Below are 115,343 nucleotides of genomic sequence, written 5' to 3'. Positions count from 1 at the left end.
GAGCGGCTCACCCACTCCGTCGCCGTCGTGCGGTTCGAGCAGGAGGTGCTCGCCCTGTCGGCGATGGACCACCCGAACGTGGTCAAGGTGTACGACGCGGAGGAGGTCGACGGGTACCACTTCTACGTCATGGAGCTGATCGACGGCACCGACCTCACGAAGATCGTCCGCGAGGCCGGCCCGCTGCCGATCGCTCGGGCGTGCGACGTGATCCGGCAGGCGGCGCTGGGGCTTCAGCACGCGCACGAGCGCGGGCTGGTCCACCGCGACATCAAGCCGTCCAACATCATCGCCCCGCGGCACGGCGGGGCCGTGAAGCTCGTGGACCTGGGGCTCGCCCGGCTGATGGAGCCGCCCGGCGGCCCGGACGCGCACCGGATCACGCAGGAGGGGTTCGTGATCGGGACGCCCGACTTCGTGGCCCCGGAGCAGGCGCGGAACCCGACGGCCGTGGACATCCGGGCCGACATCTACGCGCTCGGCGGCACGCTCTATTTCGCCCTCACGGGGCTGGTCCCGTACGACGGCGCGACCCCGACCGAGAAGCTCCTCAAGCACTGCATCGACCCGCCGCCGGACCTCCTGTCGCGGCGGGCGGACGCCCCCGCGGCGCTCGAACAGATCATCCACTGGTGCATGGCGAAGGAGCCGGACCACCGCCCCCAGACGCCGCTCCAACTGGCGGCGGCGCTTCAGCCGTTCTGCCCGGCCCTCGCACCCGGCATCGAGGCGCTGATGGCGCCCGCGTTCGGTCACCAGGACCCGGCCGCGCGGCCCGGGGGCCACCCGGCTACGACCGCGGGGCCGGACCCGGCGCCGGACCCGTTCTCGACTGCAGATCCGGGGCCGGACGGTCAGGCGTTCACGCTCTCCGCGCACGAGGACGGCCCCGCGCTGCGGCGGCGCCCCCGGGCCACGTTTCCCGTCGGCGCCGTGCTCGTGGTGCTCGGCGGGCTGTTCGTACTCGCGGCACTCGGGGCGGCGGCGCTTCTGGCTTTCATGAACGCCGGCCCGGCGGTGCCGGAGCCGTTCACTAACACCGCCGGCATGAAGATGGTCCGGCTGGACGGCGGGGCATTCAAGATGGGCTCGTCGGAGGAGGAGCCGGGGCGCGCCGACGACGGGCGCGAGGGGCCGGTGCGCGAGGTGACGGTCCGCGGGCCGTTCTTCATGAGTGCCACCGAGGTGACGCACGGCCAGTACGTCCGAATGATGGGCGGGGCGCCGTCGCGGGGGGCGTCGCTCGCGGCCCGGGGCACGTCGCTGCCGGTGGACTCCGTCACCTGGGACGAGGCCAACGAGTTCTGCCGCAAGCTGCTGGAGAAGGATCGCGGGCAGCCGTGGGCGCGCAACGGGTGGGCCTACCGACTGCCGACGGAGGCCGAGTGGGAGTACGCGTGCCGCGCCAACACGACCACACCGTTCTCGTGCGGCGACACGGTCGCGTTCCCGAAGCAAGCGGTGTTCCTCGCCACCGGCGAAGACGCTCTTGAGGGCGTGGGCGAGGTGCCCGGCAAGCCGCTGCGATTCGGAACGGAGGTCGGTAAGACCAAGCCGAACGACTTCGGGCTGTACGACATGCACGGGAACGTTGCGGAGTGGTGCGGCGACTGGTTCCGCATCGACGCCTACAAGGACGGCGCCAGGGCCGACCCGACCGGACCGGCCGACGGCGACATGCGCGTGATCCGCGGCGGCTCGTTCCGCGACCGCGCGTCCGGCGTCCGCTCCGCGGCGCGCGACGGCAAGCGCCCCACCGACCGGTTCGATTACGTCGGCTTCCGGGTCGTGTACGCGCCCCTGCAAAAATGAAGGCGGGCGGCCTTCCGGGGTGCGACGCGCAACCCCCGGCTGTCCCGTTCTTCGTCTGTCCGTTCCGCTCCTTCCCTGTCTGCGAGGCCCGCGATGAAAGTGAACTGGCAAGGCGTTTTCCCGGCCCTGTGTACGCAGTTCCATTCCGATCAATCGCTGAACGTCCCCGGCACGCTCAAGCACCTCGACGCGATGCTGGACGCGGGCGTTCACGGCGTCGTGATGATGGGCAGCGTGGGCGAGAACACCACGCTCGACCTGGCCGAGAAAAAGGAGCTGCTGAAAGCGGCCGTCGAGCACGTCGGCAAGCGGGTGCCGGTGCTGACGGGCGTCGCGGAGTACACCACCGCGGGCGCGTGCCGGTGGGCGAGCGAGGCGGCCAAGCTCGGCGCCGACGGGCTGATGGTGCTGCCGCCGATGGTGTACAAGAGCGACGACCGCGAGACGATCGCGCACTTCCGGACGGTCGCGGGCGCCAGCGACCTGCCGATCATGGTTTACAACAACCCGCCGGCCTACAAGGTGGACATCACGCCCGCGATGTTCGTCGAGCTGGCCGACGAGCCGAAGTTCGCGTGCATCAAGGAGTCGAGCGACAACCCGCGGCGCATCACCGACATTATCAACCTCACCGAGGACCGCTACGTGATCTTCGCCGGGGTCGACGACCTCGTGGTGGAGTGCATGATCCTCGGGGCGGTCGGGTGGGTGAGCGGGCTGGTGAACGCGTTCCCCGCCGAGAACCGGCTGCTGTGGGACTTGGCCCAGGCCGGCAAGTGGAAGGAGGCCCTGGACGTGTACCGCTGGTACACGCCGCTCTTGCACCTCGACACGCACGTGAAGCTGGTGCAGTACATCAAGCTCGCGGCGGCCGAGTGCGGGTACGGTACGGAACTGTGCCGCTCCCCGCGGCTGCCGCTGGTCGGCGCGGAGCGCGAGCACGTGCTGAAACTGATCCGCACCGCGATCGCCACTCGCCCAACACGGTGAAGCTAATGCCGCCAGTGCCCCCGGGTGGTCTGTTCGCCCAGCGTGAACTCGCGTTCATGACGGAGTGCCTCAATCGGGCGGTAGCACTGTGCCGCCCGACTCTTACTGAGGCGGCCGCGTCGTGTTTTGATCGAGTTCTTCTAATGGCTTGGGACTGGATTGAAGGGGCGCCCGTTGATGGGGACGCACGCACCGCGTTGCACAGAAAATGCGAGCGGTTGGGAAAAAGAAATGCTCCCAACCGCGGCGGGCGATTGGAACTTTACGAGACGGCGAATGCGGCAACGTTTATTCTCGGCGTGGTAATCAACCCCATAAATGTTCGATACGCTGGGGTGCTTCGGCACACAGTACCGAATGTCTTGAAAGCCCTCTTCCCTCACGACTATCAGAGCCGGTGTGAGGTTGAACAGGCGTGGCAAGCCGCCGCCACCGCGCATCTCGCGGCGATCGACGCGCCGTCGCGCAATTGTTTCGCTGACTTGTAGTACGTTGGTTTCAGACGAGAATCTCATGCACCGCATTCAGGTCGTTGAGTCGCACACCGGCGGGGAGCCGACGCGGGTCGTGGTCGCGGGCGGTCCCGACCTCGGCGGCGGGACGCTGGCGGACCGCGCGGCGGTGTTCCGCGACCGGTTCGACACGTTCCGCTCGTGCGTCGTTAATGAGCCCCGCGGGTCGGACGTGCTCGTCGGCGCGCTGCTGTGCGAGCCCCACGACCCGGCGAACGCTTGCGGGGTGATCTTCTTCAACAACGTCGGTGTGCTCGGGATGTGCGGGCACGGCACCATCGGGCTCGCCGTCACGCTGGCTCACCTCGGGCGGTTGAAGCCCGGCGCGCACCGCGTCGAGACCCCGGTGGGCGTCGTGACCGCGACGCTTCACGACCGCAGCCGCGCGACCGTGCGGAACGTGGAGAGCTTCCGCAAACGCAAAGACGTGTCCGTGGACGTGGACGGCCTGGGGTGCGTGACGGGCGACATCGCGTGGGGCGGGAACTGGTTCTTCCTCGTCAAGAACTCGCTCGAAGAGTTGCGAGTCGGAAACGTGGACCGACTTACGGATGTCGCCTGGCGCATTCGCCGGGCGGTGAACCGTGCGTTTCCGGAACCGGTGGACCACGTCGAACTGCTCGGGCCGCCGGCCGATCCCGCGAACCACGCGCGGAACTTCGTGCTGTGCCCCGGAAAGGCCTACGACCGCTCGCCGTGCGGCACCGGGACCAGCGCGAAGCTCGCGTGCCTTTACGCCGACGGGGCGCTCCAGCCGGGCGAGGTGTGGCGCCAGGAGAGCATCACCGGGAGCGTGTTCGAGGGTACGGTCGAGCCGGGGCGCGAGCCGGGCGCCGTGGTGCCCAGCATCACCGGCTCCGCGTACGTCACCGCCGAAGCGGCGCTGGTCGTCGATGAATCGGACCCGCTCAAGTACGGTATTAAAGGATAAGGAAGTCCGAAATTCCCGAATCGCGTTTCGGAACGCGCCTATCAAATGTGTGCCTGGAGAGCGCTTGCTCTCGGGTGTTCACAATTGGAGCCGCCCGATGATTCGCGAAGTGTCCGGTGACATCACGCTCACAAAAGCTCAGGCGATCGCGCACGGGGTTGCTCCCGACGATCACTTCGACCACGACCTCGCGCTGGCCCTGCGGGAAAAATGGCCGGTGATGGTGAAGGACTTCCGGCACTACTGTCGGCAGTGTCACCCGCAGCCCGGCGAGCTGTGGGAGTGGGGCGGCGTGGGCGGCGTGCGTGTGTTCAACCTGCTCACCCAGACCGAGCACGGGCACGGCGGGCACCCGGGGCCGGCGACCGAGGCGACCGTGAACCACTGCCTGCGCCGGTTACGCCACGAGCTGGAGAAGCACGCGGTCAAGAGCCTCGCCATTCCGAAGATCGGAACCGGCGTGGGCGGGCTCACGTGGGAGCACGTAAAGCCCCTCGTGGAGCAACACCTCGGGGATCTGAAGATCCCGATTTTCGTCTACACGACCTACCACAAGGGGCAGCAGGCAGAAGAAACCGGCGCGTGACGCACGCGAGACGACCGGCGACGGATGTGCCACTCAGCCCGAGTGCGAGGCGCTTCCCGTTGGCAAGGCGTCTCGCTGCCTTGTCACGCGGGGGCGAATAGTTTGCACCGCACCACGTTGATGTGAGCCATCAGCTTTCGCTCCTCAAGGGCGTCGCAGATGGCGTGAACGACGCCGCGGGTCAGAACCGACCGGGGGCCGGCGCGGTCCAGGCAATGGCCGCGTCCGAGCATCTTCGTGTGTTGCTCGCCCTGATTCGCGATCCGGCTGATCGTTTCTGTTTTGGTTTGTCTTCGTGGCACAGACATTCCTGTATGTGCAGAGTGGTAAGGGCGAATAGACTGAAATTTCTGTGACACAAGAAACAGACACAACTGACCGAACCATGAATGAGGCTGGCGTGCAACCGGATTCGGGAACCTGACATCAAAGCGTTGGCCGCATCACCACTCGGCCAACGCCTCTCCGTGTTAAAACTGGACAGTCCGGCGGCGGACGAAGGGCCGCCGATCCCGTTCTGCCCGGTCGTCCCGGCTCACCGAGCCTCTGCACCCTGCTCGCGTCTTCGGCGGGTGTCCATCTCTCAACGTGACACACGGCCGCTGCCATCTGCCGAGGGTCGGTGCGACTTTACGCACGGCGGCTCGTGGCCGCGGAACGTGAAGTTGCGGTATCGTACCGGACGCCATCTGACCCGGTATCGACGGGGCATTCGCTGGTGCCCGGACTGGACACGGACTGGCGATTCGCTGGGTAGTTGCTACCCACGAATCCCGCCCCCACCACCCGATGAAACGTGATCCGGGTGCACGGGAATCGGCCTCAGTCGCTCCGGATTCTGTGCTGTAATGCGTTGGAGATTAGTTGTTTGTAGCGAAGTTGACTTGCGGGTGGCACGGACGAAGGTTGGGAGCCGCGAGTCCGAATCGCGTGCGGACACAGGGAAGAAGGACTTCCGGAACGATCGTGCTGGAAGAAAGGGGAATACCTGCCCTCAAACTTCGCCAGCGAGCACCTCGAGCGGGTGCCGCGCGATCCGCCCGGTCAGGTCGCGGATCTGGTGGCGGCACGATGTGCCCGTCGCAACGACGACCGCATCGGGGTTGGTGTCGAGCGCGGGCACCAGTTCGAGGTTCGCGATTTTGACGCTGATGTCGTAGTGCTGTTTCTCGTACCCGAACGCGCCGGCCATTCCGCAGCACCCCGCGTCGAGAGTGGTGAGGTTAAGCCCGTGAATCAAACGCAGCGCGTCCTGAGTGCCCTTGGAACCGGCGAGCGCCTTTTGGTGGCAGTGCGGGTGCAGCAGCGCCTCGCCCGCGAACGCCGGGGCGGCGAGTTCGAGCCCGTTGTCGCGGGCCTGTCGGGCGAGCCATGCGTCGGCCATCTCGGCGGCTCCCGCGACACGTTTGGCCGCGGCGCCGGGCACCAGCTCCGGCCACTCGTCGGCGAGCGACAGAACGCAACTCGGTTCCAGTCCGAGAATCGGCACCCCCTCGGCCGCGAACTGGTCGAGTCTGGCGATGCCGTCGCGAGCGAGGGCGCGGGCCTCGGTGAGGAACCCCTTCGAGATCATCGCCCGGCCGCAGCAGACGCCCGCCAGTTCGACCGCGTACCCGGCGCGCTCCAGAACCGTGACCGCGGCGCGCCCGATGTGGGGCTCCTGGTACGTGGTGAAGCAGTCGTCGAGCAGGACCACCCGGCGATCGGGGCGAGTAACGCTGCCGCGTTTGCCGTGTTCCGTCCGCCGGGCGAACCACTTCCGGAAGTGGTCGCGGTGCCACTCGGGAAGGCTGCGCCGGCGGTCGATGCCGGCAAGATCTTCGACCGCACGCCGAACGAGCGGGCGGCGCGCGAGCCAGTTGTTCAGCTCCGCGAAGCGGGCCGCGAGCGGGCTCAGCCGGTGAACGTGCTTCACCAGCAGGTGCCCCAGCGGGCGCGGCCGGCGCGCGTAATACGCCTGAAGGAATTCGGCTTTCAGCTTCGCCAAGTCCACGTTGCTCGGGCACTCGGACTTACAGGCCTTGCACGAGAGGCACAAGTCCATCACGTCCAGCACCCACCGCTGCCCGATGGGGGCGTGTCGGCTGCGTGGCGGGTCGCTGGTGAGGGCCAGGCGCAGGGCGTTGGCGCGGGCGCGGGTGGTGTCCTGTTCGTCCTTAGTGGCGCGGTAGCTCGGGCACATCGCGCCGCCCTGCGTCTTGCGACACACGCCGGCCCCGTTGCACAACTCCACACTGCGAAAGAACCCGCCCTGGGCGGAGAAGTCGAGGACCGTGGGCGGGTCGGCCGCGGGCACCTTTCCGGGCGGAACGCGCATGCTCTCTTCCATCGCCGCCGCGTCCACGATCTTGCCGGGGTTGAGCACGTTGCCGGGGTCGAACCCGCGCTTGATCTGCCGGAACGCATCATACACCACCGTGCCGAACATCTTGCGGTTCCACTCGCTCCGCACCAGCCCGTCGCCGTGCTCGCCGCTCAGGCTGCCGCCGAACTCGAGCACGAGGTCGGTCACGTCCTCCATGATCTTCCGCATGGCGGCGAGCCCGCTCGCCTCGTGGATGTTGAGCACCGGGCGGATGTGCAGGCACCCGACGCTCGCGTGCCCGTAGAACGCGCCGTCGGTGCCGTGCCGGTGGAAGATCTCGCGGAACCGCGCCGCGAACTCCGGGAGGCGCTCCGGGCGCACCGCCGTGTCCTCGCAGAACGTGACCGGTTTGGCGTCGCCCGGCATCCCGTAGAGCAGGGGGACGGCCGAACTCCGGAGCGCCCACAGGGGATCGCGGACCCCCGGGTCCAGTGCCGGCACGACCGCGGTGAGGCCGGCGCAGCCGCTCAGCCGGCGCTGGAGTTCGTGGACGCGGTACGACACGTCGGAGGCGTCGTCGCCGCTGAACTCGACCATCAGCAGCGCTTCCGGGCGGCCCCGGACCGCGGCCATCGTGTCCTTGAGGGAACGCTGTTCGCGGGCGAGGTCGATCAGCATCCGGTCCATCAGTTCGACTGCGGACGGGCCGAGTTCCAGGCACGCCTGGAGCGCGTCGAGGGCCGCGCCAAGCGACGCGAACTGCGGCACCAGCAGCCCGCGGTGCTTGGGGCGCGGGACCAGCGCGAGTTCAGCCTCCGCGGTGACCGCGAGCGTGCCCTCGCTGCCCACCAACAGCGGGACCATCGAGCGCGGCTCTTCAACAAGGGCCGCGAGGTTGTACCCGGACACCTTTCGCACGATGTCCGGCGTGCGGGCGCGGATCTCGTTCGCGCACCCGCGGACGACACGGTCCGCAGTGCGGTACGCCTCGCCCTCGAGCGTGCGCAGCTCCATCTTGCGCTCGTGCTCGAGTTCAGACAGCGGGCCGAACTCGGTCCGGGTGCCGTCGGCGAGCACCGCCGTGAGCGACCGCACGTGATCGACGGTCTGGCGGTACACCACCGACCGGGCGCCGGCAGAGTTGTTCCCGATCATCCCGCCGAGGGTGGCGCGGCTGGCGGTCGCGACGTCGGGGCCGAACATCAGCCCGTGCGGCGCCAGCGCCCGGTTCAGGTGGTCCAGCACCACTCCCGGCTGAACGCGGACGCGGCGGCCGGAAACGTCGAGCTCGCCGATCGCGTTGAGGTGCTTCGAGCAGTCGATGACGATGCCCGGGCCGATGCTCTGGCCTGACAGGCTGGTGCCGCCGCCGCGGGCAGTGATCGGGACGTCCAGCTCCGCGGCGATCTGTACCGTGACCGTCAGGTCGTCGATGGTCCGGGGCAGCACAACGCCGAGCGGGCGCACCTGATAGTGGCTGGCGTCGGTGGAGTAGAGGTGGCGGGAGGTGTCGTCGAACCGCACCTCGCCGCTGACGTGGCGGCGGAGGTAGCGGACCAGCGAGTCCCGGCGTGCGGTCGCGAAGTCCATACGCTCAGGGTATGCGCCCGGGGGAGGGGAGGGCAGGAACCGCCGAGCGCGAAAATCAGATCGGGTTCAGGAGGCCGATCAGCCGCAGCGCGATCACAACAACGATGCCGGCGAACAGCGGCCCGGCGACCCGCTTCACGAGCGTGAACGGGTTCGTGTTGGTCAGCGTGCCGCACATCAGCACCACCGCCGCCACGGGCGACATGGTCCGTCCCGCGGCGCTGCCCAGCGAGACGAGGGCGCCGATGGCCACGGGGTCGAGCCCGAGGTGCTCCGCCGGCCCGTGAAAGAACTCGTAGAGGCTCTGCGTACTCGCCATCCCGGACCCGCAGATGGCGGCGAACGCGAGCGGCACGAGCGCGGCCAGCGGGAGCATCAGGTGGGGGGCGTCCGCGATGAGGGCGCCGAGCGTGTCCGCCAGTCCCGCGGCCTTGATCGCCTTGCCGAAGCAGTTGGCGGTGACGATGAGGCTGATGATGTTCGTGAACCCGTACCCGGCCCCCGCGAAGAACTCCTTCACGCAGTCGCGGGACCGGTCCGGCGCGGCCGCCGCGGCGCACAGGACCCCGACCAGCATCGCGAGCCCGATGAGCCGGCTGCCATAGGCCGGGTTGCGGGCGCCGCCGGGCGCGTCGCCCACCACCCACACCGCGGGGACCTCGACCGCGCTGAACGGCGGCGCCGCGGCGAACAGCAGCACCAGCGGGACCAGTGGTACGGACGCCTTCAACAGGCTGATGCGCTCGGGGGAGGGAGACGGGGTGCCTGCCGGTTCGATGGCGGCCGGCCCGTCACTCCGGCGTTCCCACCACACGCTCATGGCCCACAGCACGCCGGCCGACACCGCCAACTGCGTGAACACCAGGGGCGGGAGGTAGCGTCCGGCCTGAACGGTGGTGCGGACCTTGGTCACGGACTCAACGGTGAGTAGCTCCGGGGCTCCGGGGTTTAACAACTCCCCGCCGACGGATGCGCCGAGCAGCAGGCACGCGCCGACGGTGGCCATCGAGTACCCGGCGGCCCGCATCAGCGGCACGACCACCGCGCCCAGGCACACCGCGGTGCTGGTCTGGCTCACGAGCGGGATGTTGACGACGAAGCCGACGGCGATCACGCCGGGGACGAGGAGCCCGCGCACATATCGGAGCGGGTTGACGAGCAGCAGGATGAGGTGCCGCTCGCACCCGGTGTGCTTGAGGACGTAAGCGAACCCCATTGCGGTGCAGATCGGGACGACGAACTTCTCATTGGAGAACGTCGCCAGGAACTCACTGACCACCACCCACGGGGCGCCCGCGGCGCTTGCGATTATCAGAGCGGCAGCGAGCAGCACCAGCCGCACGTCCCAGCCCCGAACGACCAGCGTCACGGCCGCAACGACCACAATCAGCGCGAGGAGGCCGGCGAAGGTCATTGGGCCGTCCGTTTCCGTCGGTCGAAGGAAGTCAAGTTGTGCCGCCGGTGCGGGCGGTGCCCGATCTGCAGCGCGGGCCGGTGGTGCGAACAGCGTTTCGCACGAATTACTTCAAGTCAACCGACCGGTCGCAAAATCGTCGCGGATAGTTCAGCGTACCCAACTCACGCCGCAGGGCGGACGAATGACGAACGATGCGAAGCTCGGGATGCTCGTTGGCGTGGTCGGCGTTGTCCTCGCGGCCGTGTTCCTCGTGAAGCCGCCCGCGCAACCGGTATCGGCCGAACCGCAGGCGCAAGTGCAGCCCGCGGCCATGCCGTCGGTGCCGGTGAGCGCGCACGTCGCGGCACAACCGGACACGTCGTCGAATGAGTTCCCCTTCACACCCGTCGCGCGGAACCGGAAGGACACCCCCGCGCGGCCGGTTTCGCGGCAACCACTGGCGGACGAGGAGCCGTGAGCCTATTTCGCCCACATGCCCTTCGGGATGCGGAACCGGAAGTCTTCTTCTGAGGTTGTGTCCGCCCAGGTGCCGTCGGGCTTTCGCTCTTTCCACTTCGGCCATATCGTCAGAATCAGTTCGTCCGCCTCTGCGGCCTTCGCCTCGAACGTGATCAGGTCGGTCACCTCGGGTTGCTGGGCCGACAACTCGGCGTCGTGGCTCTGGCGCCCGAGCACCTCGCCGAATCCGAACGAGGTGAGCGCCTTGTAGGGCTCGCCGCCTCGCGCCGGGCGTAGTGCCAGCGCGGGGCTGGCGAACGGCGCTCCGATGCTGCTCGGCACGAACGGCGGCTTCTTCACCCGCGCGGCCGGGTCCGCGAGCTTCACACGTACCGCGACGCACAGGAGGTCTTCCGACGAGTCCCCGGTGCCGTGTAACGTGCGCACCTTGACCTTACCGAGCCGGACGGCCTCGACGCTCACGCTCACGGGACCGACCGTCGCCCACCGCCCCGGGCCGGCATCGACCGTGGGCGGCTGGGCGTCCCACACGTCCTTCAGGATCCGAATTTTGAACGTTCCGGGGCTCTTTTGGATCGCATAGTTCCCGTTCGGTTGCATGGGCTGGTAGCTGGCCGGCACCTCCAGGGTGAGGTCCCCGGTTGCGCCGGGGATCGACTCGAACGTGAGCAGGTCCGTCGCTTCGCTGTTCTCGGCGTTGAGAACGGTTGTGCCTGTGCGGCGCGCGCTGACCGCGTCGAGCCCCCCGGCGGCCACTGGTTTGGCCTCGCGCCCCTGGCCGTCCACCAGGCGCAGCTTGTTCTCGCCGAAGGAGAACTGGATGCCGCCGTCCTGTTGGATCGCGGGCTGCTTGACGGGCATGCTCGTGTCGAGCAGTTTGAACCGCGTTTTGATGACGAACACGTCGTCCTTCGATTCGCCCTCTTGCCCCATCATTCCCCGGACCCGCACCTTGCCGTGCCGGACGGATTCAACCGCCAGTCCGAGGGGGCCAACGCGGGCGTAGCTCCCGGCGTCGGCGGTGTCGGGCCGGTCGATCAGACCGCGCTTACAGCCGATCGGACCGACCAGAACCAGCAGGAGTAACGAAGCGGAGAGCGCACGCATGAGGTCACCTGTGTTTGAAGCGGCGGTGTGTTTTTACCCCGGCGGCTGCCGCTCTCATAGCCCAGCGTGGCCCGGACTTCGAACCGGGGCTGCAGAGCTTCTGCGCGGGGCGCTTCCCTTTGACGGACCAAACGCCGCCGACGCGCCTACAACGATCGCACCCGCTCGTTTTGTTCCCGGAGCCGCCATGTCGCGCGTCGCGTTCTTGCTACTGGTTCCCCTGGGTGCCGTGCTCATGATGACACCCGCCGACGTACCCGCCGCCCAACCGGCTGCGGAAGACGTGCGGTTCAAGAACCTCTTTCAAACCTACCTGGACGACGAGTTTCGGCGGCACCCGGCGTTCGCCACGCAACAGGGTAGCCACGAGTTCGACGACCAACTCGACGACCTCTCGCCCGAGGCCCGCGCGAAGGACATCGCTCGCATCAAGGTGCTGCTCGAATCGCTCGCCACGGACATCGACTTCAAGAAGCTGTCCCGCGGCGCGCAGATCGATTACGAGATCTGGACCCACAGCCTCCGCTACGCGCTGTGGTCGAGCGAGAACGACAACCGCTTCGAGTACGACCCGCGGACGTATGGCGAGTTCATTTCGGACAGCGTGTTCATTCTCCTGACCCAATCGACACTACCGCGCGAGCGGAAGGTCGAAAACGCGGCGAAGCGCATCGCGCACATTCCGAAGGTGGTCGCGGCTGCGAAGGCGAGCCTGAAGAACCCGCCGAAGATCCTCACCGAGGTGACGATCAAGCGCAACCTGGGGGCGATCAGCTTCTACGAGAAGGACATTTACGAGTTCGCCAAGGAGACGCCGGGGACCGAACCTCTCGCCACGCCCTGCAAGGCGGCGGTCAAGGCGCTCAAGGGCTACCAGGAGTGGCTCGAGAAGGAGCTGCTGCCGAAATCGACGGGCGAGTGGCGGCTCGGGAAGGAGAAGTTCGCGAAGAAGCTCGAACTGGAACTCGACGCCGGACTGACCGCCGACGAGGTGGTCAAGATCGCCGAAGCCGAGGCCGACCGCGTCGAGCAGGAGATGTACTACGTCGCCAAGCAGTTGTGGAGCAAGTTGTTCGCAGGCAAGCCGCTCCCGCCCGACGATAAGGCCGGGCGCCGCGCCACGATCAAAGCCGCCCTCGACGAACTCGGGAAGGACCACGGCAAACCGGACACGTTGGTGGAGGACGCGAAGAAGACCGTCGCAGCGATCAAGGACTTCATCCGCGCGAAGAAGATCCTGACGCTCCCCGAGCCGGACAACTGCCAGATCATCGCGATGCCCGAGTTCCAGCGCGGGTTCTCGGCCGCCTACCTGAACCCGGCGCCGCCGCTGGACCCGAAGGCGAACAGCCTTTACGCCGTGGCCCCGCCGCCGAAGGACTGGCCGCCGGCGCGTCAGGAGACGTTCTTCCGCGAGTACAACTCCGCGATGCTCCAGATCCTGACGGTCCACGAGGCGTACCCGGGGCACTACGTGCAGCTCGCGTACTCGAACCGGCACCCGTCCCTGGTGCGCAAGGTGCTGTGGTCCGGGTCGTTCGCGGAGGGCTGGGCGGTCTACACCGAACAGATGATGCTCGACCAGGGCTACGGGGACGGTGACCTGTCGCTCCGCCTGCACCAACTCAAGTTCTACATCCGCGCCGTGCTGAACGCGATCCTCGACCACAAGATGCACTGCGCGAACCTGACCGACGAGGAGGCGCTGGAGTTGCTAGTGGGGCGCGGGTTCCAGACGGAAGCGGAGGCGGTGGGTAAGATCGCCCGCGCGAAGCAGAGCAGCACGCAGCTTTCGACCTACTTCGTGGGCCGGACCGCCTTCTACCGCCTGCGCCAGAACGTGCAGCGGAAGCGGGGCGACACGTTCGATCTGGGCAAGTTCCACGAGGACGTGCTGAGCCACGGCACGCTTCCGGTGAAGTACCTTCCCGAGCTGGTGAAATAGGCCGGGCGGCACGCTTCCGGCTAAGTACCTCCTTGAACTGGGGAAGTAGCGGCGGGCGGTCTACGCCCGCCGCCGCGCCTGCCCGCAAAACACCTCAGGTTGGCGCAACTACCGCCCGTCAATGACGTTAAATTGTCGGCGGTGTGACGGTTGGGTGCATGTCAGCAAATTCCGGAGAACGGGATTATGGATGCAGACCGAAATCGGGTAGAATCGGAGTAAATACAGCCGTGCGGGGTACGAACAATCTGGTATGAACGGCAGGAGCCCGGCGTTCGGGACGGCCGGCTGGAACTTCCAACGTGAGGGTCTGCAATGCTCAAGAAGATGGTGATCCTGGGGGTCATCGGCACGGTGGCCGTCGTAGCGTTCGGCGGCACCAAGGCGGTCTCGTACCTCAAGTCCGAGTTCCGCTCGTTCAGCAAGACCGTCGAGGAGAGCATTCCTCCGGAGAAGGAGATCGAGCGCCTCAAGAGCGAGGTGTCGCACCTCGACGCGGACTACCGGAAGCTGATCAACCACCTCGCCAAGGAGCGGGTGGAGGTGGTCAACTTGACTGCCAAGATCGACGAGATGACGGCCAAGCAGAACAAGGATCTGGCGGCTTACGACGCCCGGTACGCGGCGCTGGAGAAGGCGGAGAAGGGGAACACCCAGCAGGTTTCCTACGGTGACCGCACGGTTCCGCTCAACGACGCCCGCCGCGATCTCGACGGCCTGCTGGTCCGCTTGGAGAACAACAAGAAGTCGATCAGCGCGCACGAGTCGTTGCTGAGCAACCGGATCAAAGTTCGGGACACCCTCGAGAAGCAACTCGAGGCGCTGAAGAACCAGAAGTCGGAACTGGTGAACAGCATCGACGCGATGGAAGCCGAACTGGCGGCCCTGAAGCTGCAACAGATGGAGAGCAAGTACCAGACCGACGACACCCGGCTGGCCCGGATCAAAGAGGACATGCAGAAGCTGAAGACCAAGGTGGCGGTGGAGCGTGAGAAGCTCAACCTCATGCCGGCCGCTTACGAAGACAATGCCTCGGCCACCAAGACCAGCGAGAGCCTGAAGAGCCGCCGCGAAGCCCTCAGCGGTGGTAAGAAGTCCGACTGACCGACCTCGGGCTTGCATCACAAACGGAATCGACCAGCGTCCCGGTCTTCGGACCGGGACGTTTTTTTGCTTCAGAGGGATGACCGTACTCGTCCGAACGGCCCCCTTCGGCACTTCTTGCTTGGGGCAGTTGTATCGTCAAGCGCGCCGTAACGCCGAGGATCGCCCTAAGACGATCCTCGGCGTTACGGCGCGCTTGACGATACAACCACTTTATTTCAGTTCGACGTTCCAGTAGGCGTTGTCGATGAACGACTGCCACGACTGGTACTTCTTCTGCGTCAGCTTCAGGTTCAACAGCGGGCTGCGCTTCGGCTTCTCCGGCTTGCGGATCAGGGTCATGTTGGCCTGGCGCGGGGTCCGGCCGCCCTTCCGGACGTTACAGTCCACGCACGCACAGACGATGTTGTCCCAGGTGGTCCCGCCGCCCTGCGAGCGCGGCGTCACGTGGTCCAGCGACAGCTCCGTCGTCGGGAACTTCTTGCCGCAGTACTGGCACTGGTTGTGGTCGCGGGCGAAGATGTTCCGCCGGTTGAACTTCACCGTCTGCTTCGGCATCTTGTCGTAGCCGAGCAACCGGACGACCCGCGGCGACAGCAGTTCCGAGTTCGCGGTGCGGACCCAGTCGTCGTCGTCCTGGCGAAAGTTGGCGGCCCGGAACGCGCTCAGCTCCGACCACGACTCGAAACTGTAGGTCGCGAACTGCCCCTCCTCCATGCTGACCACTTCGGCCAAGTTCTTGCACAACAGGCAGAACGCTCGACGGACGGAGATGACGTGTACGGCCATGAACGTCTTGTTCAGCACCAACACGCTCGCGTCGAGGGCCGAGTACGAGCCGACATTCATAGCGGTCCGGCCTTTCTCAGTTAGGTGTGGCCCGGCGTCGGCGAAGGGCGACGACCGCAGGGGCCACTCGTCAAGAGGAGAGGCGCGAGTGGGCGAATAGGTTCGTCCCCACGGACATCATAACCGCCCGTTTTCACGCCGTGCAAGTGCCGACAAGCCCGGTTCGGCGCCGGTTTCACACGGACTTCACGGGGCGACGGACCATCCGGTACGAGCGCAAAAATTGGACGATCTTTAGGCCCGACATATGTGCCGGGCCAGCCGAGCGGCTGATTCGGTGAGTTCTCGGTCGGTGCCGACAACCCGGAGCCGGTAGCGCGTCACCCGGACGAGCCCGTTCGGCGTGGCGAACGTCGCGCGGCCGTCGGTGCGGCCTGGGTACACCAGACCCACCCGCGGCGCACCGGTCAGCCCGGCGTAAGCGAGCACTTGGTGAAGGTCGGCCGGGTCGAGAGCCGTTGTCTTCCATTTGGCGTCGAGTACGCCGCGCGCGACGGCACGCTTACGGACTAGCACGTCGGGGCGCAGGGTTACCGGTCCGAGTGCGAACCCGGGGTGTGCGTCAACAGACCACCCAAGGCGATCCGCCAGCTCGCGCCGCAGCGAGCGAAAGAGGTACCGCTCGAACGCTTGGCCAAGATCGATCAGGAACGCGCCCGAACCGGTTCGGAGCGGGTCGGCAACTGAGAAGCCCTGTTGAATGATAGCGCAGAGGTCAAGCAGCGCGTGGTAGCCGATCGCGCGCGGCTCTGCCCGGGCTGCGCTGAAGTCGGCGTCGGTGCCGTGGACGTTCGGCACCTCGGCGAGCGGGCGGGCTGCTGTTTCGATGCGTTCGCGCGTCGCACGGGGCACATCGGGATGTGTGCCGAGGGCCGTTGCCGCAGACCGGGCGATGCGGTTCCACGGGGTGTTCAGGTCGAACGTCGGCTCGTCGATGTGGAAGTGCCCGGGAAACGCCCGGCTCGCGGCGTCGCGCATTTGCGCGGCCGTCCGAAGCTTGCCGCGCAGGAACGGCGATACCGACTCCAACTCACCGTACCCGGCGACCAACCCGGCGCGCGCGACCGCTTCGAGTTGATCCGCAAAGGCCATAGCCAGTGTGCCCAGCAGCCCACCTTCGGGGGGGCGTGTGGTGCCTCCGATCGGATGAACGCCGGAACCGAGAAGGAGCTGGAGGTTCGGCCACGGGATCTTCGGCCCGATGACGTAGCGCGCGGCCGGACCGGTGAAGAACCCGACGTAGCCTCGGGGGGTGAGCGTGTACGTGCCGCGCTCGAAGGTGGGTGTGACGTCGATCAAGTGCCGCGCGGGGCCGAGCAGGAAATCGACCTCGGCGCGCGGGAGCTTGACCGCGCGTGGCCGCCGTTCGGTCAGGGCGATCGTGCGCGTCACGGGTCGTTCATCTCCTCGGCAGGTGCGCGTCGCTGGTCCGGGTTCCAAAGCTGATAGCCGGCGCGGTGCCCCGTCCCGCTCTCGTCAAGTTCTTTGGAGGGCGAACTGGGCGGCGAATTCGGCCAGAAGTACGTCACGGCAACGCGATCCGGGTACACGCGGTACACCGGCGGCTGGCAATCGAACGGTCCGACGGGCACGGCGGGTAAGAACGCCGGCACCAATTCGGCAAGCTCGCGCGGGAAGCGGCCGGTCTTGATCCGGTGCCGTTCGCACGCGAGGCATACCGACGCCGCAAGCAGATCGGCACGCGTCTGAAGTGCCCTCTCGGCGATGCGCTCGAACGCAGGGATCATCCGACGCATCACGGTGTACCGAATGTCGATTGGTGGGCCGCTCGGAATTTGTATCTTTTTGAGCGCGGATAACTGTTCGTGTGGAGGTAAATTCGACACCGCAACGCACTGAGAGCAAATCTCCAGGCACTTCGCCCGGTCTCCAGGAAGTAGCGCCTTGTATGCCCGAAACGCCGCATAGTGAGCCGGCTTTGGCGCCCCAAACCCCGCGTAGTTGAACAGGCTCTCCAGCGGGATCGTTTCGTTCTCGACTCCGGTGAAGAAGTGGTCGAGCATCGCCCGCTCGCCGCGCATCCCGTACCGGAACCAGGGCACGTCCGCTTCCGTAAGCAGCTCGGCTTGCAGTTCCGCGAGCTCGTCGGTCGGTTCGCCCCACGCGAGCGTTTGCATCGCACTGTCCGCCGCCGCACGAGCGCAGGAGAAGCGCGTCATCTGCGAGAGGAGTACCGGTTCGTCACCGAACGAGCGGGCGACGGCGAGCGCCGCCCGGGCCGCGGCGATGCCGCGGTTGGGGTTCCCGTGCAGCGCTTCCCAACGCGCGTCGTACTCGAGCACGGCGACCACCCGCCGCGCTTGGGCCAAGTGGGGGAGCAATGTGGCAACCGGGTCCGGGCCGACCGTGAGCGGGTACGTGCCGGGCCGCTGGGCGCGGCGCAGATCAACTGCGCGGTCACGCAGCGCTCGGGTCGGTTCGGCCATTTTCGCGGCGTGCGCCAGCCCATCTTTGTCGGGCCGGTGGTTGTGCGCACGCCCCTGTTGCCACCTTGTCCGAGTCAGTTCCTCTTGCCACTCGTTCCAAGGCTCTGGCACCTCACCAGCGAGAGCGAGAACTCGCGTGTTGAGGTCTTCATCGGCCGGGGGCGGCACGTGCCGGGCGCGTTCCGCCAGGATTGCGTCCAGGCGCCAGCCTGGTTCTTCGGTGTCGAGCCGCTGCGTGACCCGGTCCAGTTCGCGCTGCCCAACGCGGCCCACCTGCCACCGGCCGACGAACAAGACCAGCACCACCATTGCGACCGCGCCGCCACACCACAGCGCGAGTTTGCGGAGCCAGCGCAGGCGCGAGTGCGGAGGGGGCGGCAGATCGTCTTCGGGATCGGTCACGTGTGGCGCTCCGCGGTCGTTGGGCTCCCGAAATGACGCCCGCGCCGCCACGCCGTTTCGCACGCCCGGTAGAATCCGCCCGCCGGGCCGTTCGCTGTTAACGTCTGCGTGGCATTCGGACTCCTGATTCATGGTCCGATTGCGGGTGCCTTTTTGCGCCGCACAGACAGGAGTGTCCTTGCCACAACAAACAGGCACAAAATGCTGGATCATGAATGGGTCGGTGTCTGTCGCTCAGCCATCGGTTGCAATCAGGGCGCGTCGTTCGGCACCGAGGGCTTCGGCTTGCGGCGTCTCTCGCCGGCCCCGACGAGCCGTTCCGGCGTGTAGTCGGCGAGCCGCTCCTCGCGCCCGCCGAGGTAGTCGAGCAGCACCGGGCGCACGTGGTGCGTCCACACCGCCGCCAGTTTATCGTGATCCAACTCGGGCACCATGAAGAAGCTGTGCCCGATCTGCCGGTCCGGTCCGAGGTCGCGGGCGAGCCGGCGGTTCAGCTCCTCGAACAGCAGCACCACCCGCGGGTTGAACGTCGGGTCGGCCGGTTCGGCGCCGGCGCGGGATTCGAGCCACGAGGCGAGCACCCCGGCGTCCGCGGGCATGTCCACGAACGAGAACCGCCGCCGCAGCGCGTGGTCGAGCGACACCGCCGAGCGGTCCAGCGGGTTCATCGTCGCGAGGACGAACACGTTCTCCGGCAGCCGGAACTCGCGCCGGGAGTACGGCAGCGTGATCGCCTGATCGCGGTACTCGAGCAGGTACAGCAGCTCGCCGAAGATCCGGGAGACGTTCCCGCGGTTCAGCTCGTCCACGATGAGGACGTGCGGCTCGCTGGGCCGCGCGCGGGCCTGTTCGGCGAACTGGCACAGCAGCCCGTCCTCCACGGGGAACGCGATCTCGCCGCGTGCGCTCCCTTCAACCGGCCGCGCCCGGATGCCCTCCACGAACTCTTCGTAGCTGTACGAGGGGTGGAACTGGACCAGCCGCACGCAGTCGGCGCGGTCGCCCGCCAGCAGCCGCGCCAGGCACCGGGCGACGTGCGTTTTCCCGGTCCCCGGCGCGCCCTGGAGCACGAGCTGCCGCTTCAACCGCAGCAGGCCCAGCACGCGGTCGAGCCAGACTTCCGACAGGAACGTTTCGCGGTGGAACGACGCCGGGTCGTAGGGCGGGGCGCCGTCCGGTGCTCCGGCCCGGCGCGAGAGCAGCGCACGCGGGTCGTCCTCGGCCGCGCAGGCGAACGCCGGCAGCAGCCGGTCGAAGGTGAGCAGGATTTCGCCCGTCAGGTCCTCGCGGCGCAAAAGCGGCGACTCGGACGGCAGCCGCTTGCCGATCGCCAGCGTTTTGTGGACCGCCCACGCCCGCAGGTCCGCGGCCGACCGCACCGCGACCTCGGTCGTGAGGTCGTCGTCGGTCCAGAACCGGCACTCCGCGAACACGTTGCCCGCGTGGAGCGCGCGGAAGATCGCGTCCGCGTGTTCCTGGATGTTGCGGCGGAACTGTTTACCCGCCTCGCGCGCCGAGCGGCCCAGGTGGAACCCGTAGTGGACACCGTCGTCGGCGACCCGAACGAAGAACTGCGCGTCCGCGCGCTTGTTCGCCAGGGCCTTCCGGTAGAAGGTGATCCACTGCACCGGCTGGTAAGGACCGCCGCGCCCGAAGTCGTTCTTGCAGATGCTCGTGACCGCCCGCCCGCTCCGCGCGTCACACTCCAGGTCCCAGCCGTGTTCGCGGTTCAGGACCGGGTGGATGTACCGCTCCGCGACGGCCTCGCACAGCTCCACCAGCGGCTCGCGCAGCACGAACTGGTAGCGGTCGCGGTGCTCGGCCATCCAGTCTTTGGCGTTGGCTTCGGCCAGTTCGCCCAGGAACGCGAACGTGTCCGAGCAGAACCCCGCGAACCCGTCGCCGCCCGGCTCGGGGCATTGCGCGTCCGCGACGGCGGCCACCACGTCGGCTAGTTCGAGCGGGTGAACTTTAAACCGCTCCCGCAGGATGCCAGCGACCTCACACCACAGGGCGGCCCGGTCGTCTTCGGGCAGTGCGGGGAGGTACGCATCGTCGAGAGCGGGGAGTGCGGTCTCCCATCGCCCGTCCGGAAATGCCGTCCGGAACGCCCCAAACGCTGCGGGCGAGTCGCCGGCGGCGGCTGCGGCTGCGAACTCGCGGACCGCGTTGAGGCACTCGTCGGGGGTGGACCGCATCCGGTGGGCGAGCGGCACGCGGGTGCGCACCTCCCGCACGGCCTGCTCCACACGGCCGGGTGTCGCGGCCCACGCGAACGCGCCATCCGGGACGGAACCGGTCGGGAACTCGCGACCCCGGGTACGCGACACCCGCTCCAGAAACTGCCCGACCTCGAACGGGGGCAATTCCGGGGCGTGCCGGCGGACCGCATCGAACCCGCGACTCACGGCCTCAAATCGCGCGCGGACATCCGCTCCGCCGTCGCGAAGCATTCCCAGCCTTTGGAGCCCGGTTTCCGTGGCTGGGCACCACACCGGGGCGGTATCGGGATCAATGCGACTCAGTATCGCCGACCAGAACGCCGGCCCGAGTCCCGGGAGGGTGTAGACCCCACCCGGTGTCAGACAGTGCGCCAAACGGTCCGGGAGCGGATCGCTCGCTCGCACGAGGTGGTTCAGCGCGTGGCGGATGAATCGCACCCGCTGCGAGACGAGTTCGGGGCGAAAAAGAATCGGTTGTGTGGTGCGGATGAAGGTGTCGAGGGCGGTTGCAAGTTCTTCGTCGGTGGCACTGTCGAGAAACCGGACGTTGAGCCGAGCCGGCGCAGGCGCGAATGGGGCCGCTCCCCGCGCCGCGCGAAACGCGGTCAGGAGTGGAACCAACGGCAACACACGGAATCGAAACCCGGACGACATCTTACAACGTCTCGCGAAGCGAGGAACGGGGTAGATCGTATCAGATTTGAGTGCTGCTGAAGAGGTGGGTTTCGTCGAAGAGACATGAACTTGGCAGAAACAAAAAAGTCCCGCCGGAGGTCACTACAGCGTCGCCCATTCACTGTAGGTACCAACCGGCGGGACAAAGGAATGATACACCGGCTTTTTTCAGAGGCAAGCGGACTGTCTGCTTTTTCGGCGGATCACCGACAGATGTCCGAAAAGCCGACATTGCTAGGTCCGAATTGTACTACACCCCGGGACACGGGCTGAATCGCCGAATGGTAAGACCAATCGGCCCCTCGCGTGCGGCTCGGGTCAGTCCTGCGGCGCACGCCGTTGCGCAAGACGAGAGTTAACTTGGACTTCATACGATCTGCACCGCTAACGAACCGTCATCGTGTAGAAATAGTGTGATCTTAGACGCCCGAGGGGGGAGCTCTCCGTGCTCGACGCCATCGTGATCTCGGACATCCACCTCGGCAGCGAAAACTGTCAGGCCAAGTACCTCGCTCACTTTTTGCACACCGTGCGCCGCGGCGATCTCAAAGCCCGGCACCTTGTGCTTAACGGCGATGTGTTCGATTCGATCGACTTCCGCCGGCTGAAGAAGAACCACTGGAAGATTCTCTCCGAGCTGCGAAAGCTCGCCGACGAGATGGAAGTGGTTTGGATCAACGGGAACCACGACGGTACCGCCGAGGTCGTTTCCCATTTGCTCGGGGTCCGCTGCGCGGACGAAACGGTCGTGGAGAGTGGCGGTCGGAAGATCCTCTTCCTGCACGGGCACCGGTTCGACGAGTTCATCACCCGCTACCCGTTCATCACCTGGGTAGCGGACCGGGTGTACAACTTCCTCCAGAAGATCGACCAGTCGCACACGTTCGCCAAGTTCGCCAAGCGCCGGAGCAAAACCTTCCTGCGGTGCGCCCAGAAGATCGAGGCCGACGCGGTCAAGTACGCGGCCAAGCGGGGGTGTGACGTGGTGTGCTGCGGGCACACGCACCTGCCCGTCGCGAACGAGACCGGGCCGATCCGGTACTACAACAGCGGGTGCTGGACCGAGAAGCCCTGTCACTACCTCACGGTCGCGAACGGCGTTGTCAAGGTCTGCTCGTACACCGAAGAGGTGTCCGACGAGGTGCTCAACACGATCGATCCGCCGGCCCTGGCGCCGGCGGTGCTGGCGTCGGTCGCGTGAGCTACCACGTCTCTTCCGGCTCGGGCTCCGGTGCGACGATTTCCTCCACCACCGGTTTCGTCGGGTCGATCACGAGCCAGGTTAGCACCCCCAACCCGTACACCACCGCGTACATCGTGAAGCACGTCACGTAGCCCGTTCCGCTGACGACATCGACTTCCTTGCCGTCCACCATCTGCTTCACGGTGTAGGTTTCGAGGATCAGGCCGGTGATGAGGTTGCCGAGGGCGGCGCCGAGGTTCCCGACCATGTTCATCGCCCCGGACACGATCGCGGAGTACCGGCGCCCGATGTCCTGCGCCGTCGCCCACGACGGCCCCATGATGAGGTCGTTGGTGAACCCCACCAGGATCAGGCACCCGGCGAACACCCACAAGTTGCCGCCGGTGAAGGCCGCGGCAGCGGCGTAACAACATCCCGCTAGCCCGTAGCCCAACATCCCGTAAATGCGCCGCCCCCACTTCCGATCGCCCGTTCGGCGGATGTAGCGGTCGGTCAGCAGCCCGCCGAGCAAACAGCCCGCCATTCCCACGAGCAAGGGCGCGCCGCCGAGTAGCGCGAGGAGCAACTTACCGCCGTCGGTCGCGTTTCCCGATGGGAACTGATCCTTGAGCGTTTTCGGCAGGTAGTACATCAGGAAGTACCAGTTGAAATTGGTCACCGTGTACATTGCGCAGAGGGCCAGCACGTTCCGGTTGGTGAAGATGCGGCCCCACGGCACCGCCTCGTTCGCTTGCGTCGCGCCCTTTCCGGCGTTGATGAGTTCGTCCTCGGCCGCGTTCACGTCCGGGTGTTCGGCCGGGCGGTTGCGGAAGGTCGCGTAGAACGCCACGCACCACAGAGCCGCGACCGCGGCGAACACGCCCAGCGCTTGCCGCCACGTCAGCCCGCCGATCACCACCAGCAGCACCCACACAAAGGGCGTGAGGCCGCCCATGAGGCGGGCCGACATCCACACGAGCCCTTTCGCGCTGCCCCGCTTATCTTCTGGGAACCAGTTGTAAATCGCCTTCGAGATGTTGGGGAACGCGCCGGCCTCGCCGATGCCGAACAGGAACTGCATCGCGACCAGCACCCCGAACCCGATCACCACGATTTCGGTGCCGGGGAGGGCGTAACCCGCGAACGCGGTCAGCCCGACGAACAGCGAAAACCACGCAACGACCCGCAGGAGGGTGATGCGCGGGCCGAACCGGTCGCCCATCCACCCCGCCGGGATTTCAAAGAGGGCGTAGGCGATCTGGAATGCCACGAGGACGAGGTAAAACCGCTTCTCGGGCTGCCCGACCGCGGCCATGAGGTCGCCCTTGGCGCTGCCGTACATGGCGCGGTCGAGGTAGGTAATCATCGCGAGCAGGCACAGCAGGAAGAGCATTCGGTAGCGAACGGTCGTCGGCGCGGCAGGCGGCGTGGCGCTCATTACTGGCGGACTCGGGGAGGGCAGGGGAGAAAGTGCCCACTGTAGCCCGGCACGCGGGTTGCGCGAAACGAAAACTGGTTGCCGCGAACGGGCGACGCGGGGTACCATCGTCACAACCGCGCGGTGCCGGGACAGAGTTAGCGTAACTGCGGCGTAACGCCGCGGGTGGTTTGTAACGCCGAGCAGTTCGAGTTGGGTCCCCCGGGCATTCCCAGGTGGAATGCCCGGGGGACCCGTGCCACAGAACGAAAGTAGCCTTCGGCGCCACGCGAGCGTCAAAACGCCGACGGGCCGGAACCCAGGTGGTTCCGGCCCGTCGGTGTGCTTCGTCACTTGCTACGGCTTCTTCGGATCGGGGGCCGGCACCACGTTGACCTTTCCCTGCGCCACCACGACCGAAAAGGACTGGGTGTCGGCTTTGCAGTTCAGTTTCCCGCTCCAAACGGGCCTCTGCGGGCTGGTCGCCTCGTAGACCTCGTAGCTCTTTTCCCCGGCGGTGTTCTGAAACTCCCGGAACGACTCGCCCCCGAGCAACTTCGTCGGTTTCCCGCGGAGCGCCTTTCCGTTCACGAACGTGACTTCTTGAACGACGAGCGTCTTGTTCGTGTCGTTTTTGATGGTGACCCACCCGGCGTCGGCGCAAGTTGCCACGGTCGCGGTCACGAAGACCGCCGCGGCAAGCGCGTACAGTTTGGAGCGGATCGCGAACATGGGACAGCTCGGTCTGACACCGGGACCGACCGCGGGTCTAGAAAACCCACGGTTTCTCCCCAACGAACGCGGCGTCAGACCGGGCTTGCGCGGACAATCGCGAAAAAGATGCCGATCTCGCTAACTCACGCCGCGGTGCGGGGTTCGGGCTTGCCCTGCCGTGCGTTTTGGTCAAATTCCCGCACCACGTCCACCGCGAACTGGATCGCGGGACCGGTCCACTCAACCATGTTGGCGGTGTAGCCCGCCTTCACACCGGCCTGGGTGACGTGTGCGAGCAACGCGCCGACCGGGCACAACTTTTGAGACGCGAGTTTCGCGTCGTACTCGCGAAGCCGGCGGTGCAACTCCTGTCCGTTGGTCGGCAGATTCGTGGGCTTTGCGGCGTCCGCCTTTGCCGCCTCGGTTTTGGCTACCTCTGTGGTAACGGGTTCGACTTTGGGAGTGGCAGCGTGGTGTGACACCGTATCGATTGACGGCTTCGGCGGCGCGTCCGACTTCGGCACCTCTTTTTTGGGCGCGGGCGCAGCCACTCCCGTGGGTGTTCCCTTGGTGGACGGTGATTTGGCCTTTGGGAGCGCCCAGGCCGGGAGCGGGGGCGGTTGAACGATTTGCTTCTTCACCGGGTCGTAATCGACCCACGCCGCGGAGAGCCGGTAGAGGTACCGGCCGATGCCGAATTTCACCGCGGCGCGCTTGAGTGCGTCGCTGAACGCGGCCTTGAGGCGGTCGCCGAGGTCGGGTTGCTCGCTCGGCGAGCCGACATCGGTTTTGGTGATCCAGTTGTCCCCGATCTTGCAGCGGAGCTTACACATCACCGAGCCGTCCGGGAGGATCTCGTACACGTCCTCCCAGTGCTCCACGCCGAGCACGTCGTCGAGCCGGTCCTGAATGAGGCGGGCATCGACATACGCCATCGCCAGACACCGGTTGTTCTTGACCATCTGCGGTTTGAACTTCACGTCGCGCGGCTCGAACGGGTCCGCGAGCGCGGCGGTGAGTGCGACGACCCGCGGGTCGCGCGTCATGGTGGCTTCAGTAGACACTCCGCACCCTCCCTCAACGACTGATGTGTTGAAGGTAGTGTACGGGCGTATTTAGGGCAAGACGATGTCGGTTGGCGCTCCGGCGCGACCGATTGTTCCGGGCGTGTGGATCGAGTTGCGCGATCGCAGTGCGCTGACGGCGAGGGGCACGAACTGCAATTATGCCGCCTTGCGCGGTGCGAGCAGACGCTTCCACCACGGTATGCGCTTTGACTTTGGTTTGGGCTTTGGCGGGGGAGGCGGTGGCTCCTCGCTCTTTTCTTCATCCGCTTCGGTGGCCTCTTCCGGCTTGGCTTCGGCTGCTTCCAAGTCGCGCGCCGACACGGCTTGCAGCAGGACACCGAGTACGACAAAGCCGACCACCAGGCCGTTGAGCGGTGCGACGTTGCGGGCGACCCAATCACCCGTGTCGAGCGCCCAAACTTGCTCGGCCAGCAGTATACCGGCGTGGCCCGCGAACAGGACGCCTAACAGGCTGGTGAGCAGCATCGTCCAGAGGCGGTAGAGCAGGATTCCGAACAATCCGCCGCACAGGAACACGGCCCACAGCTCTTGCGCCTGGGGGAACACCCACTGAGCCGCGAGCCACGCCCCGCAGCCGCCGGCCACGAACGCCAGCACCTTGGCCAGTTCCAGGGCGAGCAGCCCCGCCGACACCGCCAGCAGGATGCCCACCGCCATCACCTGCGTTCCGCCGGACGTGCGACCGGCGTTCAGGCCGATGAGCCCGGACGCCAGGGTGATGCCCGCGACGACCCAGAAGCGGTGCCACCGCCACCCGAACAGCCACAGCGCGACGCCGAGCACCGTAATGGTGCCGGCCATAGCGCCGGTCATGCCGCGGGCCTCGGCGAGGATGTCGGGTGCGATCAACTGCACGGTTCACGCTCGGGATGCGGAGGGGACGCGTCCGTTCGTCCAACCTTAAGGCCGGACCGCGCGGGGTGTCAAGTTGGGTCCGGCCCGTGCGCGGCGGGATTCCGGACGGCGCTAACCGGTGTTTCCGGTTCTTTGCGTGCGCCCGCACCCGGGCTGCTACATTTGATGTGTGCGGGCGCGAACCGCGCCGCCGGATTTTGTGAGGGCAGGGGTCGTGCCGCCAATTCAGTTCGTCGTGGACCGCCGGGACGCCGGGCAAACGCTGGCCGCGGTGTTGAAGTCGCGGTTCGGGTTGTCGTGGGCGCAGGCGAAGCGGCTCGTGGAGAAGCGCCACGTCAAGGTGAGCGGGCAGGTCGAAACCGACGTGGCCCGGCGGCTGAAGCTCGGCAAGCGGGTCGAACTCGCGGCCGGGACGGTCGAGATCAAACACGCGGTCCCGCCGAAGAAGGCGGGCGGGGCGAAGGCCGCCGGGCCGGCGAAGAGCGCGCCGGCGCGTCCGCAACCGCCCAAGGCACGCCCGAAGCCGGCGCCGGAGTTGGGGCTGTCGCCCGGCGCGATCGTGTACGTGGACGACGCGGTGGTGGTGGTGAACAAGCCCGCGGGCCTCACCACGATGCGCCACAAGGAAGAGGCCGAGGAGTTCGGCGCGCACGGGCAGCGGTTCCTCACGAAGACGCTCGCCGGTCTGCTCCCGACGTTGCTCGGGACGCCGGACCGCGCGGTGACCGCGGTCCACCGGCTGGACCGCGACACGTCCGGCCTCGTGGTGTTCGCCCGGACCCGGGCGGCGGGCGAAAGCCTCACGGTCCAGTTCCGCAAGCACAGCACGGAACGGCGCTACCTGGCGCTCACGCGCGGGGTGCCGAAGCCGGGGCGCGTCGCGTCGGTGTTCGTGTCCGACCGCGGCGACGGCCGGCGCGGCAGCACCACCGACCTCGCCGAGGACGGGAAGCGAGCGGTCACGCACGTGGCGGTTCTGGAGCCGCTCGGTCCGTTCGCTCTGGTCGAGTGCCGGCTCGAAACGGGGCGCACACACCAAGTGCGCATTCACCTGGGCGAGGCCGGCGCCCCGCTGTGCGGAGAAGAGGTTTACGATCGCCCGATCGACGGCAAGCCGCTGCCGGACGGGAGCGGGGCGAAGCGGCCGATGCTGCACGCCGCCCGGCTCGGCTTCACGCACCCCGACACAGGAGCGGCCGTGAGCTGGGAAGTGGAACCGCCGGAGGACTTCCGGCGGCTACTGGTGAAGTTGCGGGCCGCTAACGAATCGGGGACGTAAGCGGCGACCGCGCGAAGAACACTTACGACACCACCTTAGCGATTTCCGGCGTCGGCTCGTCGGGCGTGTCGCGCGCGGGCAGGGCTGGTTTCGCCACGACCGGGCCGCGGTTGTCGTGGGCCTCCGGGAGCCCGCGGGCGTCCGGCGCCGGGGCGTCGATCGCATCGAGCGGCGACTTGTCGGCCGGGGCCGGTTTCAGCACGCCCGCCAGCACGAGCGAAACCGCGGCCGTGACCGCCGCGACCCAGCCGACGTTCTCGAACCCGACCGGGGGGAGCGGGTTGAGGGTCACCAGCGCGCCGGCGATCAGCGGGGCGAGGCCCGTGGCGGCGTGCTGCACCGCGGTGTTCACGCTCATGAACGCGCCGCGGTTCTTCGGCCCGGCGACGCCCAGCAGTAAGGCCTGAACCGGTACCATTCGGCCCGCCGCCACTACCATGAATCCGCTCATCACGACCGCGGCCACCCACAGCGGTCCCGGCGGGAGGTGTGTCACCACCACCGCCATCAGCAGCGCCGCCGAGCCGATCACCCGGAACAGCGTGAGCCGCGGGAACTTGTCCGACAACCGGCCGACCACGGTCATGCCGACGAGGGTGCAGGCGCCCGCGACGAAATACAGTTGTGCGAGCTGCCGCTCCGTCCACCCGTTGAGGGCTTTCAGGTACGGGCCGATGAACGACGCCACCGTGAACGTGCCGAGCACGAGGAAGAAGGAGAACGCGAACGCCCCCAGGTAGGTGCGGTTGCTCACCACCTCGCCGAACTCGGCCCAGCGGTTCGGGCGGTTGGCGGTGAGGTGGCCGCGCACCGGCGGCAGTTTGGACCAGACGAGCGCCCAAACGAGCGCGCTCAGCGCCGCGAGCACTAAGAACGGTGCCCCGCGTCCGAACCACTCCGCAAGCATCAGCCCCGCCGGCAGCCCCGCGATGGACGCGACCGCGAACGACGACATCACCGCGCCGCTCGCCCGGCCCCGCTTTTCGGGCGGGAACACGTCCCCGATGACGGACATCAGCGCCACGGCCGCGGTCCCGCCGAACGCGCCGGCCAGCGTGCGCGACAGGAGCAGCAACTCGTACCCGGCCGCGAGCCCACAGAACAGCGTGCTGAGCGTGAACCCGGCGTACATCGTGAGGAGCACGGTCTTGCGGTCGAACCGGTCCATCACGAAGCTCGCGGCGAGGCTCGCGACCCCGGCCGCCCACGCGTACGCGGAGACGATGTGGGCAAACTGCGCCTCCTTGAGCGACAACTCGTCGATGAGTCGGCCGCCGAGCGGCATGATGATGACGAAGTCCACCATGTGCGTGAACTGGATCGCCATCAGCAGCAGGATCAGCCCCCATTCGCCGCGCGAAATGTGCGCCCCGGGGGGCTGGGACGGTTCGGCGGGTGCGGTCATCAAGTTCCTCCGGAAGCACGGCGGCAGTACGGATACCGCAAAAGAGTCGGTAGGTTACAACGGGTTCGCGGTTCGCACCACGAAGGTTTTGTGAGGGGTCGGGACGAATCCGGACACGGTCGATCGCCCCACCTTTCTGCCGTGAGTGCAAAGGTGAGGGGGCCGCAATCGGCCGGCGCACGAATCGTGCCGGGCGGCGTTCGGAACCGGGACTTTTTCGGCCGCTTCGGGAACTTCCGAATACCGTTCGCGTCAGAAAAACAGAACCGGCCCGCGACGCGTTCCGCGACCCGCCGCAAGCAGTTGCTCGGACCGGACTTCTGAGATACACTCGGTTTCGCCACCCGGCCGGCCCGCCCGGTCACTTTTCGGAGCCTGCGGAATGTTCGGAATCACCGATCGTCGGCACTTTATGAAGCACGCGGCGGCCGGTGCCGCCGTCACGGTGCCCGGGCTGAACTTCCTCGCCGGCCTCAAGGCCCGCGCCGCGGAACTCAAGAAGAAGCAGAAGAGCCTCATCGTCCTGTGGATGGGCGGCGGCCCGACGACGATCGACCTGTGGGACATGAAGCCGGGCAGCCCCAACGGCGGCGAGCACCGGCCGAAGCCGACCGCGGCCAGCGGCATCGAGATCACCGAGCACCTGCCGAAGGTCGCGGCCCAGTTCAAGAACCTGTCGATCATCCGCTCGCTGAACTCGCTCGAGGGCGACCACGCCCGCGGCACGTTCATCATGAACACCGGCAAGCAGCGCAGCCCGGTCATCGACTACCCGTCGATCGGTTCCGTGCTCAGCTACTACACCGGCATGGATCCGGAAGCGGCCAAGAACGCCGACATCCCGTCGTTCATCTCGGTCGGCGGCGGTCAGGTCGGGTCGGGCTTCCTCGGCATGAAGTACGCCCCGTTCACCGTCCAGAACCCCGGCAGCCCGCCGGAAAACGTCTCCTCGGCCGTGGCCGACGACCGCACCGTCCGCCGCGCCGCGCTGTTCGACCGCCTCGAAGGCGGTCTGGTCCAGCACGAGGGCAAGAAGCCGGTGATGGACGCCGCGCAGGCGCACAAAGAAGTGTACGAAAAGGCCCTCAGCCTCGTGGTCAGCTCCCGGAAGGAAGTGTTCAACCTCGAGAAGGAGATCGACGGTAAGCCGATCGCCGCGTCGCTGAAGGAAGAGTACGGTGCGGCGGGGACCGGCGCCAACAACTTCGGCCGCGGGTGCCTCCTGGCCCGCAAGCTGGTCGAGGCGGGCGTGTCGTGCGTGGAAGTCAGCCTCGGCGGCTGGGACATGCACAACGGCATCTTCAACGCCCTCGCCACCCGCGCCCTGCCGACCCTGGATAAGGGGATGGGCGCCCTGATGCGTGACCTCGCCGACCGCGGCCGGCTGAAGGACACCGTGGTGGTGTGGATGGGCGACTTCGGGCGCACCCCGCGCATCAACCAGAACGGCGGCCGCGACCACTACCCGCGGGCGTGGAGCGTGGTGCTCGGCGGCGGTAACATCAAGGGCGGCGTGGTGTACGGTGCGACCGACAAGGACGGCACCGCTGCCGTGGACAACCCCGCCAGCGTCAACGACATGTACGGCACGATCTACCGCGCCCTCGGCATCGACCCGACCCCGGAGCAGAACGCGAGCGTTCGCGACAACCTGGGGCGGCCGTACTACGTCGCCGGCGAGAAGCCGAACGAGAAGACCAACTCGTACTGGATCAAGGAACTGGTCAGCTAAGTTGGTGCGTTGACCCAACGCGAAGCGGCCGGAGCGTTTGCTTCGGCCGCTTCGCGTTTCTGCACTTCTGCTTGTCACCCTTCGCTGAAGGCATCATGAGCGCCGAAATGAGTCGGCTGTTCCGTCACCTCACCAACGGGGTGTATGTGATCGGGGTCGCCGACGGCGAGCACTGCAACGCCTTCACCGCCGCCTGGGTCATGCAGGTCTCGTTTCAGCCCCTGCTTTTGGCGCTTTCCGTCAATCCCGGACATCACTCGTACCCGCTACTCCGGACCGGCCGGGCGTTTGCCGTGAGCGTGTTATCAAGCGATCAGTTGGATCTCGCCCGACACTTCGGCACCCAGTCCGGCCGTGACATCGACAAATTGGCTGAGGTGACGTGGCGAGCCGGCGCGACCGGCGCTCCAATACTCACCGCCGCTGCTGCTTACTTCGACTGTCAGGTGGTCGGGGATACCGAGGCCGGCGACCACCGACTCGTCATCGGGCGTGTCGTCGGCGGTGCCGTTCTCGCGCCCGAGTCTCGGCCCCTCATCTATTCCGACATGGGTAATCTCGACGGCAGCACGACGCTTTTCCCGGATGCGTTTTGACCAAAGCGGTATTGGCCCTGCCGATCGACATCGGCAGGGCCAATACCGCCCGAGAATCTGCCGGAACTTGATGCGGTTGCGAATCGGTCACCGTCCGAACAGTGTCGGGTTTCGCAACTCGCCCGCCCTGGCGTCGAACGGCGTTTGTTCGTCGTCGAAGTACAGGTCGAGCTTCTTCTTGCTCGCGTCGCCCGTCTTGAGGCCGTCGGAGAACGCGGCGTACCGCTGGCGGTCGGTGCCGTGGTTGAAGCTCTCGGGGTGACTCCGGCGACCCATCTTCTCCTGAATGCGGTTGTCCCCGATCGAACGCGCGGTCTTCAGGGCGGCTTCTACGTCACCGCGTTCAAGGATGTGATATTTCTTGTCCGCGTGGTGCGCCCAGACGCCGGCTAGGTAATCGGCCTGGAGTTCGAGGCGGATGGAGTATTCGTTCTCGCGCTTCGTCTTCCGCATCTCGTCCGTCCGCCGGGAGTATCCCAGAAGGTTCTGGACGTGGTGCCCCACCTCGTGCCCGACCACATACGCCTGCGAGAACTCGGCTTTCGACCCGCCCAGCTTTTGCTCCAGTTCGTCGAAGAACGTGGGGTCGAGGTAGACCGTGTCGTCAGCCGGACAGTAGAACGGACCGACCGACGACGGCGCGTCGCCGCAACCGGTGCGAACCCCCTGGGAGAAGAGCACCATGTGGGGCTTCTTGTAAGACTTGTACCCGTTCGCCTTGAACTGCTCCGCCCAAACCTCTTCGGTCAGCCCCAGAATTTTGCCCGCGAACTGTTTGTACCCGTCCTTCGGCGCCGCAGCCCGATTTTCGCCCCCGTCATTGGCCGGGGCAGGCAGTTTCCCGCGCAAATCGACGCCGAACAGCAACCCCAGGACAACAATCACCAACCCGCCGAGTCCGCCGCCGACGGCCAACTTCCCGCCCATGCCGCGGCGGTCGTCAACATTCTCACTTTCCGGTGCGTCATCGAGTCGCATCGTAAGCTCTCGTAAATGGTTTTATCTTACGCTTTCGGCTCAATGCTAACCGCGTGCCGTTGGAGGTCTTCGAGGTCCACGAACTCCAGGGCGTGCATGTGGGTCGCTTCGAGGACGACCGGGCAGGCGACTTTGGCGTCGAGGGACTGCTTCCAGCGGGTGATGCACACGCACCACCGGTCGCCGGGGCGCAGGCCGGGGAACCCGTACATCGGGAACGGGGTGCTCAGGTCGTTACCGATCGACCGCTGGTGGGCCAGGAACTCGGCGGTGACCTGACAGCAGATGGTGTGAAGCCCTTCGTCGTCGGGGCCGGTGTTGCAGCAGCCGTCGCGGTAGAACCCGGTGAGCGGGTTCGTGGAGCAAGTCTGGAGCGGGCCGCCGAGGACGTTCTTCGCTTTGGATGGCATGACGGTTCGTCGGTAGGTGGGGGCGTTTCACCTCATGATAGCGGCGGTCCGGCTCTGGGGCGTGGTCGCGTTTATTGCGAACGTATGATTGTTGCTGCTCGGCCGCGAGCAAAGACGGACCTGCGGGCGCTGCGACTTGCGGCGTCGTCGCGCCACGTTGCACGGAGCGTGTTGTGAACTAGGCTCGGGTGTCAGACCGTTGCCACACGAGATGCCTCATGCTCCGCGCCCTGTCGGCTGTCGCGCTCTGCGCCGCTTTGACCACCACGACCGCGACCGCGGCGGACAACAAGTTCGCGGTGGTCACCGTCAACAACCCGACGCCGGACCTCACGCTCACCTTTGACTACCGTTGGGGCGAGGGCAAATGGGAAACGGTCAAGGCGCTGCCCCCAGGGAAGGCCATGACGTTTTCTCTCCCGCTCGATGCAAAAGGGAAGGCCCCGGGGTTTCAAGTCAAACTGAACCGCGCGATCGGGAAGGCCAAGCCCGTCATCAAAACGTGGAACCTGGACTGGAAGCCGGCGGCACGGGCCGAGGCCAAATTCGGCTCCCAGTACGAGATCTTTCGCGATCTGATTGAACGCGAGTACGTGTGGCTCGCCGAGGTGGGGCGGCGTTGACCGGGCGGAGACGCGCCGAGGCGCTGGTCGTCAAGACGTAAATAATTCTGTCAGATAGTTTTGTAAGTGGCGATGGTCCATGATCCACGTGTGAACGGCCGGAAACAGCGTCAGGGTGTGGCCAGGGAGTTCGGCTTCCGAAACCGAAACCACACCGTCGTTCGGGTCGTTCTGGAACGGGCTGTAGCGCCCGCACGGCCCGGCCGTGCCCGCGATCGGCGTGAACGGCACGGTAATCGGTGGCAGGTCGGCGAACGCCTGACGGGACGTGAGGAACCGCCCACAATCCCGCGTCCAGAGACGGAACGGGGGCACCCAGTTCCAGGCGAGCACGGCCATTCGCGGAACGCTGGTTGGCGTGCCGAGCGTCGCGAAGTGATGAACGCGGAGCCCCGGCACGGCGGGAATCGCTGTGCGGAGTAATATCCCGCCGAGCGAGTGCCCCACGAGGCCGACCGGGTGCCCGCGCACGGCTAACTTGCTCAGGTGCGAGCGAAGGCGGCCGAGGATTCGCGCGAGTGGCTCAAGCGTAGGCGAATAGCCGAAGTAGCGGACGTGATGCCCGGCGTTCCGGAGCGCCGCACCGAGACCGAAAAGCGAGAGCGGCGTGCGGCCCAATCCGTGGACGAGGAGGAGTTGCATGGGGACGGGGCACCTCCAGTTGTCGGAACCCGTCGGCGGTCAGCGACCGCCGACGGGACTTCTGGAGGTTACTGATATCGGCTCACGGGTGCTTCGGAGCATCCGGACTCGTCGCCGGAGCGGGATCACCGGTCCCTTCGGCCGGTGCCTCCGGCACCGGTTCGGCGATCGGCAGTTCGGCTGCCGCGACGGCGAGGTGTTCGCCGTGCGACTTCGGAGGACCGCTAAGCAGTTCGATGAACGACTGGATGGCAACATAGAACGCCGGGACGAAGAACACCGCGAGGACGGTTGACGTGACCATCCCGCCGAAGACGGCGGTCCCGAGCGATTGCCGGCCCGCCGCCCCGGCCCCTTCCGCGATCACCAGCGGCACCACGCCGAGGATGAACGCGATCGAGGTCATCAGGATCGGCCGGAACCGCAGCCGGCTGGCCTCCACAGCCGCCTCGCGCACCGAGCGGCCCGCGAGCCGCAGCTCCCGCGCGAACTCGACGATCAGGATCGCGTTCTTGCTCGCCAGCGCGATGATGAGCACCACCCCGATCTGGGTGTACACGTTGTTGTCCATCCCACGCGCGTTGATCCCCGCGACCACCCCCAGAATCCCGAGCGGGACCACCAGGATGACCGCGAACGGCAGCAGCCAACTCTCGTACTGAGCCGCCAGCACCAGGTACACGAGGAACACCGCCAGCCCGAACACGAGCATCGACTCGGTGATCGGCCAGCCCGACAGGGTGAACATCGCGCCGCCCGTCCGGCGCTCCTGGAACGACACCGCCGTCCAGTCGAACCCCATCGACCGGGGCAGTTCCTGGCCGGCCACCTCTTCCATCGCCTTGAGCGCGTCGCCGGAACTCACCCCCGGTCCCGCGGCACCGTTGATCGTGGCGGTCTGGTACAGGTTATAGCGGGTGATCGACTGCGGTCCGGTCCGGGTCTCCGGGGTCAGCAGCGTGGCCAGCGGGACCTTGCCGTTCTGGCGGTTCCGGACCTCCAGCTTGCGGATCAGCCCGGGGTCGCCGCGGAACCGCGCGTCGGCCTGGATGCGCACCTGGTACGTCCGGTCGAACTTGTTGAAGTCGTTCACGTACACCGACCCGAGGTTCGCCTGGAGCGTGGCGAAGATGTCGCTGACCATCACACCCATCTTCTCGGCCTTGGCCCGGTCGATGTTCAGGTAGATTTGCGGCACGCCGGCCCGGAACTGGGTCGCGGCCATCCCGATCTCGGGGCGGCGCTGTGCGGCGGCAACGATCGCCTGGGTGCGCTCCTGAAGCACGTCCGGCCCCACACCCTCGCGGTCCTCGATCTGCATTTGGAACCCGCCGGCCACGCCCAGGCCCATGATCGGCGGCGGCACGAGCACCAGCACGAACGGCTCCTGGATGGAGTTCAGCGAACCCATGAGCCGGCCCACCAGAGCCTGCTGCATCAGCTCGGGCGACTTTCGCTCGGACCAGTCCTTGAACGAGATGAAGGCCGTGGCCGCGTTCGGCGCGTTGGTCCCCTCCAGCAGCGACATGCCGCCCAGCACCACCCAGGAGTCCAGCCCGGGGGTCGCGGCCAGGATCTGGTTCATCTTGTCCGTGACATCTTTCGTGCGGCTCAGCGAGGCGGAATCCGGGAGCTGCACGGCCACGATCACCCACCCCTGGTCCTCTTGCGGCAGGAACCCGGTCGGCGTCTTGGAGTACCACCACCCGGTCCCGGCCGTCAGCCCGAGGAACACGATCAGCACCGCCCACCAGACCTTGAGGAGCTGGCGCACGGACCACGAGTACGCCGCTTCGATCGGCCGGTAGAAGAAGTCGAACGCCCGGGTGAACAGGTTCCGCCCGGTGTGCGGCCGCAGCCACGCGGCGCACTGTGCGGGCTTTAGCGTGAGGGCGTTCAGCGCACTGATGAGGGCCGTGGCCGCAATGGTCAGCGCGAACTGCCGGTACATCTGGCCCGAGATGCCGCCCAGGAACGCGGTCGGGACGAACACCGCCATCAGCACCAGCGTGATCGAGATGATGGGGCCGGTCACCTCGCTCATGGCCCGGATCGTCGCCTCGCGCGGCGCGAGCCCCTTCTCGATGTGGTGGCTGGCGTTCTCCACGATCACGATGGCGTCGTCCACCACGATCCCGATCGCCAGCACCAGCCCGAACAGCGTGAGCAGGTTGATCGAGAACCCGAGCAGGGCCATGAACGCGAACGCGCCGATGATGGTGACCGGAACCGTCGTCGCCGGCACCAGCAGGGCGCGCCAGTTCTGGAGGAACACCATGATGACGATCAGCACCAGCACGCCGGCCTCGATGAGCGTGTGGTACACCGACGAGATGGCCGCGTCCACGAACTTGGTGGTGTCGAACGGGATCGCGTACTCGACGCCCTCGGGCAGGCTCGGCTTCACCTTCTCCATCGCGGCCCGCACGCCCTTGGCCACCTCGATCGCGTTGGAGCCGGGGAGCTGGTACACGATCAGGAACGCCGACTCGCGCCCGGCCTGCACCGCGAACATGTCGTAGTTCTGGGCGCCCAGCTCGACCCGGGCCACGTCCCGCAGGTACACGAGCTGACCGGCCTCGCCGCTCTTGAGGATGATCTCCTCGAACTGCCGCGGGTCCGACAGCCGGCCCAGCGTGGTGACGGTCATCTGGAACCGCTGCCCGGGCTCGGCGGGCGACTGCCCGATCTGCCCGGCGGCCACCTGCACGTTCTGCCGGGCGAGGGCCGCGGACACGTCCTGGGTGGTGAGCTGGCGGGCGGCGAGCTTGTCCGGGTCGAGCCACACCCGCATCGAGTACGAGCCGGCCCCGACCACCGTCACCGTCCCGACCCCTTCGACCCGGCTCAGCTCGTCCCGCAGCCGGAGGGTCGCGTAGTTCGACAGGAAGAGGCTGTCGTGTGCCCCGGTGGGGTCGGTCAGCGAGACGACGAGTATGATGCTCGACGACTGCTTCTCGGCCTTGACCCCCTGCCGCCGCACGTCCTCCGGGAGCACCGGTTCGGCGGCGGCGAGGCGGTTCTGGACCTGCACCTGGGCGTCGTCCAGGTTGGTCCCGATTTTGAACGTGATGGTGAGCGCGTAGGCCCCGTCCGAGGACGACGTGGAGGACATGTAGAGCATGTTCTCGACGCCGTTCACCTGCTGCTCGATCGGGGCGGCGACCGTGTCGGCTACCACCCGCGCGTTGGCCCCGGGGTACGTGGCCGTCACCTGCACCGTGGGCGGGGTGATCGACGGGTACTCTTCCACCGGTAGCCGGGAAAGGGCCACCACCCCGAACAGAACGGTGATGACCGCGATCACGTTCGCGAAGATCGGCCGATCGACGAAAAACTGCGAAATCATGTCGTTCTCTGAAGGGCGGGGCGGTCCGATCGATCTTCGGCGGTCCTGTACCGAACTCCTGCACAGGGCTTCCGCCCTGTGCTACGTCCGGCGACCCCTCCGGGGTGCCAAACCAAGGCAAAAGAGAAAAGTCAAAAGGTAAAAGAGACGCAATCTTTTGCCCATTAACTTGCTTCCCGCCCCGGAGGGGCCGGCGGGCGTAGCACAGGGCGGAAGCCCTGTGCCACTAACTGTCACTTGGTCTCAGGGGCCGGTTGCTGGAGCTCGCGGTGTTCGGGCGTGACGGGGGCGCCCGGCCGCGACTTGGTCAGTCCGGTCACGAGCACCCGATCGGCCCGGCTGAGTCCCTTCGCCACCGCGACAACGGATCGCACGGGCACCGGTCCCGGCGGCGGGCCGCCCGCGCCCGGCGGTCCGCCCGCGCCCGGCGCGCCGCCGGGGGGCGGTACGGGGGCCGCCAGCGTCCACGACGGCCCCTGCTGCGACTCGGCCTTCCAGACGTGTTGCGGGACGACCGTCACCGAGCGCTTCTGAACGACGTTCCCATCGCCCAGGACGTAAACGAACTGACCCTCTTGGCCGGTCATCAGGGCGTCTTCGGGAATCACGGGGAGCGTGCGGAGCGGACCCGACGGGACGCGGATTCGGGCGAACAGACCCGGGTACAGCAGCCGGTGGCGGCCCGGTTCCACGATCGGGTTGGCCACGCGCCCGCGGACGCGCACGGTGCCCGTGGAGGTTTCAACCCGGTTCTCCCGGAAGTCGATCACGCCCCGGTGCGGGAACCCCTTTTCGGTCGCGACCCCAAACTCGACCGGGAGCGTCGCCGGCCCCTTCGGGCTCGGTGCGGCCCCGGACGGGGTGCGCTGGTACTCGATCAGGTCGCGCTCGGCGGCGTCGTAGTAGACGTACAACTCGTCCATGCGGACGATCGTCGTGAGCAGGGTCGTTTCGTTCTGACCGACGAGGTTGCCGGGGGTCACCAGCGTGCGGCTGATGCGGCCGTCGATCGGGGCCTTGATCTGCGTGTACTCGAGGTCCAGCCGGGCCGTCCGGAGGGCCGACTCGCCCGCCTCGCGGTTGGCCGCCGCAACGTCCAACTGGGCCTGCGCGGCGGCGAGGTTCGCCTGGGCCTTGTCCAGGTCGAACACCGCGCCGGCGCCCGAGTTGTAGGTCTTCTGCTGCCGGTCCACTTCGGCCTTGGTGAGCCGGATCTGGGCTTTGGCGTTGGCCGCGTCGGCCTCCGCCTTGCTGATGTCGGACTTCGCCTTCAGCTCCGCGGCCTCGTACTCGCGGGGGTCGATGCGGTACAGCAGGTCGCCCTTCTTCACCTCGTCCCCTTCGGTGAACCGGAACTCTTCCAGCACCCCCTTCACCCGCGCGCGGACCTGGACCGACTCGACCGAGTCCAGATAGCCGTTGTACTCGTAGTACGATTGGACCGGGTAGTCGATCGGCTGCGTGACCGAGGCGACCGGCGGCGGGGGCTCGGGCGGGGCCGGCGGCGCGCCCCGGCACCCCAGGGCCGCGAGACACGCCGCCAGAACGATGAACCCGTTCGAGCCGAAAGAGAGTCGCAACGCGTTAACCATACTGTTCGTGTCGTGGGTGGTTCTGTTCGGGAGCGGGCGCGCCGGCACGCTTCCTTCGAGAGGACTAAAAGGTTTCGCGTGTACCGACCTGATTGTTGATCGCACCGGTCGAACGTGTCGGTCATCGAGCACAAGCGATCAGACGATTAATGACGGCCTCGGCATTGTTACTCATGGGCGACTTGCACATCGTGGCCAGCCAGAGCCCGTCTGCGGCCAAACGAACGATTTCAAGGTCCACACCGCCGTCGGTCTCGGCGTGCCTTTCGAGCCGGTCCCCGATCCAGTCGCACCAGCGCCGGGTCAGTGCCGGGTCGATCAACATCGAGAGCGAGATCGGGATTCCGTGCTCATCGAGAAGGCCGACTTCGATCTTCCGCAACGCTCTCACATAAGCGCGGGTGAATCGCCCGCGCGTTTCAGTGTCGCGGGCCATCTCGTCGTCGATCGTCCGATCCAGGGCGGCCATCATTTCTTCAAATACCGCCTCGATCATCGCCTGCTTGCACGGGAAGTGATGGAGCAGTCCCCCCTTAGTCACCCCGGCCGCCGATGCCACCGCCTGCATACTCAAGGACGCAAACCCATCGTTGACCGCCAAACGGGCGGCACTTTCGATGATGGCCCGGCGGACGTGCTCGGGCTCCTTCTTGCGCCGGTGAGCTTCTGACATGGCTCAAAGATACCGACCGGTCGTTTTGTTTTCAAGTCGCACTCCTCAAATTTATGAGAGAGTGATTAAAGTCACCCCGGGGATAACTGGCCGAAGGCGTGTTTCAACCGTGGATACCGGGGCGTCGGAGTGACCTTAAACGTGTGTGGAGGAGTTATCGCGGGAATATGGTGTTGCTCCATTTTCCACAGCGTGGCTTCGGGTGGGCAACGCTGCCTACTAGCGCAGATTGTGGGGTTCAACCAGCACGCCGCCGGCTCAGGTGTGAACGTCAACGGTATGACTCATGGTTGATCAGTTCAGCATTGGGTTTGCAACGATTGGTGGAATGAAGTCTGCTGGGGTGACGCTGACGGCCCGAGTCCAAGGGCGTGAGGCATCATCGTTCGATGGGTGATTCGGAAGATTTTAACAGAATTAACAAAATTGACAGGATCACAAGTTGATCTGCCTTCATCCGGTTTATCCTGTCGATCCTGTCAAAACGGCTTTTTGTGAACATGCGGTCCGCATGAGTCGCAAGTGAACTACGACCAACCGCCCCATCTCGCCACCAACTCGGATCCGGTGGTGCCATCAGTTTGATAGGGGCACGGTCCGTGACGTTCGGACGGCCCGTGCGAATCCGGACTACGAATGAGTTGTGCGTGCCGTAGCCGTCTCTGGTGGGCCGCGCCTCACAAACCGGCTCGGCTCAGTTGCTTTCCCGTTCGGAGTGGAATGTCGTGAGGGCAGGGCAGGGCGGCGAGGGTTACATTCGGCGGGGCACGGACTGGACATTCGCCGCTGTCGGACTGGTGATTCGCTACCGGATCGCTGGGTGATCGCTACCACCAAATCACCCACAAAAGCCTTTAAAACGAGGGGGCGGTCAAGAGACATCTGCCCCGGTTGGTGTCGGGTGTGTCGCAGTAAAAGACCGCTGGGTAATCGTTTGCGACGAATTTGATCGGGACGTGGTTCCGGGTTCTGGGCGGGAAATGATGGGAGTTGTGGGACCAAAGAATTCCGGAAGTGCTGCGGAGGGGAAGTGCAGTGGAACCAGCTCGGACCGACAACCGTTCGGCACATCGGCACCCCAGCGAAGGGGAGGTCATTCCCTCGTTCCGATTCGTGCCGGTGCATGAACGGCCCCTTCGAGAAACCCGAAGGGGCCGGCTGGTCGCGTTAGCTCGGGAGCAGGTCCTTCACGACCTCTTGCTCCTTCAGCAGTTCGTCGAGCGTCTTCTTGAACTTCGCTTCGCCGAACGCGTCGAGCTTCAAGCCCTCGACCACGTTCCAGTTACCGTCGCCGCTCGTGGTGCAGGGGTATCCGAACACCAGACCGGCCGGAACGCCGTACTCGCCCTTCGAGACGATGGCGGCGCTGGTCCAGTCGCCGGCCGGGGTGCCGGTCACGAGGCTCTTGACGTGGTCGATGGCCCCGTTCGCGGCCGAGAACGACGACGACACCTTAGTGGTGTCGATGATGAACTTCCCGCGCTCCTGGGTGTTCGGGACGAACGTGTTCTCGAGCCACGCGCGGTCGGTGATGACCTCGGTCGCCGGCCGGCCGCCGATCTTGGCGTTGGTGAAGTCCGGGTACTGCGTGTTCGAGTGGTTGCCCCAGATGGTCACGCAGGTGACGGCGTCGTTGGTCACGCCCGCCTTGATCGCGAGCGCCGAGACCGCGCGGTTGTGGTCGAGCCGGGTCATCGCGTGCCAGCGGTCGGCGGGCACGTCCCGCCCGTTGCTGTAGGCGATGAGGCAGTTCGTGTTGCACGGGTTGCCGACCACCAGGATCCGCACGTCGGACGCCGCGTTCTTCGCGATCGCCTGCCCCTGGCCCACGAAGATCGCGCCGTTCTTGCGGATCAGGTCGCTGCGCTGCTCGCCGGGGCCGCGCGGGGCGGCGCCCACGAGCAGGGCGTAGTTGCACCCGTTGAACGCGACGTTCGGGTCGTCGGTGATGACGACATCCTTGAGGGTGGAGAACCCGCAGTCCTGGAGCTCGTACATCGCGCCTTCGAGGTTCTTCAGCGCGGCCGGGTTCACCGACGCCGGTACCTCCAGCAACTGGAGGATCACCTTCGTTTCCGGGCCGAACACTTCGCCCGACGCGAGGCGCACGATGAGGCTGCTGGAAACCCGACCGGCGGCGCCGGTTACGGCCACACGAACGACTTTCGACATACTCGGCTCCGAGCGGCGACGCGGTGCGCGCCGGGTTGCAGGTGTTCGTGCTGGTTTACGCCTGAGTCAGTTGTGAACAAGGGCCGCAAACGAGCTGCGGGCCGCCGGAGGTGCCGGCGGCCCGCAAAACGTGACTGGAAAACGGGGGCATCAGTCGTTCGGCAGCACCTCACCGCCGGCGCGGCTGTGCAGCGAGGCGATCACGGCCAGGGTGGTCGAGTCCTTCAGGAACCGCACCGAGCCGTCGCCCATCACCGCGTGGGCGCCACCGGTGTGGAACCCGTAAATCTCGTTGTCGCTGGACCCGTTGACCGCCGCCGGCCCGGACCCCTGTGTGCCGGCCGCGGGGTCGGAGCCGTTGATCCCGAACCAACTGTCCTGATCGCCCCAACCGCCCGCCGCGCCGTTGCCGTCCCGGTCGGCCCCGATCTTGGCCCCGCCGCGCCCGTACCGGAAGGGGCGCCCGGCGTCCTCGACCATCAGGAGCGTGTTGCTGGTGCCGTCGGTGACCGCGGTCACCGCGGTTTGCTTGTTGTACTCCAGAATCCCCGCAACGTTCGTCGGGATGTTCTGCGTGCCGATGCTCGCTGTCACCCACGTACCGCCCGCGCCGGACGCCACCGCGTAGTCCGTTCGGCCCATGCGGATCTGTGTCACCCCACTGGGCAGGGTCGCGTACTTGCCCGAGGGTGTGTTGTACACAATGGTCGGCTCCAGTGGGGCGGCCGGGCACATGAACGTCTTGATCGGCGTGGTGAACGCCGTGAAGTTGGACACCGCGTACCCATCCACTTGCATGTTGATCAGGTTCGCCAGAGCGTTTTGTTCGATGTACGGCAGGATGAACGTCAGGCAGAAGTGGTTCGGGGCCTTCGTGTAGCTGGAGTCGGTGGTCATCGGGGGGAACGCCGAGTTGGCCGACTCGTAGTTGTGCATGGCCAGCCCGAGCTGCTTCATGTTGTTGGAGCAGCTCATGCGCGCGGCCGCCGCGCGCACCTTCTGAACGGCCGGAAGCAGGAGCCCGATGAGGATCGCGATGATCGCGATCACCACCAGCAACTCGATCAGCGTGAACCCACGGCTCGTCCGACGGAAAGCGTGCATCTGTCAGCTCCTCAGATAAGAGAAAATTCGGGTCGTACGTCGGGCCGCCGCGGTCACTTGTCCGTCTTGATGCCGGGCGCCGGTTGCTTCGGGGCGGGCTGCTTCGGAGCGGTCAGGGCGATTTCCGGGAGTTGGTTCTCTTTGGCTTCGACGGTGGCCTTGATCGCCGAACTTGCGGCCTTCTCGTACGCCCCCTTCAACAGATCGGGACGCCCGCCGTTGCCGTCCGGTGCCTTGCTCATATCGGGCCACACCACGGTGACCACGTACTCCCCGGCTTGTGCGCCGTCGCCGGCTTTAACGCTGGTGAGTTGGAACGTGCCGTCGGCGCCGCAGGTGCCGTGCGGCACCGGTTCGTTCGGGTTGTCGCGCCCTTTACGGTGCAAGAACACGATCGCGTCGCTGGCGGGCTTGCCGTCCACGCGGACCGTCCCCTTCACCGGGTACAGCTTGGGTCCGGAATCACCGCACCCGACGAGGGCTGCGGTTGCGCCAGCAAGAATTGCCAGGATGACAGGCGTTTTGATTTTCATAAGCTCGGTTCCCGAAGCAACGATCGTGCTTTCATTCGCCGCGCGGGCGATGGGCGAAGCGGACGGGCGCGCGGAACGCAAATTCTGGATAATGTCGCGAGATCGGTGATGACAAATTACACCAAACTGACGAGATGTCTGGGAAGATCAGATGAAAAAAATGATATGACATTTGTGATAGTCAGATTTGGCGATCTGTGTGATACAATGGTTGGTTCCAATCGCGCTACTCTGAGGTTAATCAGATCTGATGCGGATTGATGTGATTATTGAATTCGTGTTGATGTTGTCTCGTTGGGATTGTTCCGTCGACCGAGGAGCTACGCCATCATCGGTTCGTGGAGGAGACGCCCGACTGTCGGTTTTTCTGGGGAAAGAAACAGCAATTGTGCGAACATTTTTTCGTTGCGCAGGGCGCGCCGTTCAAACGAAACGGATCGAGTGATACCGAATCGGGTTGAAGAGTAACCTTCTTCTGTAGCCGGCCTCTGTGAGGCCGGTGCGACACCACCCGTCTACCACCGGCCTCACAGAGGCCGGCTACAGAATACCGCGTGGATACCGATCACTCGGATTCGGTATGACTGCCGGTTGGTGCGCGCGGACGAAACCCGCAACCGCGAACACCTTTCGGTTAGTAGTCGTTCGCTGCAAAGGTAAGGGCGAACAGGCGCCGTTCGTTGCGGGGGCCGGGGCTCGCGGCACTGGATTCGCCCGCGGTGAATCATAACCTAGCCAATGAACGTGTTATCCGGCACCGCGGCTCGCCATGCCGCCACCTGGCCGGAACCTCTCTCTCACCGGAGACAACTGAGATGGCTGTGAAGGTCGGCATCAACGGGTTCGGGCGGATCGGTCGTCAGGTGTTCCGCGCCGCGGTCGAGCAGGGCGCGCTGGGCAAGGACATCGAGGTGGTCGCGGTCAACGACCCGATGCTGCCGGCGGACAACCTGGCGTACCTGCTCAAGTACGACTCGACCCAGGGCAAGTTCAAGGCCGACGTCAGCACCAAGTCGTCCAAGGGCTCGGGCGAGCACGACACGCTGGTAATCAACGGCCACGAGGTCCGCGCGCTGGCCCTCAAGGCGAAGCCGAACGAGCTGCCGTGGAAGGAGTTCGGCGTCGAGTACGTGCTCGAGAGCACCGGGCTGTGGACCAAGGCGTCCGACGCCCGCGGGCACCTCGAGGCCGGCGCCAAGAAGGTCGTCATCTCGGCCCCGGCGACCGACGAGGACATCACGATCGTGATGGGGGTGAACAACGACAAGTACGACCCCGCGAAGCACAACATCGTCTCGAACGCGAGCTGCACCACCAACTGCCTCGCGCCGCTGGTCCACGTGCTGCTCAAGGAAGGGTTCGGGATCGAAGAAGGGCTGATGACCACGATCCACGCCTACACCGCCACCCAGAAGACGGTGGACGGCCAGGGCGGCAAGAAGGACTGGCGCGGGGGCCGCGCCGCGGCCATCAACATCATCCCGAGCAGCACCGGCGCCGCGAAGGCGGTCGCCCTGGTGTGCCCCGAGGTGAAGGGGAAGCTCACCGGCATGTCGTTCCGCGTCCCGACGCCGACGGTGTCGGTGGTGGACCTGACGGTGAAGACCACTAAGGCCACCAGCTACGAAGAGATCTGCGCCGCGATGAAGCGGGCCAGCGAGACCTACCTGAAGGGCGTGCTGGTCAGCACCGAGGACGAGGTCGTTTCGACCGACTTTATCCACGACCCCGCGTCCAGCGTCTTCGACGCGAAGGCCGGCATCGGGCTGAACAGCAACTTCTTCAAGCTCGTGTCGTGGTACGACAACGAGTGGGGCTACAGCAACCGCTGCGTGGACCTCATCAAGTTCATGAAGTCCAAGGGCTGACACCAAGGTGCAGGCAACCGGCCACGGACCACCACGGGACACACGGATTCGGGCAGCGGCTGCGTAGGTCTGTTCCGATCCGTGTTTTCTGTTTTCGTCCGCGGCTCTCTTCTTTTTCTGAGGTTCTGATCCGTGGCCAAGAAGACCCTCGACGACCTCGGCGACCTGAAGGGCAAGAAGGTGCTCGTGCGCGTGGACTTCAACGTCCCGCTCGACAAGAAGACCGGCGCCGTGAAGAACGACCGCCGCATCCGCGCCGCGCTGCCCACGATCAAGCACTTGCTCGACGCGGGCGCGAGCGTGATCGCGATGAGCCACCTCGGGCGGCCGGAGAAGGCCACCCCGGAGGAGCGCGCCAACCTCACGATGGACAAGGTGGCCGCCAAGTTCTCCGAACTGCTCGGTACGCCGGTCAAGAAGGCCGCCAACGAGGTGGTCGGCGCGGCCGTGACCGCCGCCGTCGCGGCAATGAAGCCGGGCGACGTGATCCTGCTCGAAAACCTCCGGTTCGACCCGCGCGAGCAGAAGAACGACGCGGAGTTCGCGGCGGCGATCGCGTCGCTCGCGGACGCCTACGTCAACGACGCCTTCGGCACCTGCCACAACGACAAAGACGCCAGCATGGTCGCGGTCCCGGCCGCGCTCAAGGCCGCCGGTAAGCCCCGGGCGGTCGGCCTCCTGGTCGCGAAGGAGCTGGAGATCATCGAGGGCCTGATGAGCGCGCCCAAGGCGCCGGTCCTGGGGATCATGGGCGGCGCGAAGGTGTCCGACAAGATCGCGTTCATCAACGTGCTGCTCACGAAGGTCGATCAGCTCCTGATCGGCGGTAAGATGACGTACACGTTCCTCAAAGCGCGGGGCGTGGACGTGGGCGCCACCCGCGTCGGGGACGAGGAAGTGGTGGCGGCCGGCCCGCTGCTGAAGCACGTCGGGACGAAGATCGTGCTGCCGGTCGATTACGTCGTGGCCAAGAGCGACGACCTGCTCCAGACGCAGGTCTGCGAGGGGCCGATCCCGGCGGGCTTCGAGGGCGTGGACATCGGCCCGAAGACGATCGAGGCGTACAAGGCCGCCATCAAGGACGCCGCGACCGTGATCTGGAACGGGCCGCTCGGCTGGTTCGAGCAGGCGGCGTTCGCGCGGGGCACGCAGTACATCGCCGAAGCGATGTCGGCCTCGTCCGGCGTCACTGTTGTGGGTGGGGGCGAGACGGCCGAGGCCGCGGAGCAGTTCGGCTACGCGGACAAGATGACCCACGTCTCGACCGGCGGCGGCGCGTTCCTCGCGTACGTTGAAGGGAAGAAGTTCCAGAGCCTGGCCCAAATCGACGACCGCGCGTAAGGTGGCGTGCGGGGGCTCGGAATTCGGATTGTCAAAACGGCTCGCGGGGAGCAATGATGTCTTCTGTTCCGCATCCCGAACTCCGCGTTCCGAATTCGGGGGAGAGCATGTCGACCGAACGGGCGAAGCGGGGCGTGCCGGAAGGCCTCTGGATCAAGTGCACGAACTGCAAGACCACGGTCTACAAGAAGGAGGTGGTCGCCCGGCACCACGTGTGCCCGGACTGCGACCACCACTTCACCATGCCCGCCCGCGACCGCATCGCCCAGTTGCTCGACGAGGGCACCTTCGAGGAGTGGGACGCGGACATCAGGCCTTGCGATCCCCTCAACTTTGTTGACCGCATCCCGTACGCGCAGCGGCTCGCGGAAGAGCAGAAAAAGACCGGGATGCTCGACGGCGCGGTGACCGGGAAGGGGTTCATCCGCGGTCGCGGTGTTGTGCTGGGCATCACCGACTTCGCGTTCATGGCGGGGAGCATGGGGAGCGTGGTGGGCGAGAAGCTCACCCGCGCCGCCGAACGCGCAACCGAGCTGAAACTGCCGTTGATCTTCGTGAGCGGGTCGGGCGGCGGCGCGCGGATGCAAGAGGGCATCCTGTCGCTGATGCAGATGGCGAAGATTTCGGCCGCGCTGGGGCGGTACGACCAGGCGGGCGGTTTGTACATCTGCATCCTGACGAACCCCACAATGGGTGGCGTGGCGGCGAGTTGGGCGCTTCAGGGGGACATCACCCTGGCCGAGCCCAAGGCGATGATCGGTTTCGCCGGGCGCCGGGTGATCTCGAACACCGTCCGGGTGGAACTGCCGGAGAACTTCCAGACGAGCGAGTTTCTCCTCAAGCACGGGTTCGTGGACCGGATCGTTCACCGGAAGGACCTGCGAACCGAGGTCGCCCGGATCGTTGACTACTGCCAAATCCGTTAGTGCAGGGTGTCGAGTTTGAGACGCGGAGTTCATGTGGGGCACCCGTTCAGGTGCCTTCGCCCGCGCGCTGTGTTCCGCGCTCCACGCTTCTGAGGTGTGTCGTGGGCCTGTTCGACTTCCTGTTCGGTAAATCGAAGGGCGGCGGCTCCAAGAAGGGGCTGAAGCGGATCAACGTCGCCCGGCGGTTCGAGCTGAGCGGGCGCACCGGTCAAGGGAGCATGTCGAAGGTGTACCGGGCCTACGACCGGGAACTCGGCCGCACCGTCTGTCTCAAGATCCTCGACAAACTGAAGACCAAGAAGTTCGAGGAGCGGTTCGTCGGCCTGAAGAAGCCACACGAGGGCGAGATTTGCGCGGCGCTGAAGCACGAGAACGTGGTGCGCACGTTCGAGGCGGGCGTCACCGAGGACGGTTCGCCGTGCCTGGTTATGGAGTGGGTTGACGGGCTCGGGCTGAACTACCTGATCGAAACGCGGTCCCCGCAGTTGAACGGGAACCGGATCTACTACCTCGGTCAGCTCTGCGACGCGCTGCAGTACATGCACGACAACAAGTGGCTGCACCGCGACCTGTGCCCGCGCAACGTGATGGTCGATAAGGACGGGGTGCTCAAGCTGATCGACTTCGGGCTGACCATCCCCTACACCCCCGAGTTCTGTCGGGGCGGGAACCGGACCGGCACCCCGGACATCCTCGCGCCCGAGATCCTGAAGCGCAAGGACACCGACCACCGCGTTGACCTGTTCGCCCTCGGGGTCACGGCCTACGAAGTGTTCACGAGTCAGTTGCCGTGGGAGCGGTCGCCTTCGAGCGAAGAGACGTTTCGGCGGCGGCTCAACCAACCGCCGCGGGTCGCAAAGGACCTGAACCCGAAGCTCGATGACCGGCTCTCGGACATCCTGCTCAAGTCCATCTCGCGCGAGCCCGCCGACCGGTATCCCACCGCGAAGGCGTTCAAGGACGCCCTCCTGAAGCTCGAAAAGCAAGACTACTGAAATGGCGGGTGCGACGCGGAGTACAGTGGCGTTTGCTGAAAGTGGCTTTTGATTCTTATGCTTTAGTTTGATAAGCGGCTGGGTGACGACGGCACGGCGTGGTCAGCCGTTCGTGGCATCGATTTTCGTACCGTCTCCCAGCCGCGCAGCCGCCGCAATGGCCGCCGTTTCGGTTCGCAGCACACGAGAGCCCAGACTCCGCGCCACGAACCCACGCGCAATCGCACGTGCAACCTCGTCCGCCGTGAACCCGCCTTCTGGACCGATTGCGACGGTCCCGCCGGTTCCTTCAGTGCCGATCAAGCCGGAGCCGGTGTGCAGAACCGTCAGCGGCCCCGGTAGGTCGGTGCGCGAGACGAACGAGTCCCATTTCTGTGGGTCTTCCACCCCCATCAAACGGTTCCGACCGCATTGCTTACTCGCCTCGATCACCGCACGCTCGAACTTCTCCACCACCGACACTTTGGGTAAGACCACCGCCCGCGTCGTGATGAGCGGTATGAATCGGGTGACCCCGAGTTCGGTCAATTTTTCGACGAGAAAGTCGGCGCGGTCGCCTTTCGGAAGGGCCGACGCGACAACGATCGGGAAGGGGAGCTCACGGTTAATTGCGAGCGGCTCGCGCACCAGTAGAACAACGCTCTTTTTTCCGGCGCTGAGGATCTGCGCCGGGTAGTCACGGCCGTCGCCGTTGAAAACCACTATCTCGTCGCCGTCACCGAACCGGCGCACGGCGACGAGGTGGTGGGCCTCCGGGCCGGTCAGCACGAACTCGCCGGCGCCGAGCGGGTCGGGTGTGTAAAAACGGTCGGACACGTTTAGTCAGATGTCGATTTGCGAGACCTGGAGCGACACCGGCGCGTCTTCGGTGCTGTTGACGAAATCTTGGTACGCGTCCTTCGGCTCACTCGCCGGTGCGTGAGCGGTCACAGGGGCGTCAACCGGGATCGGCTCCCAGAACGTCGCGTAGGATTCCGGGGCCGGAACGTCGCGGGTGGTGGAGTTCATTCGGCTGTCCCCTCGGTAAGTGGGTCGGGCAACAGATCGGGATTCGCACTCCGTTCAGAAGCAAATCACGATCCGGCTTGTATGAGACGAACAGGCGCGACAGGCACCTTATAGGTACCCGCACGCACCGGGGGAGGTCAAGCAGGAATCGCTCGGACGTTCAACGCAGCCTCTCGTGCCGGGTTTACTCGCACGACCGGCTTTCACCGACCCGGGGCGGTGCCGCTCACACGTGTTCCACCGGCCCGCTCCCGCCGATCCGGTGCCAGCCGTCCTCGCGCCATTCGAACACCACTTCGTCGCGACCGCGCCACGCGACGCAGTACGCTCCCGAGATGTTGGCGACCGACCAGCCGAGGCGCCGGAGCAGCTCCCAGTTCGGGTGCGAGGGTTCTTGGCGGGCGAGTGGCGAGAGCGGTTGCATCGGTGCGGCCTCCGGATCGTGGCCCGCTGGAGGTGGGGCCTCGGTTCAACGTTAGGACGGAACGAGCGCGTCCGACGGGCGCTGGGGTCGTTACGCACCTCTCCTCGGTGAGTTCCGTTATCGGAGAACCTGCCGAACGACCTGAGTCGTTCGGCGCGTGTTGCCGGTCGCGAGCGCGTTCCGGGCCGGCGCATACGGAAATTAGCGCACGAGCGGTGTGTTCGCGAGGATCGCGCCACCAGTCACGGCCCCTGCGCTGGCGGGTACCGGCAGCGGCGGGGCCGAGAGGGTGCTGTTGGGGAAGAATTGCTCGCGCGCGGTACCGGCGGCCGGAGTCACCGATTTATCCTTGTCGCCGTGCGTGCCGAGTAGGTCAGAGGGGGTCGGGATGGGCTCGCCAGCGAGTTCGGTCCGATTGCGGATCGTGCCCCGGCTGAACGGTCCGGTGCCGAACACCCACAGATCCTTCGACTGGCTCTCACCCTCAACGGTGCCCGACTGCCACAACGCCCGCCCGGTGACGCGGTTGTAGGCGAACACCCCGATCTTCGCGACCCCGCGCTGATCGTTCTTCTTCATCAGAGCGATTTCAGGGATGCTCGTGGGCAACCCCGGGACCACCGACGGCAGCGACACGGCGGGCGTGCCCACCATGACGCTGTGCCGGTCCGTACCGATCGCGCCCGCACGCAATTCGACCACGTAGATCGCACGCGTGCGGTCCTCCTGGATCAGCGCGCCGTGCGCCAGTAACTGCTGGCGCACCAAACTGATGACGTAGCCCTTATCGATGACATCTTTTTCGAGCGGCGTGGTGTCGAGGAAGACGGGTTGCTCGCTGAGGGCGCTAAAGTCCATTTTCGCCACGGCGTAGTCGATCGCCTGCGAGACGAGCAACATTTCGGTGGCCGCGCGGGGGCTGTCGGTCATCTTGGTGGTGCCGCACCCGGTCAGCAGAGCGGCCAGCAGGAGCGCGGACGCCCGTCGGAATGTGAAGCGTGGTCGGATCAACGGCTCGGTCCCCGAAAGAAACGGGGCACCGGTATAACCGAACGTCCGTCGGGTGCAAGGCGGTTCTTGGCGGTGGCTTTGTTCTGCGGTGTGCGGTTAAACTGCCCGGTTAGGTCCGTTTCCTCTCCTGTTTTTCGAAAGCTGCCAATGACACAGTTCCATCGCCGCTCCGTGCTCCGTGCGTCCCTGACCGGGGGCACGTTCCTGGCGCTACCGGCCCTCACGTACCGCTCTGCGCTTTTGGCCCAAGATAAGCCCAGCGAAACCGTCCGCGTTGCGTGCGTCGGCGTGGGCGGGCAGGGCTTGGCGAACATGAAAGCGGTCCGCAAGAACGTGGTCGCCGTGTGCGACGTGGACTCGACCCATCTCGAAGCCGCTGCCAAGGAGATGGGGAAGGGGGCGCAGGTTGCGACCGAGAGCGATTACCGCAAACTGCTGGACAAGAAGGACGTTGACGCGGTGCTTTGCAGCACGCCCGATCACTGGCACGCGCTCGTAACGGCGGACGCCTGTAAGGCCGGGAAGGATGTCTACTGCGAGAAGCCCCTCACGCTGGTGGTGGCGGAGGGGCGCGCGATGGTGAAGGCCGCGCGCGATCACAAGCGGATCGTGCAAACCGGCAGTCAGCAGCGATCGGGCAAGGAGTTTCGGCTGGCGTGTGAACTGGTGCGCAACGGGGCGCTGGGTAAGTTGCAAGAGGTGAAGGTCGGGTTACCGGGTCCGAACTGGGTGAGCCGGGCCAAGAAAGCTGTTCCGGACGGGACCCCACCGGCGGCGCTCGATTACAACCGCTGGCTCGGCCCGGCGCCGGAGCGCCCGTTCAACGCCAACCGGGTTCACTACCTGTTCCGGTTCTTCTGGGACTACTCGGGCGGTCAACAGACCAATTTCGGCGCCCATGATCTCGACATCGCACAGTGGGCTCTCGGGATGGACGACAGCGGCCCGACAACGATCGAGGGCACGGCAACGTTCAACAAGGACAAGTGGTTCGAGACGCCCGAATCCGCAAGCCAAGTCTTCACTTACGCGAACGGCGTCAAAGTTCACTGCACGCTCGGCGCCGGCGGCAACCCCGGTGGGGTAACGTTCGTCGGCGAGAAGGGCACGATCTACGTGAAACGTGGCTCGATCACGGTGACGCTGAACGGTGAAAAGGTGGCCGACCCTTACAAACTACCTACGGGCGACGTGAAACTGTACGTCTCGAAAGGGCACCACGCCGATTGGCTGGAATGCATCAAGACGCGGAAACTGCCGATCTGCGATGTCGAGATCGGGCACCGGAGTGCGACCGTGTGTCACCTCGGGAACATCGCGATCCGCACCGGGCGCAAAATCTCCTGGGACCCGAAGGCGGAAACCATCCTCGGCGACAAGGAAGCGGCTGCACTGCTGACGAAGGAGTACCGCAAACCGTGGGCACTTGGCTGAGACGAGTCAAGTGCTCAGGGTTAATCGACTCGTAAGCGGTCGCCATACTGGCGACCCGGGGCATACGACCTGATACATGAATCCGGTTGAAGAGTAACGGTCTTCTGTAGCCGGCCCCTGTGAGGCCGGTGCGACGTTACCCATATACCACCGGCCTCACAGGGGCCGGCTACAGAATACGGCCTGGATACCGATCAACCGGATTCCAGTCGTTTCCAGTTTGCGCGGCGCGGTCCTGGTTTTTGAGTGTGGTCCGCTCACTCCGTGAGCGGTCGTTCCGCGCGTCCGATTCGCTGCCCAGGCGTGCAGACCCGGTCGTTATGCGCCTCGCCCATCCGATACCCGGAGCGACCGCTCACGGAGTGCGCGGACTACACCCAAAGGATTGTAAATTTTTATGCTACACTAGCTTGAAACTGCTGAATTCGTTATGATACATGAACCCGCCTGCGTTGTCGCTTTTGTTGATGAGGAGCGGTGTCACGGATACCGCTCCCGGGCGGTCGCGGCTCGTCAACAAAACGGCAGTTCAAAAATCAGGACGGTGAGCACATCACAGAACAAACCTGCCAAAGGATAGATCAGCCACCGTGCTCGATTGCCAACGCTCTTTCACCCTCCAGAGCGAGCGCGATGGCAACGTTGCCCGGCGCAGTCCATTCCGTGAGAGCCCATCCGTTCCCGGCGAGCAGATCGGTGCGCACGTTCAGAACGGCCGGGGTGTGACTCGGGTTCAGTTCCACGTCAAAATCGGCCAAGCACGCGACCGTTGCTCCGGCCGCCTTAATGACCGCTTCTTTCGTCGTCCAGCCGCGGAAAAAGCCCGCTTCTTTGGCGTGTTCAGGTAACCCGCGGTAAGCGGCGCACTCTGCGGGTGAGAAGTACCGACCGACGAGCCCGTCGGCGTCGCGCATCGGCCGAACGATTTCCACATCGACGCCGATCCGCCGGCGGGCGACCGCGAGCACCGCCACTCCGTCCGTGTGGGTCACGTTGAAATGGAGCTCCGGTGCCGGATCGCACAGCACCGGTTTGCGGGACGGGAGGTACGTGAGCTCCACGGCGCCGGGGCTTGTGCCGAGGCACGCGCCGAGCATCCCGCGAAGCAGCCCGCGCCCGATGACGAACTGCTCGCGTGCCTTTGCGATCCGGTACCGCTGCGCCCGAACCTGTTCTTCTGGCGTCAGCCAGGAGAACAGTTCGTCGGGATGGACCGGCGGCGCGTTCAGCTCAACAACCCACGCGAGGACTTCGCCCTCGGCGGGGGCGCGGCCGAATACGGCCGGGCACGCCGCGACCCGAACCCGAACGCTGTTCGCCGTTTCAACGCCCACGTGCATTTGCCCTTCGCGCCTCATCCGGACCACGCTATCAGCGCCGGCTATGAACACCCTCATTCTCATTTCAGCGCTGGCCGCCGGCCAGCCAGGTGCGCCGCCGACGTTCCACTGCCCGGCACCGATCGCCGCAAAAGGCGACGTGAAAGCCGGCCGACCGCTCGTGCACACGTTCGAGTTGGTCAACGCCACCACGGGCACGGTTAAGGTCACCAAGATCGAAGCGGGCTGCGGGTGCCTGCGCCAGGGTGTGAGCGCGTCCACGCTGGCGCCGGGCGAGAAGACCAAACTGGCACTTGAAGTGAACACACTCACTCAGCCCGACGGCCCGAACCGCTGGCAGGTGGGGGTTTCTTACACAGTGGAAGAGCCCGGTGCTGCGTCGCGCGCTGGTGAGGTGTTGCTCCAGATTACGGCGACGCTCACGCGCGAGATCGCGGTGAACCCGCCGCAACTCGCGTTCTCGACAGCCGGCGCCGCGCAAAAGACACTGGAGGTCACCGACAAGCGGCCCAAGCCGCTGACGGTCCTGAAAGCGACCTCCTCGGCCCCTCACCTGACCGTGGACGTTGGTGCGGCGGTGAACGCGCAGGGGGGGCGCTCGCAACCGGTTACCGTGAAAATCGCTGCGAACGCACCGGCCGGCCATCGCGACGAAACGGTCGTGCTCTTCACCGACGATCCCGACTGCCCGGAGCTGCGCATTCCGGTGCGCGTACTGAAACGTGCGGTCGGGCCGGTCACGGTGTCCCCGGATGCGGTTACGGCACGTTTCGCGCCCGGTCAGACCGAGGTGTCCGCGCTCGTGCAACTGCGCTCGCCGGAAGGCAAGGCATTTACCATCGCCGGTGCGGAAGCCGATTTTCCGGGAATCGGGGTGAAGTTTTCGGCCGGCAGCGGCCCGGTGGCGACCGTTCGCATTACCGTTCCGGACGCGCTGGCCCAACAACCCGGCCGGTGCAGCGTGCGTGTGCGCCTGAGCGAGTCGGGCGGGGAGGTGACCATTCCGGTCTCGTGGACCGGTGCGAAGAAATGAGCGGGAAAAATGCACCGGGCACCGGCGAAGAGTGCGGGACGGCAAGATAAAATAAGGGGAGTGTCTTACGGTCCCCGAACCCTCTCCAAATACACCCCGGCCCTTTCACCGAGCTTTTGGACAGGAGGTCACGTGTGGACGGTCTGCCCACCGAGCGGAGTCAGCGGCTCTCGCGCGCGGCCGCCTTACGCCTCAGCCTGTACCTGCGGTGCGTCGCGGAGTGGCCCGCGGACGGGGACAAGGTGTCGAGCAGCCGGATCGCTGACGCGGTGGGCGTCAGCGACGCGCAGGTCCGCCGCGACCTGGCCGCGCTCGGGCACCTGGGCCAGCGCGGGGTGGGCTATGACGCCCGCGAACTGGCCGCCGCGATCCGCACCGCGCTGGGCATCGATCGCGCGTGGCGGGCGGTGCTCGTCGGGGTCGGTAACCTGGGCCGCGCGCTGCTCCGCTACCAGGGGTTCCGCGCGCAGGGCTTCCAGATCGTCGGGCTGTTCGACAGCGACCCCGCAAAGATCGGCACCGAGGTCGAGGGGCTCACGGTGGAGCCGGTCACCCGCCTTGCCGAGCGCGCCGCCGCCCTGCGGGTGGAGTTGGGCGTGCTGACGGTGCCGGGCGAGACCGCCCACGCGGTGGCCGAAGCGCTGGTCGGGGCCGGCGTGCGCGGCATCCTGAACTTCGCCCCGGTGGTCCTGAAGCTGCCCCGGAAAGTGCGGCTGGTTACGGTCGATCTCGCCATTCAGTTGGAACAACTCGCGTTCCAGGTTCAACACGGCGACGGCGCGAACCGCGACGACGATTAGCACCTCGCCCGCTCCGCGGACCGAAACTTGCATGACTCCTCTCGTTACGGCGCGGGACACCTCCGCGCGGTTACGTTCGCCCGGAGGTCGTGCCGGTGTCAATTCGACTCAAAAAGCTGTCTGAACAAGTCGTCGTTATCACCGGGGCGTCGAGCGGCATCGGGCTGGCGACCGCCGAGGCGGCCGCCGAGCAGAAGGCGAAGCTGGTGCTCGCGGCGCGGAGCGAGGCCGCACTCAAAGACATTGTGGCCCGGATCACGGCCGCCGGCGGTGAGGCCGTCGCGGTGACGTGCGACGTGTCCGACCGCGCGCAGGTCGAAGCCGTCGCCGCCGCGGCGGTCCAGCGGTTCGGGCGGATCGACACCTGGGTGAACAACGCCGGGATCGGCATCTACGGGCGGCTCGACGAGGTGAGCGAGGAGGACCACCGCCGGGTGTTCGACGTGAACTACTTCGGCCTGGTGAACGGCTCGCTCGCCGCTCTGCCTCACCTCAAAAAGGGCGGCGCGCTCATCAACGTGGGCAGCGAGGTGTCGGAGTCGGCGTTCCCGCTGCTCGGGTCTTACGTGGCCAGCAAGCACGCGGTGAAGGGGTTCACGGACAGCCTCCGCATCGAGGTCGAGGACGTGGACCGGGCGCCGGTGTCGATCACGCTGATCCAGCCGACGGCGGTGGACACGCCGTTCCCGGAGCACGCCGGGAACTACCTCCCGAACGAGCCCAAGCTGCCTGACCCGAAGATCGACCCGCGGCAGGTCGCCGAGGCGATTCTCGACGCGGCCCAGAACCCGACCCGCGACAAGCGGGTGGGAACGATGGCGAAGGTCAGTACCACACTGGCGACGCTGTTCCCGGGCCTCGGAGACCGGATGGCGGCGGGGCAAGTGGGGAACCTGAGCACCGACCGGCCGGGCCGCCGCCACGACGGAATCTTGCGCCAGTCGAGCGAGGCCGCGACCACCGCCGCGGGCCGCACCCACGGCACTCCGGCACCGAAGTAGCCCCTCCTCTACGACCGGCGGCGCGTGCCGCCGGCCCTCACTCCGGACCTTCCATGCCTCACGACCTGAACCGCCGTGGCTTCATCGCCACGAGCGCGACGCTGATTGCGAGCAACACCATGCGTGCCGACGCGCCCCCCTTGGCCCCGCCCGACAAACAGCCCCCGAACCTCAAGGTGCCCGAGGCGCCGGCGAAAACGGTCGGATGGGCCGTCGTCGGGCTCGGACAACTCGCGCTCGAAGAGATCATGCCCGCGTTCGCGAAGTGCAAGCTGTCGCGTCCGGTCGCACTGGTGAGCGGCCACCCCGATAAGGCGAAAAACGTCGCGGCCGCTTACGGGATCGATCCGAAGAACATTTACGACTACAAGACCTACGACCGGCTCGGCGAGAACCCGGCGGTCGATGCCATTTACATCGTCCTGCCGAACAGCATGCACGCCGAGTACACGGTGCGCGGGCTGAAGGCCGGCAAGCACGTGCTGTGTGAGAAGCCGATGGCGGCCACGGTCGCGGAGTGCGAGCAGATGATCGCGGCCGCAAAGACCGCTAACCGGAAGCTGATGATCGCGTACCGGCTGCGGTACGAGCCGTTCAACATGACGGCTATTGAGATCTGCCGCACGGGCGGTGCGGGCAAACTCAAGAGCATCACCGCGAGCAACTGCCAGACGACCAAGGCCCCGAACATCCGGCTCAGCAAGGCGCTGGCGGGCGGGCCGGTGCAAGACGTGGGCATCTATTGCATTAACGCGTTCCGCTACCTCACCGGAGAGGAACCGACCGAGGTAACGGCCACGGCACATCAGCCGAAAGACGATCCGCAGTTCCGCGAAGTGCCCGAGAGCGTGTCGTTCACGCTGCGGTTCCCGTCGGGTGTCGTTGCGACCGGCGATTGCAGCTTCGGCACCGCCGAGAGCCGCCGTTACCGCGTTCAGGGCAGCGAGGGGCTCGTCGAAATGGACCCCGCGTTCTCGTACCGCGGGCTGCGACTGAATGTGCAGAAGGGCGGACAGCGGTCCGAGATCAAGCTCACCGAGGTCGATCACTTCGCGGCGGAGATGGACCACTTCTCCGAATGCGTCCTTGCGAACAAGGCCCCGCGCACGCCGGGCGAAGAGGGCTTGGCCGATATGCGGGTGATCGAGGCCATTGATGAGGCAACGAAGACGGGCCGCACGGCGGCGGTTCGGAGCTGATCGGCTCGCCATCGCCCTGGCGCCACGGGCGATGGCGAGCAGGCCCTAAGATCCGGCATCCGAGTTGCAGCTAACGAGGGCAGCGCGCACCACCCGCGCGCCGACCCGCCCGGAGTTCGACATGCGGCGAGCGCTGTTTCTTACCGCCCTCGGCGTCGGGGGCTACCTCGCTTACCGCGCGCTGAAGCCGCGGTACAACTTCCGCAACAAACACGTACTCATCACCGGCGGCTCGCGCGGGCTCGGGCTGGTGCTCGCCCGCCAGTTCGCCCGCTGCGGCGCGCGCCTCTCGATCTGTAGCCGGGATTCCGCCGAACTGAGTCGGGCGGTCGCTGACCTTCACGAGTACGGTACGAACGTCGTGGCCGTCGAATGTGACGTGACCGATCACGCTCGGCTTCGCGAGTTCGTTGCCGTCGCCCGACAAGGCAACGGTCCCGTTGACGTGTTGGTGAACAACGCGGGCGTTATCCGCGTCGCGCCGGCAGACGAGATGCGCGATGACGATTATCGGCAGTCCCTGGAAACTCACTTCTGGGCGCCGCTCCATGCGATCCAGGAAGTGGCACCCGAGATGAAGGCGCGGGGTGCGGGACGGATCCTGAACATTTCGTCCTTCGGCGGCAAGGTGGCGGTTCCGCACCTTCTCCCGTACACCGCCGGCAAGTTCGCCCTGACCGGGCTGTCGAACGGGCTGCGCACGGAGTTCGCCCGGTACGGCATCACGGTCACGACCGTGTGCCCGGGGTTGATGCGCACCGGCAGCCACCTGAACGCCGAGTTCAAGGGGCGCAACGACGAAGAGTACGCTTGGTTCGCGTTAGGTAATGCCACCCCAGGGCTCTCCATGAGCGCCGAGCGGGCGGCGACGAAGATCGTCGACGCTTGCGCGATCGGGGACGCCGAGGTGGTACTCGGGCTGCCCGCGAAACTGGCCGTCGTGTCACAAGCCCTGTGCCCGAACTTCATGGCCGACGTACTCGCGCTGGTCAACCGGCACGTGCTGCCCACACCCGGGGGCGGTACCGCGGTGTTCAAGGGCCGCGACAGTCGCGGGCTTGTTCCCGACGCGCTGACCGCACACACCGACCGCGCTGCGGCCCGCAACAACGAGTTGCACGCGACCGAAATTCCACCGCCCCTCCCCGTCGCCCGAACGTGAGCTCCCCTATGAATCCCGACACCGACGCGAGCACGCCCAAGAAGAAGGGCGATCCGGGCGACCCGCCGGCCAGCCCTTACGGTCCGCACCCGCACGGCGTGGACGAGGCCGCTGGCGGGGCTGACAGCTCGCCATACGATAATGAGCCGACCGACGACCGACAGCGGAGGGCCGATGAGGACCGCCGCACCGGTCGGAACACGCCGTCCGACGATACGAACCAGAGCAATTGAACGGTTCTTCTTCTGCTGTGCGTTCTGTTGCCCAATATCCACGCTATCGCGACCGGGTCTATTCGTTTCCCGTCACCAGTATTGTCCTCACCCGCCAGTTTCAGTTGGCGGGTCAATACCCCTTCCGTTGAATCGCCGTCGCCAGTCGGAGGGACCGCGTTCCCTCACGAAGCCGATACCGGGCTGATCCAACCACGCCAACGAACGTCGACCAGATGCCGGAGTCAATCGACACGACCCCGGCGGTTGCGCTGCGCGGTGCTCGCCTTGCCATCAGTAGCGTAGGGGGGGGCCGCGCGCACAAGGGGGCCGGCGTCTGGGTGCCCTCAGCCGTCGTTACCCCATCCGGCACTGCTGATCGTTTTCTAATTCATGGTCCGTTTGGGGGCGTCCGTTTTGGGCTGATGCCTTTGTGGCACAGACATCACCAACCGGACCGTGTATCAAGGTGTAGCGCTGGTCGCAGGTTGTTGAGCACGCCGATGGTACAGCCGCCGGCAGACCAGTCGTGTTCGCTGTCATGTGCTACCCGCGAACTCCCGCTGAGCGGTCGCGGCTGTTACCCGTCGGTGCGAAAAACTGGGGGGGCGCTACCCCCGGGCTACCCAGAAGTGACCAGAGTGGGACTGGCGAGTGTGCCCCTTCGGGTCTCGGAGCTGAGGGGGTGTAACGGGGGTTACAGTGACTCCAAAGGGGCTACCAGATGGATATTCACGGGCAGAGAAGTGACGGTGAGCTACCACTGAGCTACCGGTTCGCTACCCACGCTCCACTTGCACAATCCGCAGACGCTTACCGATTGACGATCCAGCAATCGGGAAGCGTGAAGTGTAACGGGGGTTACAGCGGCTTCAATTGGGGCACGAGCGGGCTCGGAAGTGGCAGTTCGATCCCCTTCGAGCTACCTGGGAACTACCACTTTGCGGGCGATTCGCTCCCCACGAATCGCCCGCAAATCCCGCAGAAACGGACCACGTGATTGGCAGGTGGCAACTTCAGCAGCAGCGAATCATCTGGGCATAAATTAATTTGGCGAAATGACTTATATGCGAAATCACGCGGCCAACTGTGACAGTGCAACGCAAATCGCCAGAGGGTCGAGGCCGCTTGGTGGCGAGTCCTTTGCAGCAGCCGACCAGTCCCGTCCTCTGCCGACGGGGCTGGTCTTTGCAGAACGCATTACGAGATCATTCCTGGACCCAGACAGACACGGACCCGCCCTTGCACCGAAACTCGCCAAACCCTTCGGCGTTGACCGTGACCGGATCCTCAATGTGCTTGGTCGCGTCGCGGAACTTCGTTCCTTCCGGCCGGTTGGTTCCCATCCATTTCGTCCCTTCCGGGCCGTCGCTCATCAGCACCGCCATCGCCTTCGGGTGCTGTTCGTTGCCGAGGCGCACCCAGCCGATCCGGTTCCAGTGGTCGAAGTAGTCGATCTGCTCGCCGTGTCCGTACTCCTTGCGGGCCTTCAAAAACACGTCGAGCAGCACCCGGTGCGACGGCATCACGACCTTGTGTCGGTTCCCGTCGCGTCCGAGGTCTTCGTACTCCGCCCCGTAGTAGTCGGGGTAGAAGAGGCACGGGTACCCGTCGCGGCGGAGCAGGATCGCGGCGTAGGCCAGAGGCACAAACCAGGGCTCGACCACCGATTCGAGCGACTGGAGCGGCTGGGAGTCGTGGTTGGTGACGAACGTCACCGCTTGAATCGGGCGCTCTTTGACCAGCGAGCCGTCGAACAGCCGCCGCATGTCGTACTGCCCGTGCGACTGACTTGCCGCGTGAAAGTTGTAGTGCAGGGGGACATCGAACGCGGTAAACAGCGGTCCGGCCTCGTCCAGGAACCAGTGCAGTTCGGCCAAGTTCCCGGACCAGTACTCCGCGACCGTGAACAGCTCCTTCTTGGCGTGCGCCCGCATGTGTTCGAGCCACGCCGGGAAGATCGGTGCGGAGATGTGCTTCACCGCGTCGAACCGGAACCCATCCACCCCGGTCGTTTGCAGGAACCACTGGCCCCAGCGGTTCAGTTCGTCGTTCACCTCTTGGGACTCGAAATCCAGGTCGGCTCCCATCAGAAATGCGTAGCTGCCGAACTCCAGCGACACCCGGTCGTCCCACTGCTTGCCGTCGAACAGGTACACCGTGCCGCGGTCGTCGGGTTTGTTGTCGTCGTAGTCGCACCCGTCGAAGTGGCGCCAGCTCCATGTGAAGTCGGAGTAGGCCTTGTTTCGCCCGGGGAAGGTGAACGAGGTGGCCGCGCGAATCTCCCGCGGCTCGCCCTTCGGGTTGCGCCGGTCGTCCACCGAGAACGGCGTGGCGCGTACCGTCTCGAACCCGTCGGCCCCGAGCCGGTGGTTCAGAACGATGTCGGCGTAGACGCGCATTCCCGCGGCCTGAAGCGATTTGACGGCGGCGAGGTACTCATCCTTGGTGCCGTACTTGGTGCGTACCGATCCTTTCTGATCGAACTCGCCGAGGTCGTACAAGTCGTACACCCCGTACCCAACGTCACTGGTGCCGTGTGTTCCCTTCGACGCGGGCGGCAGCCACAGCGCGTCGATGCCGGCGGCGGCCAGCTCACTCGCCCGCCGCGCGACCTCGTTCCAGAACGTACCGTCGTCGGTCGTGTACCAATGAAAGAACTGCATCATCACGGCGTTGTGTTCGCTCATAGCTCTCCAAGAGGTTTCAAAAACGGCACGGCACCGGGAGGCATCCCGGTGCCGCGCGGGCGGAACATTCGATTACGGCTTCAGAACCACCTTCACACACTCGTCCTGCTGAGTGGAGAACTCCTTGTACGCCTCGGCCGCGTGCGACAGGTTGTACCGGTGCGTGATGACGAACGAGGGGTCGATGTCGCCCTTTTCGATCCGGGCCATCAGGGGCTTGAGGTACTTGTGGACGTGCGTCTGGCCCATCTTGAATGTGAGGCCCTTTGCGAACGCGGCTCCCATCGGGAGCTTGTCCAGCAGCCCGCCGTACACGCCCGGGATGGAGACGGTCCCGCCCTTCCGGCAGGCCATGATCGCCATCCGCAGCGCCGTCGGCCGATCGGTCGCCATGTAGGTGGCGGTCTTGATGCGGTCGTAGAACCCGGCGATGCCGTTCCCGTGCGCCTCCAGACCCACGGCGTCGATACACGAGTCCGGCCCGCGCCCGGCGGTCATCTCGTCGAGCGTTCGCAGCAGATCGACGTGCTTGAAGTTGACGGTTTCGGCGCCGCACAGTTCGCGGGCCTTCTTCAACCGCCCCTCGACGGAATCGATGCCGATGACGCGCTGCGCCCCGAGCAGGAACGCGCTCTTGATGGCGAACAGGCCGACCGGCCCGCACCCCCAAACGGCGACGGTGTCACCGGGTTCGATGCTACAGTTCTCGGCCGCCATGTACCCGGTCGGGAAGATGTCCGACAGGAACAGCACCTGCTCGTCGGGCAGGTGGTCGGGCACCTTGATCGGCCCGACATCGGCAAAGGGCACGCGGACGAACTCGGCCTGCCCGCCAGCAAAGCCGCCCAGCATGTGCGAGTACCCGAACAGCCCGCTGCCGGAGTACCCGTACACGGCTTCGGCGATTTCGGCCTTGGGGTTCGAGTTGTCGCACAGCGAGTAGAACTGCTTCTTACAGAAGAAGCACCCGCCGCACGCCATCGTGAACGGAACGACCACGCGGTCGCCCTTTTTCAGGTTCGTCACGTCGCGACCGGTTTCGACCACCTCGCCCATGAACTCGTGGCCGAGAATGTCACCCGCCTGCATGGTGGGAATGTACCCGTCGTAGAGGTGCAGGTCCGAGCCGCAAATAGCGGTGGTCGTGATCCGGATGATCGCGTCGCGCGGGTTGAGGATCTGCGGGTCCGGGACGCGCTCGACCGCTACGTCCTTTCGCCCGCGCCAACAGAGAGCACGCATCTGGGTTCCTCGGACCGGTTAGGGAAAAAGTGGAATCGGCACCGTGGCCGAATGGTGACTTCAGCGGCGGCCGTGGGGCTGCCCTTCGGTGGTGGGTATCTCGCCTGCTTCCAAGAGCTGCTTGAAGCGGCGCATGTCGGCTTTGATTTGTGCGGCCGGCGACCGGCCGATGAGCGTGGCGATGGCGGTACCGAGTTTCCCGCCCGGCGGGTCGTACTTGAGGGCGACGCGCACCTCGGTGCCGCGCCCGTGCGGGAGTTCGGTGAAGTGAACCGATCCGGCGGAATCGACATCGGCACCGTCGAGCGAGCGCCACGCGATAACTTGGTTGGGCCGGTCGGTGACGAGTTCCGCCTCCCACTCGACGGTGACCCCGAGCGGCCCGCGTGCGGTCCAGTGCGAGCGGCCGTCGGTGCTGGTGTTCACGTCGATCAGGTGCGTCATGAACGTGGGCAGGTTCTCGAAGTCGCGCCAGAACCGGTAGACCTCTTGAACCGGTTTGTTGACCGTAATGGCGTGTTCGACCCGGGTGCCGTGCCCGCCGGCGATCGCTGTTTGAGGCTTCGTCGAATCGGAAGTGCTGACCCCAAGCGCCTGGTACAGCGCGCAGTTCCCGGTGACGCCGCGGTAGATCAACCCCGCACCAACGAGCGCAGACACGAGCACCGGCGTGCGCCCGCCAAGTCCGAGCGCGGCGAGCGTGCCGCCTGCGGCGAGCGAGAGCCAGCGCTCGTTGCTGCTGACGTTGGTGCGTACCTGTGGGAGCTTGTTGACAACACGTGCGACGGGAGAATCCGTTCCGGCCGCCGACTTTACGGCGGAAGCTAAAAGGGTTGTTGCCACTTGCGGCCCTCGGTTGAAGTGCAATTCCGCCCGCGTGAACGAGAGCAATCGAAATGCCGTAACCAGATTCCGAGAGTACGCAGAGAACAGATTTTGGGCGCTTTTGCAGGCTCAGCCACGATTTAAACGGGCTTTCATCGAGGTACGTTCTTGAAATTTCAACGGTTTGGAAGGGGGGCCGGTGCATGACGAGCGGAACGCACCCGCGACCTGAACCACAGCAGGCGCAATCAAGCGACGGTAATCAGTGCCAGTTCGTCTCATACAACCGCGGGCGTCACGGCGCGCCGTCGAGCACGGCCCGGACCTTACGCGCCAGCCCGAGGGGAGTAAAAGGCTTCTGCAGGAACGCATCGGCCTCGCCCCGCACCCCGTGTCGCACCACCGCGTCGTCGGTGTACCCGCTGATGAACAGCACGCGGGCGTCGGGCTGTAACGTCCGTACCGCGTCCGCTAGAGCACGGCCGCTCATCTCGGGCATCACGACATCGGTGACCAGCAGATGGATGCGGCCCCGGTGTCGCGCGATCGCGGCCAGTGCCGCCCGGCCGTCCGCGGCGGGGAGGACGGTGTACCCTTGGGCCTCCAGCACCAAGCAGCAGAGCGAGCGAACCGCGTCCTCGTCCTCGACGAGCAGGACCGTTTCGGTCCCGGGCCGGAGGGCCTCAACGGCCGCCGATTCGCCCGGGCCGCCCGGCGCAGGGGCTTCGGGGAACAGGATGTGGAACGTGGTACCGGCTCCGGGCACGCTTTCGGCCCAGATGTGCCCCCCGGCCTGTTTGACGATGCCGTGAACCACGGCGAGCCCCAGCCCGGTGCCTCTGCCCGGCCCCTTGGTGGTGAAGAACGGCTCGAAGAGTCGGGCCTTCACCTCGTTGGACATCCCGCACCCGGTGTCGCGCACGGCCAGGCTCACGTACCACCCGGCGCGCAACTCCCCCGAGTCGGTCGAGGTGCCCGGTGCGACCGGGATCCGGCGCGTCTCGAACGTGAGCCGCCCGCCGGTGGGCATTGCGTCGCGGGCGTTGACCGCGAGGTTCATGATCACCTGGTCGAGCTGGTTCAGGTCCGCCTCGATCCAGCACGGCCCCGCGTGGGACGTCACGGTCAGCGCCACGTCCTCGCCGATCAGCCGCCGCAGCAACCGCTCGGCCTGCGCCACCACCTCCTTCAGGTCCAGCACCTGGGGCGCGACGATCGCCTTGCGGCTGAACGCCAGGAGCTGGGACGTGAGCCCGGCGGCGCGCTCGCCGGCGTCGCGGACCGCCGCCAGCGCGGCTCGGTCGTCCTCGGCGAGCGGCCCGCCGAGGAGCAGGTCGGTGTACCCGTTGATGACGGTAAGGAGGTTGTTGAAGTCGTGCGCCACCCCGCCCGCCAGCCGCCCCACCGCTTCCATCTTCTGGGCCTGACGGAACTGCGCCTCCAACCGCTTGCGCTCGGTGACATCGCGCACCACGCCCGTGAAGTGGCGGGCGTCTTCGGTCCGGAACTCGGTCACCGACAGATCGGCCGGGAAGGTGGTGCCGTCCTTGCGCCGCCCTTCTACCTCACGCCCCACGCCGATGATCTTGGACACGCCGGTACCGAGATAGTTTTCCAAATAGCTGTCGTGGCGCCCGCTGTGCGGTTCGGGCATCAGTACCCGCACGTTCCGGCCGACCAGCTCAGCGGCGGTGTAGCCGAACAGCCGCTCGGTGGCCGGGTTCACAGAGCCGATCGTGCCGCGCTCGTCGATGGTAACGATCGCGTCGGCCACGCTCCGCATCACCGCGGCGAGCGACTCCTCTGCCCGCTTACGGTCGGTCAGGTCGGACGCCAGCCCGAGGACCCCGCACACCCGCCCGGCGGCGTCCCGGATCGGCCCCACCCGCGCGTGGACCCACACCCGCGTGCCGTCCTTGCGCAGGTCCTCGTACTCGCCGTGCCACTCGGTCCCGTCCGCCCGCGCCCGAACCTCCCGGCTCAGTTCCGGGCGGAACTCCGCCGGGAACCGCTCCGAGTACCGGCGGCCGATCATCTCCTGGGCCGTCCAGCCGAACAGCCGCGTCGCCCCGGCGTTCCAGTAGGTCACGACCCCCTCGGGGTCCGTTACGACGACCGAGTCGCGGACGTGCGCGAGCACCTGGGCGTCCTGGGCGAGCAGTTCCGCCGTCGTCTTTTGGTCGTGGATATCGGTGCAGGTGCCGAACCACCGCTCCACCACCCCGGCCGGGCCGCGCACCGCAACCTGCCGGGCGAGGTGCCACCGGTACGCCCCGTCGGACCGGCGGAGCCGGAACTCGAACTCCTGCGGCTCTCCCGTGCGGAGCACCGCCCCCCAGGTCGCGGTCGTGTGGGGCCGGTCGTCCGGGTGGACCAGGTGTTCCCAGTTCCAATCGATGAGCCGGTCGTCTTCCACGCCCGAGTACTCTGCGGCCCGCCGGTTCATGTAGTCGACGGCCCCGTCGGGCCGTGCGGTCCACACGATCTGGGGGACGCTGTCCGCCAGCACCCGGTACCGCGCCTCGCTCGCGCGGAGCTCGTCCCGGGCGCGCCGCTCGGCGGCACGGAGGTCGCGCTGGACGAGCGCCTGTTTCACCGCCGGCCCGAGCCGCCCCAGCCGGTCTTTCAGCAGGTAGTCGGCCGCGCCGAGCTTGATGGCCCGCACCGCGTGCTCCTCGCCGATGGAGCCCGACACGATGATGAACGGGACTTCGGGGACCCGCTCGCGCGCGACCGCTAACGCGCGGAGGGCGTCGAACTGTGGCAAGTTCCAGTCGCACAGGATGACATCCGGCGTCGAGCCCAGCGCGGCCGTGAAGGCCGGTTCGCTCTCGACGCGCTCCATCGCGGGTACGTACCCCGCGCGCCGCAGCTCGTGTTGCACGAGCCGCGCGTCGAACGGGTTGTCCTCAACGAGGAGCACGCGGAGCGGACATTCGGACATGGGGCTACCCGGGCGGGGGCTGGTTGATAAGGAGCCAGTAAAAGCCGAGCTGCCGCACCACTTCTCCGAACTGGCCGAAGTCCACCGGCTTGACGATGTAACTGTTCACACCCAACTCATAGCACGCGGTCAGGTCCTTGTCCTCTCGGGACGAGGTCAGGACGACGATCGGGATGAAGCGGCTCACCGGGCTCTCTTTGAGCCGGCGGAGCACCTCGATTCCGTCCATGAGCGGCAGTTTGAGGTCCAGTAGAATCAGGTGCGGGTGGCCCCCGGGGCGGTCGGCGTGCCGCCCGGTGCGGAACACGAACTCCAGCGCCTCGGCGCCGTCCCGGGCGACGTGAACCACGTTGGCGAGGTGGTACTTGCGGAACGCGTGTAGCGTGAGCTTCAGATCGTTCGGGTCGTCCTCGACCAAGAGCACATCAAGCGGCTGTGGCGTACTCATGGGGTGCTCGCTCCGGAGGGCGTGGGCGTGACTGCGGAACTCCGTCCGGGGGAGGCGGACGGCGGCCGCCCGAGCGTGAACGAGAACATCGCCCATTCGCCCGGTTCGGAGTCGGCCCACACGCGACCGCCGTGTCGGTGGACGATGCGCTGCACCAGCGCCAGCCCGATGCCGGTGCCCTCGTAGTCCTCGGCCCGGTGCAACCTTTGAAACACCCCGAACAGCTTGTGGGCGTACCGCATGTCGAACCCGACGCCGTTGTCCCGGACGTAGTAGACCGGCCCGTCCGGGGACCCGGTCGCGCCCACCTCAATGACCGCCGGACTGCTGAGGCTGCTGTACTTGAGCGCGTTCGCCAGCAGGTTGAGCCACACCTGTCGGAGCAGCGCTGGGTCCGCGTCGCAGGGGGGCAGTTCTTCCGACCGGATCTCGATGCGGCGGGCGCCGGTCTGTCGCAACAACTCGTCGAGGCAGCCGGCGACCATCTCGGTCGTGTTAACCGTCTGGCGCCGGACCGGCTGGCGGCCGAGCCGAGAAAAAGTCAGCAGGTCGTCCACCAGTTGCCCCATGCGCAGCGTGTTCGCGCACACGTCGGCCAGGTACTCGCGGGCGTCGGCTGGGAGCTGCGGTCCGTACTCGTCGAGCACGATTTGCGAGAACCCGTCAATGGCCCGCAGCGGCGCACGGAGGTCGTGTGAGACGGAGTAGGAGAACGCCTCCAAGTCGGCGTTCGCCGCCTCCAGGTCGGCCGTCCGGTCGCGCACCCGCTGCTCCAACTCCGCGTTCAGGCTCCGGATCTCCGCCTCGGCCCGTTTACGGTCGGTAATGTCCTGTAGCGACCCGCGGACCCGCACGACACGTCCGTCCTCAACGATTGGCCGGGCGATGGTGCGGACCCATTTGAGCGCCCCGTGTGCCGAAACCAGTTGCAGCTCCAAGTCGTAAGGCGTGCCGGATTCGGTCGCGGCGCGCACCGCCGCGGCAATCCGCGGCCGGTCCTCTTCGACGTAGAACTCGATCCCCCGCGCCGGTTTGGGCGCCGGTGCGTCGGGGGGCAGGTCGTGAATGGTGGCGACCACGGGGGTCCAGTCGCCTTCGAACGTCACCGGGTCGAACCCCCAGCCGCCGACGTGGGCGAGCTCGGCCGCCTCTCGGAGCATGAGTTCCTGATACCGCAACTGCCGTTCCGCCCGTTTCTGCTCGGTCAGGTCTCGGAGCACGACGAGTAACGCGTGTGCTGCGTGGTCGGTGATCGCGATTGCGGTCACCAGTACCGGGACCGCTGTGCCGTCGAGCCGAACGGCCCGCTCTTCTATTTCGGGGGGCGAGGTGCCGCTCGCCGTGATGGCCGCGATTTGCCGGCGGATGACCTCGTGGTCGTCCGGGTGCATCAGCTCAAAAGGGGTTTTGCCGATCAGCGCGTCAGGGGAAGGTGCGCCGAAGAGCCGGACGCAAGCCGGGTTGCAGAACGCCACGCGCCCGCCAGCGTTGATGTACACCGCGTCCGGGAGGGCGCCGACCAGCGTGCGGAATCGCTCTTCGCTCTCCCGGATCGCCGTTTCGGCCTGCTTTTGTTCCGTTTGGTCGATCACGACTACCACGGCCGTCTGCCGGCCGTCCTTCGGGCGCGGCTCGTACATGACCCGCAGCGTCCGCCAGCCGGCGCCTCCCGGCAGCGGCTCGCGCTCGAGCTCGTAGCTCACGTACTCGCCGGCTAGCGCCCGATCGAGGTGCGGTTTGATCTGTGGCCAACTGGCGGACAGCAGGTCCGGCACCCGCCGACCGACGATTTGATCCGGAGGGATGCCGAGTACCGCCGCGTAGGTGTCGTTCGCGAACAGGTACTCGTACCGGTCGTTCACCACAACCAGCCCGACCCGGGCCGCGCTGGTGACGATCGCCAGCAGCCGCTCCCGGTCGCGGAGCGCCACCGCGGCACTCATCCGGTCGGTGATGTCCTGGACCAAGCCGTCCAGTCGCGTCAGCCGCCCGTCTGTCCCCCGTGCGGCCCGGGCTTGGCAATGGACCCATTGCACTCTGTCGGCGGTGGTGACACGGAGATCGGTGGCGAACCGGTCCGACCCAACCCGGGCCGCCGCGAACTGGTCCAGAATCGCGCCCCGGTCGTCCGGGTGGACCAAGCTCAGGAGCGAATCGAGGGTTATGGGGCCGGCGGCTGCCGGGAACCCGAGCACCGCAGCCGCTTCCTCGGACCACTCGGAGCGGCCGGCGACCTCATCCCAGGTCCAACTCCCGAGCCGGGCAACCCGCAGCGCCTCCCGGAGCTGGTCGCGGGTCGCTTGGAGTGCGTGTTCGGTCCGCTTTCGTGCTGTGATGTCGGCGATGTATCCGTGCCACACGGTCGAGCCGTCCGCCTCTCGCTCGGGCGCCGACCGACCTTCGATCCAGAGTTCATCGCGGCCGGGCGGTCGGACGCGGAACTCCTCCCGCCACTGGAACAGCCCGCGCGCCGACTCCTCGATACTGGATCGCACGCGGTCCCGGTCGTCGGGGTGGATGAGCTCGGAGATCGGTGCGGCGTCTCGGGCAAGGGCGGCGGGGCCGATGCCGTAGATGCCCTCGATCCGCGGGCTGGAGTACAGAAAAGACGTAGTGCCGTCCGGGCGTAACCGGAAGGAGCACAGCACCAGGGGAACGGCCTCGACGAACCTCTGGAAACGGTCCCGTTCGGCCCGTAACTCTCGTTCGGCGTCCTTGCGGTCGGTGATGTCTCGGGAAATCCCTACGAGCCCGATGACTTCACCGTGCTCGTTGCGGTACGGGGCTTTGGTCGCGAGGAACGTGCGGGTGACCCCGGCCGTGGTCAGTTCCTCTTCCGTTGTTTCGGCCCGGTTGGCGGCCATCACCCGCCGGTCGTGATCCCGGACCATGCGGGCGCTGGCCGGGTCGAACAGCGCGGTGTCGTCGCGCCCCAGCAGCTCCGCCACCGGCCGACCGGCGAACTGTGCCGCGGCTTCGTTGAGCAGCAGGTAGCGCCCGTTGAGGTCCTTGACGAACACGGCGTCGGTGGTGCCGTCGGCGACGGCCCGCAGCAGCGCGCCGGCCCCGGCGAGCGTCTCGAGCTCGCGCCGCGCCAGGTAAAACACCAGCAGCGCCGACAGGAGCACGAATGCCGTCCCTTTTCCGGACGACAGCCAGAACGCCTCGTCGCTTCGCGCGCCGGCCCAAACGGCCCGGTCGGTCAGCCAGATCCAGGCGAGGCCGAACAGCAGGTATGCCCACGCGATGCGGGCGGGCCGAGGGGGCCGTCCGGAGAGCGCAAGACCCGAAGCAGATAGGGTAGCGCGGGTCCACATGGCGAGCTAACCGGGAGGGGCGATTCCCGGGCCTGGATCGAAAGGGAGAGACGACCGGGTGAGCGAGTTACCCACTCGAGTAAGAAGCATACCAGCGCGAGGTGTCGGCCGGAAGGCGGTACAAATAAATGTCCGGCCGCGGAGAGGTACAAGGCGGACGTTCAGATCACTTCGCGGCTGTCAGCGGGAACTTCGCGTCTAACTCGCGGTTCAGTTCCAACACGTTCACGAGCGGCTCGCCCACCAGCCCGGAGAGCGGCACGAACGAGTGCTCTCGGGCCAGCGATTCGATCTCTGCACGCACTTGCCCGGCGTTGGCGCCGGGCGGCGTCCGCTTTGCGGCAACGCGATCGAGTTGGTACACCGACAGCGCGTTTCGAAGCGTGATGTGCGGGTCCAGCCCCGCGCCGGACGCCGTTACCATGTCGGCCGGGACCGGTTCAAGATCCTGCACCTTATCGCGGTTCGCCGGGTCTTGCAGCCACATGTCGAAGAAGTTCGCGTGGACCGCCGCATCCGGCCCCGCCGGTACGATGCGTTTGGTAGCCGTTCCGTCGGTATCCCTCGATTCGACCGCCGCGGGCCATTTGCCGGGGTGCGTCTTGGCGAAGCTGGCGAAGAACCTGGCCACGAGGTCTTCCGGCTTCGGCTCGTCGGCCCTCGTGGGGTTCGCCTTCTTCCAATCCTCGACCACCTCCGGGTGGCTTTGCGCCCAGGCGAGGATGTACTCACCTTGTAGCCCGTATTTGTCCTTTGCGAGGTCGGTTTTCGCCCAGTTTGATGCGGCCACGGAGTATTCCCCGGCCCAGTCGGCGGCGCGGTCTGGCTTGAGCGAATACCACGCCTTAACGTCCTGCTGGGGCGTGCGGATCGCCGACGGCGATCCCTTCTTGTACTGAACGATCGACCCGAGCTGCTGCGCGACGCGGTCGCGCAGCTTCGGGTTGTTGGCGCCCCAGTTCGAGCCGCTCGCGGCGGCTCCGTTGTACCCCGCCGCCGACGGGCGCGGCCAGAAGTACTCGTCGCCGGTGAACGGCTGGGCGATCTGGCTCGACCCCACGACGCGGGGCGCGCCGTCCGGGCCGGGCGCAGTCAGCAGGCTGCCGTTCGCTTTCGTAGGGAACACCGCCTGACCGAACGCCCACAGCCCGAGCGGGTACAGGACGCAGCAAATGGCGGCACTCAGCACAACGAGCAGCAGATTCGAGAGCAGAGCTTTCATTGTTATTTCCCTTTCGCCCGGCGCGCCGGGCGGTGCGTGCAAAGGTGCGAATTACGCGAGCCCCAGCGCGGCGAGCGTCAAGTCGATGAACTTGATGCCGACGAACGGCGCGATCACCCCGCCGAGGCCCCAGACGAGCAGGTTGCGGCGCAGCAGCGCGTCGGCCCCGACCGGGCGGTACGTCACGCCTTTCAGGGCCACGGGGATCAGCAGCGGGATGATGACCGCGTTGAAGATCACTGCCGCCATGATCGCCGACACCGGGCTCGTCAGGTTCATGAAGTCGAGGGCCTTGAGCCACGGCAGTGTGGCCGCGAACAGCGCCGGGACGATGGCGAAGTACTTGGCCACGTCGTTGGCGATGCTGAAGGTGGTCAGCGCTCCGCGGGTCATCAGGAGCTGCTTGCCGATCTCGACGCACTCGATCAGCTTGGTCGGGTCGCTGTCGAGGTCCACCATGTTGCCGGCCTCTTTCGCCGCTTGCGTGCCGCTGTTCATCGCGACGCCGAGGTCCGCCTGGGCCAGCGCGGGCGCGTCGTTGGTCCCGTCGCCCATCATCGCCACCAACCGGCCGCCGTGTTGTTCCTTGCGGATGTACGCCAGCTTCGCCTCCGGGGTCGCCTCCGCGATGTAGTCGTCCACCCCGGCCTGCCCGGCGATGGCCTTCGCGGTCAGCGGGTTGTCGCCGGTCACCATGACCGTGCGGATGCCCATCTTCCGCAGCCGCTCGAACCGCTCGCGGATGCCGGGCTTGAGTACGTCTTCCAGCACCACGATGCCCGCGAGTCGGTTCCCTTCGCACACGAGCAGCGGGGTCGCCCCCTGGGACGCAATCGCGTTCACCTGCTCCTGCACCTGCGGCGGGACGACACCGCCGGTTTGCGCCAGGTGCCGCAGCATCGCGTCGACCGCGCCCTTGCGGATGCTGCGGCCGTCGGGCAAATCGATGCCGCTCATGCGGGTCTGCGCGGTGAACGCCACGAACTTCGACCCCGCGGGCGGGGGGGCGTCCACGGCGCCGGGGAGCCGGCGGTACAGTTCGACGATGCTCTTGCCCTCGGGCGTCTCGTCCGCGGCCGACGCCAGTGCCGCCAACCGGCCCAACTCCGCCGCGGCGAAGTGCCCGGCGGGGCGGAACTCGGTCGCGCGGCGGTTCCCGAGCGTGATGGTGCCGGTCTTGTCGAGCAGCAACGTGTCGATGTCGCCCGCCACCTCAACGGCTTTACCGCTCTTGGCGATCAGGTTGGCACGCAGCGCGCGGTCCATGCCGGCGATGCCGATGGCCGCGAGCAGGGCGCCGATGGTCGTGGGGATCAAGCACACCAGCAGCGCGACGAGGGTCGGGACATCGGTCCCGAGGCTCTTCAGCCCCGCGGCGCCCAAATAGCTCGCCATGTACTCTTCGGCGTACCGGGCCATCGGCCACAGGGTCGCGGTCACCACCAGGAAGATGAGGGTGAACGTGCTCAGCACCAGCGAGAGCGCGATCTCGTTCGGCGTGCGCTGTCGCGCGGCGCCTTCCACGAGCGCGATCATGCGGTCCAGGAACGACTGACCCGCGGACGCCGTGAGGCGGACGAGGATCGCGTCGGACAGCACCCGGGTGCCCCCGGTCACGCCGGAGCGGTCGCCGCCGGCCTCGCGCACCACGGGTGCGGACTCGCCGGTGATCGCCGACTCGTCGATGCTGGCCACCCCCTCCACAATCTCGCCGTCGCCGGGCACGAACTCGCCGGCCACCACCAGCACCAAGTCGCCCCGATTCAGTTGCGTGGACGAGACGCGGTCGGTAAACGCTTCGGGGTCGCGGCGCCACGCCGCGAGCGTGCCGGACGGCGCCCGCTCGGCGTTCGCGCTGCGCAGCCGGCGGGCCGGCGTTTCTTGGCGGGTTTTGCGCAGCGCGTCGGCCTGTGCCTTACCGCGGGCCTCGGCCAGCGCCTCCGCGAAGTTCGCGAACAGCACCGTCAGGAACAGCCACACGTCCAGCGCGACCAGGTACCCGAGCGAGGCGAGCGTGGAACCGGGCGCGAAGACCTTCACCCCGGTGTAGCCGATCGACAGCACGGTACCGATCTCCACGGTGAACATCACCGGGTTCTTCCACAGGAGGTCCGGCCGGAGCATCACGAACGCGCGGACCAGCGCGGACTTGAGCAGGTCGGGGGCGAACAGCCCTTGCTTGCGGCTGAGTCGGCGCGCCTGTTTCAGGTCGTCGGCGGTCGGGTTCGGAAGCGTTGCGGTACTCATTGAATTCCTTGAATTCGCAGTGCGGGGGTCGGGACGCAGAATTCCCAGGAGGGCGCCCTTGGTTCCGCGCCCCGAACGGAAATCACCGGCCGAACGGGAGCGGTCCGAAGTGCTCGGCCACCGGCCCCAAAGCCGCGATCGGCAGGAACATCAGCGCGCCCACGAGCAGAATCGTGCCCAGCAGCACGCACCCGAACGTGACCGTGTCGGTGCGGAGCGTGCCCGAGGTGAACGGGGTCGGCTTCTTGCCGCCGAGGCTCGCCGCGAACGCGATCGGGGCGATGACCGGGATGAACCGCGCGAGGATCATCACCAGTCCGCACGCGATGTCCCAGTGCGGGGCATACGGCGCGGGGGCGCTCGCGTTCTTGTCGGCGTCGCTGAACCCGAACGTGTCGCCCAGCCCTTCGAAGCCGGAGCCGTTGTTGGCGGACGACGAGGTGAACTCGTACACCCCCTCGCCGAACCCGTGCGCGCCGGGGTTGTTGGTGGACGGGTCGAGCCAGCCGGCCGCTGCGAATAGCCCCAGCGGGGCCAGTATCAGGATCGGGTGCGCGAGGAGCGCCAGGGCGGCGAGCTTCATCTCGCGGGCTTCGACCTTTTTGCCCAGGTACTCCGGCGTTCGGCCCACCATCAGCCCCGCGAGGAACACCGCGACGACGAGGTAGATCAGCATGTTGATGAGGCCGACGCCGATGCCGCCGAACGCGCAGTTGAGCCACATCCCGGTGAGTGGCGCCAGCCCCGCGAGCGGGTTCAGGCTGTCGTGCATGCAGTTCACCGACCCGTTGCTGGTGCAGGTGGTAGCCGCCGCCCACGTCGGCCCGGCGCCGGGGCCAAACCGCAACTCCTTGCCCTCCAGGTTGCCCGTGTCTTGCGTCACCGGCAGGCCCACACGTTCGCGGGTGGCGTGGTCGGGCAGCGGCTTCTGCTCGATGCCCCCCTCGCTGTTGAGCGTGGTGACGGTGGGCGGTTGTCCCTTTGCGTCGAGGATCGCCGGGCCGCCGGCCAGACCCGGGTTCGGCTTCGCGGTGTCGTGGTGAAGCCCCCAGGAGGTCAGGGCGGTCAGGATCACGAGCGACACCCCGAAGATGACGCCCGCGTGCCGGCGGTTGCGGATCATGTGACCGAACATTACCAGGCACGCCATCGGAATGAGGATGATGCACACGCACTCGATCACGTTGGTCCACGCGGTCGGGTTCTCGAGCGGGTGCGCCGAGTTCGGTCCGAAGAACCCGCCGCCGTTGGTGCCGATTTGCTTGATCGCCACCACCGCGGCGACCGGCCCGCGGGCGATCGTTTGTAGTTTGGCGGAGCTGTCGTCGGTGGTGCCCAGGGCCCCGACCTGAAGCGTCGGAACGTCCTGGTTCCCCCGGAACGTCATGGGTGTGCCGCCGGCGATCAGCAGAAGGCCTACCACCACCGAGAGGGGCAGGGCAACGTAGACCAGCCCGCGCCACACGTCGAGGTTGTAGTTGCCCACGATTATTGCGGGGGAGCTTCCCGCTTGTTCTGCTGCCCCAGCGGTCTTATCGCCGCGCAGGCCGCGGATCACCGCCAGCAGGGCCGCCAGTCCGATCGCCGGGGTCATGAACTGCTTGTACATGATCCCGAAGATCTGGCTCCCGTATGTCAGGTGGACCTCGCCGCTGTAGTGCTGGAGGTTCGTGTTCGTGAGGAACGAGCAGGCGGTGTTGAAGATCGTGAAGGGGGACAGCATCCCCTTGCTGTCCGGGTTCAGGAACGCGGGGTGCCACGGCTGCGTGGCGAGCACCACGAACCCGAACACGAACAGGACCGCGTTGGACAGCAGCATCGCGGACACGTACTGCTTCCAGTTCTGGCCGCCGGTGTCGATGAGCCGCTCGATCGCGTTGCTGGGGCCGGCGCGGTCGAGCACGCGGGCCATGTACCGGCCCAACGGGATCGACAGCGCGACGGTCAGGCCGATAATCAGGATCGGCAGAAGTATCATGGTGGTGCCATTCGGGGTAAATGGTGTCAGATCCGCACGCGCGGCGCGCGGGGGTGCCGGAACCGCTCATGCGGTTCGGACCGTTTCGTTCGGGCCGCCCCGCGCCTAGGGGCGGGCGCGGGACCCGGGGGCGCTCGCCGCGGGCAGGAGCTTCCAGCCCAGGAGAGCGAACCACACGGTCACGATGGCGGCGAGCGCGGCCACCACCTCCAGCACGGCAGACGCGGGCATAAATCCTCCGAGTTAGAACCGCTCGGGGCGCAACAGCGCCGCGAGTAAATAGCCCAATAGGAACAGCGTCACGAGCGCGGTGAACCAGAGCATGGCGTCCTCACACCTTGTCGCAGGCTTCGACGAACAGGAACATGAGCGCAACGGACGCCAGCCCGAGGAGCAGCAGCGCGGGCAGCCAGATCGTTTCGTTCATCGCGGAACCCTCGGCAGCGGAATTGCGAAACGACTCATTGGCAGGCCGCGTGCCGAAGCGGCCCGAATCACGGAACGACTAGAAATCCCAGCAGTTCCGCAGGGGACCCGGACGCGGGGCCTGGACCATTCGGTTGCAACCCGCACGGCGAGGATTGCAATTTGCAACCCGGCAGAACCATGCAAACTTCACGCGGTACGCTTCAGTTGCTGGTGATCGACGACGAGGCCAGCCTGCGGCGCACGATCCGCATCGCGCTCGAGAGCTTCGGTCACACGGTGAAGGACGCCGCGAACCGCGCGCAGGCGCTCGAGGCGCTTCGCGCGCAGCGGTTCGACCTCGCGTTCCTCGACCTCAAGCTCGGCCCCGAAAAGGGTCTCGAACTGCTCCCCGAACTGCTGGCGGTGGCGCCGGGCCTGCACGTCGTCATCGTCACGGCGCACGCGAGCCTGGACACCGCGATCGAAGCGCTCCGGAAGGGCGCGTTCGACTACCTGCCGAAGCCGTTCACGCCGAACCAGCTCCGCTTGGCCCTCGACCGGTCGGCGCTCGTCCGCGGGCTGCGCGACCGGGTGGCGGCGCTCGAAGAACAGGTCCGGCAGCTCCCGCCGGAGGTCGAACTGGACTCCGCAGAGCCGTCGGTCCGCGCGGCCCTGGACGTGGCGCTCCAGGTGGCCCCGACGGAAGCGACGGTGCTGGTGCGGGGCGAGAGCGGCACGGGCAAGGGGGTGCTCGCCCGGGAACTGCACGCGCGCAGCAAGCGGGCCGCGCGCCCGTTCGTGACCGTTCACTGCCCGAGCCTGTCCGCGGACCTGCTGGAGAGCGACCTGTTCGGGCACGCGAAGGGTGCGTTCACCGGGGCGGTTGCCGACAAGATCGGCAAGGTGGACGCGGCCGACGGGGGGACGCTGTTCCTCGACGAGATCGGCGACCTGCCGCTGGCGCTCCAGCCGAAGCTGCTGCGGCTGATCCAGGACAAGACGTACGAGCGGGTGGGCGAGCCGGCGGCCCGGAGCGCGGACGTGCGGATCGTCGCGGCGACCAACCGCCCGCTTGAGGTTGAGGTGCGGGCCGGGCGGTTCCGCGAGGACCTGTTTTACCGCTTGAACGTGATCGAAATCACCATGCCCGCGCTGCGTCAGCGCCGCGGGGACGTGTTGCCGCTCGCGCGCCACCTGTTGAGGTTCTTCGCCCGGCAGTCCGGGAAGCCGGTGACCGGGTTCACGCCCGAGGCGGAAGCGGCACTGGACGCTTACCCGTGGCCCGGAAACGTTCGCGAGCTGCGGAACGCGGTGGAGCGCGGAGTCATCCTGACACGCGAAGAGCGTGTGGGTCTGGAACACATGCCGGGTCAACTCACGGCCGCCGGGGGCGGGGCGGCGCGGGTCGAACTCGGCGGCCCGGTCACGCTCGAAGCCCTCGAGGCGGAACACATCCGCCGCGTGGTCGCGGCGGCGCCGTCGCTGGACGAGGCGGCGCGGGTGCTCGGCATTGACCCGAGTACGCTGTACCGTAAGCGCAAGAAAACCGGTCTCTCGTGAGGAAATGCATGGCGCTGTTTGATTGGCTGCTCGGGCGCCCACTCGCCACCGCCGAGGAGGAGGGGGAGCGGGTCGGCCCCGTCACCGGGGTGCCGGTGCTGGGCCTTGATGGCTTGGCGTCGGCCGCGTACGGCCCCGAGGCCGCCTTAACGGTGCTTCTCGCCATTGGAGCCGGAGCGACCGGACTCATCGGCCCGATCACGCTGCTGATCGTCGGCCTGCTGTTCCTTGTGTTCCTGTCGTACCGGCAGACGATCGCCGCGTATCCCGGTGGGGGCGGGTCTTACACGGTCGCAAAAGAGAACTTGGGGGGTCGTGCGGGCCTGCTGGCCGCGGCGGCGCTGATGATCGACTACGTGCTGGTGGTGGCGGTCGGCATCTCCGCTGGCATCGGCGCGCTGGTGTCGGCGTTGCCGGCGCTGCAACCACACACACTTGCGCTGTGCTTGGTGGTGCTGGCCGCGCTGGCGATCATCAACTTGCGGGGCGTGCGCGAGTCCGGAGCCGCGCTGGCGGTTCCGACGTACCTCTTCGTGGGAGCGCTGTTCGGGGTGCTGGCCGTCGGGGTGTGGAAAGTGATCGCGGCCGGCGGCCGGCCGGTGCCGGTGGTGCCGCTACCGGCACCCGGTGCCACGACGGAGGCCGTTGGGGTGTGGCTGCTCGCGAAAGCGTTCGCCAGTGGTTGCACCGCGATGACCGGCGTCGAGGCGGTCAGCAACGGGGTTCCCGCTTTTCGAGAGCCGCGGACCGTCAACGCCCGGCGCACGCTCGCCGCCGTGATCGTCATTCTATCGGCCCTGCTGCTCGGGATCGCGTATCTGTGTCGGGCGTACGGGGTCGTCGCGACCGAACCCGGTCGGCCCGGGTACGACAGCGTCATTTCGCAGCTCGTGGCCGCGGTCGCGGGGCGCGGGGCCGTCTACTACGTCACCATCGGGTCGGTGCTGGCGGTGCTGTGCCTGTCGGCGAACACCGGGTTCGCCGACTTCCCGCGGCTGTGCCGCGCCGTGGCCCACGACGGGTACCTGCCGCACGGGTTCGGGCACCGCGGCCGGCGGCTCGTCTACACACGCGGGATCGTCGTGCTGACGGCCTTATCGGCGGGCCTGCTGGTCGCGTTCGATGGGGTGACGGACCACCTGATCCCGCTGTTCGCGGTCGGCGCGTTCCTGGCATTCACCCTTTCGCAGCTCGGGATGGTGGCCCATTGGGTCAAGGCCGGCGGCCGCGGGGCGCGGGGCGCGGTCGTTGTCAACGCCGCCGGCGCGCTCGGCACCGCCGTCGCTCTGGCCGTGGTGCTGGTCGCCAAGTTCGCCGACGGGGCGTGGGTAACGGTCTTGCTTGTCGCGGTGCTGATGTCTGCGTTTCTCGGGGTGCGGCGGCACTACCGTGCTGTAGCCGGCCAGCTCTCGACCGCCGATCCGCTGGACACGAGTGACCTGTCCCCGCCGTTAGTCGTAATACTGGTGCGCGGCTGGTCGAAGCTGACGAGGAAGGCCACCCGGCTCGCCATGCGGCTGTCGCCGGAGGTGTACGCCCTCCACATTGCCGCCGACGATCTCCAACTTCAGGCGCTCGAAGAGGAGTGGGCGAAGCGGGTCGCCGAGCCGTGTCGCTCGGCCGGGGCGACGGCGCCGAAGCTCATCGTGGTGACCTCGCCGTACCGGCGCCTTTACACGCCGCTCATGGAGTTTCTGGCGGACCTGGAGCGCGCGCACCCGGGACGGGCGATCGCGGTCGTGGTGCCGGAACTGGTCGAGCACCGGTGGTACCACTATCTGCTGCACAACCAGACCGCAGCAATCATCAAGGGCTACCTGTACTTCAGCGGGCTGGAGCGGGTTTCGGTGGTGAACGTGCCGTGGTACCTGCGCGAGTGACCGCTCGGAACAGGATCCGATCTTATCTCGCACCGGCAGTCCATATGACGCTACGCACACGTATCCTTCTGTCCCTCGCCCCGCTCGCGCTGCTGCTGGTCGCGCTGGGCGCGGCGGGCGTCGTGCTGCTCGACCGCGTGGGCGGGGGCATCGATGCCATCCTGCGCGAGAACTACGTGAGCGTGCAGGCCATGTTCCGATTGGGCGAGGCGGCCGAGCGGATCGATTCGTCGTTCCAGTTCGCCCTGGCGGGCCGCGAGGCCGACGCGGCCCGCCAGTTCGAGGCGAACTGGGTTGTGCTCGAGGAGCAGTTCGCGGTCGAGGCCGCGAACGTCACGATCCACCCGACGGAGGACGAACTCGTTTCCCGGCTGCGTGGCCTAAAAGCGGAGTACCGCGAGCGGGGGCGCCAGTTTTATGCGCTGCCCCCTGGCTCGCCCGAGCGAACGGCCATGTACTTCGGCCCCTCCGGACTGTTGGAGCGGTTCAACGAGAGCAAGGCCGTGGCGGGCGAGATTCTGCGCGTGAACCGAGAGAACATGGAGCAGGCCCGCGACCGCGCGCGCGACACTGCCCGCACGGCAATGGGCACGTTCGCGGCCGCACTTGGCCTAGTCGCGCTCCTTCTCGCGGGGGCCGGTTGGTACTTGTTACGCACGATACTCGGGCCGATCCGGGCCGTGACCGAGGCGGCGCACGCGATCGGCGGTTCCGGGCAACTCGAGCGCACGGTTCCTGTGTTCGGCCGGGACGAACTCGGGCGGCTCGCCGCCGCGTTCAACGTGATGACGCGCGAGCTGCGCAAATATCGGAGGTCCAACCTCGACAGGCTCGTGCGGGCGCAGCGGACCGCGCAGGCGACGATCGACTCGTTTCCGGACCCGGTGCTGGTGGTCGACCCGACGGGCCGCGCCGACCTCGCGAACCCGGCGGCGCGGGCGCTGTTCGGCGTCGGCCCCACGGCGCAGGGCGACCCGGGGCCGGTGTGGTCGCCGCCCGAGCCGCTCGGCGGGCCGGTCGCGGACGCGCTCCAACTTCAGCGCCCCTACCAGCCGGACCAGTTCGACCAGACCGTTTCGTTCCGGCTCGGCGGTGAGGATCGCACCTACCTCCCTCACGTGCGGCCGATCCGCGATCCGCACGGGGACACGCTGGGCGCGGCGGTGGTGCTCCACGACGTGACCCGGTTCCGGCTCCTGGATCAGTTCAAGAGTGACCTTGTGGCGACCGTGAGCCACGAACTGAAGACGCCGCTCACCTCGGTGCGGCTCGCGGTTCACGTTCTGCTTGAAGAGACCGTCGGGCCGCTGACCGTGAAGCAGACGGAACTCCTCATCGACGCCCGCGACAGCGCCGAGCGCTTGCTCGCGCTCATCGAGCAACTGCTCTCACTCGCCCGGCTGCAAAAGCCGCACGACGAGGGGGCGTTTCACCCCGCAGATCCCGCAGAGCTGCTCCGCACGGCCGCCGATGCGGCTCGTGCTCGTGCGGACGACAAGCACATCACGCTCGCGGTGAACACGAACGCCGTTGTGCCCGCGGTGGTGGTGGACAGGGATCGGTTCGGACAGGCGCTCGGCAACTTGCTGAACAACGCGATCACCTACACGCCTCCGGGCGGCACGGTCGCACTCGCGGCCGGTACGACGACCGACGGGGCCGTCGTCCTGAGCGTCGCGGACACCGGGGTGGGCATCCCGCCCGAGCACTTGGCGCACGTGTTCGATCGGTTCTTTCGGATCCCGGGTCAGAGCGAGGAGGGCGGGACCGGGCTCGGTCTCGCCATCGTGAAAGAGGTGGTGGTCGCCCATCGCGGTACGGTCACCTGCGAGAGCGAACCGGGGAAGGGGACGACGTTCCGCATCACACTCCCGGCGCACCTCGCGGAGGGCCGCTCGTGAGCACCGACACCCGTCCCAGCCCGGAGCTGTTCTTGTCGCTGTTGCGCGAACAGCAGCGCGGCCGGCTGAAGGTCTACCTCGGTTTTGCCCCCGGTGTCGGCAAGACCTACGAGATGCTTCAGGAGGGGCAGCGCCTCAAACGGCAAGGCGTCGATGTGGCCATCGGCGTGGTCGAGACGCACGGCCGGGCGGACACGCTGGCGATGGTCGGCGAACTGGAGCGGGTGCCGAGCCGGAAGCTCGAGTACCGCGGCGTCGTACTCGAGGAGATGGACCTGGACGCGGTGCTCCGCCGACGCCCCACGGTCGTGCTGGTGGACGAGTTGGCGCACACCAACGCCCCCGGCGGGCGGCACGGTAAGCGGTACCAGGATGTGGAGGAACTGCTCCGGGCCGGCATCAGCGTCATCACCACCATGAACGTGCAGCACCTCGAAAGTTTGTACGAGATGGTGGAGCGGTTCACCGGGGTGAAGGTGAAGGAGCGGGTGCCGGACTACGTCCTCGCCCAGGCGCACCAAGTGGTGAACGTGGACCTGCCGGCGGAAGACCTCCAGGAGCGGATGCGGGCCGGGAAGATATACCCCGCGGAGCGGATCGAACGTGCGCTGGCGAACTTCTTCACGGAACCGAACCTGAACCAGTTGCGCGAGATCGCTCTGGAGCAGGTGGCGCACGTGCTGGACCGCCGGCGCCAGGAGCGGGAGCGCGACTCGGGCGTTGCGAATACGTCCGAGCGGGTGATGGTGTGTGTGTCGAGCCGCAGCCCGAACGCGCTGAAGCTGCTGCGCAAGGGCGCGCGGCTCGCCGATCGGTTCGGCGCCCCGTGGTACGCGGTCTACATCGAGACTCCTTCCGAGCGCACCGAGTGGGTGGACGCGGCGACCGAGCGCCGGCTGACGGACTCGCTCACTCTGGCTCAGCAGTTGGACGGCGTTCCGCTGCGGTTCAAAGGGGCCAGCTTACCGGACGCCGTGTCGTCGTTCGCGCGCGAGTACGGGATCACGCACATCGTCATCGGGCGGTCGCGGCGCGCTTGGTACCGGCGGCTCTTCCGCGCGAGCGTGTTGGATCAACTGCTGCGGACCGTGGCGGGGGTCGATGTGGTCGTGGTCGACACGGGCGGGTAGCGGACCGGTCCGACGCGATCCCGCCGGGAGCGATGTGCTCGATCCGAGTTCGCGTCACTCGGCGGGGCGCTGGTACTCCGGGGGCAGTTCGGTGACGCGCCGGACCTCGATGTTGCGGAAAAAGATTTCGCCCTTGATCGACTGGAACCGGATGCGCCCGCGGCGGAGCGGTTCGTCCGGCGGGTCCGCCCGGCGCGACCGGGCCAGCGACAGCACCGGCATGTCGTTGATGACGTGGACCGCCCAGTCGTCGACGCACACGATCGCGGCCCGGTTCCACCGGCCCACCGGGACCTCCGCGAGCAACTCGGGGTCGATCCGCCGGCCGCCCGGGCGTACCGGTTCCACCCTCCCGCCGCGGATCACGCCGACATCGATCCGGAGCAGGTCGTTGAGCCGTCGGTACTCGCCGGCACGCTGGAGGTGCAACTGCATTCCGTGCGTGCCGCGCGAGCCGAGCTCCCCGGTGCAGTGGTACCGCACGCTCGCGTAGTGCTCGCCGGCCGCTTCCGCCCAGCGGTACTCGAACCGCAGGTGGAAGTTCTCGAACTCCCGGCCCGACTCGACGCTCCCTAAACCCGTTCCGGTCGCCCGCACCGCCGGCCGGCCGTCGAGCGTGACCAGCCCGAACATGCTTTGCGGGCCGACCCCGATCGGGGTGACGCCATCGGGCACCACCGGCGTCCACTGCCCCAGATCGTGCTCATCCAGTAGCGGTTCCCAGGTGTCCACCGTTGCGAACGCGCCGGGCTGGCGCGCCCGGCCGGGTGCGGGCAGCAGTTCCCACGCCGCCCACGCGCCGGCCGCGAGAAGCGCCCCGAGCGCGAGCGCTGCGGGCCAGAGGCGTGGCCGCGGCGGGGCGAGCACCGCTTCCAGGTCGGCGAGCAGCGCCGCGGCCGACGGATAGCGGTCGTCCGGTCGCGTGGCCATTGCGCGCCGGACGATCCGGGCAATCCGCCCGGGCACCGCCGGGTTCAGGGCGCGCGGGTCCGGAGCCGGCTCGCGGAGCTGTTCCGCCACCACCTCCGTTACCGTCGCGCCGGCGTAAGGCGCTGAGCCGGTGAGTAACGCGAAGTACGCGGCCCCGAGCCCGAACACATCCGTGCGCTGGGTCAGCGGTGCCCCGTCGCGCTGTTCGGGGGCCATGTAGGCGGGCGTGCCGGCGGTGGAACCCGGGACGGTGACGGTGCCGTCCGAAGCCGACAGGCTGAAGTCGGCGAGCTTGGCGAGCACGCCGCTGCCGGTCGAGCCGTCCGGCGTGCCGGCCCGCTCCGGTAGCAGGATGTTGCCGGGCTTTACGTCCAGGTGCAAGAACCCGGCCCCGTGGATCGCGACCAGCCCGCGGCACGCGTCCACCAGGACGCGGGTGGCGAACCGCCAGTCGAGCGCCCCGTCGCGCTTGAGCCGGTCGGCGCAGCTCCCGCCGGACACGCGCTCCAGTACCAGGAACGCGACCCCGTTCGTCTCTCCGGCTTCGAACACAGCGACCACATTGGGGTGCAGTAACTGTCCGGCGAGGCGGGCCTCGCTCAGCAGCCGCTCGCGGGCGTGCGGGTCGGCGGCCCGCGCGTCCGGCAGCACCTTGACCGCCACTTTTCGGTCGATGACCGGGTCGGCCGCCTCGAACACAACCCCCATTCCGCCGCGCCCGAGCACCCCGGTGAGCCGGTACTTGCCCAGCACGTCGCCGACCGCCGGCGCTGCCGGGCCGAACGCCGCGCGTACCGCCGCCGCACGGCCCGGGAAGCGTTCGACGTACTCCGCTGCTTGCGGGTGCTCCCCGGCGGCCCGGCGCTGCTCGAGCTCTAGCGCGACCAGTTCGGTCAGGAGCGCGTCGCGGGCCGCCGGCTCGACCTGCTCCACGTAGTCCTCGATCCGCGCGCCGGCCCCGGCGCGCTCGAACGCGACGCACACGGCGTCCACGCGGCGTTTGGCGCCGGTGGGTAGTCCGAGGAACGTGGAGGGGGCGGTGTCGGGCATGGAGTCGCCTGTTCAGTACCCGGGCCGGGCGTCGGGCTCGGCCGGCGGGTCGGATTCCCAGATGTCGCGGATCAGGGCGAGCCGGCGGCACACGGTGCGGACCGTGCAGCCGAGCCGCTCGGCGATCTCCTCGTTCGTGTACCCGTCCAGCTTGAACCGGGCCAGCTCCCGCAGTTCGTCCGAATCGAGTTTGTCGAACAGCATCCGGATCTCGTCCCCCACCGCCGCGGCCAGTGCCGGGTCCACTATGGAGCCGGGAACGTCGTCGGGCAACTCGTCGGTGGGGCGGCCTCGTTTTTGGGCCGACTGGTGTTTGCCCCAGTCCACCGCCTTTCGAGCGGTCAGCACCACCAACAGGTGCCACAGGTCGTCACGGCTGGCGAGCCGGGCGAACTTCTGACCCGAGGCGGCCCGGCAGAACTGGAAGAACGCGGACAGGGCCACGTCCTCGGCGTCGGCGGCGCGCCCGACCATGCGCCCGGCGGCCAGTGACACCATGCGGCGGAAGTACCGGTCCCAGAGCGGCCGTGCGGCGTCACCGTCGCCGGCGGCGAGGCGCTGAACCCAGGCGGTAATGGAACCTTCGGTCATCACGCGGTTGGGACGTAGTTGAAGAGAAAAATCGTAACAAATCGATCGGCCGTGTCACCCCCGGAACCGGTTTGTCGTGATCCTCTCTGAGGCGATACTCTCCTTCCGCTTCATTTTCCCTGTTAATCACCCGCGCGGAAAGGCAAAAACGTGCCCCGTTCCGTCGTACCGTTCGCCGCACTGGTCGCGGTCGTGCTGTCGGTGTCGTTTGCCCAGTCGGAACCGCCCGCCAAGGGCGACAAACCGGTGCGGGTCGCGCTGTTCGCCGGTGGCGGTGCCGCCAAGACCAAGGGGCCGGCGGCGGCGGCCGTCGAGAAGACCCCCGGGTTCGAGGTCACGCTCGTGACCGGTGAAGACATCCGCGCCGGCGCCCTCAAAGACTTCCGGGTGCTGATCCAGCCCGGCGGGAGCGGGTCCGCTCAGGCGAAGGACCTGGGCGAAGAGGGCCGCGCGAAGGTGAAGCAGTTCGTGAAGGACGGCAACGGGTACATCGGCATCTGCGCCGGCGCGTACCTCGCGAGCCGCAGCTACGACTGGTCCCTGCACATCCTCGACGCCGAAGTGCTCGACCGCGCCCACTGGGCGCGCGGCACCGGCGACGTGGAACTGCGGTTCGGCCCCAAAGGCAAGGAGTTCTTCGACACGAAGGCGGAGAAGTTGACCGTTTACTACGGCCAGGGGCCGCTGCTCGCGCCGGGCAAGGACGACGCCATCCCGGATTACGAGGAACTGGCGACTTACGAAACCGAGATTTTCAGCAAGGGCGGGGCGAAGCCCGGAGTGATGAAGGGCACGACCGCTGCCGCCCGCGGCAGCTACGGCACCGGGCGGGTGTTCTGCTGGAGCCCGCACCCCGAGAAGACCGACACGCCGGAGGCAAAGGCCCTGTTCCGCAAGGCCCTGCTCTGGACCGCCGGTAAAGAATAGCCCGCCGCCGACCGCTCACGCCGACTCTCCATTCCCGCTGCCCGGCCGGTCGCCCGCACGACCGGCCCGTTGATTCGCTATTCATTTTTGAGGGATTGCCATGCCTCCCGTCCGACCCCGCCGCGGGTTCACGCTGATCGAGTTGCTCGTCGTTATTGCGATTATCGCGATCCTGATCGGGTTGCTGTTGCCCGCCGTGCAGAAGGTCCGCGAAGCCGCCGCGCGCATGAAGTGCCAGAACAACCTCAAGCAGATCGGGCTCGCCGCGCATAACTACGAGAATTCCCGCGGCGGCTTGCCTCCGGTCGCCTACGACGACACAAAGATGGATGATCAGACGCCGACGTTTCCGCTCCAGCTTCCGACCGGGCAGTTGCCGCGTAGCATCCACTTCATCCTGCTGCCGTACATCGAGCAGGAGAACGTGCAAACTAAGTACGATCCGACGAAAGACTTTCGTGATACAGTGAACCGCCCGCTGGCGCAGTCGCGGATTCCGGTGTATGTGTGCCCGTCGGCCCCGGGCGGCGACCGCACTCGCTCCTTTGGCGTAACCGGCTTCGGCGGCGGTACGGTGACCGGGTACGTGACCGACTACTTGGTGTTCGCCCGCTGTCGGAGCACCATTAACACAACCACGCTGTTGTCGAGCAGCGTGAACAGTTCCTGGAGCACGGCGACCCGGCCCAACATCGACACCCCGATCGTGGGCATCACCGACGGTACTTCGAACACGATTCTGATGGTGGAAGCCGCAGGTGGCCCGCAGGAATACCGATTGGGTAAGCTGTACAGCACCTCGAACACAACCAACACACAGTTGTGGGCGGACTACCGCAACTATCACGTCTTCGACGGCTCAGACCCGAGTACGGGCGTTTCGGACAACTCGTCCAGCACCCGCGCCAACCGGACGCTGGCGTTCAACGGGACGAACGACGCCGAACCATATTCGTTCCACTCGGGCGGCATGAACATTGTGCGGGCCGACGGATCGGTGGCCTTCATCCGTCAGTCGGTTACGATCGGTGTGTTTGCTGCGCTGCTCACTCGCAGTCACGGCGAAGTGCTGACGGATTACTAACGCTGTAACCGCGGGCGTCACGGACTCGTGACGCCCGATCCCCTTTCTCCTTTCAAGGCCCGTCATGCTGCCACTTCGTCGGTTCGTTCTTATCACGGTCGCCCTGACGCTTGCGGCTGTCGTTGCCCTGGCTGACGCGCCGGTCGCACCGACGCCCCACGCGATCGGGAAGCCGCCGACGAGTCCCTTGGTGGCGGTCGAGCCGGGCGAGTTCCCGGTGATCCTCTCGGCTCCGCACGGCGGCACCAAGGACGTGCCCGGTGTGTCGCCCCGGAAGGGTGACGGGTTGCCGGTCGGCGGGAGCGGGTTCTTTGCCGGGCGAGACGGCGGAACGGAAGAGCTGGCGCACGCGACGGCCGCGGCGATTGCCAAGAAGACCGGCAAGAAGCCGTACCTCGTGGTCGCGCAGTTCCACCGCAAATTCATTGACGCGAACCGCCCGCCCGAGATCGCCTACGAGGACCCGAAGGCGAAGCCGACCTACGACGCCTACCGCAGCACCCTGGCGTCCTACTGCCGCGAGTTGAAGAAGCGGTACGGCCGCGGGCTGCTGCTGGACATTCACGGCCAAGGGCGCATGAAGGACACGGTCATTCGCGGCACCAAGGACGGAAAGACGGTCGCGCTGCTGGTCCAGCGGTACGGCGAGAAGGCGCACACCGGTCCGAACAGCTTCTTCGGGCTGCTCGCCGCGGGCGGGTACAAGGTGTACCCCGAGAAACTTGCGGACAAGGAGTACGCCACGCTCAGCGGCGGCGACATCGTGCAGACCTACGGCAGCGGAGACTACGGCATCGACGCGATCCAGTTGGAGTTCGGCGGCGACTTCCGCGACGCCGCGAGCCGCACTGCGACCGCCGACAAAGTGGCCGCGGCGGTCGCAAAGTTCACCGAACTCTACCTCTCCGACAAATGACACGGTGAGTTCGTCTCTTGTGTGTCGGCGCGGACCACTTGAAACGATCGGGTCGCGTGGGCGACGCATGTCGTCACCCACGCGGCCCGATCCTCACTCTTTGACAGCACTGATACACGGCGGATGCGGAGGAGCGTTCCCGTCCGCCGGATGGGTTCAGGGCGCGGCCTTCTTAACCTCGGGGTTGGCCAGAAGGTATTTCTGGCGCTGCTCGGCGAATGCCCGGACGTTCATCCCCTGCGACCCACGTCCGAAGCCACCGCCGCCGCCACCAGCGCTGGGCGCGTTGTCGTCGGTGTTCCGCTTGAACGCCTCGAAGGAGTCGAGCTTCCGGGTGTCCAACTCCACTTCCGTCTCGATCAGCTTGCGGTACTGAGCGACGACCGGCCCGAGCGCGTTCCAGTCGAGTGACTCTTCCGCGATCCGCTTCACGTTCGCGAGGTACTTGGCTCGCAGCGCGGGCACCGCGAGCAACTTACTCCGGAGTGGTTTGCTGGCGTCGTTCAGCCCGACGAGCGGGTCGAGTTCGACCCCGCGTCCGCCGCCGCCACCGGCTCCGCCCGGCCCACCCGGGAAGCCACCACCCGGACCGCCGGGGAAGCCGCCACCCGGCCCGCCGAACCCGCCGGGACCGCCGGGCGCACGCTCCTTCATCTCCTTGAACTGTTTGAACTGCTCGGCGGTCAGCAGCTTTTCGAGTTTCGCCTCGGTTTCCTTCTGGATTTCGGCAAGTTGCTTCTTCTGCTCCGCGGTGAGTTGGAGCGCCTCCTGAAGCGGCGCGGGCAGCACTTCACCAGGGGGCAGCGGCCGGAATCCGCCCCCGCCCGGTCCGCCCATTCCGGGACCACCCATTCCAGGGCCGCCGGCCGGGCGGAACGCCTCGTTCATGTCGTGCGGGATGACATGGAACTTGCCTTTCTCGTCCAGGTAAACGCTGTAATCGCTGGACCGGATCCAGTACCCGTCGCAGTTGATGAGCGCGGCGTCCAGGGCCAGGAACCACAGGATGTTGTCCACGTCCGCGATCGGCTTCAGCGCCTCTTCGAGCTTGTTCGGCGGGGTCTGGTTGAGCACCTTGCAGAAGTTCACCAGAGCCTTCCAGGCGTCCTCGTTCTCACCGCTCTTCATCTCGAAGATGCGCTTGTACGCGGCGGGGTCGTCGCCGAAGTACTCCAGCCCCCCGCGCCCGCCCGGCGAGCCGCGGACCTTCCACCGGGTGCCCTTCGTTGTCTTGTAGTTCTCGCTGAGGAACACCTTGTCGAACTGCTGAACGCTGACGTAAACGCCCCAGCTCTCGCCGTTGATGACCACCTTCACAAAGTTCGCCTTCGGGGTGGGGGTGTACTTGTTGGCGATGTGCGAGTACAGCACCGTGCTCATCAGCGACGGGTCCTCGTGCGCGTTCAGCAGGTTCAGCGTCTTGTAGCCGTAGAGCCGCTGCTTCCCGTCGGCCATGTCGAACGACATGTTGAGCGACCGCTTGGACCCGGCCCCCACCCCCATGTACGACGACATCCCCCGGAAGTGGACGCCCACGTTCGGGTACCGCTTGCCGTCCACCGTGACGGTCGCGGGCAGGTCCACGTCGGTGCCGTGGAAGTCCTGCATCTCCGACTCCCAGTCGGCGTTTTCGAACTCCAGAAACAGGGTGCGGAGGACGCTCGCGTCGTACAACTTGGCGTCCGGATAGTTCTTCACCTCGGCCGGGCTCACCTTCGGGCCGGGTTTGCCGCTCTCGCCGCCTTTTCCGAACCCACCCTTCGGACCGCCGAACCCGCCCCGGCCGCCCTTCTTGGCGGCCTCGCGCGCCGGCCTACGCTCGTCCGCGTTGAGCCAGCCGTCCTTGTTCTTGTCGTACTCGGCGACCAGCTTGCGCTCCTGCCCGCCGGGCGGCCCGAACCCGCCCTTACCGCCGAACCCACCGCCCGGCGGTTGAGGGAACGCTGTCGGCGCGCACAGCGCGACGAGCGCCGCCGAAAGCGCCGCGGCCGTGATTGCCGTTATCCGTCGGTCCATCATCTGCCTCATGTCAGTCAAGGGATACATTTGCGAGCGCTGGTCACTCACGAATTCATCACGATTTCTTCACGGATGCTCGCTGAGATAAACTCCGTCGCCTCGGCAGCGGAGACATTTGCGGTGCGATTTGTTGGAGAAGGGATCTCAGCGCAGAACGTGAGCAACTGGACCCGGTGTGCCCTCGCGCACGAGGCGGAAGCCCGTGCGGCCCTACCGACGCCCCGTAGATGTGTAGCGGCGAGTCGTTCCCACTTCAATTCGTCGCCCCGTTGCGCACTGCAACGGGCAGATGCCCGCGGCCGGTAATAAGGCGCTACCGGCCGCGGGCATCAGGGTGTGAAGAGATCGCGCAACAGGGACTCAGGCAAGATCCTTCCCGCGAATCTGAGCTTTCAGCGTTTCTTTCAGTCGCGCCTCGACCTTCTCGTGCGCCTTGGCAATCTCTTTCTCGCCAAGGGTGCGGTCAGGCGCTTGGTAGGTCAGCGCGAACGCGAGGCTCTTGGTCCCGTCCGGCAAGCCCGTGCCGCGATACACGTCGAACAGGCTCGCGTCGGTCAACAGGTCGCCACCCGCGGTCCGGATCTCCGCCAGCACCGCTTCCGCCCGGGTGGCGTCGGCGACCACAACGGCGACATCTCGCTTTGCGGGCGGGAACGTGCTGAACGGCTTGTACCCGTACCGCGCGGGCACCGCGGCGAGGATCGCTTCGAGATCGAGTTCGGCGGCCTGAACCGCCCGCTCGCCAAGGAGGAACGCCTCCGCGACCTTCGGGTGCAATTCGCCGAACACCCCGACCGCCGTGCCGTTGACGCGCAGTTCGGCGGCGCGCATCGGGTGCAGCCACGGTACGTCGCGCGTTGGCGCGAACGACATACCGGGAATGTGGAGGTCGTTCACGAGCCCTTCCACCACACCTTTGAGGTCGTAGAAGTCGTACTTTGCGGGGCTGACCCCTTGCGGGTCGTCCCACGCCGCACCACCACGGCGACCGCACAACACGATCGCCAACTTTCGCGGCTCTTCCGGTAACCGTTCGCCCGACTTGGGTAGGTACACGAACCCGAGTTCGTACAGCGCAACGCTGTCGGCCGCTTCGAGGTTCTTTTGCGCCACCTGGAGTACACCAGGGAGCAGCACCCGGCGCATCACCGACCGCTCCGGCGACAGCGGGTTGAGGAGCGCGACGAAGTCGCCGATCGGTTCTCCTCGTTGCCCCTCGGGGGCTGGGGCGGCGGGCTTCAGCTTTGCTTCTGCTTCCGCGCTGCTGAGCGAGTACGTGATCGCCTCGTTCAACCCCTGGTCGGCGAGCAGGTCGCGCACCCGGTCTTCGAGTTCGAGCGCCCGGTTGCCCTTCGGTTCGGGCAGTTCCAGCGGGAGCAGCCGCTCCGGCAGGTTGTCGTACCCGTACACGCGCGCCAGTTCTTCCACGAGGTCCGCGACCCCGGACTGAATGTCGAGCCGCGTTTGCGGGGTCGTGACCACCCACGCGTCCTCGCCGTTCGGCTCCACCTGGAACTGAAGTGCGGTCAGGACGCGGGTCACCTCTGCGGGCGGGATGCTGAACCCGAGCAGCCGCTCGATGTCACCGGCGGTGAGGTCGATGACCTGGCGCGGGGCCGGCGTGGGGTAGTTGTCGACGACGCCGGCCAGCACCTCGCCGCCGGCGTGGTCGTGGAACAGTTGCGCGGCGCGCACCGCCGCGGTGCCCGCGAGTTCGGGGTGGACGCCGCGGCTGAACCGCGTGCTGGCCTCGCTGAACAGGTTGAACTGCCGCGCCGTCTTGCGCACGCTGACGAAGTCGAAACTCGCGCTTTCGAGCAGGAGCGTTTTGGTGGCGGCGGACACCTCCGTTTCGGCCCCGCCCATCACGCCCGCGAGCGCGATCACGCCGGCGGTGTCGGCGATGACGAGGTTGTCCGAGGACAGCTCGCGGTCCTGACCGTCGAGGGTTTTGAGCTTTTCGCCGGCTTTGGCGGGCCGAACGGTGATCGTGGGGGCCTGACCGCCCGCGCGGGCCACGAGCACGTCGTAGTCGAACGCGTGCAGCGGCTGGCCCTGCTCGAGCATGACGTAGTTGGTAACGTCAACGGCGTTGTTGATGGGGCGCATTCCGGCGTAGTGCAGGCGCGAGCGCATCCACCGCGGCGCGTCCTTCACCGTAACGTTGCGGATGACGGTCGCGGTGTACCGCGCGCACAGTTTCGGGTCGGCGATCTCGACGTGAACCTTGCCCTCGACCTTCTCGTGGCTGACGGGCACGACCGGGGTCGGAATGGTCGACGTGACGCCGGTGAGCGCCGCGACCTCGCGGGCGATCCCGTGCATCGACAAGCACCGCGCCATGTTGGGCAGGATGTCGAGTTCGACGACGACCTCGCCGAGCACGTCCTGGATCGGTGTACCGGGCTTTGCGTCGGCGTCGTCGAGGATGATGATGCCCTCGCTCTCCTCGGCGATCCCCAGCTCGAAGTCCGACATGCACATGGCGTCGTTGTCGATGCCGCGCAGCGCCTTCGGCTCGAGACTCATGACGGTTTTTTTGCCGTCCTTGCCGGTGAAGAAGTACCGCGAGCCACGCAGCCCGAGGATGATCTTCATCCCGCTCTGCCCGGGCGCGATGTTCTCGGCGCCGGTGATGACGGTTTTGGGCTCACTGGCGCCGTAATCGAGTTTGACGAGTTTGAGAGAATCGGCGTTAGGGTGCTTGGTGATTTCGAGCACCTGCGCGACGATCAGCTTGTCGCGTTCCCAGACGAGGCCGGCGTCTTCGGGTTTGACGCGCAGGGTGCCGGTTGCGGGCACGCCGAACAGCTTCACGCCGGACGATTCCAGTCCCGCGATGGTCAGCCGCTCCACCAGGGCGCCGGGATCGGCGGGCAGCGGCACATAATCTTTGAGCCAGGACAGCGGAACGAGCATGGCGTCGGCCTTGTACTTCACGGAGTGCGAATGCCTGACATGTTACGGGACAACCCGTGGCCCGGCAGTGGTTCACGACGTGGTCAAAATCAGCATGTTGGGCGAGCGGCCACGTTGTTGCGGTCCGCGAGCGATAAGACGTTTCCACGTGCGATGTGAGGTGCGCCGGTGGATTCGGGACCCCTCGCCGGGCTGTCTAATATGCCGGCAAGGGGTGGTGATGTGGAGGTGCCTTCTGAACGTCCTGCCGAGTGCCATCCCAGTTTCACGCCGTGGCTGTTGCGCGCGGTTTGGAACTACCGCGCGCGGCTCGGGTTTTTACGGGTCGTACCCTCGACGACCTGGGGTTTCAGATCACGGCGCCGGAGGGGCCGGGTCACCGACGCCCACGTTTCCGAGGTACGGGACGGTCGCTTGGTTGATCCGGTCGTCGCCTACGTCGAGCCGGAACTTGTACCCCATACGGCCGAAGAAGTCGCGGAAGTTGACAGTGCTGACGCCCTTCTGCTTGGTCTCGTTGATGGCCGCGCTCATGGTGTTGAGCAGCTTGGTCTTCTCGTCCCGGTTGGGGTCGGTGGCCGAGTTGATCGGGTAGTACCCCTCGACCACGTACCGGGTGCGCTCGGTCACCTGGCCCACCCACACGCGCTTCTTCATGTCGAAGTACGCATCGACCGGGATGCCCATCTTGGTCAGGTCGCGGACCACCGTCTCGATGTCGTCTGTGCCGTCGCCGTTGATGTCAAAAATACCCACCAAGGCGACACGGTCGGCCACGCCCTTGCGCCACACGGAGTTGTACAGCAGGTCGCCGACCACGATGCCGTCGCGGACCGGGTCCAGCTCGGCCCCGTAAGGGCTGTTCTGCGGGTCCGCGGAGCGCTGGAACCGGGCCAGCGACAGGTTCGGCCCGAGCACCTCGTAAACCTCAACCGCTCCGCGCGGGATGAACTTATCGACCGACTTGAACCCGCCCTTCGGGTCGGGCACCCGGACCGACCGCATCCGCGACTCGCGGCCCTTCTCCTGGAAGTCGCGAGGCTGCACGGTGAACGTCAGCCCTGGCCGCACGTTCGCCGCCGAGCCCAAATTGATCTCGTACACCCCGTCGGGCAGCTTGCGCAGAACTTTGCCCTGCGGCTCGTCGAAACTGAATGCGCCGCGGTCGCCCTTGTTCACCTCTTGCGCGAGCCGCTGGTTGTCCTGTTGAAGTTGGGACAGATTCACGTTCGCCCTGCGGAGGTCGCGATCGGACTGGTCGCGAGCGTCCTTCGCGTCGGTGAGGGCCTTGTTGGCCGCGGCCATGTCTCGCTGGTAATCGGCGGTCCGCTTGTCGAAGGCGGCCACCACATCGGCGACCTGCTTCTTGACATCGGCCGGGAACTTGTCCGACGCCGCTTTCAGTGCGGCTGCGGCAGCCTGAAGCTGTTTGGTGTCATCGACCATCGATTGAGCCAGCTTCTGGTAGTTAGCCAGTGCCTTCTCAGTGGCCTCGTACAGCGTCTCTTTCTTATCGATCTTCCCCACTTGGCCGATCAAGCCCTCGGGCGGCGGGGTGCCGGCCTTTCCGTTCGCATCGATCGGCCACAGTTCGATTTCCTTGGGCAGCTTCGCCGCGTCCCCCGAGCCGGCCTTTTTGACCAGCGTCTCGTTGAAGTATTTCACCTCGGCCGCGATCTTGTCGTTCGGCTTGGCCTCGGTCGTGATCACCTGCACGTCGTCGTCGCGGGAGACGCCCGCGAGGATGCGGTACACGCGGGCGAGGCGCTCGGCCTCGTCCTTCGAGGCCCGCATCGTGGCGAGGTCCTTCTCAGCGTTCTTTTTGTTGTTCACGTGCGTGTCCATCTCGGAGTACGAGAGGTACCACATCACGCCGAACGCGATAGTCGTGAGCACAAAGAACACCACCGCGCAGATCAGCGGGGTGCTCGCCTCTTTGGTCTTGGCCATGAGTTTCCTCGTCGCGGTGGCCGAAGGTGCGGTCTCAAGGGTTCATGGCGCGCGGCAGGCCGCACCTTTCACTCTTTACTTGAACTTAAACGGTGGGGTGGGGGTGTCAACCGGAAACGAACCGTAACCCCGCGCCGGGCGACGAGATGTACCGAGGGCGCCGGTCGCGCCATGAACGCCGTGCCGAATTGTACGCGGGACAACGTGTCCGAAGGGCGCCCAGAGAGCTGAGCCCGTGGCGCGACCGCCCGCACAAACCCGCGGACCACTACGACCGCCAGTCCTGACGAAGGGGCCGACAGGGGTGTAGGCGGGTGAACTTCTCCAACTGTTCCTTGCCGACGGTCTCGCTTCTGTTCGGGCCGACGAATGCTCCGCCGAGCACGAGGCGCAACGCTCTGGTCACAGACGAAGGCGCCAAACTGTGGAGCGGCCGGCTCGGGAGGCACGACGGCATGTATCCGGAACCGCTTGCCGAGTCGATCCCGATGGGTGCGGGTGGCGCCCATCATCCCTTCAATGAGGCATGGCGGAATGCGTTCGGCTCGGTGGCACCGGAGCTTCATGGAGCTCAGGAGCCGCTGATCGGGATAGCAAAATCGGCAGCTGTTACAATCGAGCGGTATTTGTCCGGTAAATCCTGTCGATAATGTAAAAAGTTATTATTGTATTATTTAATTAATTAATTAGATTGAATGTGATTGATTAAAATAAATATTAATGCGCGCGTGAGTCTGGCGATCCGTGAGTGACGGTTGCCGCTTGCGGAGGCGCTGCCGAGGGCGCGAGGTCGTCCCGTCCCCAACTCGCGGACGTTTGCCGATTGTGTTCGCCCGTTGCCGAAGCGGTCGACCGGCTGTGGCCTGTCCCCCTATCAGCAAAGGGAGGGTCGTCCTCGCGCGTCCGGAAACCTCCGGACGCGCTGTATATTTTCCGGACGTTGAACCCTCGACTGTTCGGACATCGACACACGTTTCGCACAACCCCTGTTCCGCGCCGGCTCCGCCGAACACTCACTATCTCAGGCGTTTTTGGCGTGAGTGACACTTTTTGCAGGCGCGGTCTGAACTGTCGAGCATTCGGGCGCGTGGCTTGTGAATGTTCCGATTTTCTACCCCCCCTTCTGCCTGCAAGTGGCGTTCTTCGCAGCTATGGTTCGGGCATCGAACGCACTGCGATGAACCCGACCACGCTCCCGCGTTCGGGCTCGCTGCTGGAGGGCCGGTGAGCTGCTCGCTTCGCACAGCCGGGCAGAACCCCGATCGGTCCCGCGAGCTCGGTATCACTCTCTTTCGCCCCTAATGATCCGGCCGGCCCTCTATTGAAGGGCGCCTGCCGGTGCGCGCCCGACGGTCCCCTCCGTCCCCGGGCGCCGTTGGTTTTTGGCCGTGTTATCAACTTGCGTCCGACTTCTTGAGGAGCCCTGTATGCGTCGCCGTGGGTTTACGCTGATCGAGCTGCTGGTGGTGATTGCGATTATTGCGATCCTGATTGGGTTGCTGCTCCCCGCCGTCCAAAAGGTGCGTGAGGCGGCGGCGCGGATGAAGTGCCAAAACAACCTCAAACAGATCGGTCTCGCCGCGCACAACTTCCACGACGCAAACAACGCTCTGCCGAGCTCGCAGTACATGTCCCCGCCGAACACCCCGAACCGCTCCGCCACGCCGATGTTCGACGTGCTCAGCGGGTTCGTCTACCTGCTGCCTTACATGGAGCAGGGGGCGCTGAAGGACTCGATTTACAACGACCCCGTGTTTACGGCCGGTAACGTCGGTCCGAACTCGCCGTCCACGTTCGCGCCGTGGAAAGTGATCGTGTCCACGTACCAGTGCCCCTCTGACACCGGCCTCCTCGACGCGTCCGGGTGGGGGCCGCGGAGCTACCACATGGTCATTGGCGACCGGCCCGACGCGAACAACAACACGGCCGCGACCCGTGGCGTCTTCAAGAACTTCAACCCGACAATCAACGGGGCCACCGCGCCGGAGCGGCACGGCAACACCCTCCTTCAGATCACCGACGGCACGAGCAACACCGTGATGTTCGCCGAGCGGAAGCGGGCGGTCGGGACGAACGACATCGGCCGCATCGGCAGCACTAACGGCTCGTATGTCCCCCGGGACTGCCTCTCCACCTGGAACGGGACGCAGTTCACCTCGTTCACCGGCACCAACACCGGCTGGATCGCGTCCAGCCGCTACCAAGACGGCCGCTCGTTCTACGCCACGGTCCACACGATCCTCCCTCCGAACAGCCCGAGCTGCGCGGTCAACCCGAGCAACGGGAACGGCAGCGGGTGGGGGTTCTTCTCCGCCACGAGTAACCACTCCGGCGGGGTGAACGTGGCGTTCGCCGACGGGAGCGTTCGCTTCATCCCGAACTCGATCGACACCGGCAACCTGACGGTGGACGCCACCAGCTTCTCGTCGGGGGCCAGCCCCTACGGCGTGTGGGGTGCGATGGGCACTGCGGCCGGCGGCGAGGTCATCCCCGGCAGCTAACGGCACACGGACCGGCCGGGGCGATCGTCGCCCCGGCCTCCGCAACCATCATCTAAAGCCTTCATGAGCGGAGAAGAACTGATGACCATTTGGCGAACCGTGGCAACTCTTGGGGCGGTGGCGGTCGCGCTCGGCTCGACCGCGTGCAGCAGCAGCGACTTTCGGTTGCCGGCCACGTCGCTCAGCGGCAAGGTGACCGTTAACGGCAAACCGCTCTCGGGCGGCGTCGTGACCGCCTACCGCGGCAGCTCGAAAGTGATGGAAGCGTCCATCGAAGTCGACGGCAATTACACGTTCGCGGACCCGCCGAGCGGGGAGTACTACATCACGGTCACCAAGACCGACACCCCCTCCACTTACAGCCGGCCGGTGCGGCTCCCCACGAAGTACGCCGACCCGGGCAGCTCCGGGCTGCGGGCGACCGTGGTGAGCGATCGGCACAACACCCAGGACCTCCCGCTCAGCACGAAGTGACCCGCCGGAACGCACCCCCCAAGAACACTCACCTATGCCCGCACTATCATCCACAACCGAGTTCATCGACCTGTTCCGCCGGAGCGGCATCTATCAGGCCGGCGCGTTCGACGACGCGATGGCCAAGGTGCCCGACCTGCCCGACGATCCGACCCGGGCGGCGACCGTCTTCGTTCAGCGCGGGGTGCTGACGAAGTTCCAGGCACGGCTCCTGCTGAACGGCCGGTCGCGTGGGTTCCGGCTGGGATCGTACGTCATTCAGGACCAGCTCGGGCAGGGCGGGATGGGGACCGTGTTCCTTGCGGAGCACACCACGCTCCGCCGGCTCGCGGCGGTCAAGGTGCTCACCCTCCCGAAGGATGTGGACGGGACCGACCTAGCCCTCGAGCGGTTCCTGCGCGAGGCCCGGGCCGCTGCCGCGCTGGACCACCCGAACATCGTCCGCATCAACGATGTCGCGAACCAGGACGGCATCCATTACATCACGCTGGAGTACGTTGACGGGGTGACGCTGGAGCAGTTGCTCCAAAAGGGCGGCCCCGTCACGCCGTCGCGGGCCGTCGAGTACATCGCCCAGGCGGCTGCCGGGCTCCAACACGCCGACGAGCGCGGGTTCGTCCACCGCGACATCAAGCCGGCCAACCTGATCCTCACGCGGGACCAGAAAACGCTCAAGATCCTCGACATGGGGCTGGCCCGCTCGTTCGCCAAAGAAGAAGACAAGCTGACCGAGCGGCTGGAACACGGGGCCATTGCCGGGACCGTCGATTTCATCGCCCCGGAGCAGTCCCTCGGCGCCGTCAACCTGGACATTCGGGCCGACATCTACTCGCTCGGGGCCACGTTCTTCACCCTCCTCACCGGCCGCCCGCCGTTCCAGGGGAACACCACACAGAAGCTGGCCCAGCACCAGATGAAGCCGGCCCCGGACCTGACGGAACTCGACCCGACGCTCCCGGCCGAACTGGCCGCGGTGGTCGCGAAGATGCTCGCGAAAAAGCCCAAAGACCGGTACCAAACGCCCGCCGACGTGATCGCCGCACTGGCGCCGTGGCTGGGACAGTCGCGGACCAACTTGCCCGGCGTGGTGGGGGCCGCGCACTCGGGGCGCATCGTCGAGGGCGGGTTGCCGTCGGCCCGGAGTACCGTTCGCGCCGGAACGGCCGGTACGGAGCGCCGCACCACCCGGCGGAAGAAGAAGGCGAAACCGGCGGAGCCGCAGAAAAAGACGCTGCTGATCGCGGCCGGCGCGCTCGGCGCGTTGCTCGTGGTGGTGCTCGTCGCGGTTCTGGCGTCCGGTGGTAAGAAGCCGGAACTGGCGTCGAACGTGCCTGGCGGTAATCAGCCCGTTACACCGTCTGTGACGCAGCCGGTGAGCACCCCGCCCAGAATCGGCCCGAGCGCACCGCAGAACCAGCAGCCGGCCGTCAAGCCGCCGGCCGGGGCGCCGGGCGAACTGTTGTACCACATCGATTTCGCGAACCTGGAAACCAGCTCGCTCTCGGCCGCGGTCGGTGAGAAGGTGTACACACAGCGGCTCGGCGGCCAGAGCCTTCCGCTGGGATGGGGAATCAACCACCACGAGCCCGCGGCGGCTGCCGAGTTCGCGATCGCCGACTTCGCCGGCGCACGCGCGCTTGAAGTGCGGCGCGTCCGGTTCGAGCGCACCGAGGTGGTTTGTAAGCTGGACGCCGTTCTCAGCACGCCCGGGGTGAACGAGTCCCGCACGTTCCGCGTGGAGTACCAGTTCGACGGCCCCGGCCTCGTGCAGTTCGGAATCAAGATCGACAAGGCGCCATACGTGAGGCCCGTTCTGGAGCCGCTCGCGCCGACGAGCGGGGGCTGGCGCCAGGCGGAGTTCGTGTTCACCCGGCAGACCAACGACCCGGTGATGTTCAGTTGCAACATCTCCCCGGACCCGAAGGCACCGACCGCACCGACCGGTGCGTTCCGGCTCCGGTCGCTCGACGTGTGGAAGGGGCGGGCCGCGGCTGCGGCGCCGGCGGCTCCCGCGGCCCCGACGGCTCTGGCCAACCGGTTCGCCGGGTGGAGAGCCGGGACCGTGGTCTACCGCTCCGATCTCGGAGAGATCGAACCGTTCCAGGTCACGAAAGAGGGGGCGAAGATTCGAGCGGGGGCGCCCGAGCAACTCCCCAAGGGGATTCGCGCTTCGTGCTGGAAGCCCACCGCGGTCGCGGAGTTCCGGTGCGAGTCCACCGGTATTTCGCGGGCGCTGGGGCTGGCCAACCTGTCTGACGATAAGGCCGGCCGGATCGCGTTCGAACTCGAACGCGAGATGGACCTCCGCCTGACGCCCGGGAAGGCGTACCGCGTGACGGTTGAGTACGCGACCCAAAGCGGAGCTTCGGGCGGGATGGTGGTTCAGGCGCCCGGAACGACCGTGCGGAACGTCCTTCAGATTCCGCTCACCGCCAGCGACGACATCTGGAAAACGGTCTCCGGCGAGTTCGAGCGCCGCGACGGCGAACCGATCCGGCTGAGCCTGGAGAGCTTCACCGTCGGCGCGGAAAAGGTCCTCTCGATCCGGTCCGTTGAGGTTACCGAGTTGGTGAAGCCGGACTGAATTGAGCCCGTCCCCGCAGCGTGCCGCCGCCGGTTCCGGTCGGACGGCACGCGAACCTTCCGCCGCCGGCCGGGCGGCAACCATCGCCCCGCTCGATTATCTCCGGATCATTCCTTCGCAAACGGGTTGCCGGGGACCGGCGGCCCGTCTGCGTAACCCACCCACTGCATCAAGCCGAAGGACCTCGTATGTCGTCTCGCAGCTCTTTCCGGAACCGGCAACCGATTGCCCTGAACGGTGTGGAGCGACTGGAAGACCGTCTCACCCCGGCGTCCGGGGCAGGGCTCTTGGGTCAGTATTACGCGAACCCGGATTTCACAAATTTGACGGCCGTTCAGACGGACGCGGGCATAAACGCTCAGTGGGCACCCGAAGTGGCCGGAGGGGCGCGTGCGATTCGGTGGTCGGGACAGGTGGAGGCGAAATACACTGAGGATTACACGTTCACGGCAACCGCGGACGAGAAGGTCCGGGTGTGGGTCAACGGGCAGTTGCTGGTGAGCGGCAGCGGAACGGAAGCGGCGGCCCAGTACGCGGGGGCAATTCACCTCGTCGCCGGCCGCCGGTACGACCTCCAGGTGGAGTACGAGAACCATGTCGGCGGCGGGCAGGTCAAGCTGGAATGGGCCAGCCCGTCGCAGCCCCGCGCGGTCATCCCGGTCGGGCAACTGTTCCCGAGCGAACGGGGCGGCCTGCTCCAAGAAGGATCGAAGCTCAGCGGATTTATTTTCCCTCCGGCTACCGGATATTACCAATTTACCGTTGGGGCGTCGGGCGCCGCGTTGTACCTGAGCAACAGCGCCGATCCCGCCGGGAAGCGACTGGTCGCCGGTGGGGGCGCGTCAGCACCCATTTACCTTGTCGCGGGGCAGTCGTACTACGTCGAGGCGATCGGAACGGGCTCGGCCGCTCCGGGCATCGGTTGGGTGCGGCCGGACGGTCAGGTTGATGCGGTCATCCCTGGCGAGCACCTTGCTCCGGTGCTTCCGGAAGTCCGGGTCTATGCCGACACCAGCGCCGCCGTCGAGGGCGAGGACAACGAGGGCCGGTTCACCGTCGTCCGGACCGGGCCGACGACCTCGCCGATCACCGTTCGCTACACCGTGTCCGGAACCGCCATCGCCGGAACGGACTACGTGCCCCTGTCCGGGTGGGTTACCATCCCGGCCGGCGCGACCTCGGCGGCGATCAGCGTCCGGGGGCTCGCCGACGGCCTCCTTGAGGGGACGGAAACGGTTTCCGTCGAACTGCAAGACGGGCCGGGCTATCAGGTCGGCACGATCAGCAGCCGGACGGCCGTCACCACGATCCTCGACAACAGCGACGCGCCGGCCGGTGGAACGCCCGTTGTCAACTCGTCGCCCGCGGCGTTCTCCACCAACGGCGTCCCGACTTACGGGTCGAGCCAGGTGCTGCCGGACCCGCGGTTCGGCCAGGCGCTTCACGTCAACGTTACGACGGTCCCGCCCAACACCTACAACCTTCAGGCGGCCCAGGCCACGACCGCGGCCGTCAAGAAGGGCGACCGCCTGCTTGTGGAGTTCTACGCCCGCTCCCTGAGCGGCGTGACCGGGCGGTTTGAAGTTGTGTTCGAGCAGCGCGTCGCCCCGAACGCCAAGTCGCTCTCGCAGGGCGCCGAGGTGGGCAGCGAGTGGACCAAGTTCCAGATCGCGTTCGTGGCCAACGACGACTACGCGGCCGGCGCGGCGGCGCTCAACTTCCGGTTCGGGGGCCAGTTGCAGACCCTCCAACTGGCCGGCGTCCGGTTGCTCAACTACGGCCCCTCGCCCAGCCTGATCCCCGCCGCCGGGTTTACCGTTACCCAGAACGGCGGCACCTGGGGAACGGTCGGGCCGGTGGCAGTGGACGGGCCGACGTTCACCTCGGCCACGCAGGCCACGACCGTCACCAAGCCGCCCACCGGATCGTACCAGTTCCAGCAGACGGTCAAGAACGCCGCCGCCATCGCCGCCGGCGAGACGGTGACCGTGGAGTATTACGTGCGGTCGGTCGGGGGGGCGACGGCGCAGACCCGCGTCGTGGTGCAAACGGCCGGCGGCGGCACCATCTACACCAGCCGCGACGCCACCGTCGGGACGGAGTGGACCAAGTTCACGCTGACCTTCACGGCCCCGCAGGCGTTCGCGGCGAACGCACTGCAACTGGGATTCAACTTTGGGTTCGACCCGCAGGCGCTGCAACTCGGCGGCATCACCTGGACCCACTCCGGCCCGACGACGCCGATGGTTTCCGCCGCGGTCCCGAGTTCGTCGACCGGCGCGCTGACGACCACCGGCGCGGCTTACGGCAGCGGTCGGTACATTGACGCGACAGGACCGGGGTTCACCCGGGCTTACGAGGCGATCACGACCGCGGTTCCGCCGCAGCTTTACAACTTTCAGGCGGCCACCCGGAACGTGGACGCGCTGGCCAGCGGCACGGCGGTGACCGTTCAGTTCTACGCGCGGGCGAAGACTGGCACGGCGCAGTTCAACGCCCTCCTTCAAGAAATCGCCAGCCCGAACCAGACGTTCGGTAGCACGGGGGCGCGCACGGTCGGGACCGACTGGGTCCAGTTCACGTTCACCGGAACGCTGAGCAAGGCGTTCGCGACGAACGCGCTGCAACTCGTGTTCAACCTCGGCTACGGCCTGCAAACGGTCCAGATCGCGGGTCTGGTGGTCACCGCGAACACGACCGACCCGTACCCGTTCCAGAACGACTTCCTGTCGGAACTCGCGTTCACCGGCACGGGAACTTACGGAACGGCCACCCCGTCTGCGTTCACCAGCGCCCCGGCGTTCTTTCAGTCCTACACGGTCGAAACGACCACGAAGCCGCCGGCGCCGTCGGGCTTCCAGGCCGTCGCGAAGGTGCCCGATGCCCTGAAGGCGGGCGACACCCTGACGCTCCAGTTCACCGCCCGGACGCAAACCACCGCGGGGACGATCTCGGTCGCCGTGCAGCGGACCGACGGCACCTTTGCCACGCTCTTCCTTCAGCAGCTCACACTGAACAACCAGAGCACCAGCGGCGGCGGGTGGACGGCGTACACATACACCGTTCCGATTGCCGAGGCGTTCGCGGCCGGCGGTCTCCAGGTGGCGATCAACTTCGGGCACGCGGTGCAGAAGGTCCAGATCGTGGGCCTGACACTGACTAAGACGTCCACGCCGGACCCGGTCGTGCAGGCACTGCCGACGCTGACGTCTCCGCTGGGGTACGGCGGGCGGGACGGTGGGGCGGACTGGCGGGCCGAGGCCGACGCCCAGATCGACGCGGTTCGCAAGGCCGACCTCGCCGTGCAGGTGGTGGACCAGGCCGGCCGCGCGGTCGACGGGGCGGTGGTGTCCGTCCGGCAGGCCGAGCAGGCGTTCAAGTTCGGAACGGCCGTGAACGCGAACCTGCTCCTGAGTTCCGGCGCGGACGCGGACAAGTACCGGGCCGTGTTGCTCCAACTGTTCAACACGGCCACCATCGAGAGCCAGCTCAAGTGGCAGCCCTACGAGAACGACCCGGCCCGGGCGCAGAACTCGGTGGACTGGCTGGTGGCCAACGGGCTGTACGTCCGCGGGCACAATATTATCTGGCCGCGCCGCGACAACATGCCCGCCGACGTGTGGGCCACCTACGACCAGATCAAGGCCGCACAAGGTGCGGACGCGGCGGCCGACTATCTGGAGGCCGCGATCGGCGCCCGGATCGCGGAGATGATCACCACGTTCAACGGCATCATCACCGAATGGGACGTGGTGAACGAGCCGTACAGCAACCACGACGTGATGGACATCCTCGGCCCGGACATCGTCACCAAGTGGTACGAGCTGGTGGGCCAGTACGACCCGACCGTGCTGCGGTTCCTCAACGACTACGAGATCTTCGCCCGGAACGGCCTGAACGCCGCGCACCGCGCCGACTTCGGCGCGTGGCTCGACCGGCTCACCGCCGCCGGGGTGCTCGACGGGATCGGGGAGCAGAGCCACTACACCACCAGTAACCTGACCGACATCCCCGTGCTGGGTGACCTGCTCAACACGTATGGCGCTTACGGGCTGCCGATCGCCATCACCGAGTTCGACTTCACCACCAGCGACCAGCAGTTGCAGGCCGACTACCTGCGCGACTACATGACAATGGTGTTCAGCAACCCGGCGGTGACGGAGTTCGTCCAGTGGGGCTTCTGGGCCGGCTCGCACTGGCGGCCGGACGCCGCCATGTTCAACTTCGACTGGACCCTCAAGCCGAACGGCCAGGCGTATCAGGACTTGGTGTTCGGCGACTGGTGGACCGACACGCGCGGCACCAGCGCGTGGGGCGGGGCGTTCTCGACCCGCGCGTTCCAGGGGGAGTACGAGGTGGTGGTCGAGTACAACGGGCAGACCGTGGTGCGGCCCGCCACCCTTGGCCCGGACGGAGTGACGCTGGTCGTGTCGGTCAACGCCCCGGCGGTGGCCGAGACGCCGAGCCTGACGGCGCCCTCGACCGCTCTCGGGGACGAGGGCACGCCGATCGCGCTCGACATCGCCGCGCAGCTCAACGACCTGGACGGCTCGGAGGTGCTGACCGTCACGGTGGCCGGGGTGCCGGATGGGGTAACGCTGTCCGCCGGCACCAACACCGGTGATGGCGTCTGGACCCTGACTGCGGCTGATTTGAATGGGCTGAAGATCACTGTGCCGGACAACGCCTCGTTCACGTTGACAGTGACAGCCACGGCCCTCGAACCGTCAACGGGCGATACCGCGAGCGTTTCGACGAGCGTGGCTGTCACCGTGCGGAACGTGGCGCCGGTTCCGGTCATTCAGTCGGTTTCGGGTCCGCGGGTGGAGGGCACCGCTATCACGGTCACCGGATCTGCTACCGACGCGGCCGGGGGCAACGACACCGTCACGCTGACGTGGTTCGTTTTCAAGGACGGAGCAACCGGCACTTACGCAACCGGCAACGGCGCGGGGTTCACCTTCACCCCGAGCGACGGCGGCAGCTACTGCATCGTGATGGTCGCGTCCGACGAGGACGGCGGCGTGGCAATTACGGACCAGTTGGTGGCCGTGGCGAACGCCGCGCCGGTCCCGGTGATCGAGTCGGTTGCCGGCTTACGAGTGGAAGGGACGGCCATTACGGCCACCGGTAGCGCCACCGACGCGGCCGGGATCAACGACGCGATCACCCTGACGTGGGCTGTTTACAAGGACGGCGCGTCCGAGGCGGTCGCGACCGGCAGCGGGGCGGCGTTCACGTTCACCCCGAACGACAACGGCAGTTACCGAATCGTACTAACGGCGGCCGACGAGGACGGCGGCAGTTCGACGACCGAGCAGACGGTGGTCGTGACGAACGCCGCGCCGGTGCCGTCCTTCACCGGCCCGACCTCCGGGGTCCGGGGGCAAACGCTAACCTACGTCGGGAGCTTTACCGACCTCGGCGCGGGCGACACCCACACCCTCACCTGGACGGTCACCCGGAACGGGGTCACATACGCCACCGGCACCGGATCGGCCCTCTCGTTCGTCCCGACCGCTGACGGCGTCTACAAAGTGTCGTTCACGGTAACGGACGACGATGGCGGAACTGCGACCGCGACCACATCGGTCACCGTCAGCGCCGTGGCCATCCAGGAAGACCCGCTGAGCCCGGGCAAGGGTCTGTTGGTGGTCGGCGGGACGACCGGAGCGGATCTCATCACCGTTTCGCAGGGGCTGTTAGGAGGGTACACGGTCACCATTCTCTCGGCGGGTCCGAACGGCCTGGATCTGACGGTCGGGATTTTCCGCCCGCGGTCGAATGGGTGGGAATTGTCGCTGGCCATTGGTGGGTCGTCGGCCACGCTGTTCTCGGCTTCACTCACCATGCCACTCGACGGGATCGTCGTGTATGCTCAGGCGGGGGACGACAGCGTCACGGTGGGCGGGGGGACCGACCTGACTGCGTGGCTCTACGGCGGGGACGGGGACGACGTTCTCACCGGCGGGGGCGGGAACGACGTCCTGATCGGCGGGGACGGGAACGACCACCTGAACGGCGGCGCCGGACGGGACATCCTGATCGGTGGCCGCGGGGCGGATCGGCTCGTCGCCGGCCCCGGTGACGATATCCTGGTTGCCGGGTTCACCAGCTACGACGACGACCGGGGGGCGTTGGCGAGCCTGCTCGGCGTGTGGGTTGATTCGACCAAGACGTATGGGCAGCGAACCGCTGCGTTGGCCGATCCGACCCTGTGCGGCGGTGTATATTTGGGGCCGACGACCGTCTGGGATGATACGTCGAGTGACACCCTGACTGGTGGCGCGGGCGCGAACTGGTTCTTCTTCGATCCGGCCCGTGACCGCCGGCTCGGCTGATCGCGTCCCCGCTCCCCGGCGTCGGACACAGTGGGCGATGCCGGGGAGCGGGGCAGGGAACGGATCCATCGGATTCAGCGTCATTCTTTCGTGAACTGGAGTCCGAAGAGCTTCGCTCGCTTCATCGTGACGTGAATACGCACGGGTCGTCCGGCGAGTGCCGATACGTCCGCTTTGCCCTTCCAGTACACGCACTGGTCGATGAAGTTCCCCCCGATCTCCTCGCAGTCCGCCAGCGTGAACCCCGGGATCGGTTTTCCGTCGGCGTCCTGCAACTCGACGAGCGCGTTCCCCGCCGCCCCGGTGTCGATGTTCAGTCGAAGCTTATTGCCCTGGAACACGAGCGGCGGGGTCGTGAACCAGCCGCCCTTGTGATCGGCGTCGGCCGAGACGAACCCGTCGAGCCGCTGGCGCACCACCCCGACCCCGCCCTCTTGACCCGCGATTTTCTCGTACTCGGGGCGCAGCACCGCCGAATCGTGTAACCGGCCGCTGGAGTAGTAGTACTGGTACACGTAGTTACCGCGCCGCACGAGCCCCGGGGCGGCCACCGTGTACCAGCGGTCCCACTCGTCCGCCAACCCCGTCGGTATGTACGCGGTCCGCTCGGGGCGCGACCACTTCACCCCATCGCGGCTCACGGCCAACTGCACTTCGAGCATTCCGTAATCCTCCCACTGGCCCTTCACCCGCGGCCGGACGAACGGGTGCCGCTGGGGAGAGAAGTGGCGGAAGTGCGACGGGAACATGAGGTACACGCCGCCGGCCCACGGGTACGGCTCGGCCGCGTTGTAGTACACGTCCGAGTGCGGGTCGTCTTCCTTGTCGGCGGAGTACACGACCGGCAGGTTCTCGACCGACGGGAAGATGCGGTGCTTCTCGGTTTTCGTGTACGGCCACGGCTTGAGCGGGTCGTCGGTCTCAATCCGCCCGATGCGGCGCTGGTTCTCGGAGGTGTAATCGAACGCGCGGGTGTAGATGACGTACTTCCTGATCCGCTCGTCCCAGTGAACCACCGTCGGGTTGTCGGTGAAGAACGGGAGCACCCGCCCCACCTTGGTGAATTTCAACCCGTCGGGTGAGTAGCTGGCGAACACCCCGTGCTTGGCCGGGTCGAAGGGCTCGGCGAACTCAAGGTGGAACAGCTTGTACCGCTTCGCGGGGTCGGTCTCGTGCGGGTCGAGGAAGATGGTCGGGAAGTGCCCGCCGGGGAGTTTCGCGCCGGTACGGCGGAACGCGAGCCCGTCCGTGCTCTCCAGCACCTGTACGTCTTCGTGTCCGAGGTACAGGCGTGCTTTCTCGCCGTCGATCACGCGGGCGACGTGCCCGCGTAGCGGCTTGCCGCTGTCGTCTTTGAGCGGTCCGAGCTTTTGCGGCGGGTTGACGCGCAACTCGACCCGGTCTCGTCGGGCGATGAGCGCGTCGTCGATGAACAGTTGCTTGCGGTCGCCGACATCAATGGCGACCGGCGGTGCGGCCAGTGCGGCGAGTAAGAGGACGGACGGGAGCATGGGGCGGGTCCGGAGGGGAGGGCCGGCGGCCGTCACGGCTTGACGGCGCGGGTGGCAATGAAGGCGGGCAGGTACTTCGCCAGCGGGTGGGTCGGGTCGCGGTCCTCGAAGAAGGCGGTCATTCGGAACCCGGCGTCCAGTTGCCCGCCGATCTGATCTTCCAGTGTGTGCCCGAAGCACAACGGCTCGTCTTTGCTCGTGTATCGGGTTCGCTCTTCGTCCGTCAGGCTGGTCAGGTCCGAATACGGGATCGCATGCCGCACGACGAGTTCGCCCCGGTCGGTGGCGGCTGCGTCGTCGAAGGTGTACAGCACTGGGTTCGTGAACCCGGCCAGGAGAACCCCGCCGGGTTTCAGGACGCGGAAGCACTCGCGCCACACGGGGCGCACGTCCGGCACGAACCCGTTGGAGCACGGATGGAACACCAGCCCGAACGATCCGTTCCCGAATGCGGACAGGTCCCGCATGTCACCTTCGATGGTGGTGAGGGTCAGCCCGTCGCGCTCGGCCACGGAACGGTCTCGAGCGAGCTGCGCCGGCGAGTTGTCGAATACGGTAACTCGGGCTCCGGCGGCTGCCAGTACCGGCCCTTGCTGTCCGCCTCCGGACGCCAAGCACAACACATCCAAACCGGCCAGTGACGGGAACCAATCGCGGGGAACCGGTCGCGTCGGGGTGAGGACCACGGACCACTCACCACGCCGGGCCGAGGCCGTCACCTCGGGACCGACCGGCACGGTCCACTTGTTCCCGGTCGCCACCTGCTGGTCCCAGGCCCGGCGGTTGTATTCGCGCACGTCCACGGCTTCCCTCCGATGTGTGGGCGCGGCAGCGCCTCACGTTCGTGATACGAAGCGGGCTGTTGTGTTCGGTGGCGTTTCCGGTGTGCAAGTGATGGTCTCGAAATCGCGAGACGCCAAACGAGTGGAAAAGGTATTTTGAGGAGGCCGTGAAGTGAATTCGTCGCACGCAATTTGCGTGGACGGTGCAGCCTTGATGGGACGAAAATGCGAATACAAAAAAAGGACCGGCCGCAAGCTGTCACACTGTCGCCCATTCAGTGTGGCTGCCGCGGCCGGTCTGAAGGAACTATACACCGCGGACCCGGGAGAAAGCAAACATGAGTCGGGCGATTTCCGATTTCCCGGACACATGCCGGATTTATCGACAAGTCTGAACTCGCGACACGAATGGCAATAGTAATCATAAATCGTTATTGGAAAATGACTTGTGTTATTTGGTGCGGAATAATCAACGGGCGGCGCGAGTCCTGCTCTGGGCTGCTCGTATCACTTGCCCGAAATTGCTTCCTTGCCTGATCGCCTGCCGTTTCGTTGATGATTTCCCCGGCACCCGCGACGGGGTTTTCGGACACCATCCGCTCAGTTCCGAGTTCGCCTTCGGAACGCGGGTTGAACCGGGTGAGGCCGCCCATGCCCTTCGCCTCCCCGGTTCGACCCGCTACCCGCTGTTGGGCGGTCAGTCACCGGCTTGATGCTGCTGACACGTACTACTTCGGGTTCTTGACCTTCCACAATTCCGTTTCGACCTTCAGGCGGTGTCGGTTCGCCACGTCCAGCAATTGCGGGCGGTATGCGCCGGCCCGCACGCGGAGTTCTGTGTGTCGCTCGGACGCCTTGGCGGCAATAAGCAGTTCCGTGAGCCAAAGCTCTTGCTCCTTTGGCTGTCGGCCCCACAACTCGGTGACAATGGCTTGCATGTCGGCCAGCCAGCCGTGAAATTCGATCAGTGATTGTTCGTAGGGACCGGCGACTTCCCATGCCGCGACGATCCGAATGTGCTCACTAATACCCGCTTGGAGGCGGGCTTTCAGTAGCTTCCTCAGCGTGTCGTCTGCCGGATCCGCTTTCAGTTCGATCACTCCGGTCAGCCGCGGGCACTGTTGCTTGAAGGCCTCTTTGATCCCCGAGGGCTTCGCCCAATCGAGAGCAGCGACCTCGGGAAACGCAGTCATACTGGTCTGGGGGACGAGTGCTGGTCGCCAGCCGCTTTCGATGTTCTTGGGTGATGCGGGTTGTGTGATCTCGCTCTTGGGCGCGGGAGTGCCCGGAGCACGTGGGGGCGGGACCGCCTCAGCTTTTTGCGGCTGAGACGTGCCGCTTGGCGCAACAGCCAACATGCTGCCGGCGCCGGCGATTCCCGAACACACAACCACGGCCGCCGCCACGGCCCTGACCCAATGCGTCGTGTTCAGCACTGCAAGAACTCCCTCGGTAAGTGAAGCGACCGCAGCCGGCACCTGTCCGGCGGTCATGGGTAAGGTTCGGGTCACGAGGTGCGGCGGTGCCATCCCGACCGGCCCGAACGCGGCCGGCGCGAACCCGCGGCGCCCCAGCCGCGCGCGGAGTGTGGCTCGCGCGCGGCTGAGGCGCCCGGACACGGTGCCCACGGGCCAGCCGAGCGCCTTAGCGGCGTCGGCGTGGGACAACCCCTCCAGGTCGCACAGGACCACCGGGAGGCGCTCGCGCTCGGGCAACCGCGCGAGTTCCTCGTGAACGACCGCCACGAGTTCAGAATCGGCCGGTTCGACGGGCGCCGCCGGGGTCGCGTCGAACTGTTGTGGCTCGACGGCGGTGACGCGCCGCGTTCGCTCGCGGAGCTTGAGGGCGGCGTGGACGGCGACGCGGTGGAGCCACCCGCCCACGCACGGGGTGCGAACGTCACGGGCACAGCGGAGCAGGGCCAGGAACGCGGCCTGGAACGCGTCCTCGGCGTCGGCATCGGCGGCCAGCAGGCGCCGACACGCGGCCCACACCGCGGGGGCGTGCCGGTGAACGATCAGCTCGAACGCGGCCGAATCGGCGGACGCGGCGAAGCGGCGCAGCAGTTCGGCGTCGGTGACGTGGTCGGTCCCGGGCGGGGCAGAAGCCAGCAGTCGGAAGAGCAGTCGTTTCGACATGATGCGGCTCGGCCTCTGTCGCGGCTCCGGATCACGTGGGTCCGGGAACCGCGATCAGTATCGGGGAGGGCACGTACCTCACCGATACTGATCCGCGAGCCGTCGGCGCTCATACAAGAAAGTGAAAAATCGTGGGGGGCGGCGGGCGAATCGCCGCCCCGCACGCCGGAGCGTGCGAGGGCGGGCGTTTCTTCATCAAGCAAAGGCCGAATCGCATTCACGGCGCCGGCCTGCGCGGTCACCTGCCCGGGGACCGCTCGCGCCCCTCGTTCAACCGCTTTTGGTACTTGTCGAACAGCCGGCTCTGCTTGCTGGTCGGCTCATGCGGCTTGCCGTCCACGAACACGCACAGCACCTGGGCCGTCGCCTGGAGCACGTCGCCGTTGGCGATCACGAGGTTCGCCCGCTTGCCGACCTCGATGGAGCCGAACCGGTCGGCCACGCCCAGGATTTCCGCCGGGTACAGCGTCACCGCTTTCAGCCCCTCCTCCGGCGGCAGCCCGTGCGCGACCGCCATCGCCGCTTCGTATGGCAGGTTGCGGGCGTTGTTCGAGCCCGCCGACCGGATGCAGAACCGCACCCCCGCGGCGTGCAGCTTGGCCGCCGCGGTGTAGGCCGCGTCGTACTTGTCGCCGGTCTCGCGCGGGATGCTCATCACCGGCCCCAGGATCACCGGCACGTCGCGCCGCTTCAGCTCCTCCGCGAGCTTCCACGCCTCGGACGCGCCGCTCAGGATCGGCTTCACCTTCAGTTCGTCGGCCAGTTTGAGCACGCCGGCGATGTCGGCCTTGCGCTCCGCGGTGAACACCACCGGCTTCTCGCCGCGCACGAACGGCCGCAGCGCGTCGAGCCGAGGGTTAGCTGCGACCGGCGCGCCGGCCTTCTTCGCGTCGTCGTACCGGCGGGCCGTCTCGAACAGCTCCTTGAGCTGGGTGAGCTTTTGCTCGCGGCGGAAGCGGGCCGCCGAGGCGCCGTCGCTCTCGAACGCGACGGTCGGGTTGAACCCGCCGCGGAAGCCGCCGGCGTTCGCCGGGGGGTACTCGATGTGGAGCGTGAGCCCGTCTACCGCGACCATTTCTGCCGGCACCCAGCCCGCGAGGTTGATGAGCGCCCCCTGACCCGGCAGCAGGGACCCGGTGGGCCGCGTCAGCGCTGTGGTCACCCCGTTGGCCCGGGTCACGGGGATCAGCTCCGAGTCCGGGTTGATGCCGACGCTCGCGCGGAGGTCCGGCTGGAAGTCGCCGCCTTCGCGGAAGTCGTTGGTCTCGCGGGCCGAGTCGATTTCCACGAGCCCCAGCACGGTCCCGGCGTCGATCATGCCGGGGAAGATGTGCAGACCGGTGCAATCGACCTCGCGAACCGCCGGCCGCGCCCCGCCGACCTTCAGACCGCCCTGTGCGACGTGAAGGAACTTGCCGGTTGCGGCGTCCACGGTAACCGTGCCGACGAACGGTTCCTTGCCCGGTGAGTGGACCGTGCCCCCGTGCAGGACGTAGGTGCCCTTCGGCAGCTCCGGGAGCGCGGCGAACTTCGGCGCCGGCTTCGCGGGCTCCGCCGCGGCCGGGTCGAACGGCGTGAGCTTCGGCGACCGCTGGAAGTAGATCTCGCCTTCGATCAGTGTCATTTCGCACCGCGCGAAGGAGTTCAGCGGGTGCCCGTTGAAGATCGCGAGGTCGGCGTCCTTGCTCACCTCGACGGTGCCGAGCCGCGTGTCCAGTCCGAGTTGCTTGGCGGGGTTCAGGGTGATCGTGTGCAGCGCTTCCTCGGGCGTGAACCCGCAGTATTTCACCAGCTTCGCGGCCTCCTGGTTCAGGTGCCGCATCAGCTCGTTGTCGTCCGACTTCAGGCACACGGAGGCGCCGGCGTCCTTGAGCAGCTTCGCGGCGTAGGGGATCGCGTCGAACGCCTCGATCTTGTACGCCCACCAGTCGCTGAACAGGCTCACGCTGGCGCCGTGCGCGGCGATCTCCGGGGCCACCTTGTAGCCCTCGAGCACGTGCTGGAGGGACTTCACCTTGACGCCGAACTGGTCGGCCACGCGCAACAGCATCAGGATCTCGTCGGCCCGGTAGCAGTGCGAGTGGACCCGCACGTCGCCCTTGAGGATGTCCGCCAGCGCCTCGAGGCGCAGGTCGCGCCGCGGCTCCGGCAGCGGGTCGCTGGTCCCTTTGCGGGACTCGTACTCGGCCCACTTTTTCTGGTATGCCTGGGCCTCGGTGAACGCGCGGACGAGGACCGCCTCGACCCCGAGCCGGCTGTTCGGGAACCGGCCGTCGGTGCGCTTCACGTTCTCGCCGAGGGCGAACTTCACCCCGCGCGGCCCGCTGGTCACCAGCATCTCCCGTGCGGTCGCTCCGTACTTCATTTTGATGACCGCGTCCTGCCCGCCGATTACGTTCGCGCTGCCGTGCAGCAGGCGGGCGGTGGTCACCCCGCCCCCGAGCGCGCGGTACACCTGCACGTCCTCGGAGTCGATCACGTCGCGCACCCGCACCTCGGGCACCACCGACAGCGACGACTCGTTCACCCCACCCGACATCGCGAAGTGCGAGTGCGAGTCGATGATCCCGGCCGTTACGAACATGCCGTTCGCGTCGATGACCTTCACGCCGGCCGCGGCGGGCAAGCTACTACCGATCGCCCGGATCTTTCCGGATTCGACCAGGATGTCGGTGTTCGGGAGCGTTTTACCGGTGCCGGTGAGGACGGTGGCGCCGCGGATCAGCACGGACCCGCCGGTGCGGACGGGCGGCTTCCGGTCGGCCTCCGTCTCGGTGGCGGTGAGTTCGGCGGCGTCGAGCATCGGCACGACCGCACGCAGCGCCGCGCCGTTGAACGGCGGCGTGTCGCGCTCGGCCCCCGGGCGCCCGGACCCGAACGGCCCCTTCGGGGCCGGCGCGGGTCCGGCCGGGGCCGGGACCGCGTCGGCGTCCGGGCGCGGCCGGTTCCCCTTCTTGGGGGCCGGGGTGTCACCGCCGGGTGCGGGTGCGGTTGCCCCGGCGGGCGGCGTTGGTGCGGTGAGGTCGAAGCGAACGCCGTCGCTGAACGCGAACTTGTACTTGGTCGCGGCCGAGTCGAACGCGCCGTCGCACACGAGCAGGTGAGCGGCGCGGCCCTTCGCGATGCGGCCCACTTGAGATGACGCGCCGAGGATGTCGGCTGCGGTGCCGGTTAGCGACGCCAGCGCGGCGTCCGCTGGCAGCCCGGCGGCGATGGCCTTGCGCACGTTCTGCTGGAACCGGTTCGGTGCCAGCCCCTGCGTGGTGAACGCGAACTTCACCCCGGCTTTGTGAAGGGCTGCGGCGCACCCCACGTCCTGTTGCCGCAACCGCTCCTGGTCTTCGCGGACGCGGACGGGCAACTCCGACTCGCGCTCGGGGGC

Annotated in this window: 82 protein-coding genes (2 of these 82 cut by a window edge); 34 read left to right on the top strand and 48 right to left on the bottom strand. The window is 66.8% G+C overall.

Going from position 1 to position 115,343, the window contains the following annotated elements; all coding sequences use genetic code 11:
- The 4 genes from R5W23_RS15340 to R5W23_RS15325 form a co-directional block, all read left to right on the top strand.
- Positions 1-1,812, top strand: the 3' portion of a protein-coding gene (locus R5W23_RS15340; RefSeq protein ID WP_320687040.1) for a bifunctional serine/threonine-protein kinase/formylglycine-generating enzyme family protein. It extends 324 nt beyond the left edge of the window; the window shows 1,812 of its 2,136 coding nt (coding positions 325-2,136); the start codon falls outside the window, past its left edge; the stop codon is at positions 1,810-1,812.
- 93 nt (positions 1,813-1,905) lie between these two features.
- Entirely contained in the window at positions 1,906-2,802 is an 897-nt protein-coding gene (locus tag R5W23_RS15335; protein ID WP_320687039.1) for a dihydrodipicolinate synthase family protein, read from the top strand.
- 513 nt (positions 2,803-3,315) lie between these two features.
- A complete protein-coding gene (locus R5W23_RS15330; protein WP_320687038.1) occupies positions 3,316-4,245 on the top strand; it encodes a proline racemase family protein in 930 nt (309 codons plus the stop codon).
- 97 nt (positions 4,246-4,342) lie between these two features.
- Positions 4,343-4,831 (top strand): macro domain-containing protein, encoded by a 489-nt coding sequence (locus R5W23_RS15325; protein WP_320687037.1) that lies wholly within the window; start codon positions 4,343-4,345, stop codon positions 4,829-4,831.
- An 83-nt stretch (positions 4,832-4,914) separates the two neighbouring features.
- On the opposite strand, the gene R5W23_RS15320 is transcribed toward R5W23_RS15325, so the two are convergent.
- The 3 genes from R5W23_RS15320 to dcuC form a co-directional block, all read right to left on the bottom strand.
- Positions 4,915-5,133, bottom strand: a complete 219-nt coding sequence (locus R5W23_RS15320) for a hypothetical protein (protein ID WP_261184691.1) — start codon at positions 5,131-5,133, stop codon at positions 4,915-4,917.
- 692 nt (positions 5,134-5,825) lie between these two features.
- Entirely contained in the window at positions 5,826-8,726 is a 2,901-nt protein-coding gene (locus R5W23_RS15315; protein WP_320687036.1) for an FAD-binding and (Fe-S)-binding domain-containing protein, read from the bottom strand.
- Between the two features lie 55 nt (positions 8,727-8,781).
- Positions 8,782-10,140, bottom strand: coding sequence for a C4-dicarboxylate transporter DcuC (gene dcuC / locus R5W23_RS15310; RefSeq protein WP_320687035.1), 1,359 nt, complete (start codon positions 10,138-10,140; stop codon positions 8,782-8,784).
- 184 nt (positions 10,141-10,324) lie between these two features.
- Here dcuC and R5W23_RS15305 point away from each other — a divergent pair, with 184 nt between their 5' ends.
- Entirely contained in the window at positions 10,325-10,600 is a 276-nt protein-coding gene (locus R5W23_RS15305) for a hypothetical protein (protein ID WP_261184688.1), read from the top strand.
- A 2-nt stretch (positions 10,601-10,602) separates the two neighbouring features.
- Here the strand turns inward: R5W23_RS15305 and R5W23_RS15300 are convergent, their stop codons facing one another.
- Positions 10,603-11,709: a hypothetical protein gene (locus R5W23_RS15300; RefSeq protein WP_320687034.1), complete on the bottom strand. Its 1,107-nt coding sequence runs from the start codon at positions 11,707-11,709 to the stop codon at positions 10,603-10,605.
- Positions 11,710-11,896: 187 nt separating this feature from the next.
- On the opposite strand from R5W23_RS15300, the gene R5W23_RS15295 reads away from it, so the two are divergent.
- Positions 11,897-13,654, top strand: a complete 1,758-nt coding sequence (locus R5W23_RS15295) for a DUF885 domain-containing protein (protein WP_320687033.1) — start codon at positions 11,897-11,899, stop codon at positions 13,652-13,654.
- A 315-nt stretch (positions 13,655-13,969) separates the two neighbouring features.
- Positions 13,970-14,758, top strand: a complete 789-nt coding sequence (locus tag R5W23_RS15290; RefSeq protein WP_320687032.1) for a hypothetical protein — start codon at positions 13,970-13,972, stop codon at positions 14,756-14,758.
- 213 nt (positions 14,759-14,971) lie between these two features.
- Here R5W23_RS15290 and R5W23_RS15285 read toward each other — a convergent pair whose 3' ends face one another.
- From R5W23_RS15285 to R5W23_RS15270, 4 genes are all read right to left on the bottom strand, one after another.
- Complete coding sequence (locus R5W23_RS15285; RefSeq protein WP_261184681.1) at positions 14,972-15,607, bottom strand: HNH endonuclease; 636 nt, start codon at positions 15,605-15,607, stop codon at positions 14,972-14,974.
- A gap of 234 nt (positions 15,608-15,841) precedes the next feature.
- Positions 15,842-16,999, bottom strand: coding sequence for an McrC family protein (locus tag R5W23_RS15280; RefSeq protein ID WP_320687031.1), 1,158 nt, complete (start codon positions 16,997-16,999; stop codon positions 15,842-15,844).
- Positions 16,996-18,456 carry a hypothetical protein gene (locus R5W23_RS15275; RefSeq protein WP_320687030.1) on the bottom strand — a complete coding sequence of 487 codons (1,461 nt, stop codon included), beginning with the start codon at positions 18,454-18,456 and terminating at the stop codon, positions 16,996-16,998. Before R5W23_RS15275 ends, R5W23_RS15280 begins: the two co-directional genes overlap by 4 nt.
- 251 nt (positions 18,457-18,707) lie before the next feature.
- Positions 18,708-20,909: an McrB family protein gene (locus R5W23_RS15270; protein ID WP_320687029.1), complete on the bottom strand. Its 2,202-nt coding sequence runs from the start codon at positions 20,907-20,909 to the stop codon at positions 18,708-18,710.
- 889 nt (positions 20,910-21,798) lie between these two features.
- Between R5W23_RS15270 and R5W23_RS15265 the strand changes: the two genes are divergently transcribed.
- The gene (locus R5W23_RS15265; protein ID WP_261184675.1) at positions 21,799-22,554 is read left to right on the top strand and encodes a UDP-2,3-diacylglucosamine diphosphatase; all 756 of its coding nucleotides are present in this window, start codon (positions 21,799-21,801) and stop codon (positions 22,552-22,554) included.
- Position 22,555: 1 nt separating this feature from the next.
- Here R5W23_RS15265 and R5W23_RS15260 read toward each other — a convergent pair whose 3' ends face one another.
- The 4 genes from R5W23_RS15260 to R5W23_RS15245 all read right to left on the bottom strand — a co-directional run bounded on the left by R5W23_RS15260 (position 22,556) and on the right by R5W23_RS15245 (position 26,610).
- Positions 22,556-23,974, bottom strand: coding sequence for an MFS transporter (locus R5W23_RS15260; RefSeq protein WP_320687028.1), 1,419 nt, complete (start codon positions 23,972-23,974; stop codon positions 22,556-22,558).
- A gap of 336 nt (positions 23,975-24,310) precedes the next feature.
- Positions 24,311-24,685, bottom strand: coding sequence for a hypothetical protein (locus R5W23_RS15255; RefSeq protein WP_261184673.1), 375 nt, complete (start codon positions 24,683-24,685; stop codon positions 24,311-24,313).
- A gap of 125 nt (positions 24,686-24,810) precedes the next feature.
- A complete protein-coding gene (locus R5W23_RS15250) occupies positions 24,811-25,731 on the bottom strand; it encodes a Rad52/Rad22 family DNA repair protein (protein ID WP_320687027.1) in 921 nt (306 codons plus the stop codon).
- Between the two features lie 159 nt (positions 25,732-25,890).
- The gene (locus R5W23_RS15245) at positions 25,891-26,610 is read right to left on the bottom strand and encodes a hypothetical protein (RefSeq protein WP_261184671.1); all 720 of its coding nucleotides are present in this window, start codon (positions 26,608-26,610) and stop codon (positions 25,891-25,893) included.
- 214 nt (positions 26,611-26,824) lie between these two features.
- Between R5W23_RS15245 and R5W23_RS15240 the strand changes: the two genes are divergently transcribed.
- On the top strand, positions 26,825-27,889 hold the full coding sequence (locus tag R5W23_RS15240) for an RluA family pseudouridine synthase (protein ID WP_320687026.1): 1,065 nt from the start codon (positions 26,825-26,827) through the stop codon (positions 27,887-27,889).
- A 22-nt stretch (positions 27,890-27,911) separates the two neighbouring features.
- On the opposite strand, the gene R5W23_RS15235 is transcribed toward R5W23_RS15240, so the two are convergent.
- Positions 27,912-29,294 carry an MFS transporter gene (locus R5W23_RS15235; RefSeq protein WP_320687025.1) on the bottom strand — a complete coding sequence of 461 codons (1,383 nt, stop codon included), beginning with the start codon at positions 29,292-29,294 and terminating at the stop codon, positions 27,912-27,914.
- Positions 29,295-29,676: 382 nt separating this feature from the next.
- Between R5W23_RS15235 and R5W23_RS15230 the strand changes: the two genes are divergently transcribed.
- Both R5W23_RS15230 and R5W23_RS15225 read left to right on the top strand, forming a co-directional pair.
- Positions 29,677-31,026 (top strand): DUF1501 domain-containing protein, encoded by a 1,350-nt coding sequence (locus R5W23_RS15230; protein WP_261184666.1) that lies wholly within the window; start codon positions 29,677-29,679, stop codon positions 31,024-31,026.
- Positions 31,027-31,121: 95 nt separating this feature from the next.
- On the top strand, positions 31,122-31,622 hold the full coding sequence (locus tag R5W23_RS15225) for a flavin reductase family protein (RefSeq protein WP_320687024.1): 501 nt from the start codon (positions 31,122-31,124) through the stop codon (positions 31,620-31,622).
- A gap of 87 nt (positions 31,623-31,709) precedes the next feature.
- Here the strand turns inward: R5W23_RS15225 and ypfJ are convergent, their stop codons facing one another.
- Positions 31,710-32,600: a KPN_02809 family neutral zinc metallopeptidase gene (ypfJ, locus tag R5W23_RS15220; RefSeq protein WP_320687023.1), complete on the bottom strand. Its 891-nt coding sequence runs from the start codon at positions 32,598-32,600 to the stop codon at positions 31,710-31,712.
- 26 nt (positions 32,601-32,626) lie between these two features.
- Positions 32,627-33,010, bottom strand: a complete 384-nt coding sequence (locus R5W23_RS15215; RefSeq protein WP_320687022.1) for a DUF2237 family protein — start codon at positions 33,008-33,010, stop codon at positions 32,627-32,629.
- Between the two features lie 218 nt (positions 33,011-33,228).
- Here R5W23_RS15215 and R5W23_RS15210 point away from each other — a divergent pair, with 218 nt between their 5' ends.
- Positions 33,229-33,633 (top strand): hypothetical protein, encoded by a 405-nt coding sequence (locus R5W23_RS15210; protein ID WP_320687021.1) that lies wholly within the window; start codon positions 33,229-33,231, stop codon positions 33,631-33,633.
- Positions 33,634-33,663: 30 nt separating this feature from the next.
- Here the strand turns inward: R5W23_RS15210 and R5W23_RS15205 are convergent, their stop codons facing one another.
- From R5W23_RS15205 to R5W23_RS15175, 7 genes are all read right to left on the bottom strand, one after another.
- Positions 33,664-34,275, bottom strand: coding sequence for an esterase/lipase family protein (locus R5W23_RS15205; RefSeq protein ID WP_320687020.1), 612 nt, complete (start codon positions 34,273-34,275; stop codon positions 33,664-33,666).
- Positions 34,276-34,357: 82 nt separating this feature from the next.
- On the bottom strand, positions 34,358-37,624 hold the full coding sequence (locus tag R5W23_RS15200) for an efflux RND transporter permease subunit (protein ID WP_320687019.1): 3,267 nt from the start codon (positions 37,622-37,624) through the stop codon (positions 34,358-34,360).
- Positions 37,625-37,857: 233 nt separating this feature from the next.
- Positions 37,858-39,216, bottom strand: coding sequence for an efflux RND transporter periplasmic adaptor subunit (locus R5W23_RS15195; RefSeq protein ID WP_320687018.1), 1,359 nt, complete (start codon positions 39,214-39,216; stop codon positions 37,858-37,860).
- Between the two features lie 121 nt (positions 39,217-39,337).
- A complete protein-coding gene (locus R5W23_RS15190; RefSeq protein WP_320687017.1) occupies positions 39,338-39,889 on the bottom strand; it encodes a TetR/AcrR family transcriptional regulator in 552 nt (183 codons plus the stop codon).
- Positions 39,890-41,056: 1,167 nt separating this feature from the next.
- Entirely contained in the window at positions 41,057-42,061 is a 1,005-nt protein-coding gene (locus R5W23_RS15185) for a malate dehydrogenase (protein ID WP_261184654.1), read from the bottom strand.
- Between the two features lie 150 nt (positions 42,062-42,211).
- Complete coding sequence (locus R5W23_RS15180; RefSeq protein ID WP_261184653.1) at positions 42,212-43,165, bottom strand: DUF1559 domain-containing protein; 954 nt, start codon at positions 43,163-43,165, stop codon at positions 42,212-42,214.
- 53 nt (positions 43,166-43,218) lie between these two features.
- A complete protein-coding gene (locus tag R5W23_RS15175; RefSeq protein WP_320687016.1) occupies positions 43,219-43,698 on the bottom strand; it encodes a hypothetical protein in 480 nt (159 codons plus the stop codon).
- An 815-nt stretch (positions 43,699-44,513) separates the two neighbouring features.
- Here R5W23_RS15175 and gap point away from each other — a divergent pair.
- From gap to R5W23_RS15155, 4 genes are all read left to right on the top strand, one after another.
- Entirely contained in the window at positions 44,514-45,566 is a 1,053-nt protein-coding gene (gap, locus tag R5W23_RS15170; protein WP_261184651.1) for a type I glyceraldehyde-3-phosphate dehydrogenase, read from the top strand.
- Between the two features lie 132 nt (positions 45,567-45,698).
- Positions 45,699-46,907, top strand: a complete 1,209-nt coding sequence (locus R5W23_RS15165) for a phosphoglycerate kinase (RefSeq protein WP_320687015.1) — start codon at positions 45,699-45,701, stop codon at positions 46,905-46,907.
- 107 nt (positions 46,908-47,014) lie between these two features.
- Complete coding sequence (gene accD, locus R5W23_RS15160; protein WP_261184647.1) at positions 47,015-47,833, top strand: acetyl-CoA carboxylase, carboxyltransferase subunit beta; 819 nt, start codon at positions 47,015-47,017, stop codon at positions 47,831-47,833.
- A 101-nt stretch (positions 47,834-47,934) separates the two neighbouring features.
- Positions 47,935-48,828 carry a serine/threonine protein kinase gene (locus R5W23_RS15155; RefSeq protein ID WP_261184645.1) on the top strand — a complete coding sequence of 298 codons (894 nt, stop codon included), beginning with the start codon at positions 47,935-47,937 and terminating at the stop codon, positions 48,826-48,828.
- A gap of 102 nt (positions 48,829-48,930) precedes the next feature.
- On the opposite strand, the gene R5W23_RS15150 is transcribed toward R5W23_RS15155, so the two are convergent.
- The 4 genes from R5W23_RS15150 to R5W23_RS15135 form a co-directional block, all read right to left on the bottom strand.
- Positions 48,931-49,644 carry an RsmE family RNA methyltransferase gene (locus R5W23_RS15150; protein WP_320687014.1) on the bottom strand — a complete coding sequence of 238 codons (714 nt, stop codon included), beginning with the start codon at positions 49,642-49,644 and terminating at the stop codon, positions 48,931-48,933.
- A gap of 6 nt (positions 49,645-49,650) precedes the next feature.
- Entirely contained in the window at positions 49,651-49,836 is a 186-nt protein-coding gene (locus tag R5W23_RS15145) for a hypothetical protein (protein ID WP_320687013.1), read from the bottom strand.
- A 226-nt stretch (positions 49,837-50,062) separates the two neighbouring features.
- Positions 50,063-50,260 carry a hypothetical protein gene (locus R5W23_RS15140; protein ID WP_261184639.1) on the bottom strand — a complete coding sequence of 66 codons (198 nt, stop codon included), beginning with the start codon at positions 50,258-50,260 and terminating at the stop codon, positions 50,063-50,065.
- Positions 50,261-50,461: 201 nt separating this feature from the next.
- Positions 50,462-51,271: a DUF6655 family protein gene (locus R5W23_RS15135; RefSeq protein WP_320687012.1), complete on the bottom strand. Its 810-nt coding sequence runs from the start codon at positions 51,269-51,271 to the stop codon at positions 50,462-50,464.
- Positions 51,272-51,418: 147 nt separating this feature from the next.
- On the opposite strand from R5W23_RS15135, the gene R5W23_RS15130 reads away from it, so the two are divergent.
- Positions 51,419-52,705 carry a Gfo/Idh/MocA family protein gene (locus R5W23_RS15130; RefSeq protein WP_320687011.1) on the top strand — a complete coding sequence of 429 codons (1,287 nt, stop codon included), beginning with the start codon at positions 51,419-51,421 and terminating at the stop codon, positions 52,703-52,705.
- A gap of 581 nt (positions 52,706-53,286) precedes the next feature.
- Here the strand turns inward: R5W23_RS15130 and R5W23_RS15125 are convergent.
- Positions 53,287-54,045: a 4'-phosphopantetheinyl transferase family protein gene (locus R5W23_RS15125; protein WP_320687010.1), complete on the bottom strand. Its 759-nt coding sequence runs from the start codon at positions 54,043-54,045 to the stop codon at positions 53,287-53,289.
- Positions 54,046-54,088: 43 nt separating this feature from the next.
- Between R5W23_RS15125 and R5W23_RS15120 the strand changes: the two genes are divergently transcribed.
- The 6 genes from R5W23_RS15120 (at position 54,089) to R5W23_RS15095 (ending at position 59,473) form a co-directional block, all read left to right on the top strand.
- Complete coding sequence (locus tag R5W23_RS15120) at positions 54,089-55,078, top strand: DUF1573 domain-containing protein (RefSeq protein WP_320687009.1); 990 nt, start codon at positions 54,089-54,091, stop codon at positions 55,076-55,078.
- 134 nt (positions 55,079-55,212) lie between these two features.
- Positions 55,213-55,878, top strand: coding sequence for a redox-sensing transcriptional repressor Rex (locus tag R5W23_RS15115; RefSeq protein ID WP_320687008.1), 666 nt, complete (start codon positions 55,213-55,215; stop codon positions 55,876-55,878).
- Between the two features lie 95 nt (positions 55,879-55,973).
- Positions 55,974-56,879: an SDR family oxidoreductase gene (locus R5W23_RS15110; protein ID WP_320687007.1), complete on the top strand. Its 906-nt coding sequence runs from the start codon at positions 55,974-55,976 to the stop codon at positions 56,877-56,879.
- A gap of 53 nt (positions 56,880-56,932) precedes the next feature.
- Positions 56,933-58,078 (top strand): Gfo/Idh/MocA family protein, encoded by a 1,146-nt coding sequence (locus tag R5W23_RS15105; RefSeq protein WP_320687006.1) that lies wholly within the window; start codon positions 56,933-56,935, stop codon positions 58,076-58,078.
- A gap of 121 nt (positions 58,079-58,199) precedes the next feature.
- On the top strand, positions 58,200-59,240 hold the full coding sequence (locus R5W23_RS15100; RefSeq protein WP_320687005.1) for an SDR family NAD(P)-dependent oxidoreductase: 1,041 nt from the start codon (positions 58,200-58,202) through the stop codon (positions 59,238-59,240).
- A gap of 8 nt (positions 59,241-59,248) precedes the next feature.
- A complete protein-coding gene (locus tag R5W23_RS15095; protein ID WP_261184622.1) occupies positions 59,249-59,473 on the top strand; it encodes a hypothetical protein in 225 nt (74 codons plus the stop codon).
- A 1,187-nt stretch (positions 59,474-60,660) separates the two neighbouring features.
- Here the strand turns inward: R5W23_RS15095 and R5W23_RS15090 are convergent.
- The 11 genes from R5W23_RS15090 to kdpF all read right to left on the bottom strand — a co-directional run bounded on the left by R5W23_RS15090 (position 60,661) and on the right by kdpF (position 76,689).
- Positions 60,661-62,142 carry an alpha-amylase gene (locus R5W23_RS15090; RefSeq protein ID WP_320687004.1) on the bottom strand — a complete coding sequence of 494 codons (1,482 nt, stop codon included), beginning with the start codon at positions 62,140-62,142 and terminating at the stop codon, positions 60,661-60,663.
- Between the two features lie 72 nt (positions 62,143-62,214).
- Positions 62,215-63,384, bottom strand: a complete 1,170-nt coding sequence (locus R5W23_RS15085) for a zinc-dependent alcohol dehydrogenase (protein ID WP_320687003.1) — start codon at positions 63,382-63,384, stop codon at positions 62,215-62,217.
- 60 nt (positions 63,385-63,444) lie between these two features.
- On the bottom strand, positions 63,445-64,227 hold the full coding sequence (locus tag R5W23_RS15080) for an SRPBCC family protein (protein WP_261184617.1): 783 nt from the start codon (positions 64,225-64,227) through the stop codon (positions 63,445-63,447).
- Between the two features lie 277 nt (positions 64,228-64,504).
- Positions 64,505-67,153 (bottom strand): PAS domain S-box protein, encoded by a 2,649-nt coding sequence (locus R5W23_RS15075; RefSeq protein ID WP_320687002.1) that lies wholly within the window; start codon positions 67,151-67,153, stop codon positions 64,505-64,507.
- A gap of 4 nt (positions 67,154-67,157) precedes the next feature.
- On the bottom strand, positions 67,158-67,601 hold the full coding sequence (locus tag R5W23_RS15070; RefSeq protein WP_261184615.1) for a response regulator: 444 nt from the start codon (positions 67,599-67,601) through the stop codon (positions 67,158-67,160).
- Positions 67,598-70,918: a PAS domain-containing sensor histidine kinase gene (locus R5W23_RS15065; RefSeq protein ID WP_320687001.1), complete on the bottom strand. Its 3,321-nt coding sequence runs from the start codon at positions 70,916-70,918 to the stop codon at positions 67,598-67,600. The genes R5W23_RS15070 and R5W23_RS15065 overlap by 4 nt, the downstream gene beginning before the upstream one ends.
- Positions 70,919-71,084: 166 nt before the next feature.
- On the bottom strand, positions 71,085-72,140 hold the full coding sequence (locus tag R5W23_RS15060; protein WP_320687000.1) for a potassium-transporting ATPase subunit C: 1,056 nt from the start codon (positions 72,138-72,140) through the stop codon (positions 71,085-71,087).
- A 51-nt stretch (positions 72,141-72,191) separates the two neighbouring features.
- Complete coding sequence (gene kdpB, locus R5W23_RS15055; RefSeq protein WP_320686999.1) at positions 72,192-74,387, bottom strand: potassium-transporting ATPase subunit KdpB; 2,196 nt, start codon at positions 74,385-74,387, stop codon at positions 72,192-72,194.
- A gap of 82 nt (positions 74,388-74,469) precedes the next feature.
- The gene (gene kdpA / locus R5W23_RS15050; protein WP_320686998.1) at positions 74,470-76,365 is read right to left on the bottom strand and encodes a potassium-transporting ATPase subunit KdpA; all 1,896 of its coding nucleotides are present in this window, start codon (positions 76,363-76,365) and stop codon (positions 74,470-74,472) included.
- A gap of 105 nt (positions 76,366-76,470) precedes the next feature.
- Entirely contained in the window at positions 76,471-76,596 is a 126-nt protein-coding gene (locus tag R5W23_RS15045) for a hypothetical protein (RefSeq protein WP_320686997.1), read from the bottom strand.
- Positions 76,597-76,608: 12 nt separating this feature from the next.
- The gene (gene kdpF, locus R5W23_RS32670) at positions 76,609-76,689 is read right to left on the bottom strand and encodes a K(+)-transporting ATPase subunit F (RefSeq protein ID WP_010043457.1); all 81 of its coding nucleotides are present in this window, start codon (positions 76,687-76,689) and stop codon (positions 76,609-76,611) included.
- Positions 76,690-76,971: 282 nt separating this feature from the next.
- On the opposite strand from kdpF, the gene R5W23_RS15040 reads away from it, so the two are divergent.
- The 4 genes from R5W23_RS15040 to R5W23_RS15025 are packed head-to-tail and all read left to right on the top strand — an operon-like array spanning position 76,972 to position 83,244.
- Entirely contained in the window at positions 76,972-78,333 is a 1,362-nt protein-coding gene (locus R5W23_RS15040) for a sigma-54-dependent transcriptional regulator (RefSeq protein WP_320686996.1), read from the top strand.
- 8 nt (positions 78,334-78,341) lie between these two features.
- Entirely contained in the window at positions 78,342-80,213 is a 1,872-nt protein-coding gene (locus R5W23_RS15035; protein WP_320686995.1) for an APC family permease, read from the top strand.
- A gap of 44 nt (positions 80,214-80,257) precedes the next feature.
- Positions 80,258-82,114, top strand: coding sequence for a sensor histidine kinase (locus R5W23_RS15030; RefSeq protein WP_320686994.1), 1,857 nt, complete (start codon positions 80,258-80,260; stop codon positions 82,112-82,114).
- Entirely contained in the window at positions 82,111-83,244 is a 1,134-nt protein-coding gene (locus R5W23_RS15025; protein ID WP_261184602.1) for a universal stress protein, read from the top strand. The genes R5W23_RS15030 and R5W23_RS15025 overlap by 4 nt, the downstream gene beginning before the upstream one ends.
- Before the next feature lie 54 nt (positions 83,245-83,298).
- Here the strand turns inward: R5W23_RS15025 and R5W23_RS15020 are convergent, their stop codons facing one another.
- Both R5W23_RS15020 and R5W23_RS15015 read right to left on the bottom strand, forming a co-directional pair.
- Complete coding sequence (locus R5W23_RS15020) at positions 83,299-85,224, bottom strand: protein kinase domain-containing protein (RefSeq protein WP_320686993.1); 1,926 nt, start codon at positions 85,222-85,224, stop codon at positions 83,299-83,301.
- A gap of 12 nt (positions 85,225-85,236) precedes the next feature.
- The gene (locus tag R5W23_RS15015; protein WP_320686992.1) at positions 85,237-85,815 is read right to left on the bottom strand and encodes an ECF-type sigma factor; all 579 of its coding nucleotides are present in this window, start codon (positions 85,813-85,815) and stop codon (positions 85,237-85,239) included.
- Positions 85,816-85,965: 150 nt separating this feature from the next.
- On the opposite strand from R5W23_RS15015, the gene R5W23_RS15010 reads away from it, so the two are divergent.
- The 3 genes from R5W23_RS15010 (at position 85,966) to R5W23_RS15000 (ending at position 88,742) form a co-directional block, all read left to right on the top strand.
- Complete coding sequence (locus tag R5W23_RS15010) at positions 85,966-86,742, top strand: BPL-N domain-containing protein (RefSeq protein WP_010049100.1); 777 nt, start codon at positions 85,966-85,968, stop codon at positions 86,740-86,742.
- Positions 86,743-86,842: 100 nt separating this feature from the next.
- Positions 86,843-87,826, top strand: a complete 984-nt coding sequence (locus R5W23_RS15005; protein ID WP_320686991.1) for a DUF1559 domain-containing protein — start codon at positions 86,843-86,845, stop codon at positions 87,824-87,826.
- Positions 87,827-87,890: 64 nt separating this feature from the next.
- The gene (locus R5W23_RS15000; protein WP_320686990.1) at positions 87,891-88,742 is read left to right on the top strand and encodes an N-formylglutamate amidohydrolase; all 852 of its coding nucleotides are present in this window, start codon (positions 87,891-87,893) and stop codon (positions 88,740-88,742) included.
- Between the two features lie 156 nt (positions 88,743-88,898).
- Here the strand turns inward: R5W23_RS15000 and R5W23_RS14995 are convergent, their stop codons facing one another.
- The 3 genes from R5W23_RS14995 to R5W23_RS14985 form a co-directional block, all read right to left on the bottom strand.
- Positions 88,899-90,758, bottom strand: a complete 1,860-nt coding sequence (locus tag R5W23_RS14995) for a CotH kinase family protein (RefSeq protein WP_320686989.1) — start codon at positions 90,756-90,758, stop codon at positions 88,899-88,901.
- A 363-nt stretch (positions 90,759-91,121) separates the two neighbouring features.
- Entirely contained in the window at positions 91,122-93,680 is a 2,559-nt protein-coding gene (gene pheT, locus R5W23_RS14990) for a phenylalanine--tRNA ligase subunit beta (protein WP_320686988.1), read from the bottom strand.
- 354 nt (positions 93,681-94,034) lie between these two features.
- A complete protein-coding gene (locus R5W23_RS14985; RefSeq protein WP_320686987.1) occupies positions 94,035-95,630 on the bottom strand; it encodes a hypothetical protein in 1,596 nt (531 codons plus the stop codon).
- A gap of 1,427 nt (positions 95,631-97,057) precedes the next feature.
- On the opposite strand from R5W23_RS14985, the gene R5W23_RS14980 reads away from it, so the two are divergent.
- The 4 genes from R5W23_RS14980 (at position 97,058) to R5W23_RS14965 (ending at position 107,530) form a co-directional block, all read left to right on the top strand.
- Positions 97,058-98,131: a DUF1559 domain-containing protein gene (locus tag R5W23_RS14980; protein ID WP_261184589.1), complete on the top strand. Its 1,074-nt coding sequence runs from the start codon at positions 97,058-97,060 to the stop codon at positions 98,129-98,131.
- An 81-nt stretch (positions 98,132-98,212) separates the two neighbouring features.
- Entirely contained in the window at positions 98,213-98,605 is a 393-nt protein-coding gene (locus tag R5W23_RS14975; RefSeq protein WP_320686986.1) for a peptidase associated/transthyretin-like domain-containing protein, read from the top strand.
- 34 nt (positions 98,606-98,639) lie between these two features.
- Positions 98,640-101,189 carry a serine/threonine-protein kinase gene (locus R5W23_RS14970; protein WP_320686985.1) on the top strand — a complete coding sequence of 850 codons (2,550 nt, stop codon included), beginning with the start codon at positions 98,640-98,642 and terminating at the stop codon, positions 101,187-101,189.
- 188 nt (positions 101,190-101,377) lie between these two features.
- Positions 101,378-107,530, top strand: a complete 6,153-nt coding sequence (locus tag R5W23_RS14965; protein ID WP_320686984.1) for an endo-1,4-beta-xylanase — start codon at positions 101,378-101,380, stop codon at positions 107,528-107,530.
- A gap of 80 nt (positions 107,531-107,610) precedes the next feature.
- On the opposite strand, the gene R5W23_RS14960 is transcribed toward R5W23_RS14965, so the two are convergent.
- From R5W23_RS14960 to R5W23_RS14940, 5 genes are all read right to left on the bottom strand, one after another.
- Entirely contained in the window at positions 107,611-109,041 is a 1,431-nt protein-coding gene (locus R5W23_RS14960; protein WP_320686983.1) for a hypothetical protein, read from the bottom strand.
- 32 nt (positions 109,042-109,073) lie between these two features.
- Entirely contained in the window at positions 109,074-109,844 is a 771-nt protein-coding gene (locus tag R5W23_RS14955; RefSeq protein WP_320686982.1) for a class I SAM-dependent methyltransferase, read from the bottom strand.
- A gap of 410 nt (positions 109,845-110,254) precedes the next feature.
- Positions 110,255-110,476 (bottom strand): hypothetical protein, encoded by a 222-nt coding sequence (locus R5W23_RS14950; RefSeq protein WP_320686981.1) that lies wholly within the window; start codon positions 110,474-110,476, stop codon positions 110,255-110,257.
- Between the two features lie 75 nt (positions 110,477-110,551).
- Positions 110,552-111,961, bottom strand: coding sequence for an RNA polymerase sigma factor (locus tag R5W23_RS14945; RefSeq protein WP_320686980.1), 1,410 nt, complete (start codon positions 111,959-111,961; stop codon positions 110,552-110,554).
- 238 nt (positions 111,962-112,199) lie between these two features.
- Positions 112,200-115,343, bottom strand: the 3' portion of a protein-coding gene (locus R5W23_RS14940) for an amidohydrolase family protein (RefSeq protein WP_320686979.1). Its footprint extends 942 nt past the window's final position; only the last 3,144 of its 4,086 coding nucleotides appear in the window; the start codon falls outside the window, past its right edge; its stop codon occupies positions 112,200-112,202.

It is taken from the genome of Gemmata algarum (genome assembly GCF_034097035.1).
Lineage (GTDB): Bacteria > Planctomycetota > Planctomycetia > Gemmatales > Gemmataceae > Gemmata > Gemmata algarum.
Note: the sequence above shows the minus strand (reverse complement) of the source record. Positions and strands in the feature narration are given on the sequence as shown.

Coding starts and splice junctions, on each gene's coding strand:
- R5W23_RS15335 (WP_320687039.1), top strand. CDS start 1,906: ATGAAAGTGAACTGGCAAGGCGTTTTCCCGGCCCTGTGTACGCAGTTC.
- R5W23_RS15330 (WP_320687038.1), top strand. CDS start 3,316: ATGCACCGCATTCAGGTCGTTGAGTCGCACACCGGCGGGGAGCCGACG.
- R5W23_RS15325 (WP_320687037.1), top strand. CDS start 4,343: ATGATTCGCGAAGTGTCCGGTGACATCACGCTCACAAAAGCTCAGGCG.
- R5W23_RS15315 (WP_320687036.1), bottom strand. CDS start 8,726: ATGGACTTCGCGACCGCACGCCGGGACTCGCTGGTCCGCTACCTCCGC.
- dcuC (WP_320687035.1), bottom strand. CDS start 10,140: ATGACCTTCGCCGGCCTCCTCGCGCTGATTGTGGTCGTTGCGGCCGTG.
- R5W23_RS15305 (WP_261184688.1), top strand. CDS start 10,325: ATGACGAACGATGCGAAGCTCGGGATGCTCGTTGGCGTGGTCGGCGTT.
- R5W23_RS15300 (WP_320687034.1), bottom strand. CDS start 11,709: ATGCGTGCGCTCTCCGCTTCGTTACTCCTGCTGGTTCTGGTCGGTCCG.
- R5W23_RS15295 (WP_320687033.1), top strand. CDS start 11,897: ATGTCGCGCGTCGCGTTCTTGCTACTGGTTCCCCTGGGTGCCGTGCTC.
- R5W23_RS15290 (WP_320687032.1), top strand. CDS start 13,970: ATGCTCAAGAAGATGGTGATCCTGGGGGTCATCGGCACGGTGGCCGTC.
- R5W23_RS15285 (WP_261184681.1), bottom strand. CDS start 15,607: ATGAATGTCGGCTCGTACTCGGCCCTCGACGCGAGCGTGTTGGTGCTG.
- R5W23_RS15270 (WP_320687029.1), bottom strand. CDS start 20,909: ATGCTTCGCGACGGCGGAGCGGATGTCCGCGCGCGATTTGAGGCCGTG.
- R5W23_RS15260 (WP_320687028.1), bottom strand. CDS start 23,974: ATGAGCGCCACGCCGCCTGCCGCGCCGACGACCGTTCGCTACCGAATG.
- R5W23_RS15255 (WP_261184673.1), bottom strand. CDS start 24,685: ATGTTCGCGATCCGCTCCAAACTGTACGCGCTTGCCGCGGCGGTCTTC.
- R5W23_RS15235 (WP_320687025.1), bottom strand. CDS start 29,294: ATGACCGCACCCGCCGAACCGTCCCAGCCCCCCGGGGCGCACATTTCG.
- R5W23_RS15230 (WP_261184666.1), top strand. CDS start 29,677: ATGTTCGGAATCACCGATCGTCGGCACTTTATGAAGCACGCGGCGGCC.
- R5W23_RS15225 (WP_320687024.1), top strand. CDS start 31,122: ATGAGCGCCGAAATGAGTCGGCTGTTCCGTCACCTCACCAACGGGGTG.
- ypfJ (WP_320687023.1), bottom strand. CDS start 32,600: ATGCGACTCGATGACGCACCGGAAAGTGAGAATGTTGACGACCGCCGC.
- R5W23_RS15215 (WP_320687022.1), bottom strand. CDS start 33,010: ATGCCATCCAAAGCGAAGAACGTCCTCGGCGGCCCGCTCCAGACTTGC.
- R5W23_RS15210 (WP_320687021.1), top strand. CDS start 33,229: ATGCTCCGCGCCCTGTCGGCTGTCGCGCTCTGCGCCGCTTTGACCACC.
- R5W23_RS15205 (WP_320687020.1), bottom strand. CDS start 34,275: ATGCAACTCCTCCTCGTCCACGGATTGGGCCGCACGCCGCTCTCGCTT.
- R5W23_RS15200 (WP_320687019.1), bottom strand. CDS start 37,624: ATGATTTCGCAGTTTTTCGTCGATCGGCCGATCTTCGCGAACGTGATC.
- R5W23_RS15195 (WP_320687018.1), bottom strand. CDS start 39,216: ATGGTTAACGCGTTGCGACTCTCTTTCGGCTCGAACGGGTTCATCGTT.
- R5W23_RS15190 (WP_320687017.1), bottom strand. CDS start 39,889: ATGTCAGAAGCTCACCGGCGCAAGAAGGAGCCCGAGCACGTCCGCCGG.
- R5W23_RS15185 (WP_261184654.1), bottom strand. CDS start 42,061: ATGTCGAAAGTCGTTCGTGTGGCCGTAACCGGCGCCGCCGGTCGGGTT.
- R5W23_RS15180 (WP_261184653.1), bottom strand. CDS start 43,165: ATGCACGCTTTCCGTCGGACGAGCCGTGGGTTCACGCTGATCGAGTTG.
- R5W23_RS15175 (WP_320687016.1), bottom strand. CDS start 43,698: ATGAAAATCAAAACGCCTGTCATCCTGGCAATTCTTGCTGGCGCAACC.
- gap (WP_261184651.1), top strand. CDS start 44,514: ATGGCTGTGAAGGTCGGCATCAACGGGTTCGGGCGGATCGGTCGTCAG.
- accD (WP_261184647.1), top strand. CDS start 47,015: ATGTCGACCGAACGGGCGAAGCGGGGCGTGCCGGAAGGCCTCTGGATC.
- R5W23_RS15145 (WP_320687013.1), bottom strand. CDS start 49,836: ATGAACTCCACCACCCGCGACGTTCCGGCCCCGGAATCCTACGCGACG.
- R5W23_RS15140 (WP_261184639.1), bottom strand. CDS start 50,260: ATGCAACCGCTCTCGCCACTCGCCCGCCAAGAACCCTCGCACCCGAAC.
- R5W23_RS15130 (WP_320687011.1), top strand. CDS start 51,419: ATGACACAGTTCCATCGCCGCTCCGTGCTCCGTGCGTCCCTGACCGGG.
- R5W23_RS15125 (WP_320687010.1), bottom strand. CDS start 54,045: ATGCACGTGGGCGTTGAAACGGCGAACAGCGTTCGGGTTCGGGTCGCG.
- R5W23_RS15120 (WP_320687009.1), top strand. CDS start 54,089: ATGAACACCCTCATTCTCATTTCAGCGCTGGCCGCCGGCCAGCCAGGT.
- R5W23_RS15105 (WP_320687006.1), top strand. CDS start 56,933: ATGCCTCACGACCTGAACCGCCGTGGCTTCATCGCCACGAGCGCGACG.
- R5W23_RS15100 (WP_320687005.1), top strand. CDS start 58,200: ATGCGGCGAGCGCTGTTTCTTACCGCCCTCGGCGTCGGGGGCTACCTC.
- R5W23_RS15095 (WP_261184622.1), top strand. CDS start 59,249: ATGAATCCCGACACCGACGCGAGCACGCCCAAGAAGAAGGGCGATCCG.
- R5W23_RS15090 (WP_320687004.1), bottom strand. CDS start 62,142: ATGAGCGAACACAACGCCGTGATGATGCAGTTCTTTCATTGGTACACG.
- R5W23_RS15085 (WP_320687003.1), bottom strand. CDS start 63,384: ATGCGTGCTCTCTGTTGGCGCGGGCGAAAGGACGTAGCGGTCGAGCGC.
- R5W23_RS15075 (WP_320687002.1), bottom strand. CDS start 67,153: ATGTCCGAATGTCCGCTCCGCGTGCTCCTCGTTGAGGACAACCCGTTC.
- R5W23_RS15070 (WP_261184615.1), bottom strand. CDS start 67,601: ATGAGTACGCCACAGCCGCTTGATGTGCTCTTGGTCGAGGACGACCCG.
- R5W23_RS15065 (WP_320687001.1), bottom strand. CDS start 70,918: ATGTGGACCCGCGCTACCCTATCTGCTTCGGGTCTTGCGCTCTCCGGA.
- R5W23_RS15060 (WP_320687000.1), bottom strand. CDS start 72,140: ATGAAAGCTCTGCTCTCGAATCTGCTGCTCGTTGTGCTGAGTGCCGCC.
- kdpB (WP_320686999.1), bottom strand. CDS start 74,387: ATGAGTACCGCAACGCTTCCGAACCCGACCGCCGACGACCTGAAACAG.
- kdpA (WP_320686998.1), bottom strand. CDS start 76,365: ATGATACTTCTGCCGATCCTGATTATCGGCCTGACCGTCGCGCTGTCG.
- R5W23_RS15045 (WP_320686997.1), bottom strand. CDS start 76,596: ATGCCCGCGTCTGCCGTGCTGGAGGTGGTGGCCGCGCTCGCCGCCATC.
- kdpF (WP_010043457.1), bottom strand. CDS start 76,689: ATGCTCTGGTTCACCGCGCTCGTGACGCTGTTCCTATTGGGCTATTTA.
- R5W23_RS15040 (WP_320686996.1), top strand. CDS start 76,972: ATGCAAACTTCACGCGGTACGCTTCAGTTGCTGGTGATCGACGACGAG.
- R5W23_RS15035 (WP_320686995.1), top strand. CDS start 78,342: ATGGCGCTGTTTGATTGGCTGCTCGGGCGCCCACTCGCCACCGCCGAG.
- R5W23_RS15030 (WP_320686994.1), top strand. CDS start 80,258: ATGACGCTACGCACACGTATCCTTCTGTCCCTCGCCCCGCTCGCGCTG.
- R5W23_RS15020 (WP_320686993.1), bottom strand. CDS start 85,224: ATGCCCGACACCGCCCCCTCCACGTTCCTCGGACTACCCACCGGCGCC.
- R5W23_RS15015 (WP_320686992.1), bottom strand. CDS start 85,815: ATGACCGAAGGTTCCATTACCGCCTGGGTTCAGCGCCTCGCCGCCGGC.
- R5W23_RS15005 (WP_320686991.1), top strand. CDS start 86,843: ATGCCTCCCGTCCGACCCCGCCGCGGGTTCACGCTGATCGAGTTGCTC.
- R5W23_RS15000 (WP_320686990.1), top strand. CDS start 87,891: ATGCTGCCACTTCGTCGGTTCGTTCTTATCACGGTCGCCCTGACGCTT.
- R5W23_RS14995 (WP_320686989.1), bottom strand. CDS start 90,758: ATGGACCGACGGATAACGGCAATCACGGCCGCGGCGCTTTCGGCGGCG.
- pheT (WP_320686988.1), bottom strand. CDS start 93,680: ATGCTCGTTCCGCTGTCCTGGCTCAAAGATTATGTGCCGCTGCCCGCC.
- R5W23_RS14985 (WP_320686987.1), bottom strand. CDS start 95,630: ATGGCCAAGACCAAAGAGGCGAGCACCCCGCTGATCTGCGCGGTGGTG.
- R5W23_RS14980 (WP_261184589.1), top strand. CDS start 97,058: ATGCGTCGCCGTGGGTTTACGCTGATCGAGCTGCTGGTGGTGATTGCG.
- R5W23_RS14975 (WP_320686986.1), top strand. CDS start 98,213: ATGACCATTTGGCGAACCGTGGCAACTCTTGGGGCGGTGGCGGTCGCG.
- R5W23_RS14970 (WP_320686985.1), top strand. CDS start 98,640: ATGCCCGCACTATCATCCACAACCGAGTTCATCGACCTGTTCCGCCGG.
- R5W23_RS14965 (WP_320686984.1), top strand. CDS start 101,378: ATGTCGTCTCGCAGCTCTTTCCGGAACCGGCAACCGATTGCCCTGAAC.
- R5W23_RS14960 (WP_320686983.1), bottom strand. CDS start 109,041: ATGCTCCCGTCCGTCCTCTTACTCGCCGCACTGGCCGCACCGCCGGTC.
- R5W23_RS14950 (WP_320686981.1), bottom strand. CDS start 110,476: ATGGGCGGCCTCACCCGGTTCAACCCGCGTTCCGAAGGCGAACTCGGA.
- R5W23_RS14945 (WP_320686980.1), bottom strand. CDS start 111,961: ATGTCGAAACGACTGCTCTTCCGACTGCTGGCTTCTGCCCCGCCCGGG.